Origin of the sequence: Microbacterium sp. I2, from assembly GCF_051364985.1 — a bacterium.
Lineage (GTDB): Bacteria > Actinomycetota > Actinomycetes > Actinomycetales > Microbacteriaceae > Microbacterium.
In genome coordinates, this window is sequence record NZ_JBLWIH010000009.1 from 57672 (window position 1) to 173014 (window position 115343).

General features: G+C 69.7%; 86 protein-coding genes, 3 tRNA genes and 1 pseudogene (2 of these 90 cut by a window edge). 54 read left to right on the forward strand and 36 right to left on the reverse strand.

All coding sequences use genetic code 11. The features are described from left to right. From ACLKM7_RS07445 to ACLKM7_RS07490, 10 genes are all read left to right on the forward strand, one after another. Window positions 1–2850: the 3' end of an Ig-like domain-containing protein gene (locus tag ACLKM7_RS07445; RefSeq protein ID WP_436446520.1), read on the forward strand. It extends 3243 nt beyond the left edge of the window; only the last 2850 of its 6093 coding nucleotides appear in the window; its start codon lies beyond the left edge, outside the window; it ends in the stop codon at window positions 2848–2850. 215 nt (window positions 2851–3065) lie between these two features. Beyond that, window positions 3066–9134, forward strand: a complete 6069-nt coding sequence (locus ACLKM7_RS07450) for an Ig-like domain-containing protein (protein ID WP_436446521.1) — start codon at window positions 3066–3068, stop codon at window positions 9132–9134. Between the two features lie 33 nt (window positions 9135–9167). Further along, window positions 9168–10139, forward strand: a complete 972-nt coding sequence (locus tag ACLKM7_RS07455; RefSeq protein WP_436446522.1) for an AAA family ATPase — start codon at window positions 9168–9170, stop codon at window positions 10137–10139. Next, on the forward strand, window positions 10139–11398 hold the full coding sequence (locus tag ACLKM7_RS07460; protein WP_436446523.1) for a DUF58 domain-containing protein: 1260 nt from the start codon (window positions 10139–10141) through the stop codon (window positions 11396–11398). The genes ACLKM7_RS07455 and ACLKM7_RS07460 overlap by 1 nt, the downstream gene beginning before the upstream one ends. Beyond that, window positions 11395–13833 carry a transglutaminase-like domain-containing protein gene (locus tag ACLKM7_RS07465; RefSeq protein ID WP_436446524.1) on the forward strand — a complete coding sequence of 813 codons (2439 nt, stop codon included), beginning with the start codon at window positions 11395–11397 and terminating at the stop codon, window positions 13831–13833. The genes ACLKM7_RS07460 and ACLKM7_RS07465 overlap by 4 nt, the downstream gene beginning before the upstream one ends. Then, window positions 13830–15107, forward strand: coding sequence for an RDD family protein (locus ACLKM7_RS07470; RefSeq protein ID WP_436446525.1), 1278 nt, complete (start codon window positions 13830–13832; stop codon window positions 15105–15107). The genes ACLKM7_RS07465 and ACLKM7_RS07470 overlap by 4 nt, the downstream gene beginning before the upstream one ends. Further along, entirely contained in the window at window positions 15107–15952 is an 846-nt protein-coding gene (locus ACLKM7_RS07475) for a PP2C family protein-serine/threonine phosphatase (RefSeq protein ID WP_436446526.1), read from the forward strand. The genes ACLKM7_RS07470 and ACLKM7_RS07475 overlap by 1 nt, the downstream gene beginning before the upstream one ends. Beyond that, window positions 15952–17418, forward strand: coding sequence for an FHA domain-containing protein (locus tag ACLKM7_RS07480; protein WP_436446527.1), 1467 nt, complete (start codon window positions 15952–15954; stop codon window positions 17416–17418). Before ACLKM7_RS07475 ends, ACLKM7_RS07480 begins: the two co-directional genes overlap by 1 nt. Continuing rightward, window positions 17415–19073, forward strand: a complete 1659-nt coding sequence (locus ACLKM7_RS07485; protein WP_436446528.1) for a protein kinase domain-containing protein — start codon at window positions 17415–17417, stop codon at window positions 19071–19073. The genes ACLKM7_RS07480 and ACLKM7_RS07485 overlap by 4 nt, the downstream gene beginning before the upstream one ends. Then, window positions 19061–19801: a hypothetical protein gene (locus tag ACLKM7_RS07490; RefSeq protein WP_436446529.1), complete on the forward strand. Its 741-nt coding sequence runs from the start codon at window positions 19061–19063 to the stop codon at window positions 19799–19801. The genes ACLKM7_RS07485 and ACLKM7_RS07490 overlap by 13 nt, the downstream gene beginning before the upstream one ends. A 157-nt stretch (window positions 19802–19958) precedes the next feature. Here ACLKM7_RS07490 and ACLKM7_RS07495 read toward each other — a convergent pair whose 3' ends face one another. From ACLKM7_RS07495 to ACLKM7_RS07505, 3 genes are all read right to left on the reverse strand, one after another. Next, window positions 19959–20402: a recombinase family protein gene (locus ACLKM7_RS07495; protein WP_436446888.1), complete on the reverse strand. Its 444-nt coding sequence runs from the start codon at window positions 20400–20402 to the stop codon at window positions 19959–19961. Between the two features lie 189 nt (window positions 20403–20591). Then, a complete protein-coding gene (locus ACLKM7_RS07500; protein WP_436446530.1) occupies window positions 20592–22436 on the reverse strand; it encodes a cation:proton antiporter in 1845 nt (614 codons plus the stop codon). A 48-nt stretch (window positions 22437–22484) separates the two neighbouring features. After that, entirely contained in the window at window positions 22485–23507 is a 1023-nt protein-coding gene (locus ACLKM7_RS07505) for a malate dehydrogenase (RefSeq protein WP_436446531.1), read from the reverse strand. Between the two features lie 120 nt (window positions 23508–23627). Between ACLKM7_RS07505 and ypfJ the strand changes: the two genes are divergently transcribed. The 3 genes and pseudogenes from ypfJ (at window position 23628) to ACLKM7_RS07520 (ending at window position 27399) form a co-directional block, all read left to right on the forward strand. Next, the gene (ypfJ, locus tag ACLKM7_RS07510; RefSeq protein ID WP_436446532.1) at window positions 23628–24497 is read left to right on the forward strand and encodes a KPN_02809 family neutral zinc metallopeptidase; all 870 of its coding nucleotides are present in this window, start codon (window positions 23628–23630) and stop codon (window positions 24495–24497) included. Then, window positions 24494–25459, forward strand: a pseudogene (gene pip, locus ACLKM7_RS07515) (prolyl aminopeptidase); the annotation flags it as partial. The gene ypfJ and the pseudogene pip, both read left to right, overlap by 4 nt. 410 nt (window positions 25460–25869) lie before the next feature. Beyond that, window positions 25870–27399 carry a DEAD/DEAH box helicase gene (locus ACLKM7_RS07520; protein WP_436446533.1) on the forward strand — a complete coding sequence of 510 codons (1530 nt, stop codon included), beginning with the start codon at window positions 25870–25872 and terminating at the stop codon, window positions 27397–27399. A 1335-nt stretch (window positions 27400–28734) separates the two neighbouring features. Here the strand turns inward: ACLKM7_RS07520 and ACLKM7_RS07525 are convergent. From ACLKM7_RS07525 to ACLKM7_RS07555, 7 genes are all read right to left on the reverse strand, one after another. Further along, window positions 28735–30429: a GMC family oxidoreductase gene (locus ACLKM7_RS07525; protein WP_436446534.1), complete on the reverse strand. Its 1695-nt coding sequence runs from the start codon at window positions 30427–30429 to the stop codon at window positions 28735–28737. Continuing rightward, window positions 30426–32255, reverse strand: a complete 1830-nt coding sequence (locus ACLKM7_RS07530; RefSeq protein ID WP_436446535.1) for an aldehyde dehydrogenase family protein — start codon at window positions 32253–32255, stop codon at window positions 30426–30428. The genes ACLKM7_RS07525 and ACLKM7_RS07530 overlap by 4 nt, the downstream gene beginning before the upstream one ends. Window positions 32256–32331: 76 nt before the next feature. Continuing rightward, on the reverse strand, window positions 32332–33723 hold the full coding sequence (locus tag ACLKM7_RS07535; protein ID WP_436446536.1) for an MFS transporter: 1392 nt from the start codon (window positions 33721–33723) through the stop codon (window positions 32332–32334). Window positions 33724–34334: 611 nt separating this feature from the next. Further along, entirely contained in the window at window positions 34335–35675 is a 1341-nt protein-coding gene (locus ACLKM7_RS07540) for a kynureninase (protein ID WP_436446537.1), read from the reverse strand. Continuing rightward, on the reverse strand, window positions 35662–36693 hold the full coding sequence (locus ACLKM7_RS07545; protein WP_436446538.1) for an amidohydrolase family protein: 1032 nt from the start codon (window positions 36691–36693) through the stop codon (window positions 35662–35664). The genes ACLKM7_RS07540 and ACLKM7_RS07545 overlap by 14 nt, the downstream gene beginning before the upstream one ends. Beyond that, entirely contained in the window at window positions 36693–37547 is an 855-nt protein-coding gene (kynA, locus tag ACLKM7_RS07550; protein ID WP_436446539.1) for a tryptophan 2,3-dioxygenase, read from the reverse strand. Before kynA ends, ACLKM7_RS07545 begins: the two co-directional genes overlap by 1 nt. Before the next feature lie 151 nt (window positions 37548–37698). Further along, entirely contained in the window at window positions 37699–37956 is a 258-nt protein-coding gene (locus ACLKM7_RS07555; RefSeq protein WP_436446540.1) for a glutaredoxin domain-containing protein, read from the reverse strand. 100 nt (window positions 37957–38056) lie between these two features. On the opposite strand from ACLKM7_RS07555, the gene ACLKM7_RS07560 reads away from it, so the two are divergent. Continuing rightward, a complete protein-coding gene (locus ACLKM7_RS07560) occupies window positions 38057–39232 on the forward strand; it encodes a glycosyltransferase (protein WP_436446889.1) in 1176 nt (391 codons plus the stop codon). Window positions 39233–39273: 41 nt separating this feature from the next. Here ACLKM7_RS07560 and ACLKM7_RS07565 read toward each other — a convergent pair whose 3' ends face one another. Next, on the reverse strand, window positions 39274–39876 hold the full coding sequence (locus ACLKM7_RS07565) for an acyltransferase (protein WP_436446541.1): 603 nt from the start codon (window positions 39874–39876) through the stop codon (window positions 39274–39276). Between the two features lie 78 nt (window positions 39877–39954). Here ACLKM7_RS07565 and lhgO point away from each other — a divergent pair, with 78 nt between their 5' ends. From lhgO to ACLKM7_RS07635, 14 genes are all read left to right on the forward strand, one after another. Continuing rightward, window positions 39955–41133, forward strand: coding sequence for an L-2-hydroxyglutarate oxidase (gene lhgO, locus ACLKM7_RS07570; RefSeq protein WP_436446542.1), 1179 nt, complete (start codon window positions 39955–39957; stop codon window positions 41131–41133). 208 nt (window positions 41134–41341) lie between these two features. After that, window positions 41342–46114, forward strand: a complete 4773-nt coding sequence (locus tag ACLKM7_RS07575; RefSeq protein WP_436446543.1) for a DUF4082 domain-containing protein — start codon at window positions 41342–41344, stop codon at window positions 46112–46114. Window positions 46115–46181: 67 nt separating this feature from the next. After that, window positions 46182–47243: a Gfo/Idh/MocA family protein gene (locus ACLKM7_RS07580; protein WP_436446544.1), complete on the forward strand. Its 1062-nt coding sequence runs from the start codon at window positions 46182–46184 to the stop codon at window positions 47241–47243. Beyond that, the gene (locus ACLKM7_RS07585; protein ID WP_436446545.1) at window positions 47240–48235 is read left to right on the forward strand and encodes an NAD-dependent epimerase/dehydratase family protein; all 996 of its coding nucleotides are present in this window, start codon (window positions 47240–47242) and stop codon (window positions 48233–48235) included. The genes ACLKM7_RS07580 and ACLKM7_RS07585 overlap by 4 nt, the downstream gene beginning before the upstream one ends. Then, on the forward strand, window positions 48232–49395 hold the full coding sequence (locus ACLKM7_RS07590) for a DegT/DnrJ/EryC1/StrS family aminotransferase (RefSeq protein WP_436446546.1): 1164 nt from the start codon (window positions 48232–48234) through the stop codon (window positions 49393–49395). Before ACLKM7_RS07585 ends, ACLKM7_RS07590 begins: the two co-directional genes overlap by 4 nt. Further along, window positions 49392–50018 (forward strand): NeuD/PglB/VioB family sugar acetyltransferase, encoded by a 627-nt coding sequence (locus ACLKM7_RS07595; protein WP_436446547.1) that lies wholly within the window; start codon window positions 49392–49394, stop codon window positions 50016–50018. Before ACLKM7_RS07590 ends, ACLKM7_RS07595 begins: the two co-directional genes overlap by 4 nt. Then, window positions 50015–51121, forward strand: coding sequence for a DegT/DnrJ/EryC1/StrS family aminotransferase (locus ACLKM7_RS07600; protein ID WP_436446548.1), 1107 nt, complete (start codon window positions 50015–50017; stop codon window positions 51119–51121). Before ACLKM7_RS07595 ends, ACLKM7_RS07600 begins: the two co-directional genes overlap by 4 nt. A gap of 37 nt (window positions 51122–51158) precedes the next feature. Beyond that, window positions 51159–52199, forward strand: a complete 1041-nt coding sequence (locus ACLKM7_RS07605; RefSeq protein WP_436446549.1) for a glycosyltransferase family 2 protein — start codon at window positions 51159–51161, stop codon at window positions 52197–52199. After that, entirely contained in the window at window positions 52196–53428 is a 1233-nt protein-coding gene (locus ACLKM7_RS07610) for a rhamnosyltransferase WsaF family glycosyltransferase (RefSeq protein ID WP_436446550.1), read from the forward strand. The genes ACLKM7_RS07605 and ACLKM7_RS07610 overlap by 4 nt, the downstream gene beginning before the upstream one ends. A 5-nt stretch (window positions 53429–53433) precedes the next feature. Continuing rightward, the gene (locus ACLKM7_RS07615) at window positions 53434–54987 is read left to right on the forward strand and encodes a lipopolysaccharide biosynthesis protein (RefSeq protein ID WP_436446551.1); all 1554 of its coding nucleotides are present in this window, start codon (window positions 53434–53436) and stop codon (window positions 54985–54987) included. A gap of 46 nt (window positions 54988–55033) precedes the next feature. Then, window positions 55034–56596, forward strand: a complete 1563-nt coding sequence (locus ACLKM7_RS07620) for an acyl-CoA ligase (AMP-forming), exosortase A system-associated (protein ID WP_436446552.1) — start codon at window positions 55034–55036, stop codon at window positions 56594–56596. Further along, window positions 56593–57819, forward strand: coding sequence for a pyridoxal-dependent decarboxylase, exosortase A system-associated (locus ACLKM7_RS07625; protein WP_436446553.1), 1227 nt, complete (start codon window positions 56593–56595; stop codon window positions 57817–57819). Before ACLKM7_RS07620 ends, ACLKM7_RS07625 begins: the two co-directional genes overlap by 4 nt. A gap of 14 nt (window positions 57820–57833) precedes the next feature. Then, complete coding sequence (locus tag ACLKM7_RS07630) at window positions 57834–58088, forward strand: acyl carrier protein (protein WP_436446554.1); 255 nt, start codon at window positions 57834–57836, stop codon at window positions 58086–58088. A 22-nt stretch (window positions 58089–58110) separates the two neighbouring features. Beyond that, window positions 58111–58971: an aldo/keto reductase gene (locus ACLKM7_RS07635; protein ID WP_436446555.1), complete on the forward strand. Its 861-nt coding sequence runs from the start codon at window positions 58111–58113 to the stop codon at window positions 58969–58971. Here ACLKM7_RS07635 and ACLKM7_RS07640 read toward each other — a convergent pair. Continuing rightward, the gene (locus ACLKM7_RS07640) at window positions 58960–60636 is read right to left on the reverse strand and encodes an FAD-dependent oxidoreductase (protein WP_436446556.1); all 1677 of its coding nucleotides are present in this window, start codon (window positions 60634–60636) and stop codon (window positions 58960–58962) included. The genes ACLKM7_RS07635 and ACLKM7_RS07640 overlap by 12 nt on opposite strands. Window positions 60637–60892: 256 nt before the next feature. Here ACLKM7_RS07640 and ACLKM7_RS07645 point away from each other — a divergent pair, with 256 nt between their 5' ends. Next, a complete protein-coding gene (locus ACLKM7_RS07645; protein WP_436446557.1) occupies window positions 60893–62608 on the forward strand; it encodes an asparagine synthase-related protein in 1716 nt (571 codons plus the stop codon). A gap of 1 nt (window position 62609) precedes the next feature. Here ACLKM7_RS07645 and ACLKM7_RS07650 read toward each other — a convergent pair whose 3' ends face one another. From ACLKM7_RS07650 to ACLKM7_RS07665, 4 genes are read right to left on the reverse strand one after another with little or no spacing between them, the layout of a single operon-like run. Then, window positions 62610–63815, reverse strand: a complete 1206-nt coding sequence (locus ACLKM7_RS07650) for a glycosyltransferase family 4 protein (RefSeq protein WP_436446558.1) — start codon at window positions 63813–63815, stop codon at window positions 62610–62612. A 13-nt stretch (window positions 63816–63828) separates the two neighbouring features. After that, on the reverse strand, window positions 63829–64728 hold the full coding sequence (locus ACLKM7_RS07655) for a glycosyltransferase family 2 protein (RefSeq protein ID WP_436446559.1): 900 nt from the start codon (window positions 64726–64728) through the stop codon (window positions 63829–63831). A gap of 5 nt (window positions 64729–64733) precedes the next feature. Continuing rightward, on the reverse strand, window positions 64734–66047 hold the full coding sequence (locus ACLKM7_RS07660; protein WP_436446560.1) for an O-antigen ligase family protein: 1314 nt from the start codon (window positions 66045–66047) through the stop codon (window positions 64734–64736). Then, window positions 66048–66845 carry a hypothetical protein gene (locus tag ACLKM7_RS07665; protein WP_436446561.1) on the reverse strand — a complete coding sequence of 266 codons (798 nt, stop codon included), beginning with the start codon at window positions 66843–66845 and terminating at the stop codon, window positions 66048–66050. It abuts the gene before it with no gap. 68 nt (window positions 66846–66913) lie between these two features. On the opposite strand from ACLKM7_RS07665, the gene ACLKM7_RS07670 reads away from it, so the two are divergent. Together ACLKM7_RS07670 and ACLKM7_RS07675 are read left to right on the forward strand one after the other, a co-directional pair. Then, window positions 66914–67612, forward strand: coding sequence for a hypothetical protein (locus tag ACLKM7_RS07670; RefSeq protein WP_436446562.1), 699 nt, complete (start codon window positions 66914–66916; stop codon window positions 67610–67612). A gap of 74 nt (window positions 67613–67686) precedes the next feature. Continuing rightward, the gene (locus ACLKM7_RS07675) at window positions 67687–68490 is read left to right on the forward strand and encodes a hypothetical protein (protein ID WP_436446563.1); all 804 of its coding nucleotides are present in this window, start codon (window positions 67687–67689) and stop codon (window positions 68488–68490) included. Window positions 68491–68527: 37 nt separating this feature from the next. Here the strand turns inward: ACLKM7_RS07675 and ACLKM7_RS07680 are convergent, their stop codons facing one another. Beyond that, complete coding sequence (locus ACLKM7_RS07680; RefSeq protein ID WP_436446564.1) at window positions 68528–70123, reverse strand: DUF4082 domain-containing protein; 1596 nt, start codon at window positions 70121–70123, stop codon at window positions 68528–68530. A gap of 154 nt (window positions 70124–70277) precedes the next feature. Here ACLKM7_RS07680 and ACLKM7_RS07685 point away from each other — a divergent pair, with 154 nt between their 5' ends. Then, window positions 70278–70742: a VanZ family protein gene (locus ACLKM7_RS07685; RefSeq protein ID WP_436446565.1), complete on the forward strand. Its 465-nt coding sequence runs from the start codon at window positions 70278–70280 to the stop codon at window positions 70740–70742. Here ACLKM7_RS07685 and ACLKM7_RS07690 read toward each other — a convergent pair. From ACLKM7_RS07690 to ACLKM7_RS07725, 8 genes are all read right to left on the reverse strand, one after another. Continuing rightward, complete coding sequence (locus ACLKM7_RS07690) at window positions 70702–71724, reverse strand: TolB family protein (RefSeq protein WP_436446566.1); 1023 nt, start codon at window positions 71722–71724, stop codon at window positions 70702–70704. The genes ACLKM7_RS07685 and ACLKM7_RS07690 overlap by 41 nt on opposite strands. After that, window positions 71721–73025 (reverse strand): MFS transporter, encoded by a 1305-nt coding sequence (locus ACLKM7_RS07695; protein ID WP_436446567.1) that lies wholly within the window; start codon window positions 73023–73025, stop codon window positions 71721–71723. The genes ACLKM7_RS07690 and ACLKM7_RS07695 overlap by 4 nt, the downstream gene beginning before the upstream one ends. 4 nt (window positions 73026–73029) lie before the next feature. Then, on the reverse strand, window positions 73030–73713 hold the full coding sequence (locus ACLKM7_RS07700; RefSeq protein WP_436446568.1) for a hypothetical protein: 684 nt from the start codon (window positions 73711–73713) through the stop codon (window positions 73030–73032). A 106-nt stretch (window positions 73714–73819) separates the two neighbouring features. Next, entirely contained in the window at window positions 73820–74473 is a 654-nt protein-coding gene (locus ACLKM7_RS07705; protein ID WP_436446569.1) for a polysaccharide deacetylase family protein, read from the reverse strand. Beyond that, entirely contained in the window at window positions 74470–75342 is an 873-nt protein-coding gene (locus ACLKM7_RS07710; RefSeq protein ID WP_436446570.1) for a glycosyltransferase, read from the reverse strand. Before ACLKM7_RS07710 ends, ACLKM7_RS07705 begins: the two co-directional genes overlap by 4 nt. A 10-nt stretch (window positions 75343–75352) precedes the next feature. Then, window positions 75353–76753 (reverse strand): glycosyltransferase family 4 protein, encoded by a 1401-nt coding sequence (locus ACLKM7_RS07715; RefSeq protein ID WP_436446571.1) that lies wholly within the window; start codon window positions 76751–76753, stop codon window positions 75353–75355. Between the two features lie 187 nt (window positions 76754–76940). Further along, window positions 76941–78482: a sugar transferase gene (locus tag ACLKM7_RS07720; protein WP_436446572.1), complete on the reverse strand. Its 1542-nt coding sequence runs from the start codon at window positions 78480–78482 to the stop codon at window positions 76941–76943. Window positions 78483–78737: 255 nt separating this feature from the next. After that, window positions 78738–79877: a polysaccharide deacetylase family protein gene (locus tag ACLKM7_RS07725; protein ID WP_436446573.1), complete on the reverse strand. Its 1140-nt coding sequence runs from the start codon at window positions 79875–79877 to the stop codon at window positions 78738–78740. Between the two features lie 101 nt (window positions 79878–79978). On the opposite strand from ACLKM7_RS07725, the gene ACLKM7_RS07730 reads away from it, so the two are divergent. The 4 genes from ACLKM7_RS07730 to ACLKM7_RS07745 all read left to right on the forward strand — a co-directional run bounded on the left by ACLKM7_RS07730 (window position 79979) and on the right by ACLKM7_RS07745 (window position 90864). Further along, window positions 79979–80356 (forward strand): hypothetical protein, encoded by a 378-nt coding sequence (locus ACLKM7_RS07730; RefSeq protein WP_436446574.1) that lies wholly within the window; start codon window positions 79979–79981, stop codon window positions 80354–80356. Between the two features lie 228 nt (window positions 80357–80584). Further along, window positions 80585–82087 (forward strand): LuxR C-terminal-related transcriptional regulator, encoded by a 1503-nt coding sequence (locus ACLKM7_RS07735; RefSeq protein ID WP_436446575.1) that lies wholly within the window; start codon window positions 80585–80587, stop codon window positions 82085–82087. Window positions 82088–82357: 270 nt separating this feature from the next. Then, entirely contained in the window at window positions 82358–90223 is a 7866-nt protein-coding gene (locus tag ACLKM7_RS07740; protein ID WP_436446576.1) for a DUF6923 family protein, read from the forward strand. Between the two features lie 104 nt (window positions 90224–90327). After that, a complete protein-coding gene (locus tag ACLKM7_RS07745; protein WP_436446577.1) occupies window positions 90328–90864 on the forward strand; it encodes a glycine cleavage system protein R in 537 nt (178 codons plus the stop codon). Window positions 90865–90879: 15 nt separating this feature from the next. Here the strand turns inward: ACLKM7_RS07745 and ACLKM7_RS07750 are convergent, their stop codons facing one another. The 3 genes from ACLKM7_RS07750 to ACLKM7_RS07760 are packed head-to-tail and all read right to left on the reverse strand — an operon-like array spanning window position 90880 to window position 95473. Then, on the reverse strand, window positions 90880–94755 hold the full coding sequence (locus ACLKM7_RS07750) for an SCO7613 C-terminal domain-containing membrane protein (RefSeq protein ID WP_436446578.1): 3876 nt from the start codon (window positions 94753–94755) through the stop codon (window positions 90880–90882). Continuing rightward, a complete protein-coding gene (locus ACLKM7_RS07755) occupies window positions 94752–94997 on the reverse strand; it encodes a helix-turn-helix domain-containing protein (RefSeq protein WP_436446579.1) in 246 nt (81 codons plus the stop codon). The genes ACLKM7_RS07750 and ACLKM7_RS07755 overlap by 4 nt, the downstream gene beginning before the upstream one ends. Then, entirely contained in the window at window positions 94997–95473 is a 477-nt protein-coding gene (locus ACLKM7_RS07760) for a DUF2975 domain-containing protein (protein ID WP_436446580.1), read from the reverse strand. Before ACLKM7_RS07760 ends, ACLKM7_RS07755 begins: the two co-directional genes overlap by 1 nt. Before the next feature lie 159 nt (window positions 95474–95632). Between ACLKM7_RS07760 and ACLKM7_RS07765 the strand changes: the two genes are divergently transcribed. Together ACLKM7_RS07765 and ACLKM7_RS07770 are read left to right on the forward strand one after the other, a co-directional pair. Next, entirely contained in the window at window positions 95633–96115 is a 483-nt protein-coding gene (locus tag ACLKM7_RS07765; protein WP_436446581.1) for an SRPBCC domain-containing protein, read from the forward strand. Further along, window positions 96112–96432 (forward strand): ArsR/SmtB family transcription factor, encoded by a 321-nt coding sequence (locus ACLKM7_RS07770; protein WP_436446582.1) that lies wholly within the window; start codon window positions 96112–96114, stop codon window positions 96430–96432. The genes ACLKM7_RS07765 and ACLKM7_RS07770 overlap by 4 nt, the downstream gene beginning before the upstream one ends. Before the next feature lie 41 nt (window positions 96433–96473). Here ACLKM7_RS07770 and ACLKM7_RS07775 read toward each other — a convergent pair whose 3' ends face one another. Continuing rightward, the gene (locus ACLKM7_RS07775; protein WP_436446583.1) at window positions 96474–97091 is read right to left on the reverse strand and encodes a TetR/AcrR family transcriptional regulator; all 618 of its coding nucleotides are present in this window, start codon (window positions 97089–97091) and stop codon (window positions 96474–96476) included. A gap of 64 nt (window positions 97092–97155) precedes the next feature. Here ACLKM7_RS07775 and ACLKM7_RS07780 point away from each other — a divergent pair, with 64 nt between their 5' ends. Beyond that, entirely contained in the window at window positions 97156–98052 is an 897-nt protein-coding gene (locus tag ACLKM7_RS07780; protein ID WP_436446584.1) for an alpha/beta fold hydrolase, read from the forward strand. A gap of 71 nt (window positions 98053–98123) precedes the next feature. Here the strand turns inward: ACLKM7_RS07780 and ACLKM7_RS07785 are convergent, their stop codons facing one another. The 3 genes from ACLKM7_RS07785 to ACLKM7_RS07795 all read right to left on the reverse strand — a co-directional run bounded on the left by ACLKM7_RS07785 (window position 98124) and on the right by ACLKM7_RS07795 (window position 99923). Beyond that, a complete protein-coding gene (locus tag ACLKM7_RS07785) occupies window positions 98124–98843 on the reverse strand; it encodes an SDR family oxidoreductase (protein ID WP_436446585.1) in 720 nt (239 codons plus the stop codon). A 99-nt stretch (window positions 98844–98942) separates the two neighbouring features. Continuing rightward, window positions 98943–99494, reverse strand: coding sequence for a TetR/AcrR family transcriptional regulator (locus tag ACLKM7_RS07790; protein ID WP_436446586.1), 552 nt, complete (start codon window positions 99492–99494; stop codon window positions 98943–98945). A 75-nt stretch (window positions 99495–99569) separates the two neighbouring features. Then, a complete protein-coding gene (locus tag ACLKM7_RS07795; protein WP_436446587.1) occupies window positions 99570–99923 on the reverse strand; it encodes a nuclear transport factor 2 family protein in 354 nt (117 codons plus the stop codon). Between the two features lie 122 nt (window positions 99924–100045). Here ACLKM7_RS07795 and ACLKM7_RS07800 point away from each other — a divergent pair, with 122 nt between their 5' ends. Continuing rightward, a complete protein-coding gene (locus tag ACLKM7_RS07800) occupies window positions 100046–101023 on the forward strand; it encodes an RNA polymerase subunit sigma-70 (protein ID WP_436446588.1) in 978 nt (325 codons plus the stop codon). 77 nt (window positions 101024–101100) lie between these two features. On the opposite strand, the gene ACLKM7_RS07805 is transcribed toward ACLKM7_RS07800, so the two are convergent. The 3 genes from ACLKM7_RS07805 to ACLKM7_RS07815 form a co-directional block, all read right to left on the reverse strand. Next, window positions 101101–101173 (reverse strand) — tRNA-Phe (locus ACLKM7_RS07805). An 86-nt stretch (window positions 101174–101259) separates the two neighbouring features. Continuing rightward, window positions 101260–101333 (reverse strand) — tRNA-Asp (locus ACLKM7_RS07810). 21 nt (window positions 101334–101354) lie between these two features. After that, window positions 101355–101427 (reverse strand) — tRNA-Glu (locus tag ACLKM7_RS07815). 220 nt (window positions 101428–101647) lie between these two features. Between ACLKM7_RS07815 and ACLKM7_RS07820 the strand changes: the two genes are divergently transcribed. Beyond that, entirely contained in the window at window positions 101648–103057 is a 1410-nt protein-coding gene (locus ACLKM7_RS07820; protein ID WP_436446589.1) for a peptidoglycan DD-metalloendopeptidase family protein, read from the forward strand. Between the two features lie 127 nt (window positions 103058–103184). Here ACLKM7_RS07820 and ppa read toward each other — a convergent pair whose 3' ends face one another. Continuing rightward, complete coding sequence (ppa, locus tag ACLKM7_RS07825; protein WP_436446590.1) at window positions 103185–103718, reverse strand: inorganic diphosphatase; 534 nt, start codon at window positions 103716–103718, stop codon at window positions 103185–103187. Between the two features lie 267 nt (window positions 103719–103985). Between ppa and tilS the strand changes: the two genes are divergently transcribed. The 13 genes from tilS to lysS form a co-directional block, all read left to right on the forward strand. Beyond that, a complete protein-coding gene (gene tilS, locus ACLKM7_RS07830) occupies window positions 103986–104981 on the forward strand; it encodes a tRNA lysidine(34) synthetase TilS (protein WP_436446591.1) in 996 nt (331 codons plus the stop codon). Window positions 104982–105094: 113 nt separating this feature from the next. Further along, window positions 105095–105646 carry a hypoxanthine phosphoribosyltransferase gene (hpt, locus tag ACLKM7_RS07835; RefSeq protein ID WP_436446592.1) on the forward strand — a complete coding sequence of 184 codons (552 nt, stop codon included), beginning with the start codon at window positions 105095–105097 and terminating at the stop codon, window positions 105644–105646. 344 nt (window positions 105647–105990) lie between these two features. Next, window positions 105991–107997, forward strand: coding sequence for an ATP-dependent zinc metalloprotease FtsH (ftsH, locus tag ACLKM7_RS07840; protein WP_436446593.1), 2007 nt, complete (start codon window positions 105991–105993; stop codon window positions 107995–107997). 9 nt (window positions 107998–108006) lie between these two features. Continuing rightward, complete coding sequence (folE, locus tag ACLKM7_RS07845; RefSeq protein ID WP_436446594.1) at window positions 108007–108606, forward strand: GTP cyclohydrolase I; 600 nt, start codon at window positions 108007–108009, stop codon at window positions 108604–108606. Further along, window positions 108603–109436: a dihydropteroate synthase gene (folP, locus tag ACLKM7_RS07850; RefSeq protein ID WP_436446595.1), complete on the forward strand. Its 834-nt coding sequence runs from the start codon at window positions 108603–108605 to the stop codon at window positions 109434–109436. Before folE ends, folP begins: the two co-directional genes overlap by 4 nt. 44 nt (window positions 109437–109480) lie before the next feature. Continuing rightward, window positions 109481–109876, forward strand: coding sequence for a dihydroneopterin aldolase (folB, locus tag ACLKM7_RS07855; protein WP_436446890.1), 396 nt, complete (start codon window positions 109481–109483; stop codon window positions 109874–109876). Continuing rightward, entirely contained in the window at window positions 109873–110427 is a 555-nt protein-coding gene (gene folK / locus ACLKM7_RS07860) for a 2-amino-4-hydroxy-6-hydroxymethyldihydropteridine diphosphokinase (protein WP_436446596.1), read from the forward strand. Before folB ends, folK begins: the two co-directional genes overlap by 4 nt. Beyond that, window positions 110424–110891, forward strand: coding sequence for a DUF3180 domain-containing protein (locus ACLKM7_RS07865; protein WP_436446597.1), 468 nt, complete (start codon window positions 110424–110426; stop codon window positions 110889–110891). The genes folK and ACLKM7_RS07865 overlap by 4 nt, the downstream gene beginning before the upstream one ends. Further along, window positions 110863–111495 carry a PH domain-containing protein gene (locus ACLKM7_RS07870; protein WP_436446598.1) on the forward strand — a complete coding sequence of 211 codons (633 nt, stop codon included), beginning with the start codon at window positions 110863–110865 and terminating at the stop codon, window positions 111493–111495. The genes ACLKM7_RS07865 and ACLKM7_RS07870 overlap by 29 nt, the downstream gene beginning before the upstream one ends. 47 nt (window positions 111496–111542) lie before the next feature. Further along, window positions 111543–113393, forward strand: coding sequence for a PH domain-containing protein (locus ACLKM7_RS07875; RefSeq protein ID WP_436446599.1), 1851 nt, complete (start codon window positions 111543–111545; stop codon window positions 113391–113393). After that, window positions 113390–114103, forward strand: a complete 714-nt coding sequence (locus ACLKM7_RS07880; RefSeq protein ID WP_436446600.1) for a DUF2520 domain-containing protein — start codon at window positions 113390–113392, stop codon at window positions 114101–114103. Before ACLKM7_RS07875 ends, ACLKM7_RS07880 begins: the two co-directional genes overlap by 4 nt. Next, on the forward strand, window positions 114100–114945 hold the full coding sequence (gene panC / locus ACLKM7_RS07885) for a pantoate--beta-alanine ligase (RefSeq protein WP_436446601.1): 846 nt from the start codon (window positions 114100–114102) through the stop codon (window positions 114943–114945). The genes ACLKM7_RS07880 and panC overlap by 4 nt, the downstream gene beginning before the upstream one ends. A gap of 71 nt (window positions 114946–115016) precedes the next feature. After that, window positions 115017–115343, forward strand: the 5' portion of a protein-coding gene (gene lysS / locus ACLKM7_RS07890; protein ID WP_436446602.1) for a lysine--tRNA ligase. It continues 1200 nt past the right edge of the window; 327 of the gene's 1527 nt are visible here — the first part of the coding sequence; its start codon is at window positions 115017–115019; the stop codon falls past the right edge of the window.

Here is a 115343-nt window from a genome sequence, read left to right on the forward strand (position 1 = left end):
GCCGACGTCGAGGACGGCCTGGCCGACGTGGACGTGCTGGGCAACGACGAGGACCCGGACGGCACGATCGACGCGCTGAGCGTGACCATCACGGATGCTGCGACCCGCGTCCGCTCCGACGGCACGGTGCAGGTCACCCTGCGCGACGACTCGCAGCTGATCCACTACACGCTCACCGACGAGGACGGGAACGAGGCATCCGCCTTCATCCACGTTCCGGGACTCCTGAAGCTGCCGCCGACGCTGACGACCACGGCGCCGATCGAGGTGCGCAGCGGCGAGACCGTCGAGATCCCGCTGTCGAAGCACGTGCGAGCCGTCGACGGCGGCCGCGTGATCGTCACCGAGGCGGCGAAGGTGGCTGCGGCGCACAGCAACGGGGCCTCGCTCATCAAGGACGAGGCGACGCTCGTCTACACCTCCGCCTCGGGTTACTTCGGAGACGACGCGATCACGTTCGAGGTGACGGACGGAACGGGCCCCGACGACCCCGCGGGGCGCACGGCGACGCTGACCCTGCCGATCACCGTCCTGCCGCCCGAGAACCAGCAGCCCACGTTCGCGAACGGGCAGATGGATGTCGCGCCCGGCGAAGCGGCGAGCAGTCTCGACCTGGCAGCTCTGACGGACGATCCCGACCCCGACGACCTCGACGGCATGCAGTACGAGATCGTGGGTGGATCTCCGGACGGCATGACGGCGGCGGTCGAGAGCGGCGAACTGCGCGTGAGCGCCGCGGCCGACACGCCGAAGGGCAGCGCGGCGACGATCGCACTGCGCATCTCGGACGGCGTCACCGACCCGGTCGACGGTTCCGTGAACGTGCGCGTCACCGCGTCGACACGGCCCCTGCCCACCGCGAACGACGACGTCGTCGACGAGGCGCACCAGGGCAAGACGCAGAACGTCGCCGTGCTCGCGAACGACTTCAATCCGTTCGAGGGTGACGGCAAGCCGCTCAAGATCACGACGGCATCCGTCGATACCGGTGACGGCACCGCGAAGGTGACGGGCGAGAGCATCGAGGTGACGCCGGACGACTCCTTCTTCGGCACGATGGTGGTGCGCTATCGCGTGCAGGACGCCACGGCCGACGTCGATCGCGAGGTCGAAGGCCGGATCCGGCTCACCGTGCAGGGGCGGCCGGACGCCCCCGGAACGCCGACGGTGTCGAGCGTGCAGGATCGCACAGTCGTGATGTCGTGGACGCCCCCGGCCGACAACGGGGCAGAGATCACGGGGTACACCGTCTCGTCGACCTCCGGTGCGTATTCCAAGAAGTGTCCGGCGACGACGTGCACGCTCGATGGGCTGACCAACAACGTCGAGTACAACTTCACGGTGATCGCGACCAACCGCGTCGGCGATTCCGACCCGTCGGCGCCGTCCGCGACGGCACGCCCCGACGCGCGGCCCGACACTCCGCAGGCGCCCACGCTCGGGTTCGGCGACCGCAGCCTGAAGGTGGCGTGGGCGACCCCGCCGACCCCCGGCTCTCCGGTGGAGTCCTTCAACCTGCAGATCTCGCCGGCACCGCCGTCGGGCGTGTCGCTGAAGACCCAGGTCACCGGCAACAGCCTCGTGTGGGAAGGGCTCGAGAACGGCGTCTCGTACCAGGTGCAGGTGCAGGCGGTGAACCGGGCGCCCGAGCCGTCGAGCTGGAGTGCGTGGTCGCTCGGCCAGATCCCTGCGAAGGCGCCCGATGCGCCGGCCGCCCCCACGATGAACCGTCTCGACCCTGTCGGCGACCAGTCGCAGCTCGAGGTCGTGTGGAGCCCGCCCGCGAGCAACGGCGATCCTATTTCGGCGTACCAGGTTCAGGTGCTGCACGGCGGAGCGGTCACGAACACGATCGACGTGAGTGGCAGCGCCACCCGTCAGGTGATCAACGTGCCGAACTCGACGACGAACTACGCGTTTAAGGTCCGGGCGAACAACAAGGCGGGCTGGGGCGATTGGGGTGCGGCATCCGCGCCGATCCGCGCCGTGGGAGTTCCGGGCTCGCCGACGAACGTCACGCTCAGCACGCCTGACCCCGACAACTCGGTGGTCGTGACCTACACGAACGCTCCCGGCAACGGCACGGACCAGTCCGAGATGACCTACGAGTACTCGCTGAACGGCGGAACCTGGACCGGCTTGCAGGCCGGTGGGAAGATCACCGGCCTGTCGACGTCGACCGACTACACCGTGCGGCTGCGGGCGAGCGTCAGGTCCGCGAGCACGTCGTTCGACGACGGGTACAACTACTCCGGCGAGCCGTCGGCGGCATCCAACAGCGTGCGGCCATACGGCCCCGTCAACACGCCGGGGGCGAGCGCGACGGCCAACGGCACGACGGTCACGTACTCGTGGTCCGCACCCGCCGACAACGGACGCACGATCCAGGTGATGCAGGTAAACATCAACGGCGAAGGCTGGAAGAACGTCGGCCGGACCGGCAGCGAATCACGGAGCCTCGGCTACAGCACGACCAGCAGCATCCAGGTCAAGGCGATGGACACCGAGAGCCAATGGTCCGCGGTTGCCACCGCCTCGGCCACGACGATGCCGCGGCCGCAGCCGACCGCGACGACGGTGAAGGGCGTGTCCGGCTACTGGCCTGGTCAGTGCGAGCACTCGTCATGCGCAAGGATCTCGGTGGATGTCACGAACTTCGCTGCGGGCGACTATCAGGTCCGATGCAACGACAACGAGCCCCAGGACGGCCCTGGGACCTGGCGGAACGCCTACATCCCCGCCGACGGGCGGGTCGACCTGACCTGCTTCTTCGGAAATCCGGGGTACCAGGTCTGGATCGACATCCAAGGCGGGACGCCCGGCAGTTCGGCGCCCCTCACCTGGTACTAGCGCGGCGCGGGGTGCGGACGTGACCATGGGTGTTTGTCCCCATCGATGCCGCTGACCAGGCAGAATATGCTCGCCTGAGCCGAACGGCCTGCGGCGGGCGACTCTCAGACGTCCGGGTTAGGCTGAATCGTTCCCCTTTGTCTTCAGTGAGCGCCTGACCCGTTCAGGTGCGACTCCACCAGTAGACGCACACGCCCCGGAGGAGGCCGAGGTCCATGAGGTCTTCCGCGTGGCTCCGTGCCCGGCCCCGCACCCTCGCGTCGGCCGGAGCGGTCACGGCTGCGGCGGTCACCCTCACGACCCTGGCCTTCGTGTATCAGGGCCTTCCGACCACCGAAGTCGACCTCCACGACGGCGGCGTGTGGGTCACGAAGCAATCGGCCCTCCTCGTGGGGCACTTCAACCACGAGTCGCAGGTGCTCGACGGCGGCCTTCGTGCCGGCAGCGACGAGTACGACATCCTCCAGTCGGGTGAGAACGTGCTCGTCGTCGATGAGGCCGGCTCGAGCGTTGCGGTCGTGGACCCGGCGATGGTCTCGATGGCCGAAGCCGCGAACATCCCGGGCGGCGCGAAGGTCGAGCTCGGCGGATCGACGGTGGCCATCCTCGATCAGAGCTCCGGCGACCTGTGGGTCGTCGCGGCAGCCGGCGTCGGCTCGTTCCAGATCGAGGGCACCGATCCGGCCGCGAACGTCGGCGAGGGGGCGGATGTCACGGTGGGCGTCGACGGCGTCGTCCACGCCGTCTCGGCCGAGACGAGCGAGGTTGTCACCGTGCGCCTGCAGCAGGACGGCACGCCGTCGGATCCGGTGCGGACAGGGCTCGGAGACCTTCCGGGCGACGCGGAGCTGTCGATCTCGGCCGTCGGCGAACGCCCCGTCGTGCTGGACGCATCGACGGGCACCGCCTACGCCGACGGTCGTTCCTTCGCCGTGGAGGGTGCGCGCGACGGAGTGCTGCAGCAGCCCTCGGCAGCGGCGGAGGGCTTCACCATCGCAACCGACGGCGCGCTCGCTCGCGTCCCGTTCGACGGTGCCGAGCCCAAGGTCGTCGATGCCGGGTCCAGCGGGTCTCCGGCCGCACCCGTATGGCTCGAGGGGTGCGCCTACGGCGCCTGGAGCGGATCGGCGCGCTTCGTGCGTGACTGCCTGGGCGACGACGACGACCTCACGAGCGACATCGACGGCGTTGACGCCTCCTCGGTGCTGAAGTTCCGCGTCAACCGCGACGTCATCGTGCTCAACGACATCGTCGGCGGAGCGACGTGGCTGGCATCCGAGAGCCTGCAGCGCGTGGACAACTGGGAGGAGATCACTCCCCCCGAAGAGGCGACCGAGGAGAACGAGGAGACCACCGAGGAGACGGTCGAGACGACCACTCCCGAGCGCTCCGAGATCAACACGCCGCCGGTCGCGACCGACGACGATCTCGGAGTGCGTCCTGGGCGGACCACGATCCTGCCCCTGCTCGACAACGACAGCGACCCCGACGGCGATGTGCTCACGGCCCAGGTCGTCGATGGCGGCCCCTCGATCGGCGACGTGCAGTCGATCGACAACGGGCGCGCGCTGCAGATCGCGATCCCGGAGGACGCCTCGGGCTCGACGTCCTTCACCTATGAGATCTCGGACGGACGCGGCGGCACCGACACCGCGACCGCGTCGCTGACCGTCCGTGGCTGGGACGTGAACGCGGCCCCGACGCAGAAGCGCGTCACGACCGTGACGGTGGAGTCCGGCGGGACGGTCACGTACAGCGTGCTGCCCGACTGGATCGACCCCGACGGCGACGACGTCTTCCTGAGTGGGGTGGTGCCCGCCGAGGGCGACGAGGCCGACTTCACGTCGGACGGACGCATCACCTACCGTGCGGTGGGCGGCGTGCAGGGGCGCAAGGACGTCGAGATCGTCGTGTCGGACGGCATGGAGGCGGCCACGGGCACCGTGCGCTTCGACGTGCGCCCCGTGGGTTCGACGGTTCCGATCACGAACGCCGACTACGTGGCGGTGCGTGTCGGGCAGACCGCGACCGTCTCGCCGCTCGCCAACGACACCAGCTCCGGCCGCGAGCCGCTGCGCCTGACCCGCGTCGATCCCGTAGCCGGTGCCGAGCTGGCCCCCGACTATGCCAACAAGACCTTCACATTCACGTCGGCGACCCCGGCGACGTACTACGTCCAGTACCTGGTGGCCGCGGGCGCCAACGCCGTCCCCGGGATCGTCCGCGTGGACGTCCTCCCAGAGGGTGAGACGAACGCCCCGCCCGTGGCGGTGCGGGACGTCGCGCTCCTGCCCAGCGGCGGCGAAGTCCTCGTCAACGCCCTGACGAACGACTCCGACCCCTCGGGCGGCATCCTCGTCATCCAATCGGTGACGGTCGAGCCCAACTCGGGCATCGCCGTGGCCGTGCTCAACCACGAGACGCTCCGCATCAGCGACCAAGCGGCGCTGTCGGAGCAGGTGCGGATCTCGTACCGCATCTCGAACGGCTCGCAGTCCGCCGAGGGCGACGTGATCGTCATCCCGATCCCCGCGCCGGCACAGCTCCGCCCGCCGGTGGCCAACGACGATCAGGTCGTGGTGCGCGCGGGCGATGTCGTGAACATCCCCGTGCTCGACAACGACTATCACCCGAACAACGACGCGATCCATGTCGCTCCCGAGCTCGTGGCGCCGCTGCCCGAGCCCGAGAAGGGCGAGATCTTCGTCTCGCAGGACACGGTGCGCTTCCGCGCCTCGGATGAACCGGGGACCGTGTACGCGACCTATGAGGTCGTCGACAGCACGGGGCAGAAGGACGCGGGCTACATCACGATCCAGGTGCTGCCCGTCAACGCCGAGACGAACGCGGCGCCGCGCCCGCGCGACCTGACCTCGCGCGTCCTCGGCGGCAGCCGCGTGCGCATCACGGTGCCGCTGGACGGGATCGACGCCGACGGCGACTCGGTGAGACTCGTGGGCATCGCCTCATCGCCCGAGAAGGGCCGGATCATCGAGACCGGCTCGGACTACATGATCTACGAGGCCTTCGACGACACCGCCGGGGTGGATGCCTTCACGTATCGCGTGCGCGATCGCCTGGGCGCCGAGGCGACCGCGTCGATCCGCGTGGGCATCGCGCCGGCCGAAGGCGTCAACCAGGCGCCGTACGCCGTGAAGGACGCGGTCGTGATGCGACCGGACCGGCGCGTGGCGGTGCCGGTGCTCGAAAACGACTCCGATCCCGACGGCGACGAGTACTGGGTGCTCAAGAACGGCCTCATCCTGCCCGACGTCGACGGACTCGCGGCCAAGGTCGACGGCAACCGGGTCACCGTGACCTCGCCGTCCGAGCCCACCGAGACGTCGCTGCAGTACACGATCCGCGATGCGCGGGGCGCTCAGGCGAAGGCCGTCGTGCAGATCACCGTCTCGGAGGACGTGCCGCTGCTGGCCCCGATCGCGCGCGACGACTACGTGCGCGCCCAGGATGTCGAAGAAGACACCGTCGAGCTCGAGGTCCTCGCCAACGACGAGGATCCCGACGGCACGCTCGACGACCTCGACGTGACGGTGTCCGACCCCGGCGCGCGCGTGCGCGCCGACGGCACCGTCAGCATCACCCTGGGCGACGAGGACCGGCTGATCACGTACACGATCACGGATCAGGACGGGAACGCGGCATCCGCCTTCATCCACGTCCCCGCGCTGTCGTCGCTGCCGCCGAGCCTCATCTCCACCGACCCGGTCGAGGTCGCCAGCGGCGAGACCGTCGAGATCGCACTGGCAGACCACGTGCGCGCCGTCGGCGATGCCAAGGTGGTCGTCACCGAGGCGGCGAAGGTCACCGCGGCCCACAGCGACGGCTCTTCGCTTGTGAAGGACCAGACCACGCTCGTCTACACGTCGGCGCAGGGGTACTTCGGCCCCGACGCGATCACGTTCGAGGTCACCGACGGCACCGGTCCCGACGACCCCGAGGGACGCAAGGCGACCCTCACGCTGCCGGTCACGGTGCTGCCACCCGAGAACCAGCAGCCGACGTTCATCAACGGGCAGATGGACGTCGCTCCCGGCGAGGACCCCGCCGTGCTGGATCTGCTCGGCCTCACGACCGATCCTGATCCCGAGGATCTCGAAGACATGCGGTACGAGATCGTCGGCGGTTCGCCCGACGGCATGTCGGCGTCCGTCGACGACCAGGAGCTGCGCGTGAGCGCGGACGCCGGCACGCCGAAGGGCTCGGCCGCGACCATCCGTCTGCGCGTCGACGACGGCACGACCGAGCCGGTCGAGGGCGTGGTCAACGTCCGTGTCACCGCCTCCACACGGGAGCTTCCGACGGCCAACGACGACATCGTCGACGAGGCGCATCAGGGCAAGACCGTGACGGTCCCGGTGCTCGCCAACGACGTCAACCCGTTCCCCGACACCCCGCTCGAGATCACGACCGCCCTGGTCGAAACCGGTCAGGGCCAGGTCGAAGTCGCGGGCGACGAGGTGCGGGTCACTCCCGACGAGACGTTCTTCGGCACGATGGTAGTGCGCTATCGCGTCCAGGATGCCACGAACGACCCCGACCGCGAGGTCGAAGGCCGCATCCGCCTGACGGTGCAGGGCAAGCCGGACGCGCCGGGAACTCCGACCGTTTCGAGCGTGCAGGATCGCACCGTCGTGCTGGCGTGGACGCCCCCGGCCAACAACGGCGCCGAGATCGAGCGCTACGTCGTGACGTCGACGGCCGGGAACTACGAGAAGGTCTGTCTCGCGACGACCTGCACGCTCGACGGCCTGACGAACAACGTCGAGTACAACTTCACGGTCGTCGCCGAGAACCGTGTCGGTCCGTCCGACCCGTCCGCGCCGTCCGAGACGGCGCGCCCAGACGCGCGCCCCGATACGCCCAACCCGCCGACGCTCGTCTACGGTGACCGCAGCCTGCAGGTCGCCTGGGTCACTCCGACGACCCCCGGCTCGCCCGTCGAGACGTTCACTCTCGAGATCTCGCCAGCACCGCCGTCGGGTATCGCGCAGAAGACCGCGGTCACCGGCAACGCGCTCGTGTGGGACGGGCTGGAGAACGGCACGGCCTATCAGGTGCGGGTACAGGCGCACAACCGCGCGCCCGAGCCGTCGAGCTGGAGCGGCTGGTCGGCGAGCGAGATCCCGGCGCGGGCGCCGGATGCTGCCGGAGCCCCGTCGGTCGAGCGTCTCGACCCGGTCGGATCGCAGGCCCAGATGCGGGTGTCGTGGACGGCTCCCGCCAACAACGGCGACGCGATCGCCGAGTACCGCCTCAACGTCATCCGCGGTGGCGCGGTGGTGCGCACGATCGATGCGATCCCGGGCGGCCAGACTTCGCAGGCGCTCGCCATCGACGCCTCGACCACCGACTACACGTTCACCGTGGCCGCCCGCAACAAGGCCGGCTGGGGGGCGGACAGCGCGCCGTCGGCGCCGCGCCGCGCCTTCGTCGCGCCGGGAGCGCCGACCGACGTGTCGGCGCGCGAGGGAGACCGCTCGCTCACGGTGAGCTACAACGACGCGCCCGGCAACGGTGCGAACACGAACGAGATGGCGTACGAGTACTCGCTCAACGGCGCCGGATGGCAGGCACTCCCCGGCAATAACACGATCGGCGGCCTGAATAACGGCACGACCTACACGGTGCGCCTGCGGGCTTACACCGCGATGGACGGTGTGCGGTACAACGGCGCCGAGTCCGCGCCGTCGAACCAGGTGATCCCGTATGGGCCGGTGCGCACCCCCGGTGCCACGGCTCGCGCGAGCGGCACGTCGATCGTGTACTCGTGGTCCGCGCCAGCCGACAACGGTCGCGGCATCCAGGTCATGCAGATCAACATCAACGGCAACGGCTGGCAGAACGTCGGGCGTGAAGGCAGCCGCACCATCGATCACGGCTACAACTTCACCGGGACGATACAGGTACGTGCGTACGACACCGAGGGCCAGGTCTCCCAGGTCGCGTCGGCGTCCGACCGCACGGTCGCGCCGCCACAGCCGAAGGTCTGGGTCAGTCGGGGACAGTCTGCGCAGGGCCAGCCGAACTGCAGTTCCGATGCCTGTGCCTTCTTCGTCGTGAACACGCAGAACTTCCCTGCCGGCGACTATCGGGTCCATTGCAACGCGACAGGCCCATACGGCGGCACTCCCTTCGCGGGCGGGTCGGTCCGTTCACTCAAGGCCAACGGCCAGACGCAGATCGGCTGCTACTTCGGTGACGCCGGCGCAGAGGTCTGGGTCACCATCGACGGCTGGGGCACGTCCGAGCGGCGTACCTGGTAACGACGAGATGCACATCGAAAGAGAGACACGCGCATGACGATGACCCCCGAACAGGCGGCCTGGTTCCAGGGCACCTTCACGCGACTGGTCGACAACGTCGACCACGCGCTCATGGGCAAGCGCGAGGTCGTCGCGCTCGTGCTGTCGGCGATGCTCGCCGAGGGGCACGTCCTCCTCGAGGACGCTCCGGGCACGGGCAAGACCAGCCTCGCGAAGGCGCTCGCCGCCACCGTGCAGGGCACGAGCAGCCGCATCCAGTTCACGCCCGACCTGCTGCCCTCGGACGTGACGGGCGTCACGATCTACGACCAGGCCTCGCACAAGTTCGAGTTCCACCGCGGACCCGTGTTCGCCTCGATCGTGCTCGCCGACGAGATCAATCGTGCGTCGCCCAAGACCCAGTCCGCGCTGCTCGAGGTCATGGAGGAGTCCCGCGTGACGGTCGACGGCGTGCCGCACGAGGTCGGTCGCCCGTTCCTCGTGATCGCCACGCAGAACCCGATCGAGCAGGCGGGGACCTACAAGCTGCCCGAGGCGCAACTCGACCGCTTCCTCATCAAGACCTCGATCGGCTACCCCGATCTCGCGGTGGCCGAGCGCATCCTGGCCGGTGCCGCGGACCGCAACCCGTCGGCCCATCTGTCCGCGATCATCACGACGGGCGCCGTCGCCGACATGGCCGATCTCGCCGCCACGGTGCACGTCGATCCCGCCGTCCTGCGATACACCGCGCAGCTCTCCGAGGCGACCCGCCAGGATGCCGCGACCCGTGTGGGCGTCTCGGTCCGCGGTTCGCTCTCGATGATCCGCATGGCCAAGGTCTTCGCCGCGGCGCAGGGCCGCCACTTCGTACTGCCCGACGACGTCAAGACCCTCGCCGGCCCGGTGTGGACCCACCGTCTCGTCCTCGATCCCGAGGCCGAGTTCGCCGGCACCAGCGCCGAGACCGTGGTCGCACGTGTGCTCGAGGCGGTGGCTGCACCGCAGGCGAGGTCCGCCGCCTGATGACTTCTCACGCACTCGGGACTGCGGGCGCCGCGCAGGAGCGCGGCGTCGCCGTCGGCGCGGCGGCGCACCTCGCGTCGATCGCGCTGCGCTGGCTGCGCGGCGTGTTCGCCGTCGTGCGCCCGGTCGCCTGGGTGCTGATCGCCGCGGCCGTCGTGCTGTGGATCTTCGGCCAGATCCTCGGCTGGTGGGAGCTCACCGTCGCGGCCGTCGTCGTGACGGCCGTGCTCGTGCTGTGCCTGCTGTTCCTCATCGGGCGCACCGCGTACGAGGTGTCGCTCGATCTCAACCGCACGCGCGTGGTGGTGGGCGAGCGGGCCGTCGGTGCGCTGACGCTCGCCAACAGCAGCACACGTGCGATCCTGCCTTCCCGCGTGCTGCTGCCGGTCGGGTCCGGCCGCGGCGTCTTCGAGGTCGGTCGCCTCGCTCCCGGCGAAACCGCCGAGGAGCTGTTCGCGATCCCGACGACCCGCCGTGCCGTGGTGAAGGTGGGTCCCGTGAGCGTCGTGCGGGGCGATCCGCTCGGCCTGTTCGAGCGCGTGCACCGTCGCGACGAGCCGGTGGACCTCTTCGTCCACCCGCGGACGGTGCTGTTCGACGGGCAGTCGCTGGGGTTCCTCCGCGACCTCGAGGGGCTCCCCGCGACGGACCTGTCGCGCGACGACGTGTCGTTCCACGCGCTGCGCGAATACCAGCCCGGCGACGATCTGCGTCACGTGCACTGGAAGTCCACCGCGCGCACCGGCGACCTCATGGTCCGCCAGTACGAGGAGACGCGCCGCTCGCACTTCGTGATCGGGCTCTCGACCAGTCCCGCGGACTACCGCGGCGACGAGGAGTTCGAACTCGCGATCTCGGCCGCCGGCTCGCTCGGGCTGCGCGCGCTGCGCGACTCGCAGCGCGTCGAGGTCCGCGTGCAGGAGCGCGGGCTCCCCGCGGGCACCGGCAAGCAGTTCCTCGACGCGCTCTCCGGCCTCACCCATTCGCGGCCGCGTGCGGGCAGCATCGTCGAGCTCGCCGGCTCGGTCGCCGCGACGCTCGCGCTGGCCAGCGTCGTGGTGCTGGTGTGCGGCAGCACGGTCGATGCCAACGACCTGCGCACCGCGTGCAGCCGGCTGCCGTTCGGCGCGCGGGTGCTCGCCGTCGTCGCCGACTCCGGTGCGACCTCGCCGACGCTCCGCCGCATCGGCGAGGCCGACGTCGTGACCATCGGCGCGCTCGAGCAGCTGGCCGGGGCACTGCGGAAGGTGCTCGCATGACCTCCGCACCCACGAAGGCCCAGACCGCCGCGCCGGCCACGCCTGCGGTCGCCCTGCCGGCCCGCCGCTGGCTGCTCGACCTCGGCGCGACGCTGGCTCTTCTCTCGATCCCGGTCATCGGCTTCTGGTCGACCTTCGACGGCCCGCGCTATCTCGTCGCCGCGGTCGGCGGGCTGCTCCTGGGCATGAGCCTGGGCGCTCTGGGCGCCGTCCTGCGCTGGGGCATCCTGCTGCTGTCAGGCGCCACCGTCGTCGCGTACTTCTTCTTCGGCGGCGCGCTCGCGCTGCCGCACACCACCGTCGCCGGTGTCATCCCGACGCTCGAGACGCTGCGTCTGCTCGCCGAGGGCACGATCACGTCGTGGAAGCAGCTGCTGACGACGGTCACACCGGTCGCCGCCGACGACGGCCACCTCATCGTCCCCTTCCTGCTCGCGCTCGTCGCAGCGGTGCTGACGACGTCGCTGGCTCTGCGCGCGCGCTCTGCGCCATGGGCGCTGCTCCCGGCCGCGGCGTTCCTCGCCGTCGAGATCGCGCTCGGCACGTCGCAGCCCGTCGTGCCGGTGATCCAGGGCGTCGTCTTCGGACTCGTCGCCGTGGTGTGGCTCGCGATCCGTCAGGCGTGGCAGCCGCAGGCCGCCGCCGTCTCGGTGGGTGAGACCTCCTCGGGCGCCCGCGGTGCCGCGCTGCGTCGCGCCGTCATGGGCGTCGCGGTCATCGCGATCGCGGGGGTCGTCGGCGTCACGACCAGCGCCTTCGCCGCCCCCTCCTCCCCGCGCTACGTGCTGCGCGACGTCGTGATCCCGCCGTTCGACATCCGCGAGTTCCCGAGCCCGCTGCAGTCGTTCCGCGCGTACGTGCGCGACTTCCCCGACGAGACGCTCTTCACCGTCAGCGGTCTGCCCGAGGATGCCCGCGTGCGTCTGGCGACCATGGACGCCTACAACGGCACGGTCTACAACGTCTCGGACGACGGCGCCGGATCGTCCAGCGCATTCTCGCCCATCCGCACGAACATGTCCGTGAACGCCGAGGGCACGCCGGCGACCGTCCACGTCGAGATCGGCGCGTTCGAAGGCGTATGGATGCCGGATGCCGGCGCCGTCCAGAGCGTCACGTTCGACGGCGATCGCGCCGACGACCTGCGCCGCACCGCCCACTACAACGAGTCGACCGCGACTGGTGTGGTCACCGCCAGCCTGCAGAAGGGCGACGCGTACACGATCGAGAGCGTCATCCCCGAGATCCCGAGCGACGAGGCCCTCGCCGACACGCCGTTCGCGCCGGTGTCGCTGCCCAAGCAGGAGGGCGTGCCGCAGGATCTGGCGGATGTGGCCTCCAAGGCGGTCGCCGAGGCGGTGACGCCGATCGAGCAGGCACGTGCGCTCGAGACGATGCTCTCGGAGGGCGGCTTCTTCAGCCACGGCCTCGCCGGAGAGGTGATCTCGCGGGCCGGCCACGGCGCCGAGCGCATCTCGACGCTGCTGGGTGCCGAGCAGATGGTCGGAGACGACGAGCAGTACGCGACCGCCATGGCACTCCTCGCCCGCGAGGTCGGGATCCCGGCCCGCGTCGTGATGGGGTTCTACCCCGACGAGGACCAGGCCGGACAGGGCGTGTTCGAGGCCACCGGCGACTCGCTGCACGCGTGGGTCGAGATCGCCTTCGACGGCGCCGGCTGGGTGCCTTTCGACCCGACGCCGCCCGAGGACCAGGTCCCGAACGACCAGACCACCAAGCCCAAGGCCGACCCCAAGCCGCAGGTGCTGCAGCCGCCGCCTCCGCCGCAGGAGCCGGTCGATCTGCCGCCGACCGTGACCGACGACGGAGGCTCGGAGGACGAGAATCCCCTCGACCTGACGCTGCTGTGGACGATCGTCGGCATCGGTGCGGGAACGCTCGGCATCCTCTTCGTGCTGCTCGCTCCGTTCCTGGTGATCGGGGTCCTCAAGGCCACCCGGCGTCGCCGGCGACGCGCGGCCGAGCGGCCCGCCGATCGCATCAGCGGCGGCTGGGACGAGCTGGTCGACCGTGCGTCCGACCACGGAGCTCCGGTGCGACCGGGCGGCACCCGTCTGGAAGAGGCCGGGGTCCTCAGCACCGCGTTCGCGGAGCCCCGTGTCGGCACCCTCGCCTCGCGCGCAGACCTCGAGGTGTTCGGTCCCGCCGAACCGAGCCCCGACGACGTCGAGGAGTTCTGGGCCCAGGTCGACGAGATCGTCGGGGGCATGGCCAGCAGCCGCACGTGGTGGCAGCGTGTGAAGGCGCGGCTCAGCATCCGCTCCCTCCTCGCCGGCACGCGGTTCGCGCTGCCCGATCGAGCGCCGATCTCTGCGCGAGTCCGTCCCGAGCGCGCGACGAAGCGCGCCAAGGCGGACGGCGCACCCGAGAGCGCACCCGAGCGCTCCGTTCCAGCACCGCAGGAGAACGAATGACCGCACGTCAGCCCCTCATCGCGCACCCCGCGTCCCTCGGGCGCCGAGCCGGTGCCTTCGCGGTCGATCTCGCGATCTCGTATGGGCTCGCTTTCGTCCTCTTCGTCCTCCTGGCCATCGTCGTCATGGGCAGCAGCGCGAGCCGCGACTACGGACTCGTCGCGCTCGTCGCCATCACTTCGTACGCGGTGGTGGCCGCGTGCCTCGTGGCGTGGCTGCTGGTGTACTCGGCCATGCAGGGCGGGCGCGGCTCGATCGGCCAGCGCGCATTCGGCGTGCGTCTTCAGGACGAGGCGACAGGCGCGCCCATCGGGTTCTGGCGCGCGGTCCTGCGCAACCTCGTGTGGGGCCTCGCCGGCTCGATCGTCGTCGGCTACTTCAGTCCGCTCTTCGACTCGAGTCCCCGCCGCCAGGGCTGGCACGACAGGGCGGCCAGGACGGTCGTCGTCGACGCGCGGGCGACGGGAGGGGTGCACCCGCCGTTCGCCGAGCTTTCGGTGAACCCGTACCTCGCGCAGCCGCATGCTCACACGCCGTCCGCCTACGCGCACGCACCGACCGCGCCCGTGCACACGCCGCCCTCTGCCTACGCCTCGGGCGCTTCGGTACCTGCGTACGCCTCGGCCCCGGCAGTCGCGGCCGCGGCCTACGCCCCGGCGGGTGCCGCCGGCATCCCGGCACCCGCGTACCAGCCGGCCGAAGACGACGCCTTCGGCGAGGCGACGGTCATCGTTCACCGCACGGCCGCCCCACCCGCCGGCGTGATCTCGGGGGTGCCGGCAGCGAGCCACGCGGTCGCCGGCGACTTCCCCGGCCTGACGATGCCGTTCCCGGCGGCCACGACCACCGAGCCGCTCGTCGCCCCGACCGCCGTCGCCGTCGAGGATCTCGACGAGACCCGGCTGACGACCGTGCCGCCGCCGGCGCAGCGCGCAGCGCTGTACGAGGATGCGCCCGTTCTCACCGTCCTGACGTGGGACGACGGCACGCGCATGGCCGTCTATGGGCGCACGCTCTACGGCCGCAATCCGGCGATGGAGCCCGGTGCCGTGGCGATCGCCGTCCGCGACGAGACGCTGTCGCTGTCGAAGACGCATTTCGAGATCGGCGGCGACGCCAACGGCGCGTGGGTCGTCGATCGCCACTCGACCAACGGCACGGTGCTGATCCGCGACGGTGGCCGCATCCCGCTCGTCCCGGGCCTGCAGACCAGCCTGCGTGCGGGCGATCGCCTGGAGTTCGGCGACCGCACGGCCACCGTCGGCGGTGCGTGATGTCGCCGCAGTCGCCACCCATCACGGTGGTCTTCGGCGCCGCGACCGACGCCGGCCTGCGCCGTCGCGTGAACGAGGACTCGTACATCGCCCAGACGCCGATGTTCCTCGTGGCCGACGGCATGGGCGGGCACCAGGCAGGTGAGATCGCGAGTGCCGCCGTGGTGGACGAGTTCGCGCGACTGGCCGGTCGCGAGAGCCTGACGATCGACGACGTCCACACCACCGTCGCCACGGCACGCCGGCGGGTCGGAGCGCTCCCGGCCGGGCGCGGTGCCGGCGCCGGGACGACCCTGGCTGGCGTGGTCATCGCCGACGTCGACGGTGAGGGGTACTGGCTCACCGTCAACCTGGGCGACTCGCGCACGTATCGCCTGAGTGCCGGCGTGTTCGAGCAGGTGAGCGTCGACCACTCGGTGGTGCAGGAACTCGTCGACAGCGGTCAGCTCGCGGCGGATGCCGCGCAGCGCGACACGCGGCGCAACGTCATCACCCGAGCGATCGGTGCGGGAAGCGACGGCGAGCCCGACTACTGGCTGATCCCGGCCGAGGCCGGCGACCGCATCCTGGTCTGCTCCGACGGGCTGTCGGGCGAACTCGAGCACGACGCGATCCACGGAATCCTGATCGCCGAGGCGGATCCGCAGGCGGCAGCGACGCGCCTCGTGCACGAGGCGATGGTGCGCGGTGGACGCGACAACATCACCGCGCTCGTCGTCGACGCGACCGACGTCCGCACACGAGGCACCGGATCGTGCGAGAGTGATACGGTTCCCGCGGGCACGCCCGTCGATGACATCGACGGCGACACGCTTCCCCGCGCGATCGCCTCAGGAGGATTCTGATGCCGACGCTGTACGCCCCCGGGGCGACCCCGGTCGCCGTCACGCCGCACGGGTTCGTCGTGCTCGGATCCGAGACGCCGCACACCTTGGCGGCGCGGATCCGCACGCTCGTGGCCGACGGCCGAGGGCTGGGCGGCGTCATCGAGGCGCTCACCGGTGCATACGGCACGTCCCTGACGGCGATCCCTCCGTTCGGCGTCGCGCTGGCCGAGGGCGACGCAGTGCGCATCGCCGTGCGCGGCGACATCGCGTTCGACGTCGAAGCCACCTCCTCCGAGCGCGTATCGGGCGCCGGGGTCACGACGTGGAACGAGCGGCTCGTCTCGGGTGTGGTCAGGGTGGTCTTCGCCCCGGAGGATTCCCTCCCCGCAGAACTGCCGGTGAACGATGCCGTCGTGCTCGCGTCGGTCGTGACGTGGGATGCCGCCGGCGCGAGCGCCTCTTCGCCTCCGGCCGAGGCGAAGTCCGCCTCGGCGGCGTCCGCGCGGGTCGCCTCCGTCGACCCGGGCGATTCGGCCGCCGGGGCTGAACCTGTCGTCGAGCCTGTGTCCGACCCGGAGCCCGTGCCGGATCCCCTCGCCGCCCCCGAGCCCGAGGCCGCTCCCGCTCGCTCCCGCTCGGCGCGCGTGTCGAACCCGCTGGCAGTGCCGGCACCCGAGCCCGTCGAGGCGCCGAAGCCCACGCGCGCCAAGCGCGGTGCCGCGAAACCCGAGACCGCCGAGCAGCCGGTGGCTGCGGCCGGGGGGACGGCGAGTGGACAAGCCGTGGGGGCCGCTCCCCCTCCGGAGATTCCGGGGCTCATCGACTCGCGCGCGGTGCTGTCGCTCACCGAGACGCTGATCCCCGCCGACTCGACCATCGTGCGCACCGACCGCGACGCCGTCGGCACGCCCCAGGAAGCGCCGGAAGAGCCCCCGCCCGCGAAGCCGGAGGACGACGCATTCGGGGCGACCGTCGTGCGCGGCGACGCGGCCCCGCCTGCACCGCCGATCCCCGGCGACCACGACGGCGAGACGATCTCGCTCGCACAGGCGCGCGCACTGAAGGCTGCGGCCGGCGAATCGTCGTCGGCGGCGGTGCCCGTGTCGCCGTTCACGTCGCCGCTGGCCCCGCCGCGCCCGCCCGCTCCGGGGCAGGTGCGGCTGTCGACGGGCCAGGTCGTCATGCTTGATCGCACGGTCGTGATCGGCCGGCGTCCGCGCTCGACGCGCGTCAGCGGAACCGATCTGCCCCACCTGGTCGCGGTGGACAGCCCGCAGCAGGACATCTCACGCAGTCACGTCGAGCTTCGCGTCGAGGGCGAGAGCATCGTGGCGACCGACTTGCGCACCACCAACGGCACGACGCTGCTGCGTGCCGGGAGCGAGCCGATGCGTCTGCACCCCGGAGAGGGCTCGGTGGTCGTGCCGGGTGACGTTCTCGATCTCGGCGACGGCATCACTGTCGCCATCGAGGCGGTGTCGTGAGCGCGAAGCGCGCGCCCATGGCGCCGCCCGACCTTCCGGGCTTCACCTACGTCGACCTCCTCGGGTCGGGCGGGTTCGCCGATGTCTACCTGTACGAGCAGCAGCTGCCGAAGCGCCGCGTCGCCGTGAAGGTGCTGCTCACCGATCGGATGTCGAGCGGCTCGGTCGAGGAGTTCACCGCCGAGGCCAACGTCATGGCGATGCTCTCGACGCATCCCGCGATCGTCACGATCTACCAGGCCGGGGTCGCCCGCGATGGTCGCCCGTACCTCGTGATGGAGTACTGCCCCAAGCCGAACCTGCAGGTGCGCTACCGGCGCGAGCCGTTCTCGATCGCCGAGTCGCTCCGCGTCGGCGTGCAGGTCGCGGCCGCGGTCGAGACGGCCCACCGCGCCGGCGTCCTGCACCGCGACATCAAACCGGCCAACATCCTCGTCACCGAGTACAACCGGCCCGCCCTGACCGACTTCGGCATCGCCTCGACCACGAGCGCCGCGGCCGAGTCCGCGGGCCTGTCGATCCCGTGGTCGCCGCCGGAGTCGTTCGCCGACGTGCCGCGCAGCGACCCGCGTTCCGACGTCTACGCCCTGGGCGCCACGGTGTACACGCTGCTCGCCGGCCACTCGCCGTTCGAGGTCGCGGGTCAGCGCAACAATGCCGCCGAGCTCATCCACCGCATCGAGACGATGCCGCTGCCCGCGCTCGGCCGCGCCGATGTGCCGGCCTCGCTGCAGCGGGCGCTCGAGCGCGCCATGGCCAAGCCGTCCGCCGACCGCTACGAGAGCGCGCTCGCGTTCGCCCGTGCACTGCAGACGGTGCAGATCGAGCTCTCGCACTCCGTCACGGCGATCGACATCCTCGACGACCACATCCCCGAGGACGTCGAGCAGGACGAGGACGACGGGCTCACCCGGGTTCGCGGCGTCGTCAGCATCAACCCCGAGACCACACCCGCCGCGGGGCTCACGCGTCCCTCGGCCGCGACCGCGCCGAGCGGCCGCGCCGCCGCGTTCGCGCCCACCACACCGCAGCCCGCCACCGTGCCGACCGGATACGCGCCCGCCGGCGACCCGGCTGAGTTCGAGACGGTGCTGCGCAATTCGCCGACCGCACATGCGACTGCTCCCGGGGTGATGGGGACGACGGATGCTGTCGATCAGACGGTGATCCGCGCGCCTGGTTTCATCGCCGAAGCTCCGGTGACTCCTGCCGAGCAGGTCGACGCCGGGCCTCCGCCCCGACGCCGCACCGGTCTGTGGATCGGGATCGGCGCGGCCGTCTTCGTCGTGATCGCCGTCATCGTGGGGGTGTCGCTGCCCGGGATGCTGGCGGGCACGCCGCAGCAGACTCCGGTGACGGAGGAGTCCTCCAAGCCGCAGGACCCGATCTCGGCCATCGTGCCCGAGCCCGAAGACATCGTCGGCACGCCCGCCGAGGGCGGTATCCGGTTCACATGGACCAACCCCGACCCGCAGGAGGGCGACCGCTATCTCTACGGCGTCGTGACGCTCGCCGACCAGGAGCCCGATCTCCAGCCGATCACCGAGACCGAGATCGTCGTGCCGGCCGACCCGGGCGGCCAGACGTGCATCGACCTCGTGCTGGTGCGCTCGCAAGGCCAGTCGTCCGACACCGTGCGGGGGTGCACGCCGTGACGTCGCGCGCGGCCGACGAGCTGACCGTCGAGTTCGCCGGCGAGGAGTTCCCCGTCGCGCCGGGAACGGTGTTCTCGGTGGGCCGCGAGGGCGACCTGGCGATCGACGACAACCTCTTCCTGCACCGCAACTTCCTCACGATCCAGCACGTCGAGGGCCTATGGCTGCTGTCGAACGTCGGCAGCCGCCTGACCGCGACGGTGACCGACTCGGGTGGCCGCGTGCAGGCCTGGCTGGCACCCGGCGCACGTCTGCCGCTCGTCTTCGCCTCGACATCCGTCATCTTCAGCGCCGGCCCCACCACGTACGAGCTCACGATCCACGCTGCCGAGCCCGCTTTCCGCGAAACCCAGCCCGAGGCCGAGGACGACGACGGGTTGAGCACGATCGGCGACGTGCCGCTGACGCACAGCCAGCGCCTGATGATCCTGGCGCTGGCCGAGCCGGTCCTCAAGCGCGAGGGCACCGGCATGAGCGAGCTGCCGACGTCGTCGCAGGCGGCGGAGCGGCTGGGGTGGACCCTGACGCGGTTCAACCGCAAGCTCGACAACGTGTGCGACAAGCTCGACCGCATCGGCGTGCCTGGCCTGCGCGGCGGTGTGCGCTCCTATGCCACCAACCGGCGTGTGCGCCTGGTCGAGCACGCGCTCGCCGCGCGCCTGGTGACTCGCGACGACCTGCCGCTGCTCGACCTCGAGCGCGATCTGGTCACCGAGGACGAGGCCTGACCCTCGCCCGCACGGCGCCCTTCTGCCTTCCTCCGGGTCGTCGCTTCCACGCGAAAACACCAGCCCGTAACGGCGACACCCCGATGACGGATGCCGCAGCCCGGCGTGTCTCGTGACCGGCTGGTGTTTTCGCTACCGGGTTCGCGCGGCCGCCCGGTCAGCGTCCGGCGTCGTAGAGGTGGCGGCCGCCGTGGCTGACGACTTTCACGACGACGCCGCGGCGGTGCAGCTCGGCCACGGTGCGGGTCTCTTCGTCGATGTCGCGGCCGAGGGCATGGACGTTCGCGACCACGAGCACGTCGCCCTGCCGCAGCGTGCCGAACAGCCGCACGAGTCGCTCTTCCCACGACTCGAGCGTCTCGGGAGCGGGGTGGCGGAAGCCGTGGATCGGCACGCCGAAGCGCGTCAGGTCGTCCCGCTGCTCCACCACCGACGGCATGTCGTCGCGCGAGATGACCAGGCCCACCAGGCGTGAGCCGGCGGGCCGGGCGCGCCACCAGTTGCGGTCCTGCTGCATCTCGGTGAAGCACTTCGGGCACTCGGCGGCCGGGTGCGGCACGTGCAGGGGAGCGGTGTCGACGGATGCCTCGCCGCCGGCCATGGCACGCGCGATGTCGATCGGTCCGTCGGGCGCCGTGCCCGCGGCATCCGTCATCGTCGTCTCTGCGTCGTGAGTGACCTCACCCATGTCAGCCGCCCCTTCGCCCGCGCCGTGATCTCCCCGAGGGTCCATTGTCTCCCGAGAACGCGCTCGCCGTGTGCTGCGGGCTGGACCGGGCGCCCGCGCAGGTCATTCGCCGTCGAGACGCAGCTCGAGGCTCAGCTGGTCGGCGTCGAGCTCGGCGAGGGCGTGCCGCAGTGCCGGCGTGCTGTACTGCCCGCCCGAGGTCACGGCGTTCAGCCGCTCGCGCATCGCCTCGATCATCGCCAGCCGCAGCTCGAGCAGATCCCGGGCCGACGCGGTGGTCTCGTCGTCGGGAGGATCGGTCAGCCGCGCGCCGACGCGCTCGAGCAGCTCGCTCGAGAACTCCGATCCGTCGCGGCGTCGCAGCGACGGCGCCGACAGCGCGGCGACCGCGGCGCCGCGCAGCTCGTCGTCCAGCGCCGACTGCTCGGCGCGATCGAGGTGGTCGTCGCCGGTCCGCTGCAGGCGCAGCAGGCGCACCAGCCAGGGCAGCGTGAAGCCCTGCAGCATCAGGCTGCCCGCCGCCACCGCGAAGGCGATGAACACGAGCAGCGCGCGATCGGGGGTGTCTTCGCGCGGCAGCGTCTGCGCGGCCGCGAGCGTCACGACGCCGCGCATGCCGGCCCACACGATAATGGTGCCGTGCTTCCAGCCCAGCGGCGACGCCTGGTAGTAGTTCAGGTCGCCGAGGGCGCGGCCCACGCGATGCCGCATCGACGCGAGCCGGCGCTGCGTCCGCGGATCGTCGGGGCCGGGCGCGCGACGCGCGCGCTCCTCGAGGCGCTGTCGTCGGCGGGCCATCCGGCGCGCCTGGCGACCGGCCGGGGGAGCGGATGTCGTTCCCCCGCCTCCGCGGATCGGCGGCGAGTCGTCGCCCGCCGCCAGCGCGTCGATCCGCGCGCCGATCGCCTCGAGCCGCTCCCGCTGTCGCCCGCGGGCGCGGCGGCTCTGCAGCCACACCAGCACCGACACGTACGCGGCACGGACGGCGAGCACCAGTGCGAGCGCGCCGGCGGCGATGCCGATCCCGGTGCCCAGGCCGTTGTGCTCCTCGATGTTCTCGGCCACGATCGCGTTGAGCTCGAGGCCCATCACGAGGAAGACGGCGCCCTCGAGGACCAGCTCGACGGTGCGCCAGTTGTGCTCGTCCGACATCCGCTGCTCGGGCGTGAACCAGCGGGCGGCACCCTGGCCCGTCACGATGCCGGCCACGACCGCCGCGACGAGGCCCGAGCCGCCCAGCTCCTCAGTCGGCAGGTATGCCACGAACGGCACGACGAAGCCCACTGCCGTGTTCGCCGCGGAATGCCCGATCAGCGCCCGCAGACGCAGATTGAGGTAGCCGACGATCGCCCCGACCACCACCGCCACCAGCACGCCCCAGCCGAACGCGGGCAGGAAGCCGAAGCCCAGCTCTTCGTCCGTGGCCAGTCCCGCGGTGCCCACCGCGGCGGCCGCGATCATGGTGCGAAGCAGCACCAGTGCGGTCGCGTCGTTGAGCAGGCTCTCGCCTTCGAGCATCGTCACGACGCGGCGCGAGACCCCGAGCCGCTTCACGATCGACGTCGCCACGGCATCGGTCGGACTGAGGATCGCGCCCAGTGCGACGGCGATCGCGGGATGGATGCCCGGGATCACGAGGAGGAAGAAGGCCGCGAGCGCAACCGAGCTGAGGATCACGAGCAGGAACGACAGTCCCGCGATCGGGCCGAAGTCCCGGCGGAACTCGATCGCGGGCAGTGCGACGGCCGCCGAATACAGCAGGGGCGGCAGCACCCCGACGAGGATCCACTCCGGGTCGATCTCGGGCACCTCGACGAACGGCAGCAGGCTGACGGCGGCGCCGATCAGCAGCAGCACGAGCGGGCCGGCGATACCGAGCTTCGGGGCGATCGCCGTCGCCAGCGCGATCACGACGACCGCGACGATGATCACGACGAGCGCTTCCACGAGTCAGAGCCTAGTGACGGGGCGTCGCTGCCTAGTGACCTCGAGTGCTCAGAGCACGCCGAGCGCGCGGACGGCGTCGCGCTCGGCGACGAGTTCGTCGACGGATGCCTCGAACCGTGCCAGTGCGCGAGCGTCGAACTTCAGCCCCTCCATGATGCGGTAGCCGTGCCCGTCGCCCCGCGAGGTCACGGGCATCGAGCACACCAGGCCTTCGGGCACGCCGTACTCGCCGCGAGAGACGACCGCGGCCGACGTCCAGCCGCGATGGGTGCCGAGCTGCTCTTCGCGCACGTGCTCGATCGCCGCGTTCGCGGCCGAGGCGACCGATGATGAGCCCCGCACCTCGATGATCTCGGCGCCGCGCTTGGCCACGCGGGGGATGAAGACGTCGTCGAGCCACGCCGTCGCCGCCTCGCGACCGCCCAGACGCTCGGCGAGGGCCTCGGACACCGACCGCCCGTCGGCGAGCCCGGCGTGGGCCACGTCGGGGAACTGGGTCGCGGAGTGATTGCCCCAGATGATGACGTCGGCGATGTCGCCGGGCCCCACCTCGAGCACGTCGGCGAGCTGGCCCACGGCGCGGTTGTGGTCCAGGCGGGTGAGCGCCGTGAAGCGATCGGCGGGGATGTCGGGGGCAGCGGATGCCGCGGCGATGAGCGCATTCGTGTTCGCGGGATTGCCCACCACGACGGCGCGGACGTCGTCGTCGGCGACGGCGCCGATCGCGGCCCCCTGCGGCCCGAAGATCCCGGCGTTCGCGGCGAGCAGGTCGCCGCGCTCCATGCCCGGGCCGCGCGGACGCGCCCCGACCAGGAGGGCGATGCTCGTGCCGTTGAAGGCGGTGAGCAGGTCGTCGGTGACCTCGATGTCGTGAAGCAGCGGGAAGGCGCAGTCCTGCAGCTCGAGCGCGGCGCCTTCGGCCGCGCGCATTCCCTGCGGGATCTCGAGCAGCCGCAGCCGCACCGGCCGGTCGGGGCCGAGCATGTCGCCCGCCGCGATGCGGAACAGCAGAGCGTAGCCGATCTGCCCCCCGGCTCCCGTGATCGTCACCGTCGTGGGTTCGCTGGCCATGCCTCCGAGCCTATTCCCGTGCCGCGGCATCCCTCTCCCGCGTCCGGCGCCGAGAACCGAAAGGGGGCGTGATCGCGTCGAAACGTGACCCGGCGCGGCGCCGGGGGTACCGTGAAGGCCATGACGTTCAACCAGAACGCCAGTGTCGGGGGGAGTTCGGCACGGCGTCGCGGCGCGGGGGCGGCGGTCGCCGGTGGCGGCATCGCCGGCCTCGGCGCGATCGCGGTGCTGCTGTTCCAGCTGTTCACCGGCACCGACATCTCGTCGATCGTGCCTGCGCTGCCGCAGGCCGGCGGCGGTGGCGAGACCGTCATCGCGAACTGCGAGACCGGCGCCGACGCCAACGCGCGCGACGACTGCCGCCTGGTCGCGGGCGCCGAGGTGCTCGACCTCTACTGGGGCGGCGAGGTGCAGGGCTACCGCGCGCCGCAGCTCATCATCGTCGACGGCTCGACCCAGAGCCAGTGCGGTGTGGCGTCGAACCAGACCGGCCCCTTCTACTGCCCGCCCGAAGAGGCCGTCTACATCGACCCGACGTTCTTCGCGCTCATGCGCGAGCGCTTCGGTGCGACGGCCGGTCCCCTTGCGCAGCTCTACGTGCTCGCGCACGAGTACGGGCATCACGTGCAGAACATCGGCGGCATCATGCAGCAGTACCCGAACAACGGCTCGGGACCCGACAGCAACGGCGTGCGTATGGAGCTGCAGGCCGACTGCTTCGCCGGCGCGTGGGTGGGAAAGATGGCCGAGGAGGTCGACGACAACGGCGTGCGCTACCTCCAGCCGCCAACCCAGCAGGAGATCGCGGACGCGATCAACGCGGCGCAGACGGTCGGCGACGACCACATTCAGCAGGAGTCCGGCGGCTTCGTCAACCCGGAGACCTGGACCCACGGCTCCAGCGAGCAGCGTCAGCGATGGTTCGAGACCGGGTATCAGAGCGGCTGGTCGGCGTGCGACACTTTCGGCATTCCGGGGGGAAGCCTATGAACGAGCAGCTCGACGACATCCTGTATCCGCCGATCGAGCCGTACGAATCCGGCGAGCTCATCGTCGGCGACGGCAACCGCGTGTACTGGGAGCAGAGTGGCAACCCCGACGGCAAGCCCGTGGTATTCCTCCACGGCGGGCCGGGTGGCGGTACGGCCCCATATCACCGGCGCTTCTTCGACCAGGATCGGTACCGCATCGTGCTGCTCGATCAGCGCGGGTGCGGACGCTCCACGCCCCACGCGAGCGAGCCCGATGCCGATCTGCGCCACAACACCACGTGGCATCTGGTCGCCGACATCGAGCTGCTGCGCAAGAACCTCGGCATCGAGCGGTGGCAGGTCTTCGGCGGCTCGTGGGGGAGCGCCCTCGCCCTCGCGTACGCCCAGGCGCACCCCGACGCCGTGACCGAGCTGATCTTGCGCGGCATCTTCACCCTGCGGCGGCACGAGCTCGAGTGGTTCTACGAGGGCGGCGCATCGGCGATGCTGCCCGACCTGTGGGAGGACTTCATCGCCCCCGTCGCCGTGCTCGAGCGGTCGCGCCTCCTCGAGGCGTACCACCGGCGCCTGTCCGATCCGGATCCCGCGGTGCACGTTCCGGCGTCCGTCGCGTGGTCGCAGTGGGAGGCGGCCTCGCTCACGCTGCTGCCCGACCCTGATCTCGTCGACACGATGACAGAGCCGCGCGCCGCGGTCGCCCTCGCGCGCATCGAGAACCACTACTTCCTGCACGCCGGCTGGTTCGAGGAGGGGCAGCTCATCGCGGGCGTCGACGCGATCCGGCACATCCCGGCGGTGATCGTGCAGGGCCGCTACGACATGTGCACGCCGCCCATGACGGCGTGGGATCTGCACCGCGCCTGGCCCGAGGCCGAATTCTTGATGATTCCGGATGCCTCGCACGCGGCATCCGAACCGGGAATCGCCCGTGCGCTCCGTGCCGCGACCGACCGCTTCGCGGCATCCGTCCCCCTCGCCCCCGTCACGTCGGGCGCCGAGGAGAAGTCGTCTGCGGCCGGTGCCGACACCACCCACCCCTTCACCACCGAAGGCTCCCCTGCGAAAACACCAGTCGGTGACGAGACACGCCGGGCTGCGGCATCCGTCACCGGCGCGTCGTCGTGACGGACTGGTGTTTTCGCGCGAGTCGGCGTGGTGGTCGGCGGGGAGCGACGAACGCTCAGGCAGCCACTGGTAGGGTGGGAGGACTTGCAGCGCTTCTTGCGCTTCTTGCGTCGTAGAACGCTTCCCCTCCCGCCGCCGCCTTCTCATCGAAGTGCGATGCCGGTGATGACTTTCGTACGGCGACCCGTGGGCGAAATCCGCCCCGGCCACCGACAGGGCATCGATGTGCCCGGAGAACAACCTTCATGACTGATGTCACTTTCGGCGCGCTCGGCGTGCCGCAGCCCCTCGTCGACGCGCTCGCGGCCGACGGCAAGACCACCGCGTTCCCGATCCAGATCGACACGCTTCCCGACACCCTCGCCGGCCGCGACGTCCTCGGACGCGGTAAGACCGGCTCGGGCAAGACCCTCGCCTTCTCGATCCCGATGGCCGCGCGCCTGGGCACCAAGCTCGCCGGCGGCAACCGCCGCAAGGGCCGCCCGCTCGGCCTCGTGCTGGCGCCCACGCGCGAGCTCGCCACCCAGATCGACGCGGTGCTCGCACCGCTCGCGAAGGCGTACGGCATGACGACCACCACGATCTTCGGCGGCGTCAACCAGAACCGCCAGGTGCAGGCGCTGAACGCCGGCGTCGACATCATCGTCGCGTGCCCCGGTCGCCTCGAAGACCTGATGAAGCAGGGCTACGTCCACCTCGACGCGATCGAGATCACGGTGATCGACGAGGCCGACCACATGGCCGACCTCGGCTTCCTGCCCGGTGTCACGCGCATCCTCAACGCCACGCCGTCCGGCGGACAGCGCCTGCTCTTCAGCGCGACGCTCGACAACGGCGTGGACAAGCTCGTGAACCGTTTCCTGCAGAACGAGGTGCTGCACTCCGTCGACGAGGCCACCTCGCACGTCTCGGCGATGACGCACCACGTCTTCACGATGGACGCCGAGGCGAAGAAGGACGTCATCAAGACGCTCGCCTCGGGTACCGGACGCCGCATCCTGTTCATGCGCACCAAGCACCAGGCCAAGAAGCTCGCCAAGCAGCTGACAGCCGATGGGATTCCCTCCGTCGATCTGCACGGCAACCTGTCGCAGCCGCAGCGCGACCGCAACCTGGCAGCGTTCTCGTCGGGCACTGCCCGCGTGCTGGTGGCGACGGATGTCGCGGCGCGCGGTGTGCACGTCGACGACGTCGAGCTCGTCATCCACGTCGACCCGCCCACCGAGCACAAGGCGTACCTGCACCGTTCGGGCCGCACCGCCCGCGCGGGCGCTGAGGGAGCCGTGGTCACTCTCGTGATTCCCGGCCAGGAGAAGGACGTCGCGCAGCTGCTACGCAAGGCGGCCATCAAGGTCGCTCCAGTAGCGGTGACCGCGTCCTCGCGCGAGGTCGCCGAGCTCGTGGGCGAGGTCGCTCCGTACGTCAAGCCCGAGCCGGTGCACACCCAGGTGCGCGGCGGCGGCACGAGCCAGGGCGCGAACGCGCAGCGCAAGCGCGCTGCGCGCGGCGGTGGCCAGGGTCGCGGCGAAGGCCGTGGCGCCGGTCAGGGTCAGGGCCGCGGTCGCGGTCAGGGCGCCGGCCGTACTCAGAGCACCGACCGCGTGCAGGGCTCGCACCAGCGCTCCGACCAGAGCGCCGGTCACACCCGTTCCGCGCAGCCGGCGCAGGGCAACCCGCGCACCCCGGGGCGTCGCGCCTCGGGCGGCGGCACCGGCAAGCTGATGGTGGGCTCGGTCGTCCGCCAGAACGGCGGCAACCGCCGCACCGGGCGCTGACGCCGCTCACTCCTTTCGCTCGCCCGTCGCGACCGCAGCTCCTCGCTGCGGATCGCGGCGGGCGAGCTGCATTTCGCGGACCTCCGTCCGGCGGAGCATCGCTCGAGGGGCGGAGGATTCGGGTTGGTTCCGCCGCCCTGAGCGTGGTTCGCCGCCGGGCGGAGCCGCGCAAACCCCGCCGGGCGGAGCTGCGGAGCATCGCTCGGTGGGCGGAGCCGCGAACCTCCGCCGGGCGGAGCCGCGAAGCCCCGCCGGGCGGAGCCGCGAAAACCCCGCCGGGCGGAGCATCGCTCGATGGGCGGAGGACTCGGGTTGGTTCCGCCGCCCTGAGCGGGGTTCGCCTCCGGGCGGGGCCGCGCAAACCCCGCCGGGCGGAGCGGCGGAGCATCGCTCGGTGGGCGGAGCCGCGAACCTCCGCCGGGCGGAGCCGCGAAGCCCCGCCGGGCGGAGCCGCGAAAACCCCGCCGGGCGGAGCATCGCTCGATGGGCGGAGGACTCGGGTTGATTCCGCCGCCCTGCGCGCGGTTCGCCGCCGGGCGGAGCCGCGACCCCCCGGCGGAGCTGCGAACCCGCCGGGCGGAGCGGATGCTGCGGTCTGGACCCGCGGCAGGACGCGGCGGTTTGCGTGCGTTCAACAGGTCAACCGGGCTTCCACAGGAAGTTTTCGCCACGGAACGTCCTGTGGAAGCGCGGTTGACCTGTCGCGGTCGTGGTCGTGGCTGCGGCCCGGCTCAGCGCGGGGCCCGGCTGCGTGCGCGTGCGGGTTGAGGGGCGGATGCTGCGGCATCCGGTCCCGGCCTCGGGCGGGAGGCACCCTGACCCGGCGCCGACTGCCAGGATGAGCCGGGGCTTCGTGTGGCGCAACACGCAGCATCCGGTGTCGCGATTCCGTGTGTTGTGACACCTGAGGTGGGACGCGGGGCCGGGGCGTCCCGCTTCGTGGGGCGCGACACGCGGTCTCCGGTGTCGCGATTCCGTGTGTTGTGACACCCGAGGTGGGACGCGGGGATTGGCCGGGCCCGGCTGCGTACGCGTGCGGGTTGAGGGGCGGATGCTGCGGCATCCGGTCGCGGCCTCCGGCCGGACGTGCCCTGACCCGGCGCAGGCAGCCAGGACGCGTCGGGGCTTCGTGGGGCGCAACACGCGGTCTCCGGTGTCGCGATTCCGCGTGTTGTGACACCTGAGGTGGGGCGCGGGGCCGGGGCGTCCCGCTTCGTGTGGCGCAACACGCGGCATCCGGTGTCGCGATTCCGCGTGTTGTGACACCTGAGGTGGGACGCGGGGCTCGGCGGGGCGATGGGCGTCACCGCGAGACCGCCGAGGGCGTGCTCCGACTCAGCCCTGCCGGATCAGGTCCGCGGCGACCTCGCCGATCACGATCGCAGGGGCGTTGGTGTGGCCGCGGATGAGCGTGGGCATGACGGATGCGTCGGCCACCCGTAGCCCCGTGACCCCGCGCACTCGCAGCGAGGGGTCGACCACGGCTTCCGGCCCTGCGCCCATGCGGGCGGTGCCGACGGGGTGATACAGCGTGTGCGAGTAGCGGCGCAGCGACAGCTCGGCCCGCTCTTCGGGCGTCATGCGCTCGCCGCCGTCGGGCTGGATCCAGCCGCCGTTCGTGACGGCGCCGAGCGCGTCGGTGGCGATCAGCCGCTCGCACTCGGCGAGGCCGGCGAGCATCGTGGCGGCATCGATGCCGTCGGGGTCGGAGAGGTAGGCCGGGTCGATGAGCGGCTTCGCGTACGGGTCGGCGGACGCGAGCCGGATCGTGCCGCGGCTGCGCGGCCGCAACAGGATCGCGCCCACCGTGAGCCCCTCGCCCGGCAGCGGCACGAGTCCCTCGCCCACGTACGGCGCCGGCGCGAAGATGATCTCGATGTCGGGCAGACCGGCGGGCATCCCCGCGCGATCGGCCATGGCGGTGCGCACGAACCCATACGCCTCGGCGACGTTGGAGGTCAGCATCCCGCGGCGCCCGCTCAGGTAGCGGGCGAGCTGCTGCCGGCTCTCGGCGGTGAAGAGCGTGCCGCCCTTCGCGGCGGGTGCGAGGCCGGCGACGAGGTGGTCCTGCAGATTCGATCCCACCCCTGGTGCATCGACGACGACCGCGATCCCGTGCTCGGCGAGGTGCGCGGCCGGCCCGATGCCGCTGAGCATCAGCAGCTGCGGGGTGTTGATCGCCCCGCCGCACAGGATCACCTCGCGCCGCGCCGTCGCGTGGCGGGTGACTCCGCCGATGTCGACGTACACGCCCGTCGCGCGGGGTGGCGCGCCTGCGGAGTGGGGTGCGGCGTCCGGAGCCACCGCGAACGTCACGCGCCGCACGTGCGCGCCGGTCACGATGCGCAGGTTGCGTCGTCGTCGCGCCGGCCGCAGGTACGCGTCGGCCGTCGACACGCGCGTGCCGCGTGACTGCGACACCATGGTCTGCGAGAAGCCCTGGCCCTCTGGAAGATTCGCGGCGGTGACCGGATGCCCCAGCTCGGCCGCCGCCGCGAGGAACGCGGCCGTCTGGGGTCGGGGATCCCGCTGATGCTGCACCGCCTGGGCGCCGTCGGTACCATGCGTCGGCTCAGCGGAACCGTCCGCCGCGGCCGCACCCATCGCGGACTCGGTGCGCTCCACCCGGCGGAAGTAGGAGACCAGCGACCGCCACGACCAGGCCGGGCCTGCCGCATCCGCCCACTCGTCGTAATCGGCGGCGAAGCCCCGGACCCACATCATCGCGTTGAGCGCCGACGACCCGCCCAGCGTCTTGCCGCGGGGCCAGTACACGGTGCGCCCCTCGAGCGCCGGCTGCGGGACGGTGTCGTAGTTCCAGTCGTAGGCGCTGCGGAAGAGCTTCTTGAACGCCGCCGGCACGTGCAGTTCGAGAGCCGTGTCGGGACCGCCCGCCTCGAGCAGCAGCACCGAAACGCTCGGGTCCTCGCTCAGCCGCGCGGCCAGGGCGGCTCCGGACGAGCCGGCACCGACGACGACGTAGTCCGCCTCGAGGCCGAGAGCGTGCCCACGTCGGCGCGACGGCCTCACGCGCGGAAGGCCTTGAGCAGCACGGGCGCGAACGCGGCGTAGTCACCGTCGATGCGGAAGCGCGTGAACCCCGCGCTCACCTCCGTGCCGGTGCGCGAGGTCACGAACCACGGCGGCTTGGGCAGCACCGAGAACGCGCGTCCGCCCGAGGCACCGAGCGCCCGCGGCGAGAGCGAGCGCGGGAACGGCCGGAACGGCCCACGTGTGACCGACCGCTCGACGTGGTCGAGCAGCAGGGCGTTGTGCACGATGCCGATTCCGCTCTGCACGTCCTGCGTCGTCGCGCCGGGGAAGCCGCCCCACGCGAGCGTCGGGGTGAGGAAGCCGAACGCCGTCCACGAGTTGATCGAGATCGTGCCGTAGCGCAGCCGCTCCAGCGCGCGCTCGAAGGCCTCGCCGAGCGCTGCCTGCGTCTCGGGATCGATGAGCACGTTGGCGCCCAGCGTCCCCACCAGCGCGTCGTTCGCGTGCTCGACGGCGCGGTCGAGGAACTCCTGGCCGTTGCCGGGCAGCGACACGACGCCCAGGACCGGTGCGAAATACTCGGTGCTCTCGATGGCCCGCGCCTCGTCGGGACGGGTCTCGACGAGCAGGCGGGTTCCGTCGGCGCACCGCTCGGCATCCGGATAATCGGATGCCGCGGCCGCCAGTTTCTCGTCACTCCGCGGGTACCAGACCGGGCGCCGGGGCGCCGCCTCGAAGGCCCGCCGCACCTCGGCGAGGAATGCCGCGCGCTGCGGCCAGTCGGAACTGAGGATCACGACCTGGCCGGCGATGCAGTTGTGCCCCGAGTTGTACAGGCGCATCGTGACGACGTGCTCGGCCTGGAAGCGCAGGTCGGCATCGCTCCACTCGCCGGGCACGATGATGATCGGTGAGACGCCGCCCAGCTCCGCGGTGATCGGCTTCTTCAGGAGCGGGCGGTTCTCGCGCTTGCGGCGGGCCGCCTGGGCTCCCGAACCCCACACGATCGCGTCGAACGTGGGCGCCGCGCCCGTGATGTGCACGTGCGCGATGGCCGGGTGGGATGCCAGATGCGCGCCGACGTCGCCCCCGCCGCGTACGATGCGCAGGAACCCCGGCTCTATGAGGGGCGCAAGCGCCCGCTCGAAGACCGGCACGAGGGCGTCCTGCGTCGGGTTGACCTTCAGCACCACGACCCGGTTGTGGGCGAGCAGCTCGTAGAGCACGTCCAGTACGGGGATGGACGTGACGTTGCCGGCGCCGAGCACGAGACCGATGCCGCCGGGCTCGGTCGGCGTGAGCTGACCGAGCCCCGCGCCGCGGCGGATGTCGTCGAGCGAGACACCCGGCCGGAACCACACTTCGCCCGTGTAGCCCGACAGGATGAGCCCATCGACCGCCGTCGCCGGGAACACCTGCGCGCGCAGCCGGTCGCCGGGCGCGGCATCCGTTTTCACTCCATCGAGTGGGTTGCCGCCCCGCGCGAGCGTGCGCAGCGTCGAGCGGTACGCGTCGATGGCGACGACGGCGGCGTACGGTCCCGACAGCCATTCCTCACCACGCAGCGGATGCCCCGGCTCGAGGCCTTTGCTCGTGGCGGCGACGTCGGCCCACTCCTCGGCGACGGCGGCTGTCGTGGCGTGCAGCCGGTCGAACAGGCGTGCGCGCTGGTCGATCGTGAGGTGCGGCCACGACCGCGATCCGGTCTCGAGCTGTGCGAGCGCCTCGTCGAGGGCGGCGATGGTGGCTTCTGGCAGAGCGTCTGTCGCACCGGGGGAGGCGGCGGCAGGTTTCGCAGCCCGGCCCGGCTTCACACCGGAACCGGCGCCGGATGAGGCGGGTGTGGGGGCGGCCTTCGGCACGGGCGCTCTCCTTCGGGCGGGAGCCTCAGTCTACGACGCGACGCGGACGCGGTCCCACGGATGCCGCGACCCGATCTCACGCCGGATCGATGTCGCGGCGCCGCAGCGGATAGCGCGCGAGGGTGGTGAGACTCACGGCGATGAGCGCGGCGGGAGCGACGCTGAAGCTCAGCACGATGCCGGTGACGGCGGCATCCGGCTGCTCCACCAGCTGACCCGCCACGGACGAGACGTAGCCGGTCGCGGCGAGGATGATCGACAGCACGGTCGCGCCCAGCGCGAAGCCGACGGTCTCGCCTGCCGTCCAGACGCCGCTGAACGCGCCGGCTCGGCCCGGGCCCCCGCCGGCCGCATCCGGCGCCGTGCGCTCGTCGTACGAGATGACATCCGGCAGCATCGCCATGGGCAGCGACTGCATTCCGGCGTACGCGATTCCGGCGATGCCCACCGGAGCGTAGATCCACGTGCCGGGCGCCCACAGCACGCCGATGATCGACAGCGCTGCGGCGGCGAACACGACGCTCGCGATCGCGAAGGCCCGCTCCTTGCCGATGCGGCGAGCGAGCACGCCCCACGCGGGTGCCGCGAGCAGGGCCGGTGCGATGAGCGCGATGAACAGCAGCTCGACGGCGGCCTCGGAGTGCAGCACCCAGGTTGCGACGTACTGCGCGCCCGCGAGCATGAGGCCGGTGGCCAGGGCCTGCAGCACGAACGTGGCGAGCAGCATCCGGAACGCGCGGCTGCGCCGCAGTGCCCGGATGCCGGCCGCATAGTGCTCGCGGATCCCGCGCGCTGTTGCGGTGCCGCCTGGTGCGGTCCCGAGGGCGGGGGACGGGACGACCGCGCGTCGCGCGACCGCCGTGGCCACCAGCATCCCGATCCCGATCACGACCCCGGCGACCACCCCCATCACGAGGTAGCCGACCGCGGGGTCGTCGGCCATGCCGCGCAGCGCGGGCCCGCCGGCACCGAAGAGGAGGATCGCGAGAGTGAGGACGACGACGCGCCACGTGAGCAGGCGCGTGCGTTCGTCGTAGCGAGGAGTGAGCTCGGCAGGCAGCGCGATGTAGGGCACCTGGAACAGGCTGAACGCCGTCGCGGTCAGAGTGAAGGCGATGAGCACCCAGATCGCACCCACCACCGGTCCGAGCGCGGGCGGCACGGCGAACGTGAGGGCGAACAGCAGCGGCAGTGCGCATGCCCCGATCAGCATGAGTCGGCGGCGGCTGCCGTGGCGCGCCTGGTCACGGTCGGTCAGTGCGCCGATGACGGGGTCGATGACGACGTCCCACACCTTCGCGACCGTGATCACGCCGCCCGCAGCAAGCGCGGCGACCCCGAGCGAGTCGGTCAGGTAGTACGTCAGCACGAGCCCTGGCAGCGTCGCGAAGCCACCCGTGCCGAGCGAGCCGGTCGCATAGCGGGCGATCGTGCCGCGTGTCAGCCGGGCAGGCGAAACGGTCCCCACGCCCCCTCCGGGCGCCGCTGGCGCGTCGTCCGGAGCCTCTGGGCGTGTGGTCCCAGGCGCGTCCTCGGACGCTGGTGGAGCCTCATTGCTCATGCGCGTCAGTGTAAGTCAGCGCCGAGCCCGCGCACGGCCTGTCTTCTATGCGGAAACACCAGTAGGTGACGGCGCCACGCCGGGGACGGATGCCGGGTTGCGGCGTGTCGTGCGACGGACTGGTGTTTTCGCAACCCGGCGCCGAACCCGGGCACTGCCTGTCTTCTGTGCGGAAACACCAGTAGGTGACGGCGCCACGCCGGGGGCGGATGCCGGGTTGCGGCGTGTCGTGCGACGGACTGGTGTTTTCGCAACCCGGCGCCGAACCCGGGCACTGCCTGTCTTCTGTGCGGAAACACCAGTCGGTGACGGCGCCACGCCGGGGACGGATGCCGGGTTGCGGCGTGTCGTGCGACGGACTGGTGTTTTCGCAACCCGGCGCCGAACCCGGGCACTGCCTGTCTTCTGTGCGGAAACACCAGTCGGTGACGGCGCCACGCCGGGGACGGATGCCGGGTTGCGGCGTGTCGTGCGACGGACTGGTGTTTTCGCACCCGACGAGGGGTGGCCGCCGCCGGTCAGGCTTCGGCGCGCAGGGCGGCCTCGACGGCCTGCAGCCCGGCGAGCGTCTCGGCGAACGAGGTCGACAGCGGCGAGAGGCCGATCCGAAGACCGCCGGGGTCGCGGTAGTCGGGAATGACGTCCTGCGCCCACAGCCGCGCCGTCACCCGACGCATCGCCGGATGCGAAAGGGTCACGTGCCCGCCCCGGGCCGCGGCATCCCGCGGCGAGGCGACCGTGACGCCGTGGGGCTCGAGCAGCGCGTCGGCCACTCGCACCGCGAAGTCGGTGAGCGCGATCGACTTCGCGCGGATCGCCTCGATGCCGACGGCTTCGATGAGCGCGAGCGTGTCCTGCATCGCCAGCATGCCCACGATCGGGGGTGTGCCCGACAGGAAGCGGCGCATCCCGGTCGCCGGAATGTACGACGGGCCCATCGCGAACACGTCCGCGGCACCCATCCATCCCTGGATCGGCTGCACCAGGCGGTCCTGCAGCCTCGAGGCGATGTAAGCGAACGCCGGCGATCCGGGTCCTCCGTTGAGGTACTTATACGTGCATCCGACGGCGATGTCGAAGTCCCACGCGTCGGCCTCGACCGGTACCGAGCCGGCGGAGTGGCACAGGTCCCACACGATGAACGCGCCGGCCTCGTGCGCGATGCGCGTGAGGGCCGGGGCGTCCGCCAGGAATCCCGACCGGTAGGCGACATGCGACAGCAGCACGACCGCCGTCTGCGGCCCGACCGCCTCGCGCAGCAGCTCTGGCGTCACGCCGGAGGTCACGTCGACCGGGCCCACGCCGCCCGAGGCTCCGTGGGACGCGCCAGCGGCGCGTGGAGAGGCCGGGGGGACGACCCACCGCACGCGTCCGCCCCGCTCGGCGGCGATGCCCTCGACGACGTACCGGTCGGTGGGGAAGTTGTCGCGGTCGACCACGATCTCGACCCGTGCGGGGTCACTCGCGACGGCGGCGTCGAACGCCGCCCGCACGAGCTTGTACAGCAGCACCGTGGTCGAGTCGCCGACGACCGTCTGTCCGCCTGCCGCGCCGATCGCCGCGCGGCCGATGGCGTCGCCGATCTCGAAGGGCAGCTGCATCCACGATTCGTCCCACCCGCGGATCAGCCGGCCGCCCCATTCGTCACGCGTGAAGGCGGCGAGTCGATCGACACTCGCCCTCAACGGCCGGCCCAGCGAGTTGCCGTCGAAGTAGACCAGCGAGGTCTCGGCGCCGACGAACGCGTCGCGGTGCCCTCGCAACGGGTCGGCGTCATCGAGGACGGATGCTTCCGCCTGCAGCAGCGCGATCGGCGCGCCGTCGGCAGCCCCGTCCGCCACCGGTTCAGTTCTCGTCATGGATGAGCTCCTCGCTCGGCACGACGGTCGCCGCGGAGATCCACGCGGGCACGTCATCGAGGTCGGCCGGCTGCGGGCCCGGCACGAACGTCGACACACCCGAGAGCTCTTCGACCCGCGGCCAGGGCGCCACCATCGACTCGATGAGCGCCGCTCCGCGCACGCCCGCGGCGTCGAGGGCTGCGACCTCGGCCTGATTCACTCCCACCGGCAGCTCGCCGTTGCCCAGGTCGGTGCCGTAGAGCACCTGGCCGCCGGCCGCCGCGAAGCCGGCGAGATTGACGCGGGCCCGGTCGGCGGACTCCGGATCGCCGTCGTGGATGGCGAGGGTCGAGATCCAGCGCTGGCCGGCCGCGACCGCGCGGGCGGTGAGGCGGCGGCCCATGTGCTCGGTGAACGGCGTGTGCGCGAGCACGTCGACACCGGCGTCGATCGCGAGCTGCAGCATCCCTTCGCCCTCGACATGCCCGACGACGGGCAGACCGCGCTCGCGCGCGCTCGCGACGACGGCATCGAGGGTCGTGCGGTCGAACACGGGCCCTGCCGCACTGTTGAGCGAGACCTTGATGACGGATGCCCCGAACGAAGCCTGCTCGTCGACCGCGGTCGCCGCCCCGCCGTGAACGCCCGGGTGGGTCGAGGGGCTGGTGATCTCGCGGGCGATCGCCGGGGGCGCCCACGATCGTCCGACCGGATACCCGCCGGGCGCCGTCAGGAACGCGCCGGCATATGCCACTCGCGGAATGCCGCGGCTGTCGAGGCGCGCGAGGGCGACCGGGTCGCCGCCCATGTCGACCACTCCTGCGATCCCGCCGCGCGCGAGCAGGCCGGCGTCGATCAGATGCAGGTGCACGTGATGATCGATGAGAGGTGGCAGGGAGACGCCGTGCTCGCCTGTGATCGCCCGACGGCACACGGCGGCCCGCTCGCCGAGCAGTGCGTGCAGCGCGTGGGTGGAAGCCCGTTTGGCGCTGCGCGACGGCGTGTCATCGGAGCTGCGCGAGGAGGGTTCGTCCATCACAGCTCCGTCCGCACCGCGTACAGCTCGGGGAAGAACGTCAGGTCGAGCGCTCGCCGCAGGAATGAGGCACCGCTCGAGCCGCCGGTTCCGGTCTTGTGCCCGATGATGCGCTCGACCGTCTTGAGGTGCCGGAAGCGCCACAGCTGGAAGTCGTCCTCGAGGTCGACCAGCTCCTCGCACGTCTCGTACGCGGCCCAGTGCGTCTGCGGGTCGGCGTAGATCGCGACGAAGACGGGCACCAGTTCAGGGCTGTACGTCCACGCCTGCGTGACGTCCCGCTCGATCAGCTCGGCCGGGATCGGGTAGCCCGAGCGGGCGAGCATCCGCAGGAACTCGTCGTAGAGGCTCGGCGCCTCCAGCGCCGCGCGCACGAGCTCGTACGAGGCGGGCTCCGACTCGAACACCCGCAGCATGCCGGCGTTCTTGTTGCCGAGGGTGAACTCCACGGCGCGGTACTGGGCCGACTGGAAGCCGCTGGCGTGACCGAGCACGCCACGGAACTGGCCGTACTCGGCGGGCGTGAGCGTGGCCAGCACCGACCACTGCTCGGTCAGGGTCTTCTGGATGTGCTTGACCCGCGCGATGCACTTCAGTGCGGGCGCGAGCTGATCCTCACGCAGGTATCGGCACGCGGCGGCCAGCTCGTGCAGCACCAGCTTGAGCCACAGCTCGGTGGTCTGGTGCTGCACGATGAACAGCAGCTCATCGTGGTGCTCGGGGTCGCTCAGCGGACGCTGCGCCGACAGGAGGGTCGCGAGATCGAGGTACCCGCCATAGGTCATGCGATCGGCGAAGTCGGTGACGACCGTGCCTTCGATCGCCCGGGTATTGCGTTCGACGCCTTCGCTCACGGCCTCAGCCTAACGAGCAACCTTTCGCGCCCCTACCCCCGCGGAGCCGGGCTCGGGATGGAGCTGACGGGAGGGTGGGCGTGTCCCCTTCTGGGAAGTCGGGGTAGGGCCCCTTGTCCCAGAAGGGGACACGCCCACCCGGCCCCATGAGTCAGATGAGCGAGAGCTCGCGGAGCTTGGCTTCGACGTCGGCGTTCGACGGTTCGACGTGGTGGGAGGCATCCGGATACACCACGACGGGGATGTTCGTACGTCCTGAGATGTCGCGGGCGACATCGGCGGCGGCCGGGTCGGCGACGAGGTCGACGTAGGTGTACGAGACGCCGAGCCCGTCGAGCTGGTGCTTGGTGCGGATGCAGTCACGACACCAATCGGCGCCGAACATCGTGATCGTCGATGCAGAAGTCATCCCTCCATCCTCCCCCGAGAATCCTGGGCGGGCTCCGAGCGCGGACCCGTCTCACCCGACGACATGTGGCTGTCATTTCCGCGTGGGAAGATGGGCCGCAGTGCAGCTGTCGATCATCGTCCCCACCTACAACGAGGCTCCCAACGTCGCGGAGCTGGTTCGTCGCGTCACCGTGGCCGTCGAGAGTGTGTGCGTCGAGGCGGGCGTTCCGGGCGGGCTCGAGGCCGAGATCGTCTTCGTGGACGACAGCACGGATGCCACACCCGACGTGATCCGCGAGGTCGCGGCATCCGCATCCGTTCCTGTCCGCCTCATCCATCGCACTGTGGCCTCCGGGGGCCTGGGGGGCGCCGTGCTCGAGGGGTTCACCGCGGCCGAATCCGACGCGTGCCTCGTGATCGACGGTGATCTGCAGCATCCGCCCGAGAAGATCCCCGAGCTGTGGGAGCGATTCTCGCGCGGCGACGTCGACGTCGTGGTCGGCTCGCGCTATGCCGGCGGCGGCACGTCGCACGGCCTCGCGGATCGCACGCGGGTGCTCGTGTCGAAGGTGTCGACGGCCGTGACACGGGCGATGTTCCCGATTCGGCTGAAGGACGTCAGCGACCCGATGACGGGGTTCTTCCTGATCGACCGCCGCACCGTCGATCAGGCCGTGCTGCGCCCGCGTGGCTTCAAGATCCTGCTCGAGATCCTCGCGCGCCGCCCGCTGCGGGTGGCCGAGGTGCCGTTCGACTTCGCCGACCGGCACGCCGGGGAGTCCAAGGCGTCAGTGCGCCAGGGCGTGCACTTCCTGACGCAGCTGACCGCGCTGCGCTTCGGCAAGATGTCGCTGTTCGCGGTCATCGGCGGGCTCGGCGCCGTCGCGAACGTGGCGATCGTGTGGGCGTTGACCCAGCTCGGCGTCGGCTACATCGTCGCCGCGATCATCGCGGCCGAGGCGACCATCATCGGCAACTTCCTGCTGCAGGAGCGCTTCGTCTTCCACGACATGCGGCACTCCGCGGCGAGCGGCTGGCTGCGCTTCGCCAAGTCGTTCACGTTCAACAACGCCGAGGCGCTGGTGCGCATCCCGATCATCGCGCTCATGGTCGAGTCGTGGCATTTCTCGGCCGTCGTGGCGACGGCCATGACCCTCGTCGTCGCGTTCTTCGTGCGCTTCGTGTTCCACTCGCTGGTCGTGTACGCCCCGCGCAAGGCCGGCGCGGAACCCAGCCGAGCGCGCCGCATCGTCGAGGAGCTCGACGCGCAGGTCATGGAGCCCGGCGAGCTCTAGAGGAGGGATGCTGCAGGCTGCGGCATCCGCTCGATCCGGCGTTACGCACCCTCGAGAGCGAGCGTGCCGTCGGTCTCGATGTAGCGTTCCCCGGACTCGGGGCATCGCCAGGTGCCGTCGTCCTGCTGGATGAGCGGCTTGCCGAGGCGCCCCACCCAGCCGATGCGGCGAGCCGGGACTCCGACGACGAGCGCGTGGGCGGGGACGTCCTTCGTCACGACCGCGCCCGCGGCGACGAGCGCCCAGGCTCCCACGGTCAGCGGCGCGATGCACACCGCGCGCGCTCCGATCGAGGCACCGCGCTCGATCGTCACGCCGACCGCGTGCCAGTCGTCCACGCTCTTGAGCGAGAGGTCGGGGCCAGTCGCACGCGGGAACTCGTCATTGGTGAGAACCGCGCCCGGCCCGATGAACACGCCGTCGCCGAGGCGCGCCGGTTCGTACACGAGGGCGTAGTTCTGCACCTTGCACGCATCGCCGAGCACGACTCCGGGTCCGATGTAGGCACCGCGTCCGATGTTGCAGTCATCGCCGAGTGTGGCGCCCTCTCGCACCTGCGCGAGGTGCCAGACGCGCGTGCGGGCGCCTAGCTCTGCCGACCCGGCGACATCGGCGGTGGGCTGGACCACGGGGGCGTCGGACATGATGCGGTCTCCTCGAAAGGGTTCGGTGGGCTTCGTCGTCGGCTCGTGTCTCTATGATGAACCGCGGGAGGCGGGGACGTGACACAGTATGGCGTCGTGGGGGCCGGCATCGTGGGTCTCGCCGTTGCACGCGCTCTCGCCCTCCGTGGCGACGACGTCGTCGTGTTCGACAAGGAGGAGCGCGTCGCCGCCCACCAGACCGGGCACAACTCCGGTGTCGTGCACGCCGGGATCTATTACGCGCCTGGATCGCTCAAGGCCGAGTTGTGCGCGCGGGGACGCGTCGCGATCCGCGACTTCTGCCTGGACCGAGGGCTGCCGTACCGCGAACTGGGCAAGCTCGTGGTGGCGGTGGACGAATCCGAGCTGCCGGCGCTCGCGGCGCTCGAGGAGCGAGCGACCGCCAACGGCGTTCCGGGACTGACGCGCGTCGACGCCGACGGCGTCCGCGAGATCGAGCCGGCCGCAGCCGGTGTGGGTGCTCTCCACTCGCCGCGGACAGCCGTGGTCGACTATGTCGCGATCGCGAAGGCGATGGCGGACGATGTCCGGGATGCCGGCGGTGAGGTGATGCTCAACGCCGAGGTCACCGGGATCCGTCGCGAACCGAACGGCGTGATCGTCGAGACGTCGACCGCGGCGCGGCGGCTGGATCGGCTCGTGGTGTGCGCAGGCTTGCATTCCGATGCGGTCGCCGCCCTGGTCGGCGCCGACCCGTCGCCTCGGATCCTGCCGTTCCGCGGCGAGTACTGGCAGCTCGACCCGATGCGCGCGGATCTCGTGCGCGGAATGATCTATCCGGTCCCCGATCCGCGGTTCCCCTTCCTCGGAGTGCATTTCACCCGCGGATACGACGACCAGGTGCATGTGGGGCCCAACGCCGTGCCGGCGCTCGCGCGCGAGGGATATACCTGGCGTGACGTGTCGGTACGCGACACCTGGGCATCGATGACATGGCCCGGCGCATGGCCGCTCGCGCGCCAGCACTGGCGGATGGGGATCTACGAGACGTGGGGGTCGCTTTCGAAGTCGGCGTACTACCGTCGCGCTCGCCGCTTCGTGCCGGCGCTCGAGCCGCGCGATCTCACGATCAAGACTGCAGCGGGTGTGCGCGCGCAGGCGTGGGCGCGTGACGGGTCGCTGCTGGATGACTTCGCGATCGATGTCGTCGGCCCGGTCACGGTGCTGCGCAACGCGCCGTCGCCGGCCGCGACGTCTTCGCTCGCCATCGCGGAGCACCTGCTGAGCCGGCTCTGATCGGCTAGGGGCGCGCGGGGCGCCGCGCAGCACCTTGCGCAAACCTTGAGGGAATCGGCTTCCGTTTCCGTACTCGGCGTCGCTAGACTCACCGAGGGGAATCACTGCGTCCTGCGTCATGGGGAATATCGACGCGAGTCGCAGCTCCGGTCGTGGAGGGGTCCACGACCGACGCTTACCCGTTGCTTGCAACGGGAATTGGGGAATCATGACGAACGTCACCTGGGGATCGCACGTTCCGTCGCGCCGTGTCGCGCGCGGGGCCGCACTGCTCGCGATCGTCGCGCTCATCGTCAGTGCGCTCATGGCCTTCCAGCCGCCGGCGCGCGCCGCCGCGGCCAGCCCGTGCGGTCCGACCGTCAACGCCATCGTGTGCGAGAACCAGAAGCCCGGCACCGATCCGGCGATCTGGGATATCTCGGGGGCCGGCGACCCGTCGATCCAGGGCTTCGCGACCGACATCTCGGTGAACGCGGGGCAGAGGGTCTACTTCAAGATCGATACGGATGCCTCCGACTATGACGTCGAGATCTACCGGACCGGCTGGTACCAGGGTCTCGGTGCGCGTCTCATCACCACGGTCGACCCCTCGGCGACGTTGCCGCAGACCCAGCCCGAGTGCATCTCGGACGTGACCACGGAGCTCTACGACTGCGGCACCTGGGGGGTTTCCGCTTCGTGGAACGTTCCCGTCGACGCCGTGTCGGGTGTCTATCTCGCTCGCCTGGTCCGAAAGGACGACGGCGGCGACAGCCACATCATCTTCATCGTCCGAAACGACGGGAACACGTCCGACGTCGTTTTCCAGACCTCCGACCCGACGTGGCACGCGTACAACTCCTACGGTGGTTCGGACTTCTATCAGGGAGCGGCGAACGGACGCGCATACAAGATCAGCTACAACCGGCCCTTCGCCACACGCGCAGGCGTGACGGCTCGCGACTTCTATTTCGCCAGCGAGTTCGCCACCGTCCGGTTCCTCGAGCGCAACGGCTACGACATGAGCTATATCGCCGGCGTCGACACCGACCGCCGCGGAAATGAGCTGCTCAATCACAAGGTCTTCCTCTCGGTCGGGCACGACGAGTACTGGTCCGGCGCGCAGCGGGCGAACATCGCGGCTGCCCGCGACGCCGGGGTGAATCTCCAATTCCTCACGGGCAACGAGGGGTACTGGAAGACCCGGTACGAGAACTCCGTCGACGGCTCGAGCACGGCGTACCGCACGCTCGTGTCGTACAAGGAGACCTGGGGCAATGCGGCCAATCCCGGTGGGGCCAAGATCGATGCGTCGAGCCCGGAGTGGACGGGCACGTGGCGTGATCCCCGCTTCGCGGAGGCGTCGCAAGGCGCGCACTCGCCCGAGAACGCGCTCACCGGCACGATGTACATGGTCAACCACAACGACCTCGCTGTGACGGTCAATGCGGAAGAGGGCAAGACGAGACTCTGGCGTCACACGGACCTCACATCGCTGGCATCCGATGCCACGGTCGCGCTCGCCCCGCACACGGTGGGATACGAATCCAATGAGGACATCGACAACGGGTTCCGTCCGGCCGGCCTCATCCGGCTGTCGACGACCAACGGCCCCACACCGCAGTATTTGACCGACTACGGCAACACCGTCGTCGAAGGGACCACCGAGCACCACGTGACCCTCTACCGAGCCGCGAGCGGCGCGCTCGTGTTCTCCGCGGCCAGCATCCAGTGGGGCTGGGGTCTCGACCAGGAGCACGACGGTGACGGCGCCCCGGCGGACCCGCGCATGCAGCAGGCCCAGGTCAACCTGCTCGCCGACATGGGCGCGCAGCCCGGTTCGCTGATGCCGGGCCTGATCGCAGCGACGAAGAGCACCGACACGACGGCTCCCACCACCACGATCGCCACCCCCACGAATGGCCAGTCCATCGCGCACGGCACCGTCGTCACCGTGAACGGCAGCGCGTCGGACGTCGGCGGACGCGTGGCCGGGGTCGAAGTGTCGACAGACGGTGGCGCGACGTGGCGCCTCGCCTCGGGGACGACGTCGTGGACCTTCTCGTACGTGCAGCAGGGCTCAGGGACGGCGACGGTGAAGGCTCGCGCGATCGACGACAGCGCCAACTTCGCACCAGCGGGAGCCTCCGTCTCGGTCACCGTCGGTGGCCCGTACTCGGTGTTCGGGAACACGGTGCCCGCTCTCGGTGCCGTCGACGACCAGTCGTCAGCAGAACTCGGCCTCCGGTTCACCGCCGAGGTCGACGGCTACATCTCAGGCGTCCGCTTCTACAAGGGCGCGACCAACACCGGCCAGCACACCGGCGCGCTGTGGTCGGCGCAGGGTGCGCGCATGGGCACCGCCACGTTCGTCGGCGAAACCCCGAGCGGCTGGCAGACTGCCCTCTTCGCGGAGCCGATCGAGGTCGTGGCCGGGCAGCAGTACACCGTCTCGTACTCCGCACCCAACGGCGGGTACGCCTACGAGGAGTGGTACTGGCCCTACAAGGCCCGCGCGACCTCACCGCTGAGCGTTCCGACGACGACAGGCGCGACCGCCGCCGGCGTCTACGGGAACACCGGCGCGTACCCGAGCACGACCTACCGCGATGCGAACTACTTCGTCGACGTCGTGTTCGAGGCCGCCCAGGATTCTCCCGTGCGGCTGACGTCCCAGGCTCCGGCGCCGGGGACCACGGGTGTCGCGAAGGACACGATCATCTCCACGCTGTTCACGCGGCCCGTGCAGGCGGACTCGGTGTCGTTCACGGTGACCGCCGAGGGCGGGCAGGTCGTCGCCGGCAGCACCTCCTATGACCCGGCGACCCGTCGCGCGCGCTTCACGCCCTCCGCACCGCTCGAGGCCGTGACTCAGTACACGGTGGCGGTGACGGCGGAACCCGTTGACGCGACGACCTTCGATCCTGGCGCGGCATGGACGTTCACAACCGCGAACGATGCCTCGTCGAACGCGTGCCCCTGCACGCTGTACACGAGCGCCGACGTTCCACCGATCGCCTCGGTCGCAGACTCACGCGTGACCGTCGGCACGAAATTCAGCGTGACGGAGGCCGGGTACATCTCGGGCCTGAGTTTCTACAAGGGTCAGGGCAACACCGGGACCCACGTGGGGAGCCTCTGGGGTCCGAACCAGGAGGAGCTCGCGCAGGTGACGTTCGCGAATGAGACCGCGACCGGATGGCAGACGGCGTGGTTCTCGGCGCCGATCGCCGTCAACCCCGGCGTCGAGTACATCGCGTCGTACGTCGCGCCCGCGGGCGGGTACTCCGCCGGTCCGGGAGCCTTCGCCTCGGGGCTCACCCGCGGACCCCTCGTCGTTCCCGCCTCCGGCGGCGCCTACACCTACGCGGCGGGATTCCCGTCGCAGTCGTCCACGACGAGCTATTTCGTCGACCCTGTCTTCGTCCGGTCGACGTCGGGCCCGCAGCTCGTCTCGACGACGCCTGCGGCCGGGGCGGTGGACGTTGCGCGGACGACGCCGATCTCGGCGACCTTCACCGAAGCACTCGATGCGGTTCCGACCGTCTCTGTCACGGCCGGCGGGAATCCGGTGCCCGGGACAGTTGCCATGTCGCAGGACGCCCGGACCGCGACGTTCACGGCGACCGGTCCGCTGCCATATGACGCGGCGGTCTCGGTGACGATGTCGGGAATCTCGGGAGCGTCCGGCGACGGCAACGACCGTACGTGGTCCTTCCGGACGGCGGTGGACTCGCTGCCGAGCGACGTGACGTTCTTCGGTTCCGGGACCCCTGCCGGTTCGGCCGCGTCCGACGGAACCTCCCTCGAGCTCGGCATGGCGTTCGGGACCTCCGTCGAGGGGCGCATCACCGCGATCCGCTTCTACAAGTCGGCGGGCGACACCGGAGCGCACACGGGCACTCTCTGGTCGTCTGCCGGCCAGCCGCTTGCGACGGTGGCGTTCCAGAACGAGTCCGCCGAGGGCTGGCAGCGCGCGCAGCTTTCCGTGCCCGTCACGATTCTGCCCGGAGAGACGTACACGGTCTCGTACCTGTCGCCGCAGGGCAAGTACACCTTCGCGGGCAACTATTTCACCTCGCCGGTGACGAGTGGACCGCTCACCGCCATCACTCCGGGTAACGGCACTTTCCGCTACGGTACAGGCGGAGTCAAGCCGGAGTCGTCGTGGCAGGCGTCGAATTACTTCGTGGACGTCGAGTTCTCGGCGGGCACGGGCACCGACCCGATGCTCACCGTCACAGCCAAGTCGCCCGAGGGCACCGACGTCGCACCGGACGCCGTCGTGACCGCCACGCTGTCGGCGGACGCGTCCGACCCCGCGATCTCGCTGGCGCGCGATGGCATCCCGGTCCCCGGCGCCTCGGCGTACGACGCCGGGACGCGCACGGTCGTCTTCACACCCGAAGCCGACCTGTCCGAGCTCACGACATACGTCGCCAGTCTCCGGGTCGGCGGACAGCTGCTCCAGGAGTGGAGTTTCACAACCGCTGCGCCCGAGCTCGAGGGAGTCGTCGGGACGCTCTTCGGCGATGCGGTACCCGCCGTCGCCTCGACCGACGACACGTCGCCGGTCGAGGTGGGCACGGCGTTCACCGTGGCCTACCCGGCGACGGTGACCGCGATCCGCTTCTACAAAGGTCCGGGCAACACCGGCACCCACATCGGACACCTCTGGGACCTCGACAGCGAGGAGCCGCTGGCGACGGTGGAATTCGAATCGGAGAGCGAGGCGGGGTGGCAGCGGGCGGTGCTCGCAGAGCCGGTCGCCATCGTGCCGGGACGCACCTATCTCGCCTCCTACTTCGCGCCGAACGGGCGATACGCGGTGACGGGGGCGTACTTCGCGGAACCGGTGCAGAACGGTCATGTCTCGGCGCCTGCCGGCGCGAACGGGCGGTTCGTGTATTCCACCACGGGCGGGAAGCCTCTTCACTCGTGGAACTCGTCGGCCTACTTCGTCGACGCCGAGGTCACGTTCACCGGCAATCCGGACAACTGACCGCAAGAAGATGGACCATCGCGCTGGTTTGGGGACCGGCGCCTGAGGGGAACTGGGGTAATCCGACGTGTCTTCACAACTGAATGTCGCCGTGGTCGGCGCGGGGTACTGGGGTCCGAATCTCGCACGCAACTTCCGTGTGGCCGACGACTGGAATCTCGCTGCGATCTGCGATCTCGACCTCGCCCGTGCGGAACGGGTGGCGAACAGCGTCGGGGGGGTGCACGTGACACAGGATCTTGCGGAGGTGCTCGACGACAGCACCGTCGACGCCGTCGCGATCGCCACTCCTGCGCGCACGCATCATCCGATCGTCTTGGCGGCGCTGGAGGCAGGCAAGCACGTGATCGTCGAGAAGCCGCTTGCCGACACCCGCGAGCGGGGTGCCGAGATGGTGGAACGGGCACGGGACAACGGGCTCGTCCTCATGGCGGACCACACGTACTGCTATACGCCGGCCGTCCTGAAGATCCGCGAGCTCATCGAGGAGGGGGCGCTCGGTGAGATCCTCTTCGTCGACAGCGTCCGTATCAACCTGGGTCTCATTCAGCCCGATGTCGACGTCTTCTGGGACCTCGCTCCTCACGATCTCTCGATCATGGACTTCGTCCTGCCGGGGGGGCTTGATGTCACGTCGGTGTCGGCGCACGGCTCCGATCCGCTCAGGACGGGCAAGTCGTGCGTGGGCTACCTCGCGATGCCGCTCTCCAGCGGCGGGATCGCCCACGTGCACGTCAACTGGCTGAGCCCCACCAAGATCCGTCAGATGGTCATCGGTGGCACGAAGCGGACCCTGGTCTGGGATGATCTCAATCCCCAGCAGCGAGTGAGCGTCTACGACCGTGGCGTCGATCTGGCCCTCCAGTCCAAGGAGACCGCCGACACGCGCGCCGCGAACATCTCCTACCGCCTCGGCGACACGTGGGCACCCGCGCTCCCCGAGCAAGAGGCCCTCGCCAACGTGGCGGCGGAGTTCGCGAGCGCGATCCGCGATGGCCGGCCCGCTCGCACGGACGGCGAGTCCGGGCTGCGCGTGCTGTCGGTGCTCGAGGCCGCATCCGCGAGCCTGGCCGTATCCGGCGCACCCCAGCACGCAGAGACCTACATCAAGGAAGTTCAGGAAGCATGACCCAGCTCGAAGGCACCCACGTTCTCGTCACAGGCGGCGCCGGCACGATCGGCTCCACCCTCGTCGACCAGCTCCTGGAAAGCGGCGTCGCTCATGTCGACGTGCTCGACAACCTGGTGCGCGGCCGGCGCTCCAACCTCGACGCCGCGCTCGCATCCGGGCGAGTGGAGCTGATCGACGGAGATATCCGCGACTCTCGGCTCGTCGACGAACTCACCGCGCACAAGGACGTCGTCTTCCATCAGGCCGCGATCCGGATCACGCAATGTGCGGAAGAACCGCGGCTCGCCCTCGAGGTGCTCGTCGACGGCACGTTCAACGTCGTCGAATCCGCCGCGAAGCACCGTGTCAAGAAGCTTGTCGCAGCATCGAGCGCGTCGGTGTACGGCATGGCTGAGGAATTCCCCACCGACGAGCGCCACCATCACGAGAACAACGACACCCTGTACGGTGCGGCCAAGACGTTCAACGAGGGGCTGATCAGAAGCTTCCGCGCCATGCAGGGACTCGACTACGTGCTGCTGCGCTACTTCAACGTCTACGGTCCCCGGATGGATGTGCACGGCCTCTATACCGAGGTGCTCGTGCGCTGGATGGAGCGGATCGCCGACGGTCAGCCGCCGCTGATCTTCGGCAACGGACAGCAGACGATGGACTTCGTGTGCGTGCCCGACATCGCGCGTGCGAACATCCTCGCTGCACGAAGCGACGTGGTCGAGGGGACCTACAACATCGCCAGCGGGTCGGAGACGAGCCTCCTCGAACTCGCCGAAGCGCTGCTGCGTGCAATGGATTCGGATCTGGGAGTCGAGCACGGCCCCGAGCGCGCCGTCAACGGGGTGGCGCGTCGACTCGCCGACGTCTCGGCCGCGCGGCGCGACCTGGGTTTCGAGGCGACGATCGGACTCGAGGAAGGTCTGCGCCAGCTGGTGGACTGGTGGCGTCCGCTCCGCGAGGAGATCGCGGCCGGGCGAGCGGTCGTCGCGAGATGAGCGTCACGGGCGAGACGGGCGAGCGCATCAATGTGATGGTGCCGTGGCTCGGGCAGGAAGAGGCGGATGCCGTCGCCGAGGTCATCGCGAGCGGCTGGGTCGCGCAGGGTCCGCGTGTCGCGCAGTTCGAGCAGGAGTTCGCGGCGGCGATGCAGGCCAAGTACGCGGTCGCGACCACGAGCTGCACGACGGCGCTGCATCTCGCGCTCATCGTCGCCGGGATCGGGCCGGGCGATGATGTCGTGATCCCGTCCTTCTCCTTCATCGCGACGGCGAACGCGGTGATGTACGTCGGTGCCAACCCGGTCTTCGCCGACATCGATCCCCTCACCGGAAACGTGACGGGTCACACGGTGGCGGAGGCGCTGACTCCGCAGACCCGTGCGGTGATCGCGGTCGACCAGGGCGGCATCCCGGTCGACATCGACGACATCCGCTCTTTCACGGATCAGCTCCAGATCGTCGTCATCGAGGATGCCGCGTGCGGCGCCGGCTCGACCTACAAGAATCGCCCGGTAGGGGCGGGTGCCGAGATCGCGGCTTGGTCGTTCCACCCCCGCAAGCTGCTGACCACCGGCGAGGGAGGAATGCTCACGACATCGCGCGAGGAATGGGCAGTGCGTGCCCGGCAGTTGCGCGAGCACGCGATGAGCGTGTCGGCGGCCGATCGGCACGCCTCGGTTCTTCCGCCCGCCGAGTCCTACGACGAGGTCGGCTTCAACTACCGGATGACGGACCTGCAGGCAGCTGTGGGCATCGTGCAGCTCGGCCGGTTGCCGCAGATCGTGGCGCGTCGACGCGAGATCGCCGCGCGGTACCAGTCGGAGATCGCCGACATCCCGGGGCTGCGTGCGGTCGGGGATCCGGAGTTCGGAACGAGCAATTACCAATCGTTCTGGATCGAGGTGACCGGTGAGTACCCCACCGATCGCGAGGGCCTGCTCGAAGCGCTCGCGCGCGTCGGTATCTCCGCCCGCCGTGGCATCATGGCAGCCCACCGCCAGCTGCCGTACCGCGAGTTGACACCCGAGCAGGGGCTGCCCGAGACCGAGCGCCTCAATGATCGAACACTCATCCTGCCCGTGTTCCATCAGTTGACCGAGGCGGACCAGGGCCGTGTGATCGCGGTGCTCCGCGACCCGGACGGTGCGGAATCATGACCTCCGGTCTGCTGCTGATCGGCGCGAGCGGGCTCGCGCGCGAGGTGCTGGCCGCCGGCATCACCGGTGTCACGGGAATCGTCGACGATGACCTCGAGCTTCACGGAACCGAGCTCGCGGGGGTCCCGGTGGTGGGCTCGCTCGTCGACGCGGTGGAGCGCCCCGAGGCGCTGCTGGTGTGCATCGGACCGAGCCGCAGTCGCCGCAGCGTGGTGCGTCGCCTCAGCGAATCCGGGGTCGCCGATGACCGTTTCACCACCTACGTGGCACGATCGGCGCGCATCGGACGTTCGAGCGTGGTCGCGCCGGGGAGCATCCTGCTCGACAACGTCGTGGTCACGGCGGACGCGGCGATCGGGCGCCACGTGGTGGTGATGCCGAACTGCACGATCACGCACGACGACGTCGTGGAGGATTTCGCCACGCTGGCGGCGGGAGTGTGCCTCGGCGGGACGGTTCGCGTCGGTGAGGCCGCCTACCTCGGAATGAATGCCTCGGTTCGTCAAGGCGTGACGATAGGCTCCGAATCCACGGTGGGGATGGGCGCGGTCGTGCTGCACGACGTGCCCGACGAAGCGACGTGGGTGGGAGTGCCTGCCCGGCAGATGGGAGCGCGCGAGTGAGCACCAACGTGCCGTTCCTCGATCTCGCCGCGCAGCAGGCGGAGGTCGCCGACGAGGTGCTGCCGATCTGGACGGCGCAGTTCGCGGCGGCGGGCTTCATCGGAGGCTCCGAGGTCGAAGCGTTCGAACGCGAGTACGCCGAGTACATCGGGGTCGACCACGTCGTCGGCGTCTCCAACGGCACGGATGCGCTCGAGCTGGCGTACCGCGCCGTCGGAGTGGAGCCCGGCGACGAGGTGATCATGCCCGCGAACACCTTCATCGCAACCGCGGAAGCGGCGTCCCGCATCGGCGCCGTGCCCGTGTTCGTCGACGTCGACGACGAGCATCTCCTGATCGACCCCGCTGCGATCGAGGCGGCGATTACACCGCGGACGAAAGTCATCGTCCCGGTTCACCTGTTCGGTCAGACGGCTCCGATGGAGCACGTGATGCCGATCGCCGAGAAGCATGGCCTGATCGTCGTGGAGGACGCCGCGCAGTCGCAGGGAGCCTCCGGCGCTGCCGGCCGCGCCGGAGCGCTCGGCCGGATCGCGGCCACCAGCTTCTACCCCGGCAAGAACCTGGGGGCGGCCGGCGACGCGGGTGCCGTCATGACCGACGACGCGGATGCCGCAGCGCTGATCCGGAATCTCGCCGCGCACGGCAGCACGGTGAAGTACGTCCATGACCACATCGGCATGAACGCACGATTGGACGCGGTACAGGCACCCGTGCTGCGGGCGAAGCTTCGCCGACTGGACGCCTGGAACGCGGCGCGGGCCGCGGCGGCGGCCCGCTACGCGGAGCTGCTCTCCGGCATCGATGGAGTCCGCATCGCGTCGGTCCGGCCGGGCAACCAGGATGTCTGGCACCTCTACGTCATCCGTGTCGAGGCGCGCGATCGGGTCGTGACAGGCCTCGCGGCCGCCGGCATCGGCGTCGGCATCCACTACCCCACACCCGTGCACCTCACCGAGGCCTACGCCCGGCTCGGGCTACGGCGCGGCACGTTCCCTGTCGCCGAGCGCGCGGCCGACCGCATCCTCTCGCTGCCGATGTTCCCGCACATCACGGAGGCCCAGCAGCAGACCGTGGTCGACGCACTCGAGGCGGCACTGTGAACAGGGGCGAGCCGGCGCGCGCGGGGCAGGGGGGACCATGACCTTCCACCGGCCTCGCCCGCTGCTGCGCTCAGAGACCGTCAGCGTGGTCATCCCCTGTTATCGGTACGGACACTTCCTGCGCACCGCGGTGGGCAGCGTGCTCGATCAGCGGGGCGTCGACGTCGAGGTGATCGTGATCGACGACGCATCCGACGATGACAGCGCGACGGTGGTGCGCGCGCTGGCGAAGTCCGACAAGCGCGTCCGCGCCATCGTCCACGAGACCAACGCGGGTCATATCGCGACGTACAACGAGGGTCTTGCCGAGGCTCGCGGCGACTACATCGTGCTGCTCTCGGCCGACGACGCGATCAGCGAGGGGTCGCTCGAGCGTGCCGTGAGCCTCATGCAGCACCATCCGAGGGTCGGCATGGTCTATGGTCACGCCGAGGACTTCGCCGACGAGCTTCCGCGATTCGAGACCGGCGAGCGCAGCTGGTCCTCGTGGTCCGGCCGGCGATGGCTCGCCGACATGGCCTCACGAGCCGTGAATCCGGTGTACACGCCGTCTGTCGTCATGCGAGGTGAGGCATGGCGCGCGATCGGACGCTACGACGGGCGCGTGCCCCACGCCGCCGACATGCTCCTGTGGTTCCAGACAGCGGTCGACTGGGACATCGGACGAGTCAACAATCTCGCGCAGGCATATTACCGGCGCCACGGTTCGAACATGCACCTCACCCAGTTCTCCGGCATGCTGCGTGACCTGCGCGAGCAGCGGGAGGTCTTCCGCATCCTGTTCGAAGAGCCCGCGACAGGCACTCGTCCGCCGGCCGCCCTGCGTACCGCCGCGCACCGCGCGCTGATCCGCCGCGGTCGCAGACTGGCTCTGGCAGAGGGTCGTCCCGGCGGCGACCCCGCGGCCGCCGCCGCATATCGCCAGTTCGCAGACGAGACATCCGGCCTGCTCGACGGAGCCGAGCCTCCGAGCCGGCAGACGATGAGCGACCGCTTCCTCGAGAGCAGGCTCGGGACATTCCCCCGCCGCGCGCTGACCCACCTGGAGTGGCGCCGGTGGCGGAGGTACGGCGTATGACCAGCCTGCGCGCGGCCGCCGTCAAGGCATCGCGGATCCTGCGTACGAGCGGGATCCGCGGACTCGTGCAGCGTGCGGCGCGCGTGCTCTATCACCGCGTGGGCGCAAGCGGCATCGATGAGCCGCTGCTCGACGATGACATCGCCGACTCGACGACGTTGGATCTGCCGGTGCCTGAGACGAGGCCTATGCGAGGGTCGATGCTGCGGATCGGCTGGGTCATGGTCCCGCCCAGCGGGGGCTCGGGGGGCCATACGACCCTCTTCCGCATGATCGCGGCGTTCGAAGACGCCGGTCACACGTGCGTCATCTTCCTCTACGACCGCTATGGCGGCGACATCCGCGAGCAGGAGGCGGTGATCAGGCGCTGGTGGCCGAACATCCGCGCCGAGGTGCGAAACGCCGCCGCAGGCATCGACGGCGTCGACGCATGCGTCGCATCGGGGTGGGAGTCGGCGCACGTCATCGCGCGGCGCGCGACCGATCCCATGCGGCGGCTCTACTTCATCCAGGACTACGAACCGTTCTTCTACCCGCACGGGCCCCGGTACGCGTTCGCCGAGGACAGTTACCGCTTCGGGTTCCGGTGCATCGCGCTCGGCGAGATGGTGGCAGGCTTGCTCCACGACGAACTGGATGTCCACGCGGACGTGGCGGAGTTCGGATGCGACACCTCGTCGTATCACCTGCTCGGCGACCGGGCGCGAAGCGGCGTGGTCTTCTTCGCACGCCCGGAATACGCACGCCGCGGTTACTGGCTCGGCCGAGTCGCGCTCCAGCGCTTCCACGAACGGCATCCCGATGTGCCCGTCCACCTCTACGGCGACGACGTGGGAGATCTGGGATTCCCCGCAGTGCATCACGGAAAGCTGACTCCCGCCGCCCTGAACGAGCTCTACAACTCGGTCGTCGCCGGCCTGTGCCTCTCGTTCACGAACGTGTCGCTCGTGCCGGAGGAGATGCTCGCGGCAGGTGTGGTGCCGGTGGTGAACGACTCCGCGTACTCGCGCGCCGTGCTCGGGAACGAGCACCTGGTGTGGTCGAGCCCGACTCCGGATTCGCTGGCGACGGCGCTCGGTGCGGCCCTGACGACACCCGACAGCGCGCGCCGCGCGCGGACCGTCGCGGCGTCCGTGACCCATCGTGGATGGGCTCGCGCGCAGGGCGACGTGCTTCGCATCGTCGAGGACGAGGTCTACGGGCCGCGAGACGCGGGGACGCACGGGTGAAGACGATGCGATCTCGAAAGCCGCCCGAGTCCGAGCCATCGACGACGACGCGCGCCGACGACGGCGAGCAGGCGCTCGGCGGATCGGTGGGCAGCCGCGCCGCGTCGGGCGTCCTCTGGCTCACCGCTCAGCGCTGGGCGGTCCGCATCTCCGGATTCGTGACGATCGCCATCCTGACCCGATTCCTGTCGCCGGCCGATTTCGGCACGGTGGCGGCTGCGATGACCGTGCTGCCGTTCTTCTACCTTCTGTCGGATCTGGGGTTCGCGGCGTACATCGTCCAGATCCGCGAGACGAGCCGCAGGATCCTCAGCACGGGATTCTGGTTCTCGAGCGTCGCGGGACTGGTGCTGACGGCGGTCATGATCGCCGCGGCTCCGCTGCTCGGCCTCGTATTCCGATCCGAGACGGTCGTGCCGGTGCTGCAGGTGCTGTCGGTCTCCATCCTGCTCACCGCGATCGGATCGGTGCCGACGGCGCTCCTGCGACGGCGCATGAGTTTTCGGACGCTCGCCGTCCAGGGTACGGTCGGGGCCGTCGCCGCGCAGGTCGTCGCCGTGACGATGACGCTGACCGGCATGGGCGTGTGGGCTCTCGTCGGGCAGACGCTGACGATGCAGCTGTTCGTCTCGCTCCTGCCGTGGTTCTCAGCGAAGTGGCGACCGACCTTCGACTTCTCGTGGCGAGACTTCCGCGGGATCGCGGGCTTCGGCGGCAAGGTCGTCGGGGTCGAGTTCATCGCGGCGACACGTGCATGGGCCGAGGCGGCGATCATCTCGGCCGTCCTGGGAATGACAGGGCTCGGCTACCTCAACATCGCGCAGCGTCTCGTGCAGATCGTCCAGGATCTGACCGGATCGGCGGTTGTCCCCGTGTCGACGGTCGCCTTCGCCAAGGTTCGTGAGTCCGTCGACCGTCTTCGCGGTGCCTACCTGCGGTCTCTGAGACTGGCGTATGCGACGCTGTCCCCGCCGCTCACGCTGGTCGCCGTGGCGGCACCGATCATCATCCCGATCATCTTCGGCGAAGGATGGGGACCGAGCGAGCAGGTCGCTCAGATCCTTGCTCTCGCCGGGATCATGGTGGTGAGCGCGACGCTCGACCACGGCCTCTTCTATGGGCTCGGCAGACCCGGCCGATGGTTCGTCTACGCCGTCATCGTGGACGCGGCGACCGTCGCGATGACCGCCGTGACTGCGGGCTTCGGTCTTCAGGCGGTGGCATGGGGCTTCCTCGCCGTCGCCGTGCTGTCCACCATGGCTCGATGGTTCCTCGTGGGCCGGATGCTGTCCGCCTCCCCGCTCCGGGTCGCGGCGCCGTTCGGCTTCCTGCTCGTCGCGGTCGCCGTCGCCGGAGCGGCAGGATGGGCGGTCATGTCGGTCACGGCATCCCTGCCGGACCTGATCCGGCTGGTCCTGGTGGGGCTCGCGGTGCTCGGCGGGTCGATCCTCGTGCTCGCGACGATCGCCCGCCCGGTCCTCGATGATATGAGGGGACTGCTCACCCGGTCAGGACTGGTTCAACGCATCCTCTCTCGCCGAACGGAGGCCGACGTATGAACACCGCACACAGGAAGCCGTGCCGGCACGGGCGGGAGCTCAGAGCATGATCCGCACGGCGTTCCATCATCTGCTCGCCGGCGCGGCATCCGTCACGCCCGCCGCGCCGGCCCTCACCTACAAGACCGAGACGGCGACCTACGCCGATACCTGGCGACGTACGCAGAATGCGGCGTCCCAGCTGCTGCTGCTCGGCCTGCAGCGCGGCGATCGCGTCGCAATCTACCTCGAGAAGCGCATCGAGACCGTCGTCGCGATCTTCGCCGCGTCGACGGCCGGCGGGATCTTCGTGCCCGTCAACCACGTCCTCAAGGCGCCGCAGGTCGGACACATCCTCTCGGACAGCGGCGCCCGCGTCCTCGTCACCTCGGGCGACCGTCTTGCTCAGCTCGCCGAGGTTCTCCCCGGCACCGGGATCGAGCACGTCGTCGTCGTCGGGCGCCCCACGACGACGGCGATCCACGGAGCGCAGCTCCACCTCTGGGAGGACGGGCAGGATGCGGCGACGTCCGTCCCGTCCACCGGCGCGATCGACGTCGACCCGGCGGCGATCCTCTACACCTCGGGCAGCACGGGAATGCCGAAGGGCGTGGTGCTCAGCCATCGCAACCTGATCGTCGGCGCCGAGAGTGTCAGCACCTACATCGGCAACACGTCAGACGACGTCATCCTGAGCGTGCTGCCGCTGAGCTTCGACGCCGGCCTGAGCCAGGTGACGACCGCGTTCGCTGTCGGCGCGCACTGCGTGCTGACCAACTACCTCCTCCCTCGCGACATCCCGAAGCTCTGCGCCCAGCACGGCGTGACGGGGCTCACGTGCGTGCCGCCCCTGTGGCTCCAGCTCGCGGAGGTGTCGTGGCCGGCCGAGGCCGCCGGGCGCCTGCGGTACTTCGCCAACACGGGGGGACGGATGCCGCGTGCGACCTTGACCAGGCTGCGAGAGGTCTTCCCCGAGGCTGCGCCCTACTTGATGTACGGGCTCACCGAGGCATTCCGCTCGACGTACCTCGACCCCGCCGAGGTCGACCGGCGACCGGACTCGATCGGCAAGGCGATCCCGAACGCCGAGATCCTCGTGCTGCGCCCGGACGGGACTCCGTGCGCGCCGGGCGAGGAGGGCGAACTGGTCCACCGTGGCGCCCTGGTGGGCCTCGGATACTGGAACGACCCGCTGCGGACGGCCGAACGCTACCGGCCCATCGTGCGGCCGGGCCAGGAGTGGCGCACCCCCGAGATGGCAGTGTGGTCAGGCGACACGGTCGTCGCCGACGAGGAGGGCTTCCTCTACTTCGTCGGACGCCGTGACGACATGATCAAGACATCCGGCTATCGCGTCAGCCCGACCGAGATCGAGGAAGCCGCCTACAGCACCGGCCTGGTCCGCGACGCTGTGGCCGTCGGCGTTGCCGACGACGCCCTCGGTCAGCGGATCGTCCTCGTGGCGACGAGCTCCGACCATAGTCTGGACGTCGGTGCGCTCACGGCTTCGATGCGCCGGAGCCTGCCTCTGTACATGGTTCCCAGTCACGTCGATGTGCGCGAGGAACTGCCCCGCTCGCCCAACGGCAAGTTCGATCGCAGTCTCATCAAGGCAGAGGTGTCGGCATGAAACCCCACGAGCACGTCGCGTCGTTCGGCACGGTCGACGGCGAACTCCGCGTCGGCGGGATGCCGCTGAGCAGGCTCGCCGCGCGAGTCGGATCGACACCGTTCTTCGCGTACGACCGCGCACTGCTCGATGCGCGCGTGGCGCGGTTGCGCAGCGCGCTCCCTGATCGCGTCGAGCTGAGCTTCGCGATGAAGGCCAATCCGATGCCCGCAATCGTGCAGCACCTTGCGCACCAGGTCGATCGCATCGATGTCGCGTCCGGCCAGGAGATGCTGACGGCGCTCGACACCGTCATCCGGCCCGATCACGTGAGCTTCGCAGGTCCGGGCAAGACTGCTGCCGAGATCCGGCAGGCCGTCGCCGCGGGCGTCATCGTCGAGGTCGAGTCCGCGACCGAGATCGAGCGCGTCCTCACGGCGGGTTCGGACCTCGGGCTCACGCCGACCGTGGCGATCAGGGTCAACCCCGACTTCGCCGTCAAGGGCTCGGGCATGCGCATGGGCGGCGGCCCCCAGCAGTTCGGCATCGATGCCGAGACGGTACCCGAAGTCCTGGCGAAGTATGCCGATACGGGAATGGACATTGCCGGCTTCCACATCTTCGCGGGCTCGCAGAACCTCAACGCGGAGATCATCGCCGAGGCGCAGCGGCGCACCGTCGAACTCGCCATCCAACTCGCCGACTCGCTCCCGGCCCCGCCGCGCTACCTGAACCTCGGCGGGGGGTTCGGCATCCCGTACACCGACAGGGATCGGCCGCTCGACCTCCACACCGTCGCGGCGAACCTCCATGAGCTCGTGCAGGGACCACTCGCCGCGCGGCTTCCCAGCGCCGTGCCCGTGATCGAGCTCGGGCGCTATCTCGTCGGCGAGTGCGGGGTCTATGTGACGCGCGTGCTCGACCGCAAGATCTCGCGCGGAAAGACCTTTCTCGTCGTGGACGGCGGTATGCACCACCAGCTCGCGGCGAGCGGCAACTTCGGTCAGGCGATCCGGCGCAACTACCCCCTCGTCGTCGGGACCCGCGCGGATGCGCCGCTCGAGGAGGGAGTGAACGTCGTGGGATGCCTTTGCACCCCGCTCGATCTGCTCGGAGACGACGTCGAACTCCCGCCCGCCGACATCGACGATCTGATCGTCCTCTTCCAGGCCGGTGCCTACGGACTGACCGCGAGCCCGACGGCGTTCCTGGGGCACCCCGCACCCGCCGAAGTCCTCGTCTGATTCAAGGAGAATCCATGACCACCACAATCGACGCCGTTCGCGACGTCCTCATCGAAACCCTCGAACTGCAGCAGAGCCCCGAGGAGCTCACGTCTGAGACGCCGCTGTTCGGCTCGTTGCCCGAGCTCGACTCGTTCGGCGTCGTCGCGCTCGTCGGCGCGCTCGAGGACCGATTCGACATCACGATCGACGACGACGAATTCGGTGCGGACCTGTTCGAGACGATCAGCACTCTCACCGAGTTCGTCGACTCCAAGCGCTCCGCCTGAACGGCGGAGACGGAGCGGATCGATGGAGCGGCGACGCATCGCAGGGTTCGAGGTCGCGGTTCTCGGGCTGGGGACATCCCGCCTCGCGTCGATGGGCTCAGGGCGATCGAAGTCGGACGCCAGGACGCTCTTCGACGTCGCGCGCGACTGCGGGATCGACTTCATCGACACGGCAGACACGTACGGTTCGACGGCCGCCGAACGCTGGATCGGTGAACTGACCGTGGAGGATCGTGACCGGTGGGTGGTGGCCACGAAGATCGGGCTGCCGACGGTGGATCTGCCCGGTCCGTTTCGCATCGTGAATCAGCCCGCCAAGAAGATCAAGCAGGCGCTCGGGGCGGGCTTCGCGCTCGACCACGCGACACTTGCGCGTGATGTCGAGCGCAGTCTGCGAAGGCTCCAGCGCGACCGCATAGAGATCCTCCTCCTGCATCTTCCTCCGGCGGGCATCGTCAACGACGTCGAGACGCACGAGATCCTGCGCGACCTGCAGCGGCGCGGACTCATCGCGCAGTTCGGGGTATCCAGCGACGAGATCGCGACGATCCGCGGAGTCCGGGATGCCTGGCGCTGCACCTGCGCCGCGACAGTGGTGAACCCGTGGAGCGATGCGGGACTGCGCGGGGGAGTGCTCGAGGGGTTCGACGTGATCGCGAACCACGTGATGGGATCGGCTCAGGAGCGCACTGCCCTGGCCGCCGCCGGAGCGCCGTCCGGTCGTGACCGCGCTTCCGATTGGGTACCGCGTCGGCTCTTACGGCACGCTGCCGCCGTAGCGGGCGTGCAGGTCGTGCTCACCGGCACCTCCAGTCCCGAGCATCTTCGGGCGAACGCGAAGGCGTTCGACACGCGGGTCTCCCCCCTCGATCTACTCGCCTGAGCGGGCTTCGGCTGAGGCGAGGTGGTCCGCGAGCCGCAGGGCCAGCGCGATGATCGTCAAGGTCGGGTTGGCGTGTCCGGATGTGGGCATGACCGACGCCCCGACGGCATAGAGGTTGTCCACACCGTGTACTCGGCAGTTCCGGTCGACGACGCCGTGCGCCGGATCGTCGGACATGCGCGTGGTTCCGATGTGGTGGGCGCCCGAGTTCACCCGCAGCGTCGACGCCCCGACCGCCTGGCGCAGCGTCTCCTCGTCGTACTGCAGACGACCGAGGCCTGTCGCCCGAAGTCGCTCGTCGAGCAGACGATGGCATGCGACCACGCTCTCGATGTCGAGGCCGGTCGCTGCAGGCGAGACCACCAGGCGCCTCATTCCGAGAGCATCGCGATCCTCGCCGAGCATCACACGCGCGCAGGCGTTGGGCACCTGCTCGGCTTGGAACTGAAGGTGGTACGCGGCGAGACCATCGTCGGGAAGGATCGCCGGAAGACGTCGCGCGCCGACATAGCGACCCACGAACGTACGGTACAGCTCCGGGACCGCGCCAGGCAGATTGCGGACGAAGGCGCGGGTGTGACCGGCGATCGCCGTTCTCTCGCCGCGCAGGAACTGCACCGCATGTCTCGGACGGCTGGCAGCTGCCGCGAGCGTTTTCAGCAGGTACACGCCGGAGAAGAGCGCGCTGCGGTGTCCGGACGCGCCCGACGGTGGCCTCACGGGAAAGAACACGGTGTTCAGCAATCCGTTCGCCCGTTGCGTTTCCGGGGCTATCGAGATGCGCCGGCGGCAGTACACGCCGTCGAGGTCGCGGTCGAACGCGACATGCGCCCGGGGGGCGCCCTCAGCCAGCTCCATCGTCGCGAGGCACCCGAAGACGTGGGTCTGGTAACAGCGCCCCAACAGACTCGAGTGGTCGCCGATTCCAGTACGGGCGACGTCGGCCGAGGCGAGCAGGATGCGCGCGTTCTCGAGGCCGCCCGCCGCGAGGACGAACGTGACTGCGCGGATCCGCCGGGACTTCCCGAGGGCGCTCGTCGCGACCACGTGACTCACCGAGCGGCCATCCGGGTTGAGCTGGATGTGCGTGCATGTCGCGTTGAGCACCACGGTGGATACCGTCGACGCCGCGAAATGGCGTCGGTATCTCTTGCCGAAACGCGTCGGCGGGCTCCAGCGCTCGAGCTGATGCGTGATGATTCCGCCGCCCTCCAGCCCCGGCAGCAGATCCGGCGCTCCGGGCAGGGTCGTCCGCGCGTCGAAAGACATCGGTCCCGCCTCGCACAGCGCAACCGCATCCACGTAGTACGGGTCGAGGTGTGCTCGCGGGAACGGCCAGCCACTCAACGGCACCCACTCCCGCTCCTCGAAGTCGAGCGCGTCGAACGGGATGCATCGGCCGCCCCACACCGCGGATGCTCCGCCCCACTGGCGGCGCCGATTCTCATCGAGCGGCTCATGACTCCCCGGCGGGTCGGCCGCACCGCGGTTCAGGTCGCGGGAGCGTTCGGTCTCGCGCGGCCCGCCCGATTCGAGGAGCAGGACGGAACGCCCCTGCTTCTCGAGTCGCAGCGCGAGTGAGATCCCTGCGGGGCCACCTCCGATGATGCAGACATCAGAGAGGGGAAGGTCAGCGGTGTCCGTCCGGAGCGCATCGATGATCACAGGGCCCCCTCTCCGTTCGGTGCCGCGAGGGAAACGGCGTCTCGCCCCGTGCGCCGACGGCCCAGATCCCGCATGATTCTGACCTGCGTCATCCGATCTCCGCTGACAGGGCTTGGCGCATATAGTACTGATACGCACTAGCCCCGTAGCGCGCCCCGGGTCCTCGTCACTCGATCTCTAGGAACACTGCCATGGCTGCCTACGTCGACAACCCGCGCGAGGCGACTGCCTGCCAGATCTGCTGGGCGTCCCACGCATGACGTCCTCAGTGCTGCCGGGGTTCCTCGCCGGGAGCGGAAACCTCCCCGATGAGCACTTCGGTCGGCCGACGACGCGGGTGCCGCACGCGGCCGGTGACGTCGTAGTGTGGGGCTTCGACCGGACGATCGCCGACACCGTGCTGCTCTCACCTGTCGTGCGGTCGACCGATGGACTCGTCGACTCCGAAACCGTCGCCACCCGGATGCAGGCCGAACCCGCGTCGCTCACCGGTCTGCTTCCTCCGTTCGCGGCGGCCCACCTCGGCGCCGACGGAGTCGCGATGGTCGCCGATTCGATGGGGTTCCGCCAGTTGTTCCACAGCGCAGCCGGGGATGCCGGCCCCGCCGTGGTCTCGAGCTCCGCACTCGCCGCAGGCCGAGCACGCAAGTCACCGCTCGATCTGACGGCTGTCGGCAACCAGTCGCTGCTCGGCTGGCAGCTCGGGCAGCGGACGCTGTACGCCGGGGTCGAGAAGCTCCGGCCAGGGGCCGTCGCCCATCTGAACCGCGCCGAGGTCAGCGTCGTCGAGCCGCCGCGCCCGGAGCGGCGGGCGCTTGAGTTGGAACAAGCCATCCGCGAGGCCGCGGCGCTCATGCGGTGCTCGCTCGAAGCACTTCTCGACGATCATCCCGACGCTGTGCTGCAGCTGACAGGCGGACTCGACTCGAGGCTGCTCCTCAGCGCCATCCCCGCGGCCCGTCGTCGGGGGCTGCGCGCGATGACGCTCGGCGTTCCGGGAAGCGGCGACGCAGCCATCGCCGCGCAGATCTCCCGTCGCTACGGGATAGACCATGAGGTCCACGACCTCGCGAGCGTGGACGGCCTCACCCCTGCGGAGGCCTGGCAACTCTGCGTCGACGCCGCCGTCCGGCTCGACGCCATGTCCGACCCGGTCGCTCTCGCCGCGCTGGGCGTCGGTGAGCGCGCGTTCGGCCAGGGCGTGCGGATCTCGGGACTCGGCGGCGAGATCGCTAGGGGGTTCTATTACGTGGGGCGCGTGGGGGATCGCTCCTACACGAAGAAGGATGCCGCTCGCCTGGCCTCGTGGCGGATGTTCGTCAACGAGGCGGTCGAGCCCGGCCTTCTCACGGACGACTTCTCCGCGTGGGCGAGGCACACCGCCGAAGGTGAAGTCTACGAAGCCATGCGAGCTGGTGGCGACGAGTGGTTCCGGGCGACGGACGAGCTCTACCTGCGTCACCGCATGCAGCGGTGGGCGGGGGCGACGGACACCGCGGTGAGCTCGCAGCGGGTGGTGATCAATCCGATGCTCGATGCTGATTTCCTCGACATCGCGGCGCGTCTGGCGCCGCGAGACAAAGCGGCGTCGCGCTTTCTCGCGTCTTTGCAGGTAGAGCTCGACGCCGACCTTGCCCGGATTCCGCTGGACGGACGGCCGACGCCGGCAGCCTACGCGGACCCGCCCACCTGGCAGCCCGTGCTCAACACACTCAGCACCGGCAAGCGACTCGCCCGCAAAGCGCTGCAGCGCCTGCGCCGCGGCAACCGCGCCCCCGCGGGAGGGACGATCCTCTCCGCGAAGGTCGTGGAGCACTGGCGATCCCACCCCGGCACCGTCGCCGCGCTGGCGGATCTGTCCTTCGTGAGCCAGGACTGGGTGAGCGGGATGCTCGAAGGGCGGATCACTCCCCGTCCGAGCTCGGTTGCCTTCGTGACGAACCTCGTCGTCGCGACCGGCACCGACCAATAGCTCACGCCTGCGACCGGGCGAGCTCCTCGTAGAGGCCGTCCATCCGATCCAGCCGCTGCGACCACAAGTGGGTGCTCACAGCACGCTGCCGGCCCGCCTCGCCCATCACGCGGCGCAGTCCGGGGTCTTGGACGAGTGTCCGCACGGCGTCGGCGCAGTCTGCCGCCAGCTGGGAAGGGGACGTCGCATCGAGCAGCAGGGCGCAGGACTCGTCGACGTTCGCACCGGGGCCGCCGCGTCGGCATACGATGACGGGCAGCCCCCAGGACATCGCCTCGAGGCTTACGTTCCCGCCCGGCTCCCGATAGCTCGGAAAGACGAAGACATCGGCATCCCGGTAGAACTCGTCGACGACGCCGCGCGGAACCGAACCGTGCAGCGTGATCCGCTCGCCGAGGTCGAGTTCTTCGATGAGCTGTTCGCACGCCTCGCGATCGTTGCCGTCGCCGAGGACGTCGAGGACGACGTCCAGATCCCGGAGTGAGTCCATCGCGCGGATGACGTCGCGGAGCCCCTTCGTCCGCACGATACGGCCGACGTGGAGCAGGCGCACGGGTCCGGCGCGCTCAGCGCGGTCGACAGGATCGTGGACCTGTTCGACCGCAGTCTCGCTCATGACCTCGAAGCGCTGGAGGCGCAGGCCGGAGAGGAACTCCCGCACGTACTCCGCGACGCCGACGACGCAGTCCGCGCCCTCGTATGTCCGGCGCAGGAGCGGATCGTGGTGTATTCGCCAGCCGTCCAGGCCCCGCAGCTTCTGGTACCACGGGGTCGCGCCTTCCTCCGCCACGAACGCTGGCGGTGAGTCCAGGCTTCCACCGACCGGACCGATGACGAATGGGATGCCGAGCCCGACGGCCGGTGACGGATAGCGCATCGCGACGGGAACGACCTGGTGCGCGATGTCGAATCGCTCTTGGGCCGTGAGGCGCTGACGGATCCACCGCCGTGCGCGGATGTAGAACGGTGCGTAGCCGGGTTGCAGAAGGCTGTTGAGCCGTTCGAACCGACCGACTCCCCGCGGTTCGGGCCACTCGATGACGCGAACATCCGGCAGTTGCCGCGCCATCGGCGTGTGGCCGCGCTTGTACGTCGTGAGGAGGGTGAGCTCGTGCCGCTCGGACATGCGCTTCGCCCATTGGAAGGCGACCCACGCTTCACCCACGTCTTCCCCGTCGCAGGCCGGTGCGATCATCAGCAGCTTCATCGGGGCTCCTGGTTCACCTGGGGAGGATGCTGTCGCTGGCGTTGAGGAGGGAGGGCCGGCGTGACGGGTCGATGAGCGCGCGGATGGTCGGCCACGACTTATCGTGCCCGAGCAGTGCTCGGCGAACCTCCGACAGCACCGTGAGCACGTAGTACACCGACGCGCGGACCGTGCCGGTGCGCCGCCGGTAGAGCCGGATTCGATTGATCTGCTTCATGGTATGGGTCATCGCGCTCTCGCCCGAGCCCCCGCCGACGTGCATCGCTCCGGCGTCGGGAGTGTAGACGGTCAGCCATCCCGCGTCCTTGGCCCTCAGGCTGAAGTCCGTCTCCTCCGAATACAGGAAGAACGATTCGTCCATTCCCCCCAGACGGTCGTAGCATTCTCGGTCGACCAGGAGGATCGCACCGACGGCCCACTCCACCTCGTGCTCTCGTTCGTATTCCGAGGAGTCCTCGATGCGCTCTGTGAACACAGGCCAGCCCGTGAAGCTCAGACCGCCGACGCGACCGATCGTCGGACCGCGACGCAGTGTGGGCGAGAGGCTGCCGTCTTCCTCGCGGACGCGGGGGGCGACGATCCCCACGCGCGGCTTGGCGAGCACCCGGCGCATGATCGGGACGGCCCCGCTGTCGACAATCGCGTCCGGGTTGAGGATCAGGATGCTGTCTGCTGGCGGTGACGCGGCCACCGCTCGGTTCATTCCCGCCGCGTAGCCGACGTTGGTCGACCGCACGACCGTGCAATCCTCACGCGCATCGAGCAACGCCAGCGTCCCATCCGTGGATCCGTTGTCGACGACCACGACCGAGTATGTGAGCTCTCCCATCGACCGGGGGATGCTGTCCAGCAGGTCAGCGACGTGACGCTCGCTGTTGTACGTCACGACGACGACGGCGACATCCACAGGCACGGCACTCATTGTAGGAGTCCCGCCAGGCCGAACTTGCCGCGTTCTATGCGGCGAAACGCCCCCGCCAGGCCGAGGAGAAGGAAGAGCGTGCCCATCGTCATCGGAAACGCGAAGGCGTCGAACATGAACAGGCAGGAGAAGCCGGCGCACACCGCCGCCGCGAGCGAGATCGCCAGGTCGCGGGAGGCATCGTCGCGCAGCTGCGTGCGGAGGCGGAACATCGTCACCACTCCCGTGATGCCGAGACCGAGGAACGCGACGGTGCCGACGATCCCGGCGGTCACGAGGAGGAGCAGGTACTGATTGTCGAAGATGCGGTACTTGGGCAGAAAGGTGCCCAGGCCCCTGCCGAACCAGGGATGGTTCGCGACGAACTCGAAGGCGAGCGAGAAGCTGTCGGTGCGGGACGTGATGCTGGGGTCCTCAGCGGCACCCGTGAACATCCCGATGATCGAGTTCAGCAGGTTGGGGGTGACCACCATCATCGCCAGAACTCCGCCGACGGCCACTCCGAGGACGAGCAGTCGACGCTGCCTCGACCATCCGATGAGACAGACGATGAGACCTATCAGCGCGCCGAGATAGGCAGATCGCGAGGACGTGAGCGGGATGATGCCCGCGACCGCGACCGCCGGCAGCCACCGCACGATCGGCCCGCGGTGCGAGTGGTGGAAGCCGACATGGAGGACGATCGGGAGGAGCATCGCGAGGATCACGCCGTACTCGATCGGGTGGATGGCGGTGCCCGCGGGGCGCGGGAATCCACCGCGTGAGATCAGTCCGTACGCGGGCGAACTCGTCAGGCCGGGGATGGTCAGCTGGTCGACCCACGGCTGCCGCGTGATCACCTGGACGATGCCCAACGCGGCGATCATTCCGCCGCAGACGGCGAAGCGCCACACGAGGGTGTCCAGTCGATTCCGGGTGTGGATGCCGTCGTGGGTGAGCAGCAACGTTCCCGACCAGGAGGCGAGCGCGAGAACCGCGACATCGGCCGGACTGATCTCATCCGGGCTCATCGGGCGCCCCATAGCGAGCACGTAGCTCACAGCGATGCTGAACAGGAGCGCTCCGAGTGCGATCCGGATCGGCTGCGGCTCGATCACGGCCTTGCGAGCGGCACCGAGAAGGAGCAGGAACCACAGCACGAGGCTGCCCAGCCCGAACAGCATCGAGGGAGCGCCGGCGCTCGCCAGGGGTCCGACAACCAGCCGGGACGGGACGAACAGCAGCAGCACGAGGTAGACGGTGAGCCAGCCGACCGCATCCGCCGTGACAGTTCTCCGGGGGGCGACGAACCCCGGAAGCGGCTGGGTCACTTACGGCTGCCTGGGTCGCGCCGACACAGGTTGCGCGCCTCGCGCCGTGGACACGGAGTCCTTATCGGTGTTCCGGTCGTCGGCGGCGGACTCGCGCACGTCTTCCGAGACGACGTCGAAGTCGGCGTGAGGGTCCGCGGACCGGACGGGACCCGGCGCTCCAGCTGTGGCCTTCGGCGTGGCGACCGACGGCGTGCGACGCTGCGCCCTCCGCAGCAGGACGCCGTCGAGGGTGAACGCGACGATGCCGGTGACCAGCATCCCCGCGGCGATCGCCGCGATCACCATGCGGATCATCCCGGAACGATCGACCTCGGCGACCGCATCGGCGGTGAGTGACATGGAGGTGATCACGGCGTCCGCTGGTGCCGCGACCTCCGTCTGCAGTCGTTGAAGCTCTTCAGGGATGCGATCCATGAGGAAATCCAGAGTGGACAGCGCCGCTTCCTCAGTGCTGTCCGTCACATTGACGGCGATGACGGGGCCGCGGGTGGAGTCATCGATCGCAACCAGGAACTGGGCCGTGGGCGAGTGGTCCTCGACCTCTGCCTGGGCCGAGGCGCTCGCGAAGTAGGCGACGACGATGCCAGCCGGCTGTTCGAGCCCGCCCAGGACGAGGAACGGATTCCCGGCCTCGCCCACCGCCACTTCCGACGGGAGGAGCAGGATGAGTCCGCGGGCGGTGTACTCCGGGGGACTGACGACGTAGGCGCCGTACGCAAGGCCCGCCGTCATCAGCAAGCCGACGACCAGGACGTACCATCTTCGGCCCAACGCCCGCATCACATCCAGCAGCACAGATATCCCCCTCTGATCCGTGCCCAGGTTTCCCCAGGGACAACGGTATTCTACCCGGGGGGATACTCATGACTTTCTGGGAGCTGATCCGCGCATTCCTGCGCTACTGGCCCGTCGTGCTCGTCGGGGCGATCTGCACGGCCGCCGCGGGACTGGCAGCGATCAGCGACGACGGCGTGTACTTCACTCGCACCGAGCTGCTGTTCCTGGCGCCGACGAGTTCGCTCTACCCGAATGCGCTGCGGACCCAGTCCGAAGACATCATCATCACCGCCGGAATCGTCGCCAAGCGCATCGTCGGTCCGGACCAGGTGACCAAGTTCGCCTCGCCCGACGTGACCCTCGTCGGCGAAGGCGTACGCGACGGCTGGTCGTTGCGGCTTCCCGATACCGGGGGCCAGTGGGCGTCGAACTTCGCTACTCAGCGGCTCCTGCTCGATATCGTCGGCCCGACACGAGAACGCGTCGAAGAGCAGCAGCAGGCGCTGATCGATCGCGTCTCCGACGAGTTGCGCGCTCTTCAAGAGGCGTCGGGGGTCCCGGAGGTAGCGCAGGTGACTGCGATCGCCGCCCCCGAGTCGACGGTGATCTATTACGTGGGCGGCAGCAAGGTCCGCGCGCTGGGAGTGACGGCCGTTCTGGGGGTCGGCGCCACCACTGCGGTGGTCATCGTCCTGGAGCGCCGCCGTCGCGCCCGGACGTACGCCTCCGCGGTGAGCGCGTCGTCGACCCATCGGATGCTGTTCGCTGCAGGACGTACGACGTGACGACGGATGCAGCGGGCCGGTCGGCCTCCCCGCGACCGGAGGTTCTGCCGATCGGCCCAGATGATGTCGAGGAGGTGAGCAGATTCCTGCAGGAGAACCTCAATCGGCGCGTTTCTGCCGACGCTTGGAAGGCGCTCCTCCAGCCGCCGTGGGGCACCGTCGGACCGAACCGAGGGTTTCAGCTCCGTTCCGCGGGGCGAGTGGTCGGGGCATATGCAGCGGTGTACTCGTCGCGTGGGCATGCGGTCGACGTGTGCAATCTCGCCGCCTTCTGCGTGCTCGAGGACTTCCGGAGCCACTCCCTGCTCCTCGTCCGCGCGCTGCTGAGGCAACGGGGGTATCTTTTCACCGACCTCTCACCAAGTGGCAACGTCCCGGCGATGAATGAGCGACTCGGGTTCCGTCACCTCGACACGTCGACCCGTTTGGTGGCGAATCTGCCGCATCCGGCGCGTGGTGTCGAGATCTCCGACGACCCCGCGATGCTCGAGGCGACGCTCACCGGCGCAGCGCTCGAGGTTTACCTCGACCACCGCGGCGCGCGGGCGAGCCGGCATCTGCTCGTGCGCGACGGGGACCGCTACGCGTATCTCTTGTACCGGCGCGACCGTCGCAAGCGTCTGCCGGTCTTCGCCGCGCCGCTCCACGTCGCAGGCGACACCGAATTGCTCGCTTCGGCGTGGCGCGGGGTGGCTTCACACCTGCTGCGAAACGGATTTCTCGCCACGCTTGCCGAGCGCCGGGTGCTCGGATTCACGCCAGGCGGAATCGGACGATCGCTCCGCAATCCACGCACGAAGATGTTCAAGCCGGCCGAGACGGCGGCCGCGGGAGACATCGACTACCTCTACAGCGAACTGACCCTGCTCGAGTGGTGAGCGCCACTCGCACAGGGTCAGTTCTGCTGGATGCGGGTCAGTTCGCGGGAGGGACCGGGGCCCCGTCGTCGTAGAGGTTGTTGCTCCAGACGTTGCCGGGCGCGCGCGTGTCGAACGAAGTGATCGCGCCCCAGAACCCGCACTTGCCGGACGAGCCCTTCTGATACACGTTGTTGATGAACTTGATGTTCGCCGTCTGCCCGGAGTAGGGCTTCCCTGCGGTGGATCCGCCGTAGGAGCAGTAGCCACCGGAGCCCGCGATGATCAGGTTCCCGTCGACCGTGTTGTTCCGCACGGGGTCGAAGTCGGGATAGCCCGTGATCGCAGCCGAGCAGCCGGCGTCCGGCGGGAAGTCGGGCGCGTCGCACGCGATGGTGTTGTGGATCAACGTGCTGTTGGTGTTGATCCGGATGCCGGACTCGTGGTGCACGCCGGTGGTGTCGTGCAGCTGGCCGTGGACGTACGAATCCCGGACCGTGCAGTCCGCGTAGCAGTTGATCGACCGCGTCCCGCCGGTGACTTCGACGCGTTCGGCGGTGAACCGCGCGTCGCCGATTCCTGTCCACGGCCCGTCACCGGCGTCCACTTCACTGTCGGTGATCGTGAAGGATCCCTGGTTCTGGGTGTAATCGGCGTAGACCGTCCCGTTGATCTTCGAGTTCTTGATCACGACGTCCCTGGCGAGGATCCGCAGACTGCAGTCGACCTGCTTGGAATCGATCACGTAGCCCGGTGTCTGGATCGTGCAAGGCCCGGTGTACGGCGTGAGCGTCGTGCCGGCCGGCACGCCTGTCGTGTCGGAGTTCGGGAACGAGCGGCCGAGGACAACGAACCCGCCCGTGCTCGACGGCGGCGGGGTCGGGGTGGTCGTGGGCGTGGGCGTAGCCGTGGGGGTGGGTGTCGGCTTCGGAGTGGCCGTCGCGGTCGGCGTCGGAGTCGCGGTGGGCTTCGGAGTGGCCGTCGCAGTGGGCTTCGGAGTCGTCGTCGGCTTGGTGGTGGGCCGCGGAGTCGGTGTTGCGACGCCACTGGACGGCGTGAAGACGACGTCGACGAGGTAGTTCGAACCCTGGTAGGTGTTGCTGGGCACGCGGCTGGTGTCGCCATACCGGTACACCCCGGCGCCGGCGTTCAGGGCGAACCCGTTCTGCACCTTGGAGCGCGAGAGATCGTTCTCGGTCACGGGGTATCCGCCCCGCGGTGCGTGGTAGGACGCGACGTAAACCTGCCCCCCGGTGAGCGCAACGGGCTTCTTGAGGGTGACGGTGCGCCACCCGACCTGCCTCGTCGGCGCAAACGACGCCTGTGCGAGCACCTTGCCATCGGCGGACCACAGCGTCGCTTTCGTCACGCCCCGGGCTCGCTCACCCTGGTAGTACTGCAGGGCGGTGACGGTGCCGGACTTCTGAGGGCTGAAACGGATGCCGAGCTCCACGGCTGCGCGATCCGAGTCGACGGCGATGCGCGGAGTGAGGTTGTCGGCGAAGATCCCGGTCGCCGAAGGCGCCGCCATGGCTGGAGCGATGGCGATGCCGACGACGGCGAGGAGTGCAGCGACGACCGCCGCCACGGCGATGTTGGCTCGGCGGGCGATCGTGAGTCGGCGTTGACGGGTGCGCAGTGCTTTGCGAGTCATAGGATTCCGGGGGGTAGGGGCGACGTTGTCGGGGTAATGGCAGTATCACCTAACACATAGGTGTTCCTCTACGGATGAGAGAACGCTCATGTACGCTTCCGCCTCCGGTAATGTGCAGTCGACGGCGCCTTCAGCCGCAGATCGGGGTGGCGTGATGAGGGAGCGCTCGACTGTCCGCCGCCCGTGGGTGATCGTCGGTCTGGCACTCTACGCCGTGGCTGTCGCGGGGGTGCTTCTGTTGCCTGTTTCGTATTCGGGCATCGTCAACGGCATCGGCGACTGGCTGCGCTACGACCTCGGGATTATGTCCTTCGGGTCGGGATGGATCGAGTTCGGTGCGAACATTCTCATGTTCGTGCCCCTGGGATTCCTGCTCACACTGCTGTTCCGGCGACCCTGGATCGGCGTCGCCCTGGCGGTGGGAGCATCCGTCGCTGCCGAGCTCGCACAGTTCGTCATCCCCTCCCGCGAACCCGCCTCGCGCGACATCATCGCCAACACCGCCGGCGCGCTCCTCGGCGCCGCCCTCGCGTGGCTCGTGATCCGGGCGCGCTCGCGCGGAGCTGCGCATGACTCGGCTAGCGGCGCACCACCGACGGAGACCACGCGTGCTCGATGAACACCTCGGGCTCGCCTGAGCCGTCGGCGGCGAGAGTCCACACGTCGTAGTCTCCCGGGACACCGTCGCGCGGCATCCCGTAGAGGATGGTTCCGTCGTCGAGCCACTCGATCTGGTCGTCGATACCACGGGACTCCGGCAGCAGCGACACCTCGCCGGTCGCGAGATCCATGATCGCGGGCGTCCAGTGCACGGTCGGTCCCGATCCGGCGGTCACCGCTTTGAAGGCGAGGCGGGTGCCGTCGGGCGACAGCGAGGGGCACTCGACGTCCGGGGCGACCGACGTCAGTGTGCGCGCCGCGATGTCTCCTTTGACGAGGTACGTGCGCCCTTCCGTCGTGAGTCCGGCCGTCGCATAGAAAGTGGTGTCGTCGATGAAGGTGACGCCCCAGTAGTTGCGATCGACGGGCGCCACTTGCTGGCCGTCGATGACGAGCGTCCACTCTTCGAGGTCGCCGATGCTCTCGCCGTCGCGCGCGCGGATCTGCGTCTCGGTCGAGAACCCGATCGTCGCGTACGAGTGGCCGGTCACGAACGCCGTCGTGGCGACGAGCTCGCCGTCGTCCGAGATGCGGGTGCGGCTCGGGATGCCGGTGAGCGGCCACTCCTCGACGGGTTCCACTGCGCTCGAATAGAGGGTTGCCGTGTAGCTGGGCACGATGCCGCGCTCGGTCCGCAGGCACATGAACTCGTCGTCGACAGCATCCACCCGGTCGCAGGCTGCGGTCGTCACGGCGCGCGCGCCCGACGGGTCGGCCAGCGCCACACTCGCGACGTGGCCGTAACCGTCCCCGCTCGCGGTATTGCGGAACACCACGCGATCACCTGCCGCCCAATCGGCGGGCTCGGTCGTATCCGCTTCGCTCGGCAGATTCGCCCTCGCATGGTACTGCTGCCACGCGAACATGCCTGCCGCCGCCGTCGTGCCGAGTGCGACGACTGACACCGCCACGACGATGAGCCACTTGAGGCGATCGCTCATGAGTCCGCCGCGTCGGTGGTCGCCAACATGCTCGTCGTCGACAGCATCGGCCGCAGCAGCAGCGCGACGACCGGGATCGCGACCGCCAGCACTCCGGCGACCACGAGCATGGCAGGTTCGCGGCCGACCGCGTACCAGAGGAAGCCGAACGCCGTCGCCGAGATGAAACGGGTGACAGCGACGACCGTCTGGGCCGCTGCGATCCCGGTGCCGTGTGTGTCGGGTGTCGTGAACTGTGCCGCCAGCGCGGCGAGCACCCCGTCCGTGGCCGCGTAGAAGGCGCCCAGGAAGACCAAGCACAGGATGGTCGCGGCGACGTCGGCGATGGGTAGCGCGGCCACGACGTATGCCGCGAGGAGCGCGACGTGTCCCCAGACGAACACCCGTGCACGCCCGATGCGGTCGGAGAGGCGGCCGAGCGGGATCGCGAGCGCGAGGAAGGCGACGTTCGTTCCGACGTACATCAGCGGGAACCACTGCGCCGCGAAGTCGGAGCGCGACTGCAGCACGAGGTAGACGAAGCCGTCGCCGATCGTGAGAAGCCCGAGGATGCCGGCCGCGGCGAGGACGCGTCGCATCGGGCCGTTCGTCACGACCTTCCAGTCGAACTTCGGTCGCGGCGCCGTGGCCCCGCCGTCCACAGAGCGGCGCTGCGTCCTCGCGCGGACGTTCGGCACCACGACGGCGAGGATCACGACGCCGATGACCGCGAACGCCAGGGACGCGACGAAAACGGTGTGGAAGCCGTCGGGGATCAGCAGCAGGATGAAGAAGGCCAGCAGCGGGCCGAGGGCGGCGCCGATGTTGTCGAGCGTGCGGTGCACGCCGAAGGACGTGCCGAGATTCGACGGTTCCGACGTGGCGGTGATGAGCGAATCGCGGGGTGCGGTGCGGATTCCCTTGCCGATTCGGTCCGCGGTGATCACGGTTGTGATCGCTGCGAAGCCCGACGCGAACAGCAGTCCCACCCGCGCGACAGCCGCCAGCGCGTAGCCCGTGAAGGCCACCCACTTCGGCTGATCGTAGCGATCTGAGACGTATCCGCCACCGATCCGCACCAGCGCGCTCACGCCCTGGTAGAGGCCATCGATGAACCCGAACGCGATCGTCGACAGGCCGAGCACGCCGGTGATGTAGAGCGGCAGGATGGCCGCGACCGACTCCGACGAGATATCGGTCAGCAGCGAGACGATGCCGAGGCTGACGACGGTGGAAGAGACCGTGCGGATGCCGCGGCGCGGACGGGCGGCATCCTCCCTCTTTCTCTCGGAGCTCGGCTTGTTGGTGAACGAGATGTACATGCCGTCAGCCCGCGCGCAGGACGCCGTAGATCATGTACACCGTGCCGGTTCCGGATGCCGGGGCGAAGGCCAGCGACAGTGAGGTGTAGGTGTCGCCGAACGACGTGGCGGCGCTGTCGCCCGACGCCGTCTCGGCGAGCCCCAGGCCGGACCACACGTCGCGGTAGTGGGCTCGCACATCATCGGCCGATGCGTCGGTCCGCGCGACGAGCGTGACCTGCATCGTGTTGCCCTCGCTGGCGATCGAGGAAGTGAGCACGTCGGATCCGCCAGACGGGCCCGCGATCTCCACCGGGTACCCGTCCGCGAGAGCCCCCTCCGCGGACGCGGGTGCCGGGAGCGGCGCTGTGACGAGGGGGGTGGGGGTGGGAATCGGCGGAAGGCCCGGTCCGACGGAGTCCTCGGAGTCGGGGGACTGCACCTCGCTCCCCGTCGTCGGGGTCGCACCGGGAGCGGGGCCGGGCGTTTCCGTCTCCGTCTCGGACTTCGAGGTCGACGTCGAGGTCGACGTCGAGGTCGGCGTCGGGTCCGCACCGGCCCGGCCGGTGCCGGGGCCGACCGTCAGAAGCCAGATGGCGATCGCGGCGCCGACCAGCACCAGCGCACCGACACCGATCAGCACCCATCGCATCGCTGGCGTCAGCCTTGCGGTGCGCCGTGCGTCCGGAGCGTCGCTGGGCGCCGTCATCCGTTCATTCCCATGTCGCGTACCCCCATATCGCGAGCGGTGCGCCCCGCTGCACCGCGTCTCCACGGTACCGTGCCGTGCTCGGGTGCGCGCGGTCCGTGATCGCTCACCGCCACCTCTTGATGAGGCTCTTGGCGAGGTTGCGGGCGTCGCTGATGCCGGGACCATGGCGCACGATCGCCATGACCGAGTCGACCGTGTCGTCGGCGGTGACGCTGTACCGCGCCTGCAACCACGATCCGCTGCGCGCCGGAAAGCGATCGCTTGTGTACACGGTGCGGTATCCGGCCTCCTTGAGCCTTCGCAGCGACGCGCGGTCATAGCGCCCGAGAGGCAGCGCCGCGTCGATGACGGCGCCGCCGCTGGCGTCCTCGAGTGCGCGCCGGGCATCGAAGAACTCTCGCTGGCCGTCAGCCGTCGACAAGCCGCGCCATGGCACGTGCGACCAGCCATGGTTGCCGATGCTCATGCCGTTTGCCCGCAGTGCGTGGAGATCGTGGGCGCTCAGACTGCGGGGATCATCGAGCCTCCCGGCAAGCGCGAAGAACGTGGCGGTCCTGTCCCTTGCCATGAGAGCGGGCAGCGCGATGTCGACGTCAGAGCGGTTGCCATCGTCGAAGCTCAGCAGCACGTGAGGATGATCGGCGAGCGCGTCGAGCAGGCCGAGAAAGACCGACTCGCGCATCCAGTAGCGCGACTCGCCCGGTTCGCGCTCTTCGCGGCAGGTGCCCACGCCGTGGAAGCAGAGATGGATCTTCATGCTGGCGACACCACTCCCGTCGACGACCCGCCGCGCGTGCTCTCGTCACGGCCCCAGGCGGTCTGCGTCGCGGGTGTGCGTCGTGCCAGCAGCGCCGCCGCGACCGTGATGGCGAGGTAGGCGACCGCGGCGAAGACGAGGCGCGGCTCGGGCAGCACCACATCCCGCAGCCAGGCCCACCGGTCGGCCTCGCGAACGGCGGAGTCGACCTCTCCGTTCGTCGCCGCGGCCCGCATCGCGGCATTCCCGCGGCGCACGCGCACGAGGCGCCTCACCAGGTCGCGCGTCGTGTACGGCGCCTCCACCGTCACTTCGACCTCGGGCACTTCGACCTTCTCGTCGTCGCCGAACTGGGAATCGAGGAACAGGTCGTCGGCGATCATCGGCGGAAAGCGATCGAAGCGGCGCCGGCCCTCCTCCGAGATCGCGATCATGCCCCGACCGAACAGCCCCTTCCGGTAGACGGGAAGCCGCGTGTTGATCGCATAGAACCCCTTCACCGGCCAGGACCGCCCCTCCACGAGCACGCGTCGTCTCGGCACCGCCGCCAGCCGTCCCGAGGTCGCGTCGAGCGCGCGGACGAGCGCGTCGACGGCGTCCACGGAAACGGTGATGTCGGCATCGAGGAAGATGCGCGGGTGGCTCGCAGCCTTCTCTTCCGCCGCGTTGAGAGCGGCTGCCTTTCCGGACTCGGCACGGTCGATCACCCTCGCACCTCGCTCTCTCGCGATCCGCGCGGTCGCGTCGGTGCACCCGTTGGCGCTCACGATGACCTCGAACGGTGTCCGAGCGCGTGCGCGTTCGAGGGCGTCGAGGCACTCGCCGAGGACCGACTCCTCGTTGTGCGCAGCGATGATCACGGTGGTCATGAGGAGCCCTTCATCTTCGGATCGCGGCCGGCGACGCCTCGACCGTCGCAGACTGCGCAGCCGCGGCAGCGCGGGTGACGAGATACCGGCCGAACTCCGCGGGGTCGTCGAGCGGCACATAGCGCCGGCCCTGCGCATCCGTCGCCGGCGCACGGTCCGCTGCCGGTACGGCGGGGCCTGATCGATGGTGCCCGGTGAGCTCGTCGTAGACGGCGACGTACTTCTCCGCCTGTGGCCGCCAGTCAAGCTCGGCGCTCACCCGAGCGCGCGCGGCGCGACCGAGCCGTTCCCGCAGCGCGGGGTCGTCGATCAGGCGCTCGATCTCATCGGCGAACGCCGCGATGTCCCCGGATCGTACGTACAGCACGGTGTCGGCCCCCGACACGCGGGTTTCGACCAGGTCGAACGAGACAGTCGGCAGTCCGTAGGCCATGTACTCCATCGTCTTGTTCATGGTGGACACGTCGTTGAGCGGCGTCTTCGGGTCGGGACACAGGCCGATGTCGCCGCGGCTGAGGTACTCGGCCATCTGGACGCGGTCGACCCGACCTGTGAAGGTGATGTAGTCGTGCAGGTGGAGCGACTCCGTCTCCGCCTTGAGCGCGTCGAGGCAGTCGCCGAAGCCCAGCAGCGTGGCCGTCACATCGTGGCGACCGCGCCGATGGACCAGCTCGTCCATTACATGCAGAACACGGTCGACTCCGTCCTGGGGGCCCATGATGCCCACATAGACGAGGTTGATCGTGCCCGACGGCCGAGGGGCCTCGGGGTAGATCGGCCGCATCTGCTGCGTGTCGGGACCGCTCCGGACGACGGTCACGTCGTCCGGAGCCCGGTCGCCACGCCGCACGGCGATCGCCTTGTACGACTCGTTCGTGGAGATGATGTGGTCGGCGCCGCGGAAGGAACGGCGCTCGAGCCACAGCAGCGCCCGGAACTCGAGCTTCTTGAGCAGACCCTCCGGTTCACCGAACCGCGAGCGGAACAGCTCCGGGTTGAGGTCGTGGTGGTCGAAGACGAATTTCACCCCCGCAATCCGCCAGAGCAGGGCGAGCAGCCAGTACGTGTCCGGCGGATTGCACGCCTGGATGACGTCGAACCGCGCACGACGGCGCACCTTGAGGCTGAGCCATGCCGTGCGCACCCAGCTGTAGGCGAATTCCCACGCGAATCCCGCGAGCCCCTTCGCCTCGGGCGCCGGCGCGTACTTGTGGATGTCGACTCCGTCCAGGTGCTCGAACGACGGGTCGTCCGGTCCCTTGGGGCAGATGACACTGACGCGGTACCCGCGGTTCACGAGCGCCTGGCACTCCAGCCACACACGGCGATCGAGCGGCACGGGAAGGTTCTGCACGATGATCAGCACGTGCGGCGCTGCCGCCGTCGTGCTGCGAGTGTTGGTTCGGCTCATGTCGACCCTTGCTGTCTCTTGGATGGATGTGAGGGATCCGCGGCCCGCGCCCTCTTGGGGGGACGAGAGCGCTGCTGCCGCACTGACGACGACGTCGGGATACGTCCGACCGTGCGGCGACCGCGGATCCCGGCCTACATCAGCGGACGACGACGTCGGCGCCCGCTGACGGTTTGAGGGGCGCGCATCAGTACGCTCCCGTGGGACTGACCATGACCTTGGCGGTGCGCCACATGATCATGAGGTCGCTCATCACCGACCAGTTCTCGACGTAGCGGAGGTCGAGGCGCACGCTTTCCTCCCACGACAGGTCGCTGCGGCCGCTGACTTGCCACAGCCCCGTGATGCCCGGCTTGATGAAGAGCCGGCGATAGACCCGGCCGTCGTACTCGCGCACCTCTCTCGGCAGCGGCGGGCGCGGGCCGACCACGCTCATGTCGCCCCGCAGCACGTTCCAGAACTGTGGAAGCTCGTCGATCGAGTACTTGCGCAGGACAGCCCCCACCCGCGTGATGCGCGGGTCGTTCTTCAACTTGAACAGCAGTCCGCTGCCGTCATTGACGGCCTGAAGCTTGGTCAGCTGCTGCTCGGCGTCGACCCGCATGGTGCGGAACTTGAGGATGCTGAACTCCTCACCGTCGCGGCCGATGCGCGTCTGCCGGAAGAAGACCGGTCCCCGGTCGTCGAGCCGGATGAGCAGTGCGATGAAGGGAAGCACGAGGCCGATCGGAATCAGCGCAAGCCCGGCCACGGCGATGTCGACTGCGCGCTTGAGCGCGTGCCGACCGCCCTCGAAGTCCGGGATCTTCACCTGGATGAGAGGCAGACCGTCGACAGGCTGCAGAGAGATGCGGGGCCCGGCCACGTCGGCGATCCGACTCGACAGGATGAGTTCGGATGCGGTGCCCTCCAACTCCCAGCTGAGCCGCTTGATGAAGTCCGGGTCGTCGTCGGGGCGGTTCGCGACGATGATGGTGTCGGCGCCGAGCGTGCGAGCGTGCCGCGCGACGGCATCCATGGTGCCCACCACCGGATAGGAGTGCCCGTTCGCGACGACGTCGTCTCGACGGTGATCGGAGGGCGCAGCGCCGACGATCGTGTAACCGAGCGCCCCGCCCTCGTCAAGGGTGCGCAGTACGTACTCGATGTCATCGCGGGTGCCTGTCACGAGCGCCCGCTTGGAGTAGTGGCCGTACCGGCGCTGCCGGAAGAGCCACTTCCGCCAGCTCCACCGGCCCATCAAGAGCGCGAGCGTCCCCGCGGGCAGGGCGATCAGAAGTTCGAACCGCAATTGCTGCCATTGGAAGACCAGGAACAGGAACGCGAGGACTCCGAACGCGTAGCCCGAGGCGTGGGCGACGCGCTTGTACTCGATCGCGCCCGACCCCATGACGTCGATCGAGCGGCTGTGCCCGAGAGACAGCATCGTCAGCCAGGTGAGCACGGTCGCTGCCGAGACGAGCCACGCGCTCGTCGAGGCGCCGGCGCCCGTGATGGTGGCGGCCCCTGTCGCGCCGACGGCACCGAGGACGACCACAGTGTCGGTCGCGCGAAGGCGGAGTGCGTAGCGGCGCTCCCACAAGCGGCGGCGCTCGAGTGCCGGCTCGATGCGCGGCACGAATGCGAGAACCGGTTCTGTCGGCAGCGGGCGCGGCGAAGCGAGCGGTCCGATCCCCGTAGGCCGGTCGGCGCCGAGATACGTGTCGGCGCTCACATCGATGGCGCTCACAGCGCACTGCCTCTACAGCGCGCGCTGGTGCGCGCGGCATCCCCAAATGCCATTGCCAATCCCCAGTGACAGATCGAAGCGCCGCAGAACGGTGCTTCGTGTTTCCCCAGTGCGCGTCTGACAGATCCCCATCTGTCGCGAGCCCGCATCCCACTGCGGGTCCTTACGCGTGTGTCACTCTACAGGCGCGGCCCCATGAGAGGAAGATGAAAAGCGAAAACTTCTCAGATCCCGCGCCTTCGCATCCCGCCGGCCTCAACCGATCAGGCCCACCAGCGCGTCCACGCCCATGCCGTAGTTGATGCGGATCGTCGGCAGAGCGAGCTTGTCGGTACCGATCGTGACGTAGCCCGGCTCGATCGTGCGGGCCATCTCCCATCCGGCCTGCCGCAGCGCCTCTTTCGCGGTGTCGTTGTAGTGGCCGAACGGGTAGGCCATCACCTCTTTGACGCCCAGCACGCCAGCCGACGCCTCCATGTCGGCGACGATCTCGGGCACCGTCCAGTTGACGATCCGCCCGTCGCCGTTGGCCCCCGCCTGGTGCATGTCGTGGGTGTGCGAGCGGCGCAGCACGTACGGCGACGGCGCGGGATCCTGCCGGTAGGCCGTGATCATGTACGACGTCGAGAGCACCTTGTACTTGTCGACCAGGGGCACCGCGAGGTCGAACCAGCTCTGGTCGGCGTCGTCGTCGGTCACGATCACGGAGTGATTCGGAAGGAAGAGCCGCCCGTCGATGAACGCCGACAGCTCGTCCCACGTCGGCAGGTAGAAACCCGTCGACGCGATGTGGTTCAGGTGCGCCTCGAAGTCGCCGATGTACGCGTAGTTGCCCCGCAGCCAGCCTGACTCTCCCTCGGGCTTGGTCGTGAACTGGTGGTACATGAGGATCGGGATGCGGGCATCCTCGGCCGCGTTCTGTTCGGGGCTCATCCAGCTGCCGTGCAGCGTCACGCGCTGGTCGACGCACACGACAGGTTCCGAGCCGTTCACCCTGCCCGGGATGGCGAACGCCGCCGCGTCCTCGGGGGTGGCGTACCAGCCGGCGAAGACGAGGCCTTCGCGCGCCGGGATCGGCAGGCTCGCGAACAGGGCCCCCTGGGTCTGCAGCATCGGCGGATCGGCGATGCCGTCGCCGACGAAGCTCACCGCGCACGCCGCGGGGTCGTCGGTCGTCGCGAGCAGCTGCTCCTCCGGCGTCAGCGGGGTGGGCGTCGGTGTCGGGGTTGCGCTGGCCGACGGCGTTCCGGCGGCGGCGGCGTTCGGGGCATCCGTCCCCTGCCGAGCGAGCGCGACGGCGGTGATGGTGCCGGCCACCCCGAGCAGCACGACCGCGCCCACGACGCCGACCAAGATCCGACGGCGTCGTAGCGACACCCGCCGGGATGAAGACATGCCGGAAGCTGCCATGCGTTCCCCACGGTCAGGACCGTGCACCCCCATGCGGCCGGTCGTCAGGGGGATCCTATCCGGATGCACCGCTACGCTCGGTAGCCGTGCTGCCCACTGACTGGATCGAACACCGCCGCGCCGACGGCGAGGTCGTCGGATGGATCGTCCCGGACGGGGACGGGTTCCGCGTGCGCGACCTGCTCGGGCGCGAGCGCACGCCCGTCGACGCCGACGGCGGACGCATCCCGATCGACTGGCTGGCCGCCGAAGAGCTGCTCGAAGGACTCGGCATCGGATATTTGGCGGACCGCTGGACCCTGCGCCTGGCGGACGGCTCGGAGCGTCCGGTGCGTATCGCCGAGGCCAGTCCGCGGGGGGTCACCGTCGTGGCCGACGAGTTCGGAGCCGCCTCGGCGGTGGGCGGCGACCTGGAGCGCTTCCGCCTGCCGTTCCCGGTCGCCGACGAGCTCACTCCCCGCTGACCCCACCCGCCTGCTGACCGCCGCGACACCGCCAGGCGACGGAATTCGCCGGGCCGTGTCGCGCGGGTGAGTCGGCCGCGAGACCCGACGTGCGGGCCGCTGACCCCGCTTTCACCCCAGGGTGAAGGGCCGCCCTCACCCTCCGAGAGTCCGAATATAGTGAGCGTCGGACTCAAGAGTGGGACGTACCGGGGGGCACGGACTGAGCGTGAGATGCAGACACGACGCGTGAGCGACGTCGCCGGCGAGCTCGAGGCGATCGCGCGCGACGAGCGGTGGGACGACCTCGCAGCCGTCATCGACGACAGATTCTTCGCCTACCTCCTGCTGGAGCCCGACGCCCTGCGGCGGGCGCTCGAGACCGTGCCCGAGGCCTGGTTGCGGGCTCGACCCCGCTACCTCCTCGCCCGCTCTCTCTCTCGCGCCCGGCAGTCGCTCGGGCTCCTGGACGACCGCGATCTCGCGATCTTCCGCGAATGGGTGCAGTCCCAGCCGGCCCCCGCGACGAGGGACCGGCTCGGCGTGCTCACGAGTTCGCTGCGATATCAGATGGCTGCCGGACGCGTCGAGGATGCCAGCGCCACCGCGTCCGAGATCATCGCGACGATCGACCACGCGACCGACAGCGCGGGATTCCACGACGTCCTTGCCCCCGTGCTCATTCGCACCGGCACGGCGAAGCTGCTCGCCGGTGACGTGTCCACGGCGATCTCCTTGTATTCCGAGGCGCGGCGGTGGACGAACGTGCGGGGTCACCCGTTCGGGCGCGTCGCGTCGCGGCATCTCGCCCTGGGATATGCCGTCGCGGGCAACTACGCCAAGGCCGACCGCGAGCTCCAGCGCGAGGCATCCGAGGAAGGCGACGAGCGACCCGGCGGGGAGGTCGCGGCGTACGCCCGGGCCTTGACCGCGATCGGCCGATTGAATCGACAGGATGCTGCCGCCCTCGTCGCCGAGACCGACGGCGTCGCTGCGGCCAGTGAGCTGTCGTGGATGCGCGTCCACGTCCGCGCGAAGTACGCCCTCTATTGGGGCGAGCGCGACCTGATGGTGCATGAGGTCGAGGACTACCTGCTGGCCAATCGAGGTCTGACCAGGCCGGGGTCGATGGCCGGCGATCAGCTGCGCGCGGATCTCGCCGACCTCTATCAGGCGCTCGGGAACCTCCCGGCGGCGGAGCATGTCCTCGAGACACGCGGGGTGAGCCCGGCCCACCGATCGATCCTGACGTCGCGCTCGCGACTGCATCTGCTGAGGGGAGAGCAGCAACGGGCGCTGGCACACCTCGCCGAGGCGGAGCAGCTGACCGGCGGCCGTGTGCACTTCCTCGCGAGCTGGCGCGTGCTGCAGGCGAGCGCCGGTCAGTCCATGGGCGATGCGGTCGACGCCGAGTCGCTTCGCGCGGTCGCCCTCTCCTTGGAGCACACGCACGCGTTCGATGCTCTGGTCGAGGGTTCGCCCCAGGTGCGCGCCGGCGTTGCACGTCACCTGCGGTCCGACCCGTCTCCACTTCCGGACGTGTACGCCCCGCCGCCGGGACGTGCCACTCTCACACCGCGCGAGCGCGAGGTGCTCGGAGCGCTCCGCGAGCACACCTCCATCAAGGCGGTGGCGGCGGCGCTGCACGTGTCGCCGAACACCGCCAAGACCCACCTGCGCGCGCTCTACCGCAAGCTCGGCGCGAGCGGTCGCGAGCAGGCGCTGCGCATCGCCTCGAGCCGGTTCGACTAGGTCACCCCGAGCCTCACCCCGGGGTGAGATTGGTCGGACCAAGGGGTGAAATCACCCTGACTCGTTTCCGGGGAGCGCCTTCCTGGGAATTGACTGGACGCGACCTCGGTCACACCGACCGTGGTCAGTCTTAGCTCGGCGCTGAACGCATAGCGGCGCCATTCGGGGGGCGAAATGCAGCGGTATCGGATGTTCGGAACAGGCCAGCGGGGGCAGTCGGAGGGCCACGCGAGGAGTTGGCGGCAAGCATCGCTTGCGCTGACAGCTGTCGTGTCGGTGGTCCTCGGAGCGATGTCGGCCGTCATGCCTGCTTCGGCGGCCGAGGCGTTCTCGTGGAGCGGCACGAGCATGGATGCCGCCGCCACCCGCGCCGCCGGGACGGCGGCGTCGCCGACCGGCACGAAGGCCGCGGGCCTCATCCAGCCGAAGATGGCGCCCGGCAACCCGGGCGTGCCCTCCGACCCGACGGTCCTCTTCGAGGAGGACTTCGAGAACGTGCCGGGAACGGCACCGGTCATCCTCGACGATTACGTCAGTACCGACGGCCACACCTACACGGCGGCGCCCGGATGGCTGACGAACTGCAACGGTGTCATCGTCAACTTCACCATCCCCTACACGACTCTCGGCAACTGTGTCTCGCCTGTCAGCTCGGCGAACCTGCGTCAGCTCGTCTACGCACTCGGCGTGCACGCGGGCGCCGCTGACGCCAACGCGAACGACGCCGTCTCCGCCTACACCGAGAACAATCCCGGCGCGAACGCGGTCGAGTTCGAGACGGTGGACCCGCTCCCGCTCGCGACAGCATCCGGCCGCTTCCTCACATTCAGCGTCGACACCGCTGCGAAGAACTGCCAGGTGTCGCCGCCGCTGTACCAATTCTCGTTCGTGTCCGACGTAGGCACCGCGACACCGGTGGGTGGACAGCTCAACGCGTGTTCCTCCGGTGCCACAGTTCCTGCTCCCGCAGTCGGTGCCGTTGCGGCGACCAACGTCAGTGTCGGAACGTACACCTCGAACGGCTCGGTTCTGTTCGACGGCGCCTCGCTCGGCGTCCGCATGGCGAACGCCAACGGAAGCGGCGTGGGCAATGACGCCGCCTTCGACAACATTCGCATCCTCGATGTCACCCCGCAGCTCGACAAGGCGTTCTCGCCCACGACGGTCTTCATCGACGGCATCTCGACCCTGACCTTCACGGTAACGAACACCAGCGAACTGGCCGCCAAAGCAGGCTGGGGCTTCACCGACACGTTGCCGGAAGGTCTCGTCATCGCGGACGATCCGAACGTGGCGGGTTCGTGTGTTGCGACCACTACCGCGACGGCGGGTGGAAACACGATCGAGGTCGCCGCTGGGAACTTCGCCGCGGGCGTCGCATCGTGCACCATCTCGGTCGACGTGACGGCGGCCGCCGCGGGCACCTACACCAACGGACCGGGCAACGTCACCGAGACGGGCCTCAACCCGCCTGCCGACACGACGCTTACCGTGGAGATGCCGGTGCAGTGCGCACCCGGTGGCACGCTCGTCCCCGTCGACCTCATCCAGAACCCGAGCTTCGAGAGCCGGACCCAGGATTTCCAGAACTCGGCGGCGAACTCGATCAACTACGCCACCGGATGGCATGACAGCCACTCGACAGGCGGCCAGTACCACGTCTTCTCGCCGACGTTCGACTCTGGACCCGGCGCCGCGACGATGCCGATCCGGGCCGGTGCGGACGGGTACGGATTCATGGGTGGTCACTCGAGCCTGCCCGACGTGGGTGAGGGGGCGACCAACACCCTGATCGCGCCCCTCGACCCGCTGTCGACATACGTCGGGTACTTCTCATTGGCTGCGGGCGGCTACTCGCGACAGGGCGACGGATACATGCAGTTCTTCGGGGTCAGCGATCCCGAAGTCGGACATATCCCCGCCGCGAACGTGGTGGCCCCGACGGCGGCCAACAGTGAGCTGCTGTTCAGCACCCCCGTCGTCGAGTTCCCCGGGGTGGGCGTTACGCCGCAGTGGGAGCGGATTCCGTTCACGCTGAACGCCGGTCAGGCGTGGCCGTACCTGCGTGTCGAGGTCCGCAACGCAAATCCTGCCAACAACGGGACGGTCGCCGGTCAGGTGTGGATGAACTTCGACGACTTCCACCTGTTCGAGTGCCAGTTCGACGTGGATCTCGGGGACGCGCCCGCCACATACGGCACGGACCTGGCTGCCAATGGCGCCCGACACAACATCGTGCCGGGAATCCAGCTCGGTGGGAGCATCGACGGGGAGACCGACGGTCAGCCCGACGCGGCCGCTGACGGCGATGGTGCCGACGAGGACGGCGTCGCGGACGAGATCGCGCTGACTGTCGGTCAGGCGCCGACGGTCACCGTGACGGCGACGAACAGCACCGACCAGTCGGCGACGCTCGCGGGCTGGATCGACCTCGACGTCAACGGCACGTTCGACGCGGGCGAGCGGGTCACCGTCACCGTCCCGGCGAACTCCGGCACCGCCGAGTACGACCTGATCTTCCCCGCGCCGACCGTTTACAGCGACGAGACTTTCGCTCGTTTCCGCCTGTTCCCGGGCGAGATCGCCGATCCTTCGCCGATCGGTGCTGCCACCGCCGGTGAGGTGGAGGACTACACAGCCGTCGGGCCGATGCTTCAGCCGTGGTCGTGTTCGTCGTTCGGCTACCTGTTCCAGACCCCGTCGGCCGGTGTGCATCAGATCATTCAGGTAGATCTGGTGACGGGTGAGTCGACGCCGTACGGGACCACGCCGGGCAATGTGAACGCGGTGGGGTACAACGAGCTCGACGACTACATGTACGGCTGGAACGCGACTCTGGGCACTCTGACCCGAATCGGCGCCGACGGTTCGCTGGTTGATCTGGGTCGGCCCGACGGGGTCATCCCGACGGGCGCGTACCAGGTCGGCGACTTCGGCGAAGACGGCCAGTTCTTCCTGCAGTGGGGTGGAAACCAGGACGGGTCCTGGGTACAGATCGACCTCGCACCTGCTTCCGCCACGTACGGCGAGGTGGTCGATTCAGGCGTCACGGCGCGGCCGGCCGGCATCACTGCTCTGCCTTCTGACTGGGTGTTCGTGGATGGCGGCCTGTACGGTCTCGCCAACACTGATGCCGGCAGCGGCGTGAGCCACCTGCTCCGGTTCGATACGACGACACACGCGTATGTCGACCTGGGTCCGGTCGCTGGAACGCAGTTCGACCAGACGTACGGCGCGGGTTACGCCGATGCGAACGGCAACCTGTACTTCAGCAACAACGCGTCCGGCGTCATCTACCGTGTGAACCCTGCGACCCTCGCGTCGGTCCAGTTCTCGACGGGCCCGGCGTCGTCGGGCAACGATGGTGCGCGGTGTGCTTCCGCTCCGATCCCGATCGATTTCGGTGACGCAAGGGCGAGCTACGGTACGGAGATCGCTGACGATGGCGCACGTCACGCGATTCCCGGGTACGACGCCGACGCGAACATCGCACCCCTGATGCTCGGCTCCACGATCGATATCGAAGACGACGGCCAGCCGACCGAAGACGCCACGGGCGACGACACGACCGGAATCGACGATGAGGACGCGATCGCCGACGCGATCGTCTCGACACTCGGCTCCACCACCACGGTGACGGTGTCGGCGACCAACGGCACGGCCGAAGCCGCGACGCTTGCAGGCTGGATCGACCTCGACGGCAGCGGCGCGTTCGACGCCAGCGAGCTCGTGACGGTCGCCGTCCCGGCGAACTCGGGCACCGCCGACTACGAACTGACGTTCCCCGTGGGTACGGCGACGGGGGACACGTTCGCGCGCTTCCGCCTCTTCCCGGGGTCCGTCACTGCCTTCCTGCCCACCGGTGCTGCGTCGGCGGGCGAGGTCGAGGACCACGCCGTGACGGTCCTCGAACGCGAGCTGTCGGTCGAGAAGTCCTCGGACATGACGCCCGACTCACGAGTCGGCGACGTCATCACCTACACGGTGACCGCGACCAACACCGGCACCGACGCTTACACCGAGGAGTTCCCCGCGGTCGTGTTCGATGACCTCGCCGGTGTGCTGGATGACGCGGACTACAACGGCGACGCGACGGCTGAGGCATCCGACGGTTCGGATATCGCCGACCCGGCGTTCGTGGCCCCGTCGTTCCTGTCGTGGTCGGGTCCTCTTGCTGAGGGCGAGACGGTGACGATCACCTACACGGTCACCCTTGCGGCCGGTGGCGATGGCACGGTGCGGAACGTGGCGTGGCAGCCGACGACTCCGCCGCCACCGGGAACGCCGCCGACGGACATCCCGACGTGTGACCCGCCGACCGCCGACGGCACCGACCTCGTGACGGGCGAGGCATGTGGATTCGCCGAGGCCGAGCTGCCGAAGCTCAGCATCGCCAAGACGTCCGACGTGACCGACCTTCCGGCTGACGGCGGCACGGTGACCTACACCGTCACCGTGACGAACGGGGGCCCCGGCGACTTCACCGTGGACGCTCCGGCCACCATGACCGACGACCTCAGCGACGTCCTCGACGACGGTGAGTTCGGCGAGATCCTGACGCCGGCAGACGGCGCGGAGTTCGACGAGGCAGCTGACGAGGTCACATGGTCGGGGGCACTCGCCGCCGGCGACTCGATCGACATCAGCTACACCGTCGTCTACGACGCGACGACCGGTGACAACGTGCTGCTCAACAGCGCGTGCATCCCGGCCGGCGACGCCGCAGACCCCGACGCCGCGTGTGACTTCGTGCGCATCCCGGCCGCGGCTCTCGAGATGGACAAGACGGTCGACCCGGCCGATGGCACCACCGTGGTCGCCGGCCAGGAAGTGACGTACACGCTCACGTTCGCGAACGTCGGTCAGGCTCCGGCCGCGGTCGACGCCGTTGACACGTTGACCGACGTGCTCGACGACGCCGAGCTGACCGCCGGTCCGACCGCCGAAGCGGGCCTCACCGCGACGCTCACCGATGACGAGCTCGCCGTCACCGGCGAGGTTCCGGTCGGCGAAACGCTGACGGTGACGTACACCGTCATGGTCGACGCGTACGCGGAGCAGGGCGACCACGTACTCGGAAACGTCCTGAGCAACGCCGACGGCTCGTGCCCGCCCGGCGGCTGCCCCTCGACGGAGAACCCGATCCGCCACCTCTCGGTGGAGAAGTCGGCTGATCCGGCCGAGGGTGTGCAGTCCGGCGATGTCGTGACGTACACGGTCACCGTGACGAACGACGGCGAGGCCGACTACACGGTCGATGCGCCGGCGGCCATCAGCGACGACATGACCGACGTGCTCGACGACGCGACGTACAACAATGACGCCGTGGCAGTGACGGGCGATGGCTCGCTGGTTCCTGCGCCGGTCTTCGCCACGCCCACACTCACGTGGTCGGGTGCGCTGCCGGTCGACGGTGTTGTGACCATCACCTACTCGGTGACGGTCACCAACCTTGGCGACCACGACCTGGTCAACAGCGCCGGCGCTGTCTGCGCGACGCCCGAGATCTGCGACCCTCCGACCGACGTCGAGGTGCTGCTGCCCTCCATCGTGCCGTCGAAGTCGTCCGACCCGGCATCCGGTGAAGGTGTCGGGGCCGGTGACGTCATCACGTACACGCTGACGTTCACGAACGAGGGTCAGGCGACCGGCGACGTGGACACGACCGACGACCTGTCGGACGTGCTCGACGACGGCACGATCACGTCGGACCCGGTCGTCGATGACGCCCACGCCGACGAGATCACCGCGGTGTTCGACGCCGATGCGCAGACCATCGTGATCGCTGGTCCGCTCGCGCCGGGCGAGACGGCGACCGTGACCTATGAGGTCACGATCGGGGAGGACGGAGAGCGCGGCAACAACGTGGCGCGCAACGTCGCGACCCCCGAGGTCCCGCCGTTCGTGCCGCCGGCGGGCTGCGACCCGGTGGACTGCCCGCCGTTCGTTCCGCCGACGACGGAGCACCCGATCGGCGAGCTGGTGATGGACAAGTCCGTCGCCCCGGCGTCGGGCACGGCCGTGGATGCCGGACAGCAGGTCGTCTACACCCTCACGTTTTCGAACACCGGCGAGGCGCCGGTGACCGTGGACGCGCTCGACGACCTGTCCGACGTGCTGGATGACGCCAGCCTCACGGCAGATCCGACAGCGGGTGCGCCGCTGACGGCGACCCTGGCCGGGGACGACCTGTCGGTGACGGGTGAGCTGGCGGTGGACGCGGTGGTGAGGGTGACGTACACCGTCACGGTGAACGCGTACGCCGACCAGGGCGACCACGTGCTCGGCAACGTCCTCAGCAATGCGGACGGCACCTGCCCGGCTGATGAGTGCCCGTCGACGGAGAACCCGATCCGTCACTTCTCGGTGGACAAGTCGGCCGACCCGGGCGATGCGGTCAACACCGGCGACGTCGTGACCTACACGGTCACCGTGACGAACGACGGCGAAGCGGACTACACCGCGGACATCCCGGCATCCATCACGGATGACATGACCGATGTGCTCGATGACGCGTCGTACAACGACGACGCCGTAGCTGCCGTGGATGGGGTCGCTGTGACTCCGCCGACCTTCAGCGCTCCAACGCTGACGTGGTCGGGTGCACTGGCCACGGGCGAGACCGCCACGATCACGTACAGCGTGACGGTGACGAACCTCGGCGACCACGACCTCGTGAACGTCGCGTCGCCGGTCTGCGCCGACGGCGTGATCTGCGACCCGCCCACGCCGCCGGTCGAGGTGCTGCTGCCCTCCATCGTGCCGGCGAAGTCGTCCGACCCCGAGTCGGGCGCGGGAGTGAACGCCGGTGACGTCATCACGTACACGCTGACGTTCACGAACGAGGGTCAGGCGGCGGGTCCGGTGGATTCGACGGATGATCTCTCGGACGTGCTGGATGACGCCGAGGTGACCTCCGACCCGGTGGTCGAGGGCGATGGCGTCACCGCTGTGCTCGACCCGGACGCGCAGGAGATCCGGGTGACCGGTGACCTCGTTCCCGGTGCGACGGCGACCGTGACCTACCAGGTGACCGTGCTTCCGGATGGTGAGCGTGGCGACAACATCGCCGGCAACGTGCTGACGCCGGATGTGCCGCCGTACCAGCCGGACCCGGACTGCGAGACCGACTGCGTCCCGCCGTTCGTTCCGCCGACCACGGAGCACCCGATCGGTGAGCTGGACGACTGGAAGACGGTCGACCCGGCCTCGGGCGCAACGGTGCAGGCGGGGCAGCAGGTGACGTACACGCTGCACTTCCAGAACACCGGTGAGGCGGCGGTTCCGGTGAGCCGTGACGACGTCCTCACCCAGGTGCTCGACGACGCCACCATCACGGCCGCCCCGGTTGCCAGCGATGCGGCGCTGACGGTGTCGGATGTCGTGGATGGGCGCTTCTCGGTGGCCGGTGCTCTCGAGCCCGATCAGGTCGTGACGGTGTCGTACACCGTGACGGTGAACCCGGACGGGCAGCGTGGCGATGACCGCCTCGGCAACTTCCTGGTGGATGCCGGAGAGGAGCCGCCGGCCACCTGTGAACCGGCCGACGCGGAGCGTGCGGACTGCACGATCAACCACGTGTCGAACGTCGTGGCCTCGAAGTCCTCCGACCCGGCGTCGGGCACCAAGCTGGCGCAGGGCGAGGCCGTGACCTACACGCTCACGTTCGAGAACGTGTCGACGAACCCGGATGCCGCGGCCGCCGCGATCGACTACACCGACTACCTGGTCGATGTGCTCGATGACGCCACGCTGACGAACGGCCCCGTCTCGTCGGATGCGGACGTCACCGCGACGCTCGCGGGGAACACCATCCGGGTCATCGGGCAGGTCGCCCCGGGTGCGACGACGATCGTCACCTACACGGTGATCGTGAAGGCGTACAACCAGCAGGGCAACCACGCGCTGGGCAACGTCATCGCGATCACGGGTGAAGACCCGGTTTGTGCCGCGGGCAGCCCGCTGTGCACCCGGCACGAGCTCACCCCGCCGCCGCCGCTCGCGGTGACCGGTGGTGACATCGCCTGGACGGCGGCCTACACCGGGATCGGCCTGCTGATCCTCGGCGCCGGAGCGTTCCTCATCGCGCGACGTCGCCGTGCCGACGCCTCGACGGGTGGATCCACCACGTCCTGAGGCATCCGTTCCACACACGCGGACTCCCCCAGCCGACACCTCGGCTGGGGGAGTCCGCGCGTGAAAGGCGTCCGCAACCCGCCCGGCTGAGTACGCTGGCTCGCATGACGACCCTCGTGCTCACCCTCGTCGGCGACGACCGAGCCGGGCTGGTCGCGGCCGTGGCCGACATCGTCGGCAACCACGGCGGCAACTGGGAGAACAGCCAGCTCGCCGAGCTCGCCGGTGCATTCGCCGGCATCGTCGAGGTCTCGGTCTCCCCCGAGCGCGCCGACGAGCTGCGGGCCGCGCTGTCGGTGCTGGACGGCCTGCTCGAGGTGACCGTCCACCCCGGTGCGGCGGCGCCGGGCGATGAGCCCGCCGGTGACCCCGCCGCGTCCCGCCCCCGTCCCCTCACGCTGCAGGTGCTCGGCAACGACCACCCGGGCATCGTTCGCGAGATCTCGGCCGTGCTCGGCACCCACGGCGTCAGCATCGACCGCATGAGCACACAGACACGAGATGCCGCCATGTACGGCGGGCGCCTGTTCGAGGCGACGGTGCACGCCCGGGTCCCGGCATCCGTCGACCTCGCCGAACTCACCGGCGAGCTCGAGCGCCTCGCGACCGAGATCCACGTCGACGTCACGCTCGAGGCCTGACGTCCCGCCCGGCGACTATGCCAGGTCGCGCAGACGCGCGGCCAGGCCTGCGTCGGCGCCGGTGCGACGCTCGTAGCCGACGGCGATGATGAGCAGCACCGCACCGACGACCGACAGCGTGATCCACCACGGCATGGCCTCGATGCCGCGCCCGATCTGCACTGCGAACGCCAGCACGTTCTCGACAGGCAGCACCACGATGCCCAGCACGAACGGCGCCGCGAGCCGGCGGTTCGCACCCACCAGGATCGACACCAGCGCGATCGCCATCACCAGGATCGCGCGCCATGTTCGCGGGTCGGTGTACGTGGCTGCGACCGAGGCGCTGAGCATGACGAGCAGCCCCGGCGCGAGGAGGGCCCACGACCCGCGCCAGCCGGCGGGCCAGTCGGTCAGCCGGAGCGGTGCCGGTGCCGGGACCGCGTCGGTCTGCGACGAAACGCGCATCGCGACCGCGCCGGCGACGAGCAGGAAGAACCCGAGCGGCAGCGAGAACCATTCCACGCGGAGGTCGCGAGGACTCCACGCCACGACCGCCGTGACGAACGAGACCGCGAACAGGAACCACACCGGCGGGAGGGCGGTGGGATGCCGCAGCCCCCTCACGGCGACGAAGACCATGACGCTCAGCACGGCCAGCAGGAACCCCCACATGGTCCAGATCGTGAACCAGTCCCGCGTGATCGCGGGCCAGGCCGCGACGCCGACGATCAGGACCGCCGGCGCCCCGAGCCAGCGGGTGCGAGCGAGCACCGATGCCTCCGGCGCCCCGACGTGCAGGCCTCGGGCGGCCGCAGCCGCGGCGCCCGCGCCGACCAGCCCGAACGCCAGGCTCGTCACGATGAGCGGAACCGTCATGGCGGGCGCTGTCATGGCGGGCACCGTCACGGCGGGTGCCGGGTCGGCGCCGATTCCCCAGCGGACGCCCTGCACCGCGCTGGCCGCAGCCGCCACGATCGCGACCGCGAGCGTGGGAACCCGCAGCCCGCGCAGCCGCCGCATCGTCGTCGACGAGCCCCGGCCGATCCAGCCGGCGGCGCCGACCAGGACCCACGCGACGGCGACCAGCACGTAGGCGCGGGCCGCGGCATCCGGAGCATCAGGCGTACTCATTCCCAGCTGACCGCTGCCGGCGATCGCGAGCAGCACCAGCGTCGGCACGACCGCCAGCGCCAGGCCCGCGGCATAGAGGCCCCTCGCCGCACGACCGCGAGCCGTCAGCACCGCGCCGACGAGCGCTGCACCGAGGGCAGGAGGCAACAGGTACGGTTCGAGGCCCGACACCGCGGTGAGACCCCACACGCACCACAGTGCACCGGTCGCCGCGGCGCCGGCGAGCCACCAGCCGTAGCGACGCCCGGCGAAGAGCGCGCTCGCGCCGAAGCCGATCGCGAGCACCACGAGTACGACGACGGTGGTCGACAGCCCGGCGGCCTCGCGCGTGAGGGACAGCGCGACGGCGATGGCCGCCGTCAGCAGCGCGGATGCCTCGATCGCGAGCGCAGCCGCGCGGGCCTGCCGTCGTGCGACCCGCCGCTCCAGCTCCGAGCGCACAAGGGCGCCGGCGCCCAGCACGGCTGCCACGATCAGCGCGATCACCGGGAGCGCCACCGGCGATCCGCTCGTCGCCAGCAGCTGGGCGCCGAGGCACACCACCACGACCGACAGTGCCGGTACCAGGATGCCGGCGGCGACGGTGCGCACGACGAGGCCGAGCCCCGCCCGTCGCGTCGTGGCGAGGGTGAGAGCCAGGAGGAAGATCACCGCCGTCGACAGCGCGGTCCAGCCGCTGCGCTCGAAGACCACCTGCACCACGCCGATCACGAACGGCACCGCGGTCACCACGAGCACCGCGTGCCACTCGCGAGGTGGCACGCGCCGCGCGAAGGTCGCCGCGATCGCGACGAGCCCCGCCGCGCACGTCGTGAGGCACAGCACCGCGATCGGGTCGAGCGCGGTGCGCGCGAGCGCGGTCGCGAAGACGACGAGCCCGTACGCGAACGCGACCCCGACATGGACGAACCGGCCGCCGCGCGGCACCGTCACCGCGAGCACTCCGATGCTCGCGACCACCGCCACCCCCGCCGGGACCGTGAGCTCGGCATCCGCCCACGACAGCACAGCGGCGAGCGCGACCGCGACGTGCGCGCCGGCCACGAGCGGCATGCGGATGGCCGCCGACGCCGTCTGCAGCCGTGTGGCGACGATCGCGCTGGAGAGGATCGCGGTGGTCAGCGCAATGGCGATGCGCGCCCAGAGCTCGATGCTCGGCATGCACAGCACGGTGAGGAACGCCAGAACGCCGTACCACGCACCGAGGTAGCCGAGCCATCGTGTGCCCAGGGGCTGGGCGGGGACGGTTCCGGACGCCGCGCTGGCGTCGGTCGTGGCAAGAGCGGGGACGGATGCCGTCACCCCTGCCGCCGCGGAGGCCATCGGTTCATGCGACCGTCGGCCCTCACGCGGTGCCGCCGTGAGGGCGGCGAATCCGCCGAGCGACAGCGCCAGCACGGCCAGGCCCATCGTGAGGGCCACCGCCGTGTCGTCGAGCAGGATGGCACTGCCACCGGTCCGCCCCATCGCGAGCGCGGCCAGCGAGAGCAGAGCCGTCGCAGTCGGGATCGCCGCGACCGCGCCCACCACGGTCACCGCGCCGCCGAAGAGCGGCCCCGGTCGCGCCAGGCGATGCACAGGCCGCAGGGCGCCGACCGCGATCAGTCCGATGCCGGCCGCCGTGGGGAAGACCGCGAACCAGCTCTCGAAGGCCAGTGTCGCGGTCGCCGTCCACGGCACGGCCGTCGCGGCGAGCACCGCCGCCCCGCCCGCCACGAAGGACCACAGGCCACCGGCGGGATGACCGGCCGAGAACGCCGCGAGGACGGCGGTCGCCAGAAGTGTCGCGACCACGACATAGGCCGGATCCACGGTCGTACCCGTCCACCCACCGGCTCCGTCGCCGGTGCTCGCGAGCGCCGCGGCGTTCGCGAGGGCGGCGCCGACGAAGAGGAACTGCACCACGGTGAGCGAGGCGCGCTCGACTGTGAGGCGGCCGCCGTCGCCGGCCCGCGCGCGCCCTGTCGCCGCGACCAGCGCGCTGGCCGCGGCGGCCGACACGAGGCATCCCGCGATCGTCGCAGGCGTGTCACCCGCCCCGAGCGCGAGCATCACCGGGGCGAACGACAGGGCGATCGTTCCGCACCACACCCACACGCGGATCCCGACGCGCAGGCCCACGGTGGCAAGGACGCTGCCGGCGACGAGAGTCGACAGCGCCGAGAGCACCCAGCCGTTCCATCCCGCCGGTAGCAGCGGGACGGCCGATGTCACCGTGAGGGCGGCGAAGACGACGCCCAGCCCGCCGACCGACTCGGCAGAGAACCGCAGCCCGCGGCGGGCGAGCAGCACGGCGCCCACGGCGAACATCGTCGCGATCCCGCCGACGATGAGCGCCCGCGCGAGCGCCTCGGTGAGATCTGGGTTGAAGAACGTGAAGACGACGGCGGCGATCGCGACCAGACCTGCGCCGGCGACGGCGAGCACGGACTGGACGGTGGCTGACGCGGCCGGCGCGCTCGCGACGGGGGCAGGACGCACGCCGGATGCCGCGGCTGTCGCTCCTGCGGCGGTGGTGACGGGGTCGTGCGGCGTGGCCACCCGGCCCACGGGCACCCGGTCGAGCACCGCCTGGCGGGCGTACAACGCCTCGGCCGCAATCCGAGACGCCTGCCAGAGCTCGGCGCCGATCTCACGGAAGTCGGCGCTGCACCGGCTGCAGCGCTGTCCGTCGACGACGCCGCGCTCGCATACCGGGCAGCCGACGGTGTCGGCGAGCTTCGCGATCGCGTTCGCACTCCAGTCGGGGAACCGGCGCGACGGCGCCTCGGTGCTCACTCCTCTTCGCCCTTCGCTGCGAGCGCTGCCGGGTGGTCGTCGGGCACCCACTGCAGGATGTCGCCGGGCTGGCATTCCAGCACGCGGCAGATCGCGTCGAGGGTCGTGAAGCGGACCGCCTTCGCGCGCCCGTTCTTGAGCACCGAGACGTTGGCGGGGGTGATGTCGATGGCTGCGGCGAACTCCGAGACCGACATCTTCTTCTTCGCCAGTTCGACGTCGAGGTTGATGATGATCGGCATCACACCACCTCTGAGAGGTCGTGCTCGAGCTGCGACGCCTTTCGCAGCAGCCCGCGCAGCACGACGATCAGCAGCGACAGGCCGGCGCCGACCACCACTCCGAGCAGGAGCAGCAGCGTGATCGACGGCGTCATGAACCCGGTGAGGCTCAGAGCGACGAGAGCGATGAGCACCAGGACGGTGGCGAAGGCGACCGCGCCGAGACTCACGTCGACGTCGGGGAATGCGCTCTCGCTGAAGATGCTGTCTTCGCGCACGAGGGAGAGCAGTCGCCACACGCACACCAGCACGACCTGCACGCACAGCAGGAACAGGATGCCGACCACCGTGCCGGGAATCTCGAAGTACGCGATCTCGGAGTACCTGACGGCGGATTGGGCCGCCACGGCAGGGACCACGAAGATCTGGCACGCGAGCAGCAGTGCCAGCAGAGCGGCGATGAGGACCTTCAGAACGATGATCGTGGTGCGCTGCATGCTTCGCCTATCGATAAACGGTAAGTAGTTATCGAGAAACAATAGCCACATTCGGGGCTGTCCGCGCAAGGAGGGCGGGAACGTGCAATTCATGAGTTGCACTTCAACGGAGAACATGCAACGCTGAAGTTGCATTGTTTCCTCGAAAGGAGCACCATCATGAGCATGACCATCAACTCCCCCTCGGTCGTCGACGACAGCGCCTTCACGGTGACGCGGACGATCATGATCGCCGCGCCGATCGACAAGGTGTGGTCCGCGGTCGCCGAGCCCGAGCATGTCTCGCGCTGGTTCGGCCGCCTCGAACTCGACGGCGCCGGCGCAGGCGCCGCCGGGACGCTGTCGTGGACCGACGGTCCGCGCATCCCGATCCGTATCGAGACGATCGACGAGCCGCGTTCGATCTCGTACCGGTGGGGTAACGACGACGCGAGCGGCGCTGTGTCGGCAAAGCTCGACGACGCCACTTCGACGGTGTTCACGTTCACTCTCGTCGCCACGGACGAAGGCACGGAGCTCACGGTCGTCGAGACCGGGTTCGAGCGCACCTCCGACCCCGCGTTCAACCTCGCCGAGCACGGCAGGGGCTGGAACGGCGAGCTCGACAAGCTCGCGGCGCTGTTCGAGAACGAAGCGGGGTGACCGTGACTGGGACCCTGGTTCCCGTGTTCGCCGCGCTCGGCGACGACACGCGGTGGAGCATTCTCCAGGCGCTCGGCGAGACGGATGCCTCGGCATCCGCCCTCGCCGGGCGTTTGCCCGTGTCACGCCAGGCGATCGCCAAGCATCTCACGGTGCTGCAGGAGGTCGGCCTCGTCGAACCGGTGCGCGTCGGTCGCGAGGTGCGCTACCGCGTGGTCGGCGCGCAGCTGTCGTCCATCGCCCGACGGCTCGAAGCCGTCGGCGCCGAATGGGACCGCCGCCTGGCCGCCATCAAGGACATCGCCGAGTCCCTCTGACCGGAACGGATACGCCGGGCCCAGCGGGGGAGCGCCCGATTTCAGTCCTTCGCCGGTTGGGGCAGCATGCGGTCGAGCAAGCGGTCGATGTGCTCCTCGGCCCGCCGGGCGATGGCGGCGTCGACCAGCATCGTCTGCGCGAGCCCCGCGGCGGCGGCGACGATCAGGCGGGCATCGACGTCCGCGTGTTCCTGCTCGGGCGAGCCGGCGCGTGATCGGGCGATGGTCTGGCGCATGAAGTCGACGAGGTATTGCGATGCGCCGTCGGAATCGTCCGTCGGAACATCGGGGGAGCGCTCGCTGGTGAGCGCCTCGAGGAAGAAGGTGTCCAGGACGATGGCATCCTCTCGCCGGCGCGCGTCGATCGGAAGCACCTCTGTGACGATCGCGCGGATGACGTCGCGCGTGGCCGCGTCTTCGCCGAGTGCGGCGAGGCGCTCGGCGAATCGTCGGCCGGCGTCTGCGGCGACCGCCTCGCGCGTGGCGCGCAGCACGTCCTCTTTCGAGCCGAAGTAGTACTGCACCAGCCGGACCGACACTCCGGCCTCTGCCGCGACGGCCTGGAAGGTCGCGGCGCGGAGGCCCCGGCGGGCGACGAGCGTGCGGGCCGCGTCCGTGATCTGGCGGCGGCGTTGCTGGTGATCGGCGAGACGGGGCACATCTAGATGATACGCACGTATCACGTCAATGGTACGCTCATACCATCAACGAGAGGCGGCGGCGATGGTCCGGATGAATGCGACGGTCGGTCGATTCGCGGACGATCGTGCCCGCGAGGACTACCTGCGGGCGTACGACGCGATGGAACACCTGTGGCCGATCCCGGTCGAGCGCGCCGATGTCCCCACCACGTTCGGATCCACTCGTGTGCGGCGGTCCGGATCGGGCGACGGGATGCCGCTGGTCCTGCTTCACGGAATGAACGGCACGAGCTCGTCATGGCACTTCGCGATCGAAGACCTCGCTCGCGTCCGCGAGGTGATCGCGGTGGATGTCATGGGAACGGCCGGGCGCAGCATCCAGACGAAGCCGTTCCGGACCGACGCGGACTTCGGCGCGTGGTTCGACGGGGTGCTCTCCGGGCTGGGCCTGGACCAGGTACACCTCCTTGGAGAGTCGAACGGCGCCTGGCACGCCGCGCGCATCGCCCTGCACGCGAGTCCACGACTGCGGACGCTGACCCTGATCGAGCCGAACGGATTCGTGGTGCGCCCGTCGACGGGAGCCCTGCTGAAGTTCGCACGCCTGTCGGCGAGACCCACGGACGCCGGCTGGCGGAGGATGAGTGAGTGGCTGACTCCCGGCGTCACTCTGACGACCGAGGAGCTGGCCTGCGCGAAGGCGGCGATGCCGTTCCGTCCCGGGGTCGGCTGGCCACGGCTGCTCTCAGACGCCGAGTTGGAGCGGATGGTTCCGCCGACGCTCGCCGTCTTCGGGGGCGAATCGGTTCTGAGCCGGCCAGTGGAGGCGGCGCGTCGACTGAAGGAGCATCTCCCGGATGTCGAGACGGTGATCGTCCCGGGCGGCGGGCACGGTGTTCATCCGCAACTGCCGGCGGTCGTCCGCCCGCGGATTCTCGAGTTTCTGGCTCGCCATGATCGCAGTCGGGCGGCGAATTGAAGGACCGCCCGCCTCGCTCCACGTCTAGAACAGAGGGGGCTGGGAGGGCGCGCCATCCCAGCCCCGAAGGCTCACCGTCGTGCCAGCACCACGTCCCGGTAGACAGTAGACGGGTGGCTGGAGAGGCCGTCTTTCACCATCCGTGAGAAGTCGTCGACGATGACTTCCCACTCGTCGGTGCGGATCGCGCTGACGATCTCATTCGCGACGACCTCCGGCGAGGTCTTCGGCGAATCGATGTGAGCGGCCATGTCCGTGTCCATCCATCCCACATGCAATCCCGCAACGTGCACCCCGCGAGGCGCCAGCTCCGCGCGGAGCGCGTTCGTGAGTGACCAGGATGCTGCCTTGGATGCGGCATACAGGGCCATCTCGGGCAGGGTGAACCAGCTGAGAGCCGAGAGCACGTTGACGATGCTGCCGCCGCCGTTCGCCTCGATGACCGGTGCGAATGCGCGGGTCACCTCGAGCAGGCCGAATGTGTTGACTTCGAAGTCAGTCCTGAGCGCCTCGGATTCAGCGGTCAGCGGCGTGGCCCCGAGCGACGCGGTACCTGCGTTGTTCACGACGATGGTGACATCGGTGAGCCGTGCCGCTGCCGTGCGAAGGGACTCAACGTCGGTGACGTCGACTCGTACCGGCACGAGTCCTTCTCGCGGCGCGACGGTGGATACGTCGCGTGCCCCGGCGTATACCTTGGCCGCACCCGCCGCCAGGAGCTGGTCGGACAGTGCTCGTCCAAGCCCCCGGTTGGCGCCCGTGACGAGCACTACTGCTCCAGTGATTTCCATTGTCTGTTCTCTTTCTTGTGGGAATTCCAGTGGTAGGTCCGCGTGGAATTGAGACCGATAGGTGCGGAATAAGAACGCGCGAATGCACCGATCGGGGGTTCAGAGGCCGCAAGCGAACGAGATGATCTCGTCGATCTCGTCCTGCTGTACGAGGCCTGCTCGCGCGCGGACTCGCACGCCGAGTGCGGCGTCTTCTAAGAGTCGGGACAACGTGGGGACTCGCAACGGCGTGACTCCTGCGCGCAGGAGTTGAACCTCCAGTCGAGCGCGGGTGCGCTGCATGAAGCCATCGAAGAGGCGGGATACCTCGGTGTCGTCGAGCGACTCGGTTGCGGCGAGCGTTGCGAAGCAGCCCTTCGGGACCACCGCGTCGGCGGGAGTCGCGATCATGATCGCGCGGATCGCCTCAGCAGGGGGTGTCTCGTCGTCGATCTCGGCCCTGGTGCGCTCTTCTGCGAGTTCGATGTAGAGCTGAAGGGACTGAAGGTACAGCGACCGCTTGTCGCCGTAGGTGTCGTACATGCTGCGCTTGCCGATCTTCATCGCCGACATGAGCGCCGCCGTCGATGTGCCGTCGTAGCCGCCCGCCCAGAAGCACCGCATCGCGGCATCCAAGGCGGCGGCCTCACTGAACTCCTTGTGCCTGGCCATCGGATCGATTATACGCACCGATTGGTCTCAAAAGGGTGTGCCGCTCGGTGTTCGCGCGTTCCTGCGTCCCATCAGTCACGCCCTGATGACGTCACCACGGGCTAGCGCGAAGGGGAGGCGGTCGAAGATGATGCGGATCTCGGTGATCCTTCCCTCCCGAACCCGATACAGCTCGGCGGCCGGCGCGCTCGCCACCGCCCGGTTCCCGGTGTCGTACATGATCAGAGCCCGGTCTTCGTCTCCGAATGACGCGAGCAACTCCGAGCGCGTGAGCGTCTCTGCGAACGGACCCATGAATCCCTTCAGTGCGACGTTTCCGGTCAACGCGCCGGAAGGTGTCTCACAGATCACATCCTCCGCGACGTGGGTGAGTGCGGCATCGAGGTCACGCGCCGTCCAGGCATGGTGATAGGCGAGCGCGATCTCCATTGCCGTCAACTGCTGTTCCTGCATGACATTCCTTTCATCGAATCATCGAACGGTCTTGTACATGCAGACACCAAAGATCACCTGATCGGAACGCTCGAGCTTCGGACTGCCAATATGAGGGTGTGACGTCGGCGCAGATCGAGGCGGCGGGAGCAGGCGATGGGGATGCTTTCGCGGCTGTCGTTGCTCCCTTCCGTCGAGAACTGCACGTGCACTGCTACCGGATCACTGGGTCACTCGATGATGCCGACGAGGTGCTTCAAGAGGTCTTGCTGGCCGCGTGGAAGGGAATGCCCGAGTTCGCGGGGCGATCTTCCCTGCGGACATGGCTGTACCGAATCGCGACGACGCGATCGCTGAATGCGGTTCGCGACAGGAGGCGCCGCCCGCAGACCGCCCCCGTCCCGCCCTTTGAACCACCTGTGCCCACGGATACGTTCGACGTGCCGCATCTGCAGCCGTACCCGGACGCACTCCTCGAAGAGCTCGATCCGGCGCAGCGGGTCGTCGCGCGGGAGAGGATCGAACTGGCCTTCATCACTGCTCTCCAGCAGCGCTCACCGAGGCAAGTCGCAGCACTGATTCTGTGCGATGTGCTCGACTTCACCGTGGCCGAAGCGGCCGAGATGCTGGACACGACGGCGCCGGCCACCAAAGGACTTCTCCAGCGAGCCCGGTCTGCGATGCCTGCCCGCCGCCCCCCATCCGTTCCTGGGGGGCATGACAAGCTAGCGCGAACCTTCGCCGAAGCATTCGCGAGAGACGACGTCGATGCCATCATCAAGCTCCTCACCGATCGCGCCTGGCTCGCGATGCCGCCGGCAAATGAGCGCTATGTGGGCAAGGGCGCCATCAGTGCGTTCCTGCGCGCAAGCGCCGCCGGACGCCCCGGTGGCCACTACGTTCTCGTAGAAACCTCGGCCGGGGGACGCCCCGCATTCACCTGCTATCTGCAAGGAAGAGCCCGCGGGCTGGTCGTGATTGAACCAACCGCCGACGGTGCGAAGATCGCGTCGATCGTCCGCTTCCTCGACGACGAGTTGCACCGGCATTTCGGCTTGCCTGACCGTCTCCCATCGATTCGGACCAGCACAAGGTGAGCAACACCGGCGCGGAAAGGCGCGTTGATCGGGAATTGAAGAAACCCCCGTGCGTAGAAGCCGCACGAGGGTCCCAGTGGCTCCGACCGGCATCGATCCGGTGACCTTTCGATTTTCAGTCGAACGCTCTACCAACTGAGCTACAGAGCCTCACGGCATCCGTTCCCGACGAATCGGGCGTGCTTGCCGCGTCCTAAACGAAAGGCCCTCTCGAAAAAGGGCCCGTCGCTGTGGAGCGACCCTGACGGGACTTGAACCCGCGACCTCCGCCGTGACAGGGCGGCACGCTAACCAACTGCGCTACAGGGCCATGATTATTGAATTGTGGGCGTGACCCCAACGGGATTCGAACCCGTGCTACCGCCGTGAAAGGGCGGCGTCCTAGGCCGCTAAACGATGGGGCCGGGATGAACCGCAGGGGCTCACTCACCGAGGGTCAAGCATACGCAATCCTCCACGATTACGCCAATCGAGGGCGTGGCGCGCTTGTGCCTCGCGAGGCTCAGGTTCACACTGACAAGGTGGCACCGTCCCGAGGCGGCGGTCGTGCGCGTCGACGCAACGGTTGCGAATGTGACTGATGTTGCTAGTGTGAATCGAGTCGACGTGCGAGGGGAGGACCGGGTGGACGCCGATCAGGCTGCCGTGGAGACCGCTCTGGAGACCCCCGACGAGTGCGGCTGCGCACCGTCACCGCGTGAGCGACGGTTGCTGTGGCCCTCGATGACGCGGCGCAGTGCGCTCGGACTCGGAGTCATCGGACTCGCCGCGGTCAGCGCATTCGGCGGCCCGCTCGTGGCACCCGCGTTCGCCGCGGACTACCCGTCGTGGCCCGAAGTCGAGGCTGCCAAGGCCAATGAGGCCGCCAAGGCCGCCGAGGTCGAGAAGATCCGGGGCATCATCGCCGCGATGGAGGCCGACCTCGCTGCCAAGCAGCAGGCGGCTCAGCTCGCAGCCGACGAGTTCTACGTCGCGCAACAGCAGTATTTCGACGCCGCATTGCGCGCAGAGCAGCTGCAGGAGCAGGCCGACGGTCAAGCCGCAGCAGCGGTGGATGCCGCCAACAAGGCCGGCCGCGTCGCCGCACAGCTGTACCGCAACGGCGGCGACGACACGTCGCTCGAGCTGTTCTTCGCGGGTTCGGCCGCGTCGGCCGACGATCTGCTCGCGCGCCTCGGAACGATGGACAAACTCGTCCAGCGCAACCAGGACGTCTACGCGCAGGCCGTGACCGCCCGCAACTCGGCGCAGAGCCTCAGCGCCCTCGCCGAGGAGCAGCGCGCCGAACGCGACCGGCTGCAGAAGATCGCGGAAGAGAAGATGGTCGCCGCCCAGGAGGCGGCCCTCAAGGCCCAGCAGGCGCTCGAGGAGCAGAACACCTACCGTGGCCAGCTCGAGGCGCAGCTCGCCGCCCTCCAGGACACCACGGCCAAGACCGTCGCGGCCTACGAAGAGGGCGAGCGCATCCGCAAGGAGCAGGAACGTCTCGCCCGCGAAGCCGCAGCCGCGGCAGCCCGCGCCGAGGCTGAGCGCATCGCCCGCGAGCAGGCAGCCAACGCCGGCGGTGGCGGAGGCGGCGGTGGTGGTGGCGGCGGGAACGGCGGCGGTGTCGTCGGTTCCGGCTGGGCACGCCCGTCGTCCGGCTGGCGCAGCTCGGGCTACGGGCCTCGCTCGCAGACGTGCGGCCAGAACGGCTGCTCGAGCTCGTTCCACTACGGCGTCGACCTCGCCGCCGGGTGCGGCGCCGGGATCTACGCTGCTTCCGCGGGCCGCGTCGTATACGCCGGCTACAACGGCGGGTACGGCAACTACATCAAGATCGACCACGGCGGCGGCGTCGGCACCGGCTACGGGCACATCCGCCCGGGCGGCATCTTCGTCGGCTACGGACAGTGGGTCAGCGCGGGCCAGCTCATCGCGAGCGAAGGCAACACCGGAAACTCGTTCGGCTGCCACCTGCACTTCGAGACGTATGTCAATGGCGCCACTGTGAACCCGATCTACTTCATGGGCGACAGGGGCATCAGCGTCTGACCGCTCACGACAACGCAAGAAGCGGATGCCGTGAGCCACGGCTGGGCCCCCGCACCCAGAGGCTCCGAGCGACGCGCCAGCGGCGCTTGGAGGGGGAGCGGGGACCGCTTCTGTCTCTGATCCTGCGTCAGATCGTGCTGGGCGCGACGCCCTCACCCTGAGTCTTGGTCTGACCCTCGTGCTCGGCGAAGCGGTCGAACGCTTCCGAGACCAGGCGCTCGGCCTCTTCGGCCCCGGCCCACTCGTCGACCTTGACCCACTTGTTGGGCTCGAGGTCCTTGTAGTGCTCGAAGAAGTGCTCGATCTCTTTGCGGGTGTACTCGGAGATGTCGCCGACGTCCTGGATGTGCGCCCAGCGCGGGTCCTTGGCGATCACCGCGACGACCTTGTCGTCACCGCCGGCCTCGTCGCTCATCTTCAGCACGCCGACCGGGCGCACCTTCGCGAGGATGCCGGGAGCCAGGTCGTGGTCGAGCAGCACGAGCACGTCGAGCGGGTCGCCGTCCTCGCCGAGGGTGTTCTCGAAGAAGCCGTAGTTGGTGGGGTAGCCCATCGGCGTGAAGAGGATGCGGTCGAGGAACACACGACCGGTGCCGTGGTCGACCTCGTACTTGATCTTGCTGTTGCGCGGGATCTCGATGACGGCGTCGTACGCGCCCATGTGGTGCTCCTTCGGAAGACTGCGGATGCCGCCGACCAGCCTAGTCGCGGGGCTCCGGGCGTTTCGTCCCGCTTGTCGTTGCCGAGGCCGACCGGGAAACTTCGCTCCACGACGGCGTTGGCCGGGCGAGGCCCGCGCGTGCGGTCCGCAATTCAGTCTCCGCGGTTGAACTGCGGCCTATGCCCCCGCGAAAACACGGCAGTCTCGGCTCGCCCCACGCGCGCCGGGACTGAATTGCGAACCGGGCCGGGCCGCTACCGTGGGTTCGTGGATGAGCGCCGACCCGGACTGGACCCCGCCGTCGCCGAGGTACGGCGCGCGGTGCGGGGCGTGCTGAGGGACGTCCCAGCCGGCTCGACCGTGATCGTGGCGCTCTCGGGCGGCGCCGACTCGCTCGCGCTCGCCGCGGCGACGGCGTTCGAGGCGCCGAAGCTCGACCTGCGGGCTGCGTCGGTGATCGTCGATCACGGTCTTCAGAGCGGATCGGCGGATGCTGCGGCCGCCGCCGCGCGCAGCGCGGGCGCGCTCGGGCTCGATGCACTGGTCGTCCGCGTCGACGTGGGCGCGGCCGGCGGCCCGGAGGCGGCCGCGCGCGAAGCCCGGTACCGGGCGCTGCGGGATGCCGCCCGCGATGCCGGCGCGGCCGCGCTGCTTGTGGGCCACACCCTCGACGACCAGGCCGAGACCGTGCTGCTGGGTCTCGCCCGCGGCGCCGGTGCGACGAGCCTGCAGGGCATGGCGGAGGCCGCTGATCTCGACGGGATCCCGCTGCTGCGCCCGCTGCTCGGGGTGCGCCGCGCAACGACCCGCGCCGCCTGTGCGGCCGAGGGTCTCGTGCCGTGGGACGACCCGCACAACTCCGACTCCCGCTACGCGCGGGTGCGCGTCCGCGAGAAGGTGCTGCCGGTGCTCGAGGCCGAGCTCGGTCCGGGCATCGCCGAGGCCCTGGCCCGCACCGCTGCGCAGCTGCGCGAGGACGCAGCGGCGTTCGACGAGATGATCGACGAGACGATCGAAGACATCGTCGAGCACGCCGAGGCCGGGATCTCGGTGTCGGTCGCCGCACTCGCCGCGAACCCCGCGGCACTGCGGCATCGCATCATCCGCCACGTCGTGGCCAGCGAGTTCCACGAGAGCCTCACGAGGTCGCAGACCCTCGAGGTCGCGAGGCTCGTCACGGACTGGTCGGGACAGGGCCCGATCGACCTGCCCGGATGCCGCGCCCGCCGGTCGGGCGGACGCCTCGAGTTCACGGCCCGCTGACCCGCCCCTCCGACCCCACCGGCGCCGAGCCGTCGCAACTTGCCGCGTGCCGGCTGCCCGGGCGACAAATCGCGACGGCTCGGCGGAGTGATGCGTCCGCCTAGACTCGATCCATGCGCGCGGCCGACGTCTCCACCGACCTCACCGAAGTCCTCGTCACCGAGGAGCAGATCCAGGCCAAGCTCGAGGAGATCGCCGCGAGGGTCGATGCCGACTACGCCGGCAAGGACCTCCTGCTCGTGGGCGTCCTCAAGGGCGCTGTCATGGTCATGGCCGATTTCTCGCGGGCGCTGCAGGTCACCGCACCGATGGACTGGATGGCGGTCTCGTCGTACGGTGCCGGCACCAAATCCAGCGGTGTCGTGCAGATCCGCAAGGACCTCGACACCGACATCATGGGCAAGCACGTCCTGATCGTCGAGGACATCATCGACTCGGGCCTGACCCTGAGCTGGCTGCTGGAGAACTTCACGGCTCGGGGCGCGGCATCCGTCGAGGTCTTCGCCCTGCTGCGCAAGCCCGAGGCGGCGAAGGTCGAGGTGCACTGCAAGTACGTGGGCTTCGACATCCCGACCGAGTTCGTCGTCGGCTACGGCCTCGACTACGCCGAGCGCTACCGCAACCTGCGCGACGTCGCCGTGCTCGCCCCTCACGTCTACTCCTGACCTATCCCTTCTTCTCCTCTACGCGGCCTTCCCTCCGCGGCGTCCCGCTCGCGGTACGAGCGGAGCGGGATCATCCGGAGAGCGCGCGGGCTCGGGACTGGCGGGCGCCGCCGACGAACTCGACGCCGCGGGTACGCGCGCCGGAGGATGATCCCGCGCAGCGGTACGCCCGGCATGCTTCGCGGACGCGGAATCCCGCAGCCCACGACTGCACGATTACGCCGGGGGCGAATGCACAGACAGCCCCTAGGAACGCCGCGATACCCTGATTCCACCCGTCGGCGGCCGAGAACCGGCTGGCGCGACGGTTCGTCGACGAAAGGGACCGGGCTCGCGCCCGCACCATGGACTTCAAGAAGATCACCCGCAACCCGCTCTTCTACGTCCTGCTGATCGGGGTCTTCCTCATCGTGGGGTTCTCGCTCATCTCGAGCTTGAACGGCGCGAAGCAGATCTCGACGCAGGAAGGCCTGGAGCTCCTCGACGGCGACACCGTCACCGAAGTGGTCACCACCGACGGCGACCAGCGCGTCGACATGAAGCTGTCGGAGGCCTATGAGGGCGCGACCGACGTGCAGTTCTATTACGTCACCGCCCGGGCAGAAGAGGTCGTCGACGCGATCAACGCCGCCGATCCCTCGGACGGCTTCAACGACGCCGTGCCGCGTGCCACCTGGTTCGACGGGTTCATCTCGTTGCTGCTGCCGATCCTGCTCCTGGGTCTGCTGTTCTGGTTCCTGCTGTCCAGCGCCCAGGGCGGCGGAAGCAAGGTCATGCAGTTCGGCAAGTCCCGCGCGAAGCTCGTGACAAAGGAGATGCCGCAGGTCACGTTCACCGACGTCGCCGGATCGGACGAGGCCATCGAGGAGATGCAGGAGATCAAGGACTTCCTGAAGGATCCCTCGAAGTTCCAGGCCGTCGGCGCCCGCATCCCGAAGGGCGTGCTGCTGTACGGCCCTCCCGGCACCGGAAAGACGCTGCTCGCCCGCGCCGTCGCGGGTGAAGCGGGTGTGCCGTTCTACTCCATCTCGGGTTCTGACTTCGTCGAGATGTTCGTCGGCGTCGGCGCGAGCCGCGTGCGCGACCTGTTCAACCAGGCGAAGGAGAACTCACCCGCGATCATCTTCATCGACGAGATCGACGCGGTCGGCCGCCACCGCGGCGCCGGCATGGGCGGCGGGCACGACGAGCGCGAGCAGACCCTCAACCAGATGCTCGTCGAGATGGATGGCTTCGACCCCAAGGTCAACGTCATCGTGATCGCCGCGACGAACCGCCCCGACATCCTCGACCCGGCGCTGCTTCGTCCGGGCCGGTTCGACCGTCAGATCGGCGTCGACGCGCCCGACCTGAAGGGCCGCACCAAGATCCTCGAGGTCCACGGCCGCGGCAAGCCGCTCGCCGACGGCGTCGACCTGGAGGTCGTCGCCCGCAAGACACCCGGCTTCACCGGTGCCGACCTCGCGAACGTGCTGAACGAGGCCGCGCTGCTCACTGCGCGCTCGAACGCGCAGCTGATCGACAACCGCGCGCTCGACGAGGCGATCGACCGCGTCATCGCCGGTCCGCAGCGCCGCACCCGCGTGATGAAGGACAAGGAGAAGCTCATCACGGCGTACCACGAGGGCGGACACGCGCTCGCGGCAGCGGCGATGAACCACACCGACCCGGTCACCAAGATCACGATCCTGCCGCGCGGCAAGGCGCTGGGCTACACGATGGTGCTGCCTCTGGACGACAAGTACTCGATCACCCGCAACGAGTTGCAGGACCAGCTGACGTATGCGATGGGTGGCCGCGTCGCCGAAGAGATCGTGTTCCACGATCCGACCACCGGTGCCAGCAACGACATCGAGAAGGCGACGAACATCGCCCGCAAGATGGTCACCGAGTACGGCATGACGATGGACGTGGGGCCGGTCAAGCTCGGCTCGTCGTCGGGCGAGGTGTTCATGGGCCGCGACATGGGTCACGGCCGCGACTTCTCCGAACGCGTCGCCGAGCGGGTCGACTCACAGGTGCGCGACCTGATCGAGCAGGCGCACAACGAGGCGTACGAGGTGATCAACGCGAACCGCGACATCCTCGACAAGCTCGCGCTCGAACTGCTCGAGAAGGAGACGCTCGACCACCTCGAGCTCGCCGAGATCTTCAAGGACGTCAAGCGCCTGCCCCCGCGCCCGCAGTGGCTCTCGAGCGAGCAGCGTCCGCCGTCGGCTCTGCCGCCGGTCGACGTGCCCGCACGTCGCGAAGAGGCCGGTCTTGCCGCGAGTGTCGAGGCCGAGCAGCCGGCCGCCGAGAAGGCGCCCAAGCGTCGCCCGACAGGGCAGGCGCGGCCCGCGACCGCGTAGGCTCGGCCCGTGGCCGTCGACCGTGAGCGCATCGCCGCGCTCGTGCGCGAACTGCTCGGTGCGATCGGGGAGGATCCCGAACGTCCCGGGTTGAAGCAGACCCCTGACCGCGTCGCCGACGCGTACGCCGAGTTCTTCTCGGGAGTGGGGGAGGATGCCGCGGCTCCACTGGCCCGTACCATCTCGGTGTCGCGGGGCCCGGCCCCCGATACGCTGCCGTCCGGCGCGGTCATGCTGCGCGGCATCCGGTTCCGGTCGGTGTGCGAGCACCACCTGCTGCCCTTCCGCGGACATGCGCACATCGCGTACCTTCCGGGCGAGCAGGTCGTCGGACTCGGGGCGCTGCCGAAGGTGGTCGAGATCCTCGCGTCGCGCCCGCAGGTGCAGGAGCGGCTGGGCGAGCAGATCGCCGACACGATCGCGGCGTCGCTCGATGCCCGCGGCGTGCTGGTGGTGCTCGACGCATCGCACGAGTGCGTCACCATGCGTGGCGGACAGCAGGCGGATGCCTCGACGGTGACGATCGCGGCACGCGGCGAGTTCACCGACCCGGTGGCGCGCGCCGAGCTCATCGCGCTCATGTCGGCGCATCCGGGGGCGCGCGAATGACGCTCATCATGGGCGTGGTGAACGTCACCCCCGACTCGTTCAGCGATGGCGGACGGTATGCGGATGCCGACGCCGCGGTCGCGCAAGGGCTCCGGCTGCGTGAGCAGGGCGCCCACATCCTCGACATCGGCGGCGAATCGACCCGGCCCGGCGCCGAGCGGGTGGGTCCCGCGCTCGAGCAGGAGCGGGTGCTGCCGGTGGTCTCGGCCCTCGCCGAGGCCGGGGCGCTCGTGAGCATCGACACGATGAACGCGGCCACGGCGGTCGCCGCCGTCGCGGCGGGCGCCCGGATCGTGAACGACGTCTCGGGCGGCATGGCCGACCCCGACATGCTTCCCGCCGTCGCGCAGACCGACGCCGATGTCGTGCTCCAGCACTGGCGCGGCCACTCGGCCGAGATGTACGCGCGAGCGACCTACGACGACGTCGTGACCGAGGTGGTGGCCGAGCTTCGCGCGCGGATCGCCGCGGCCGCGGCCGCCGGCATCCCTCCCTCCCGTGTCGTCGTCGACCCGGGCATCGGCTTCGGCAAGCAGGGCGACCAGAACTGGGAGACGCTGCGGGGTCTGGAGCGGTTCGTCGCGCTGGGCCCGCGGGTGCTGCTGGGCACGAGCCGCAAGCGGTTCCTGGCTGACCTGCTCGCCGACGACCCTGCGGCGGCCACCGAGGACCGCCGCGACCTGGCGACCGCGGTGACGAGCGTTCTCGCCGCCCAGTCGGGGGTGTGGGCCGTGCGCGTCCACAATGTCGCAGCCACGCGCGATGCTCTTGCCGTGGCCGAGCGCTGGTCGGGCGCGCGTCGCGTCGACTCCGAGGGCCGGGAGGGCTGATGGGCGCCGGGGCAATGGATGACAGGCTGATGGACGGCGGGCCGATGGACAACGCAGACGAGATCGTCCTCACCGGAGTGCGCGCGTTCGGCTACCACGGGGTTCTCGAGGCGGAGCGCCGCGAGGGCCAGGACTTCGTCGTCGACACGACGCTGTCGGTCGACATGAACCGGGCCGCGGCGACCGATGACGTCGCCGACACCGTGCACTACGGCGAGGTCGCCGAGCGCATCGTCGAGATCGTGTCGGGCGAGCCGCTCAACCTCATCGAGACACTCGCCGCCCGTATCGCCGACGACCTGCTCACTCGGCCGCACGTGCAGGCGGTGGCCGTGACGGTGCACAAGCCGTCCGCGCCGATCACGGTGCCGTTCGCCGACGTGGCCGTAACCGTTCGCCGCGTACGGCGACCGTATCCCGCACGAGAGGATCGCCCGTGAACCGCCGTCTCGCGCAGGGTTTCGACGGCGACCTCGAGCGACAGGAGCATCCCGCCGTCGAAGCGGTCGTGGCGCTCGGCGCGAACCTGGGAGATCGCGCCGAGACGATGACGGCGGCCATCCGCGACCTCGCGCGCCTACCGCTCGTCGACGAGGTACGGGTGTCGGAGCCGATCGAGTCCGTGGCGCTCAAGCCGGAGGGTCCGGATGCCGCGGCCCCGGCGTACCTGAACGCCGTGGCCATCGTGACCACCCGCCTGGCACCGTCGGTCCTGCTGGGGTACCTGCACGCGATCGAGCAGCGGCACGGCCGGGTGCGCAGCGAACGGCGGTCCGCGCGCGAGCCCGGCTGGGAGGATCGCACCCTCGACCTCGACCTCATCGCCTACGGCGATGTGGTCAGCGACGATCTCGCCCTGCTGCTTCCGCATCCGCGCGCCGCCGAGCGCGACTTCGTGCTCGGGCCGTGGCTCACTGTCGATCCGGACGCCGTGCTGCCCGGAGTCGGGCGTGTCGATGCCGCCCTGGCACGCCTCAGGGAGCCGGAGTGAAACGCACCGGCGCCGGGGTCCTGCTCGTCGCGGCCGTGCTCGGCGTCGCCGCCGGGTTCGCACTCGACCAGCTGCTCACGTCGATGGGCCGGCCCACATTCACGCCGGCCGTGACGCTGCCCCTTCTGCTGCTGGTGCTCGGGCTCATCGTGATCGCGCTGGCGATCCCGATCCGCCGCGCGACGCGGAGCGGCGCGAGCGGTGCGATCAACCCGTTCCGCGCCGTGCGGGTGGCGATGCTCGCGAAGGCCTCGAGCATCGTGGGCGCGGCGATCGGCGGGCTCGGCGCGGGGCTGCTGATCTTCCTGGCCACTCGGCCAGTCCCGCCCTCGCTAGGCTCGTTGGGAACGGTCATCGCGACGGCCGTGTGCGGCGCGCTGCTCGTTGCCGCCGGTCTCGTCGCGGAGCATCTGTGCACGATCCGGAAGGACCAGGATGACGAACAGCCCGGAGGCGACGCCTGACGCGGTTCCCCCCGCAGAAGCAGGCGCGCCGACGCACGCGACGGCGCACACGACCCCGCAGCAGCAGGCGTCGCTGCCGGTCGAGGGCGAGACCTTCACGCGCCTGGCCGAGCCGCGGTCCGAGAACCGTCTCGTGCTCGAGAGCGGCGTGTGGCACCAGATCTCGCCCAAGTACGTGCGGGTGCAGTTCATCGCCAACGGCTCGTTCCTGCTGCTGGTGGTGGCCGCGACTCTCGTGCTGACGCTGCTCATGCACCAGTGGTGGGCGTGGATCCCCGGCGGGCTGCTGACGGTGATCCTGGTGTGGACTCTTGCGATCCTGCCGCGCCAGGCGCGTTCGATCGGATACCAGCTGCGTCAGGACGACCTCGTCTTCCGCCGCGGCATCCTGTGGCAGCGCTTCGTGGCGGTGCCGTACGGGCGCATGCAGCTCATCGACATCACGCACGGACCGCTCGACCGCGGGTTCGGCATCGCGCAGCTGAAGTTCGTCACGGCCGCGGCGGCGACCGGGGTCGTGATCCCGGGCCTCGAACAGGCGACCGCCGACACGCTGCGCGACCACCTCGTGGGCGTCGCCGAGAGCCGGCGCACGGGCCTATGACCTCGGTTCCTCCCCACGCGGTTCCGCCGCCTCCGCCGGCGGAACTGGTGCGATCCCCGCTGAGCGACGGCGAGTGGCACCGGCTGCATCCGCTGACGCCACTGCTTCGCGGCGGGCTGTTCCTCATCGTGATCATCGGCATCGTCGTTGCGAACCTGCGCGACCGCCTGCTGATCGTCTTCCTGCCGTGGCTGGCACCTGACATCAGCGACGATGTCGTCGATTGGGAGGTGTCCGGCGGGGATCCGATCGACTTCATCATCGTCAACAACCTCTACGTCGTCGCGGCTCTCGCCGTCCTCGGCGTCCTGATCGTTCTGGTCGCGGCCTTCTACCTGTCGTGGCGGTTCCACACGTTCCGCATCACCGGTGACGACGTCGAGGTGCGCAGCGGCATCCTGTTCCGCACGCAGCGCCGCGCGCCGCTGGACCGTGTGCAGGGGGTGAACCTCACGCGCCCGATGGTCGCGCGACTGCTCGGCATGGCCAAGCTCGAGGTCGTCGGCGCGGGCACCGACTCGAACGTCAAGCTCGAGTACCTGTCGACGACGAACGCCGAAGCGGTGCGCGCAGACATCCTGCGTCTAGCGTCGGGTCGACGGCTGGCGGATGCCGCGGCCCCGGGTGGCAGGGCGGACGGCGCTCGACGGTCCGGGGGGCGCGTCGCCGCGCTCGGCGAGACGGTCGGCCGCGAGCTCACCGGTCTCATCGAGGGCCCCGAAGCCCCGGCCGAGGCGCCCGAGTCGGTCGTGAACATCCCTGTCGGCCGGCTCGTGGCATCCCACATCATCAGCATGTCGACGGTGTTCCTCGTGCTCGGAACGGTGGCCATCATCATCGGCGTCTCGCAGGGCGTGACGTGGCTGCTGTTCGCGTTCGTGCCCGGCATCATCGGCTTCGGCGCGTACTGGGTCCGCTCGATCGTGCGCTCGCTGCGGTACTCGATCGCGCCGACGCCCGACGGCGTCCGGATCACGTTCGGGCTGCTCACCACGGTCACTGAGATCGTGCCGCCCGGTCGCGTGCACGCCATCGAGGTGACGCAGCCGATCATGTGGCGCCCGTTCGGCTGGTGGATGGTGCGCATCAACCGCCTCACCGGGCGCAGCGCGAGCGACACAACGACCGATCAGTTCACCACCGTGCTGCCGGTGGGTACCGCCGCCGACGTCGAGCGCATCCTGCGGCTGCTGCAGCCGTCGGTGCCCGATGACGAGTGGGCACTGATCGCGCACGAGGGTATGTCCGGGCCGGGCGAGGACGACACCTTCACCAACTCCCCGTCACGGGCGTGGTGGATCCGGCCGTTCTCGTACCGCCGGAACGGCTTCCGCCTGACCCGCGACCTGCTGCTGCTGCGCCGGGGGATGGTGTGGCGCAAGCTCGCGATCCTGCCGCTCGCCCGCCTGCAGAGCTTCGGACTGTATCAAGGTCCGCTCGACCGGCTCACGCGCGTCTCGAATGCCCGCGCCCACGTGGTGACGGGTCCGGTCTACCCGTACCTGGCTGCGATCGACCGCGATACTGCGCTCACCCTCTTCGACGACGTGACCCGGGCCACAGTGCAGGCCGCCCTCGTGGATCGCACGCATCGCTGGGCCGAGGAACCGGATGCTCCTGCCGACGCCGCATCGGCGGGCGAGGTGCCGGTGGACGAGGCGCTCGCGGGCGAGGTGCCGGTGGACGAGGCGGCGGTGCGTGAGGTGCTGGTGGACGAGGCGCTCGCGGCCGAGGTGCCGGTGGACGAGGCGCTCGCGGGCGAGGTACCGGTGGCCGAGGCGCCGGTGCCCGTCGAGTCCGCGCCTGATCAGGCTGCGCCCGCTCAGCGGGTACCCGACGGGTCCGCGCCCGCCGAGCCGCCGGCTCCCGTCCAACGGCCCGTGGAGGGCTCGGCGTGAGACGCGAAGGACGGCTCGGAATCGGAGTCATCGGAGCCGGACGGGTCGGCCCCGTCCTGGCCGCCAAGCTGGCCGGCGCGGGCCACGCCCTGGTCGGCGTGACCGCCGGATCCGACCCCGACCGGGTGGCGGCGATCCTTCCCGGAGTGCCGGTGCTGGACGCCACCGAGGTCGCCCGCCGAAGCGAGCTGGTCATCGTGGCGGTGCCGCACGACGAGCTCGCCGGCCTCGTCTCGGGGCTCGCCGAGGTCGGCGCGTGGCAGCCGGGCCAGCTGGTGATGCACACGGATGCCGCGTACGGCACCGGCATCCTGAGCCCCGCCGTCTCCCGCGGTGCGATCCCCCTGGCCGTGCACCCCGCGATCGCCTTCACCGGCACGTCGATGGATCTGCGCGCGCTGACCAACGCCTACGCGGCGGTGACCGCCCCCGGCCCGGTGCTGCCGATCGCGCAGGCGCTGGCTGTCGAGCTGGGCTGCGAGCCCGTCGTCATCGCCGAGGAAGCCCGTCCCGCCTACGCGGAAGGAATCGCGACGCTCCGGGAGTTCTCGCTGTCCATCGTGAGGCAGGCCACGCGGCTGCTGGCCGAGGCAGGGGTGCCGTACCCCGGCTCGTTCCTCACCGCGCTCGCGCACACGACGATCGACCACGCCCTCGCAGAGGCGGGCGAGGGGCCGGGGATCGATCCCACCGCGGGCATGCCCGGATGATCGACACCGTCGCCGGCCTGCGCGCCCGGCTCACCGAGGTCCGGGCAGCGGCACCGCAGTCTCGCATCGCGCTCATCTCGACGATAGGCGCGCTGCACGACGGCCATATCGACCTGGTCCACCGCGCACGCGAAGTCGCGGACGTCGTCGTGGTGTCGATCTTCGTCAATCCGCTCCGGTTCGCCACGCCCGCGGAGTTCGCGGCCTACCCCCGCACACGCCGGGAGGATGCCGAGCTCCTCGATTCGCTGGGCGTGGACGCGGTCTTCGCGCCCGACCAGTCGGAGCTGCTGCCCGACGGCTCCGCCACCACGCGGATCAGCGCCGGTGACCTCGGGCTGCGGTACGAGGGGCGCGCGAGGCCGTCGTACTTCGACGGTCTGCTCACGGTCGAGGCCAAACTGTTCCACCTGGTGCAGCCGGATGTCGCGGTGTACGGCGAGCGTGATCGGCAGCGGATCTTCCTGGTGCGCCGCATGATCCGCGACCTCTACTTCGGCATCGAGGTCGTCACGGTCGACACGGTCCGCGGCGACGACGGCCTGCCGGTATCGACGCGGATCGGCCTGCTCGATGCCGGCGATCGGGCCGCCGCCGCTCTGCTGCCGGCCGCGTTGGATGCCGCCGCCGCGAACGCCGATCGCGGGGTCGATGCGTGCATCGCCGCGGCGCAGTCCACGTTGATGGGCGAGCCGCGGATCCGGCTCGAGTACCTCAGCGTCGTCGATCCGGCGACGTTCCTCCCCGTGGACGAAGGCCGCACCGGCCCGGCCCTCGCACTCATCGCCGCGAGCGTGGGCGGGCATCGCTTCATCGACAACGCAGAGATCTACGTCGGCTGACCGATCGCGCCGGAAGGTGCCACCGGCGCCGCCGATAGACTTGGGGGTCCGCGTTCCGAGGAGCCCACGCCATGACCGACACGACCGCGCCCCCCGAGGGGCCTGCCGAGCCGACCGAAGAGGACGTCTTCGAGCAGAAGGCCGTGCGGCTGGCCAAGCGCGAGCGGCTCCTCGCGGAGCGGACGGATGCTGCGGGCGGCGCGTATCCCGTCAGCCTGCCGATCACCGACACGATCCCGGCCCTGCGCGAGCGCTTCGGCGACCTCGAAGCGGGCGCCGAGACCGGCGTGACCGCCGCGGTCGCCGGCCGCGTCGTCTTCAGTCGCAACACCGGCAAGCTGTGCTTCGCGACACTGCAGGCCGGTGACGGCAGCCGGATCCAGGCCATGGTCTCGCTC

Coding starts and splice junctions, on each gene's coding strand:
- ACLKM7_RS07505 (WP_436446531.1), bottom strand. CDS start 23,507: ATGGCCAGCGAACCCACGACGGTGACGATCACGGGAGCCGGGGGGCAG.
- ACLKM7_RS07455 (WP_436446522.1), top strand. CDS start 9,168: ATGACGATGACCCCCGAACAGGCGGCCTGGTTCCAGGGCACCTTCACG.
- ACLKM7_RS07780 (WP_436446584.1), top strand. CDS start 97,156: ATGGTCCGGATGAATGCGACGGTCGGTCGATTCGCGGACGATCGTGCC.
- folB (WP_436446890.1), top strand. CDS start 109,481: ATGGACAACGCAGACGAGATCGTCCTCACCGGAGTGCGCGCGTTCGGC.
- ACLKM7_RS07645 (WP_436446557.1), top strand. CDS start 60,893: ATGACGTCCTCAGTGCTGCCGGGGTTCCTCGCCGGGAGCGGAAACCTC.
- ACLKM7_RS07565 (WP_436446541.1), bottom strand. CDS start 39,876: ATGTCCGACGCCCCCGTGGTCCAGCCCACCGCCGATGTCGCCGGGTCG.
- ACLKM7_RS07755 (WP_436446579.1), bottom strand. CDS start 94,997: ATGCCGATCATCATCAACCTCGACGTCGAACTGGCGAAGAAGAAGATG.
- ACLKM7_RS07745 (WP_436446577.1), top strand. CDS start 90,328: ATGACGACCCTCGTGCTCACCCTCGTCGGCGACGACCGAGCCGGGCTG.
- ACLKM7_RS07520 (WP_436446533.1), top strand. CDS start 25,870: ATGACTGATGTCACTTTCGGCGCGCTCGGCGTGCCGCAGCCCCTCGTC.
- ACLKM7_RS07610 (WP_436446550.1), top strand. CDS start 52,196: ATGACCAGCCTGCGCGCGGCCGCCGTCAAGGCATCGCGGATCCTGCGT.
- ACLKM7_RS07630 (WP_436446554.1), top strand. CDS start 57,834: ATGACCACCACAATCGACGCCGTTCGCGACGTCCTCATCGAAACCCTC.
- ACLKM7_RS07480 (WP_436446527.1), top strand. CDS start 15,952: ATGCCGACGCTGTACGCCCCCGGGGCGACCCCGGTCGCCGTCACGCCG.
- ACLKM7_RS07495 (WP_436446888.1), bottom strand. CDS start 20,402: ATGGCCGGCGGCGAGGCATCCGTCGACACCGCTCCCCTGCACGTGCCG.
- ACLKM7_RS07650 (WP_436446558.1), bottom strand. CDS start 63,815: ATGAAGCTGCTGATGATCGCACCGGCCTGCGACGGGGAAGACGTGGGT.
- ACLKM7_RS07870 (WP_436446598.1), top strand. CDS start 110,863: ATGACGAACAGCCCGGAGGCGACGCCTGACGCGGTTCCCCCCGCAGAA.
- ACLKM7_RS07475 (WP_436446526.1), top strand. CDS start 15,107: ATGTCGCCGCAGTCGCCACCCATCACGGTGGTCTTCGGCGCCGCGACC.
- ACLKM7_RS07625 (WP_436446553.1), top strand. CDS start 56,593: ATGAAACCCCACGAGCACGTCGCGTCGTTCGGCACGGTCGACGGCGAA.
- ACLKM7_RS07695 (WP_436446567.1), bottom strand. CDS start 73,025: ATGTACATCTCGTTCACCAACAAGCCGAGCTCCGAGAGAAAGAGGGAG.
- ACLKM7_RS07680 (WP_436446564.1), bottom strand. CDS start 70,123: ATGACTCGCAAAGCACTGCGCACCCGTCAACGCCGACTCACGATCGCC.
- ACLKM7_RS07545 (WP_436446538.1), bottom strand. CDS start 36,693: ATGGACGAACCCTCCTCGCGCAGCTCCGATGACACGCCGTCGCGCAGC.
- ACLKM7_RS07540 (WP_436446537.1), bottom strand. CDS start 35,675: ATGACGAGAACTGAACCGGTGGCGGACGGGGCTGCCGACGGCGCGCCG.
- ACLKM7_RS07450 (WP_436446521.1), top strand. CDS start 3,066: ATGAGGTCTTCCGCGTGGCTCCGTGCCCGGCCCCGCACCCTCGCGTCG.
- ACLKM7_RS07710 (WP_436446570.1), bottom strand. CDS start 75,342: ATGACCACCGTGATCATCGCTGCGCACAACGAGGAGTCGGTCCTCGGC.
- ACLKM7_RS07785 (WP_436446585.1), bottom strand. CDS start 98,843: ATGGAAATCACTGGAGCAGTAGTGCTCGTCACGGGCGCCAACCGGGGG.
- ACLKM7_RS07590 (WP_436446546.1), top strand. CDS start 48,232: ATGAGCGTCACGGGCGAGACGGGCGAGCGCATCAATGTGATGGTGCCG.
- ACLKM7_RS07465 (WP_436446524.1), top strand. CDS start 11,395: ATGACCTCCGCACCCACGAAGGCCCAGACCGCCGCGCCGGCCACGCCT.
- folP (WP_436446595.1), top strand. CDS start 108,603: ATGACGCTCATCATGGGCGTGGTGAACGTCACCCCCGACTCGTTCAGC.
- ACLKM7_RS07470 (WP_436446525.1), top strand. CDS start 13,830: ATGACCGCACGTCAGCCCCTCATCGCGCACCCCGCGTCCCTCGGGCGC.
- ypfJ (WP_436446532.1), top strand. CDS start 23,628: ATGACGTTCAACCAGAACGCCAGTGTCGGGGGGAGTTCGGCACGGCGT.
- ACLKM7_RS07595 (WP_436446547.1), top strand. CDS start 49,392: ATGACCTCCGGTCTGCTGCTGATCGGCGCGAGCGGGCTCGCGCGCGAG.
- ppa (WP_436446590.1), bottom strand. CDS start 103,718: ATGGGCGCGTACGACGCCGTCATCGAGATCCCGCGCAACAGCAAGATC.
- ACLKM7_RS07715 (WP_436446571.1), bottom strand. CDS start 76,753: ATGAGCCGAACCAACACTCGCAGCACGACGGCGGCAGCGCCGCACGTG.
- ACLKM7_RS07790 (WP_436446586.1), bottom strand. CDS start 99,494: ATGGCCAGGCACAAGGAGTTCAGTGAGGCCGCCGCCTTGGATGCCGCG.
- ACLKM7_RS07725 (WP_436446573.1), bottom strand. CDS start 79,877: ATGTCTTCATCCCGGCGGGTGTCGCTACGACGCCGTCGGATCTTGGTC.
- ACLKM7_RS07765 (WP_436446581.1), top strand. CDS start 95,633: ATGAGCATGACCATCAACTCCCCCTCGGTCGTCGACGACAGCGCCTTC.
- panC (WP_436446601.1), top strand. CDS start 114,100: ATGATCGACACCGTCGCCGGCCTGCGCGCCCGGCTCACCGAGGTCCGG.
- ACLKM7_RS07635 (WP_436446555.1), top strand. CDS start 58,111: ATGGAGCGGCGACGCATCGCAGGGTTCGAGGTCGCGGTTCTCGGGCTG.
- ACLKM7_RS07605 (WP_436446549.1), top strand. CDS start 51,159: ATGACCTTCCACCGGCCTCGCCCGCTGCTGCGCTCAGAGACCGTCAGC.
- hpt (WP_436446592.1), top strand. CDS start 105,095: ATGCGCGCGGCCGACGTCTCCACCGACCTCACCGAAGTCCTCGTCACC.
- ACLKM7_RS07705 (WP_436446569.1), bottom strand. CDS start 74,473: ATGAAGATCCATCTCTGCTTCCACGGCGTGGGCACCTGCCGCGAAGAG.
- ACLKM7_RS07700 (WP_436446568.1), bottom strand. CDS start 73,713: ATGACGGCGCCCAGCGACGCTCCGGACGCACGGCGCACCGCAAGGCTG.
- ACLKM7_RS07690 (WP_436446566.1), bottom strand. CDS start 71,724: ATGAGCGATCGCCTCAAGTGGCTCATCGTCGTGGCGGTGTCAGTCGTC.
- ACLKM7_RS07760 (WP_436446580.1), bottom strand. CDS start 95,473: ATGCAGCGCACCACGATCATCGTTCTGAAGGTCCTCATCGCCGCTCTG.
- ftsH (WP_436446593.1), top strand. CDS start 105,991: ATGGACTTCAAGAAGATCACCCGCAACCCGCTCTTCTACGTCCTGCTG.
- ACLKM7_RS07620 (WP_436446552.1), top strand. CDS start 55,034: ATGATCCGCACGGCGTTCCATCATCTGCTCGCCGGCGCGGCATCCGTC.
- ACLKM7_RS07460 (WP_436446523.1), top strand. CDS start 10,139: ATGACTTCTCACGCACTCGGGACTGCGGGCGCCGCGCAGGAGCGCGGC.
- ACLKM7_RS07585 (WP_436446545.1), top strand. CDS start 47,240: ATGACCCAGCTCGAAGGCACCCACGTTCTCGTCACAGGCGGCGCCGGC.
- ACLKM7_RS07615 (WP_436446551.1), top strand. CDS start 53,434: ATGCGATCTCGAAAGCCGCCCGAGTCCGAGCCATCGACGACGACGCGC.
- ACLKM7_RS07555 (WP_436446540.1), bottom strand. CDS start 37,956: ATGACTTCTGCATCGACGATCACGATGTTCGGCGCCGATTGGTGTCGT.
- ACLKM7_RS07685 (WP_436446565.1), top strand. CDS start 70,278: ATGAGGGAGCGCTCGACTGTCCGCCGCCCGTGGGTGATCGTCGGTCTG.
- ACLKM7_RS07670 (WP_436446562.1), top strand. CDS start 66,914: ATGACTTTCTGGGAGCTGATCCGCGCATTCCTGCGCTACTGGCCCGTC.
- ACLKM7_RS07795 (WP_436446587.1), bottom strand. CDS start 99,923: ATGGAGATCGCGCTCGCCTATCACCATGCCTGGACGGCGCGTGACCTC.
- ACLKM7_RS07575 (WP_436446543.1), top strand. CDS start 41,342: ATGACGAACGTCACCTGGGGATCGCACGTTCCGTCGCGCCGTGTCGCG.